General features: G+C 59.3%; 107 protein-coding genes, 4 tRNA genes and 1 pseudogene (1 of these 112 running past the window's edge). 76 read left to right on the top strand and 36 right to left on the bottom strand.

Going from position 1 to position 103483, the window contains the following annotated elements; translation table 11 throughout:
* Nucleotides 1-216 precede the first annotated feature (216 nt).
* From birA to bfr, 49 genes are all read left to right on the top strand, one after another.
* Nucleotides 217-1176: a bifunctional biotin--[acetyl-CoA-carboxylase] ligase/biotin operon repressor BirA gene (gene birA / locus M2400_RS12510; RefSeq protein ID WP_259196599.1), complete on the top strand. Its 960-nt coding sequence runs from the start codon at nt 217-219 to the stop codon at nt 1174-1176.
* Entirely contained in the window at nt 1166-1915 is a 750-nt protein-coding gene (locus M2400_RS12505) for a pantothenate kinase (RefSeq protein WP_177046159.1), read from the top strand. The genes birA and M2400_RS12505 overlap by 11 nt, the downstream gene beginning before the upstream one ends.
* A 7-nt stretch (nt 1916-1922) precedes the next feature.
* Nucleotides 1923-2369, top strand: coding sequence for a hypothetical protein (locus M2400_RS12500; RefSeq protein WP_177046157.1), 447 nt, complete (start codon nt 1923-1925; stop codon nt 2367-2369).
* 143 nt (nt 2370-2512) lie between these two features.
* A tRNA-Tyr gene (locus tag M2400_RS12495) sits at nt 2513-2597 on the top strand.
* Between the two features lie 23 nt (nt 2598-2620).
* Nucleotides 2621-2694, top strand: a tRNA-Gly gene (locus M2400_RS12490).
* 26 nt (nt 2695-2720) lie between these two features.
* Nucleotides 2721-2796 (top strand) — tRNA-Thr (locus M2400_RS12485).
* Nucleotides 2797-2959: 163 nt separating this feature from the next.
* Nucleotides 2960-3035: transfer RNA gene (locus M2400_RS12480), tRNA-Trp, on the top strand.
* A 45-nt stretch (nt 3036-3080) separates the two neighbouring features.
* Entirely contained in the window at nt 3081-3449 is a 369-nt protein-coding gene (secE, locus tag M2400_RS12475) for a preprotein translocase subunit SecE (RefSeq protein WP_010174463.1), read from the top strand.
* Between the two features lie 9 nt (nt 3450-3458).
* Nucleotides 3459-3992 (top strand): transcription termination/antitermination protein NusG, encoded by a 534-nt coding sequence (gene nusG, locus M2400_RS12470; protein WP_003176436.1) that lies wholly within the window; start codon nt 3459-3461, stop codon nt 3990-3992.
* A gap of 117 nt (nt 3993-4109) precedes the next feature.
* Complete coding sequence (gene rplK, locus M2400_RS12465) at nt 4110-4541, top strand: 50S ribosomal protein L11 (protein WP_003210097.1); 432 nt, start codon at nt 4110-4112, stop codon at nt 4539-4541.
* Nucleotides 4541-5236 (top strand): 50S ribosomal protein L1, encoded by a 696-nt coding sequence (gene rplA, locus M2400_RS12460; protein ID WP_003176434.1) that lies wholly within the window; start codon nt 4541-4543, stop codon nt 5234-5236. The genes rplK and rplA overlap by 1 nt, the downstream gene beginning before the upstream one ends.
* Nucleotides 5237-5434: 198 nt before the next feature.
* Entirely contained in the window at nt 5435-5935 is a 501-nt protein-coding gene (rplJ, locus tag M2400_RS12455) for a 50S ribosomal protein L10 (protein WP_015886139.1), read from the top strand.
* A 78-nt stretch (nt 5936-6013) separates the two neighbouring features.
* On the top strand, nt 6014-6379 hold the full coding sequence (gene rplL, locus M2400_RS12450) for a 50S ribosomal protein L7/L12 (RefSeq protein ID WP_177046155.1): 366 nt from the start codon (nt 6014-6016) through the stop codon (nt 6377-6379).
* A 220-nt stretch (nt 6380-6599) separates the two neighbouring features.
* Nucleotides 6600-10673, top strand: coding sequence for a DNA-directed RNA polymerase subunit beta (rpoB, locus tag M2400_RS12445; protein ID WP_017476319.1), 4074 nt, complete (start codon nt 6600-6602; stop codon nt 10671-10673).
* Nucleotides 10674-10737: 64 nt separating this feature from the next.
* A complete protein-coding gene (gene rpoC / locus M2400_RS12440; protein ID WP_076016467.1) occupies nt 10738-14937 on the top strand; it encodes a DNA-directed RNA polymerase subunit beta' in 4200 nt (1399 codons plus the stop codon).
* Nucleotides 14938-15153: 216 nt separating this feature from the next.
* The gene (gene rpsL, locus M2400_RS12435; RefSeq protein WP_002555494.1) at nt 15154-15525 is read left to right on the top strand and encodes a 30S ribosomal protein S12; all 372 of its coding nucleotides are present in this window, start codon (nt 15154-15156) and stop codon (nt 15523-15525) included.
* Between the two features lie 118 nt (nt 15526-15643).
* On the top strand, nt 15644-16114 hold the full coding sequence (gene rpsG / locus M2400_RS12430; RefSeq protein ID WP_002555493.1) for a 30S ribosomal protein S7: 471 nt from the start codon (nt 15644-15646) through the stop codon (nt 16112-16114).
* Between the two features lie 30 nt (nt 16115-16144).
* Complete coding sequence (fusA, locus tag M2400_RS12425; RefSeq protein ID WP_057724826.1) at nt 16145-18250, top strand: elongation factor G; 2106 nt, start codon at nt 16145-16147, stop codon at nt 18248-18250.
* A 30-nt stretch (nt 18251-18280) separates the two neighbouring features.
* Nucleotides 18281-19474: an elongation factor Tu gene (gene tuf, locus M2400_RS12420; RefSeq protein ID WP_048724879.1), complete on the top strand. Its 1194-nt coding sequence runs from the start codon at nt 18281-18283 to the stop codon at nt 19472-19474.
* Nucleotides 19475-19615: 141 nt separating this feature from the next.
* Complete coding sequence (rpsJ, locus tag M2400_RS12415; protein ID WP_003210084.1) at nt 19616-19927, top strand: 30S ribosomal protein S10; 312 nt, start codon at nt 19616-19618, stop codon at nt 19925-19927.
* A gap of 81 nt (nt 19928-20008) precedes the next feature.
* The gene (rplC, locus tag M2400_RS12410) at nt 20009-20644 is read left to right on the top strand and encodes a 50S ribosomal protein L3 (protein WP_003194649.1); all 636 of its coding nucleotides are present in this window, start codon (nt 20009-20011) and stop codon (nt 20642-20644) included.
* A 12-nt stretch (nt 20645-20656) separates the two neighbouring features.
* Nucleotides 20657-21259: a 50S ribosomal protein L4 gene (rplD, locus tag M2400_RS12405; protein WP_017135963.1), complete on the top strand. Its 603-nt coding sequence runs from the start codon at nt 20657-20659 to the stop codon at nt 21257-21259.
* Nucleotides 21256-21555: a 50S ribosomal protein L23 gene (rplW, locus tag M2400_RS12400; RefSeq protein WP_002555488.1), complete on the top strand. Its 300-nt coding sequence runs from the start codon at nt 21256-21258 to the stop codon at nt 21553-21555. Before rplD ends, rplW begins: the two co-directional genes overlap by 4 nt.
* Nucleotides 21556-21569: 14 nt before the next feature.
* Nucleotides 21570-22394 (top strand): 50S ribosomal protein L2, encoded by an 825-nt coding sequence (rplB, locus tag M2400_RS12395; RefSeq protein ID WP_032884535.1) that lies wholly within the window; start codon nt 21570-21572, stop codon nt 22392-22394.
* 16 nt (nt 22395-22410) lie between these two features.
* Nucleotides 22411-22686, top strand: coding sequence for a 30S ribosomal protein S19 (rpsS, locus tag M2400_RS12390; protein ID WP_003232420.1), 276 nt, complete (start codon nt 22411-22413; stop codon nt 22684-22686).
* 13 nt (nt 22687-22699) lie between these two features.
* Complete coding sequence (gene rplV, locus M2400_RS12385) at nt 22700-23032, top strand: 50S ribosomal protein L22 (RefSeq protein WP_003210077.1); 333 nt, start codon at nt 22700-22702, stop codon at nt 23030-23032.
* A gap of 13 nt (nt 23033-23045) precedes the next feature.
* Nucleotides 23046-23732 (top strand): 30S ribosomal protein S3, encoded by a 687-nt coding sequence (gene rpsC / locus M2400_RS12380; RefSeq protein ID WP_003176422.1) that lies wholly within the window; start codon nt 23046-23048, stop codon nt 23730-23732.
* A gap of 12 nt (nt 23733-23744) precedes the next feature.
* A complete protein-coding gene (gene rplP, locus M2400_RS12375; RefSeq protein ID WP_045057467.1) occupies nt 23745-24158 on the top strand; it encodes a 50S ribosomal protein L16 in 414 nt (137 codons plus the stop codon).
* Nucleotides 24158-24349 carry a 50S ribosomal protein L29 gene (gene rpmC, locus M2400_RS12370; protein ID WP_008030901.1) on the top strand — a complete coding sequence of 64 codons (192 nt, stop codon included), beginning with the start codon at nt 24158-24160 and terminating at the stop codon, nt 24347-24349. Before rplP ends, rpmC begins: the two co-directional genes overlap by 1 nt.
* Before the next feature lie 2 nt (nt 24350-24351).
* Entirely contained in the window at nt 24352-24618 is a 267-nt protein-coding gene (gene rpsQ, locus M2400_RS12365) for a 30S ribosomal protein S17 (RefSeq protein ID WP_003176419.1), read from the top strand.
* 23 nt (nt 24619-24641) lie between these two features.
* Nucleotides 24642-25010, top strand: coding sequence for a 50S ribosomal protein L14 (gene rplN, locus M2400_RS12360; RefSeq protein WP_002555479.1), 369 nt, complete (start codon nt 24642-24644; stop codon nt 25008-25010).
* 11 nt (nt 25011-25021) lie between these two features.
* Nucleotides 25022-25336, top strand: a complete 315-nt coding sequence (rplX, locus tag M2400_RS12355; RefSeq protein WP_003176416.1) for a 50S ribosomal protein L24 — start codon at nt 25022-25024, stop codon at nt 25334-25336.
* 20 nt (nt 25337-25356) lie between these two features.
* Nucleotides 25357-25896: a 50S ribosomal protein L5 gene (gene rplE, locus M2400_RS12350; RefSeq protein WP_003176415.1), complete on the top strand. Its 540-nt coding sequence runs from the start codon at nt 25357-25359 to the stop codon at nt 25894-25896.
* Nucleotides 25897-25909: 13 nt separating this feature from the next.
* Nucleotides 25910-26215 (top strand): 30S ribosomal protein S14, encoded by a 306-nt coding sequence (rpsN, locus tag M2400_RS12345; protein WP_003176414.1) that lies wholly within the window; start codon nt 25910-25912, stop codon nt 26213-26215.
* A gap of 208 nt (nt 26216-26423) precedes the next feature.
* A complete protein-coding gene (rpsH, locus tag M2400_RS12340) occupies nt 26424-26816 on the top strand; it encodes a 30S ribosomal protein S8 (RefSeq protein WP_003186040.1) in 393 nt (130 codons plus the stop codon).
* A gap of 12 nt (nt 26817-26828) precedes the next feature.
* A complete protein-coding gene (gene rplF / locus M2400_RS12335; RefSeq protein ID WP_003176412.1) occupies nt 26829-27362 on the top strand; it encodes a 50S ribosomal protein L6 in 534 nt (177 codons plus the stop codon).
* A 10-nt stretch (nt 27363-27372) separates the two neighbouring features.
* Nucleotides 27373-27723 carry a 50S ribosomal protein L18 gene (rplR, locus tag M2400_RS12330; protein ID WP_003186037.1) on the top strand — a complete coding sequence of 117 codons (351 nt, stop codon included), beginning with the start codon at nt 27373-27375 and terminating at the stop codon, nt 27721-27723.
* Nucleotides 27724-27726: 3 nt separating this feature from the next.
* Nucleotides 27727-28227 carry a 30S ribosomal protein S5 gene (gene rpsE / locus M2400_RS12325; protein ID WP_003186035.1) on the top strand — a complete coding sequence of 167 codons (501 nt, stop codon included), beginning with the start codon at nt 27727-27729 and terminating at the stop codon, nt 28225-28227.
* Between the two features lie 2 nt (nt 28228-28229).
* Nucleotides 28230-28406 (top strand): 50S ribosomal protein L30, encoded by a 177-nt coding sequence (gene rpmD, locus M2400_RS12320; RefSeq protein WP_003186033.1) that lies wholly within the window; start codon nt 28230-28232, stop codon nt 28404-28406.
* Nucleotides 28407-28409: 3 nt separating this feature from the next.
* Complete coding sequence (rplO, locus tag M2400_RS12315) at nt 28410-28847, top strand: 50S ribosomal protein L15 (RefSeq protein ID WP_003210066.1); 438 nt, start codon at nt 28410-28412, stop codon at nt 28845-28847.
* Nucleotides 28848-30176 (top strand): preprotein translocase subunit SecY, encoded by a 1329-nt coding sequence (gene secY, locus M2400_RS12310; RefSeq protein ID WP_003210064.1) that lies wholly within the window; start codon nt 28848-28850, stop codon nt 30174-30176. It abuts the gene before it with no gap.
* Between the two features lie 28 nt (nt 30177-30204).
* Nucleotides 30205-30321: a 50S ribosomal protein L36 gene (gene rpmJ / locus M2400_RS12305; RefSeq protein ID WP_002555468.1), complete on the top strand. Its 117-nt coding sequence runs from the start codon at nt 30205-30207 to the stop codon at nt 30319-30321.
* Nucleotides 30322-30450: 129 nt separating this feature from the next.
* Nucleotides 30451-30807 carry a 30S ribosomal protein S13 gene (gene rpsM / locus M2400_RS12300; RefSeq protein WP_003210063.1) on the top strand — a complete coding sequence of 119 codons (357 nt, stop codon included), beginning with the start codon at nt 30451-30453 and terminating at the stop codon, nt 30805-30807.
* 30 nt (nt 30808-30837) lie between these two features.
* Nucleotides 30838-31227, top strand: coding sequence for a 30S ribosomal protein S11 (gene rpsK / locus M2400_RS12295; RefSeq protein ID WP_002555466.1), 390 nt, complete (start codon nt 30838-30840; stop codon nt 31225-31227).
* 18 nt (nt 31228-31245) lie between these two features.
* Nucleotides 31246-31866, top strand: a complete 621-nt coding sequence (gene rpsD / locus M2400_RS12290; protein ID WP_003210056.1) for a 30S ribosomal protein S4 — start codon at nt 31246-31248, stop codon at nt 31864-31866.
* Between the two features lie 22 nt (nt 31867-31888).
* A complete protein-coding gene (locus tag M2400_RS12285) occupies nt 31889-32890 on the top strand; it encodes a DNA-directed RNA polymerase subunit alpha (protein WP_003176403.1) in 1002 nt (333 codons plus the stop codon).
* A 41-nt stretch (nt 32891-32931) separates the two neighbouring features.
* Nucleotides 32932-33318: a 50S ribosomal protein L17 gene (rplQ, locus tag M2400_RS12280; RefSeq protein WP_003210053.1), complete on the top strand. Its 387-nt coding sequence runs from the start codon at nt 32932-32934 to the stop codon at nt 33316-33318.
* Nucleotides 33319-33563: 245 nt separating this feature from the next.
* A complete protein-coding gene (locus tag M2400_RS12275; RefSeq protein ID WP_259196616.1) occupies nt 33564-35012 on the top strand; it encodes a catalase in 1449 nt (482 codons plus the stop codon).
* A 155-nt stretch (nt 35013-35167) separates the two neighbouring features.
* Complete coding sequence (bfr, locus tag M2400_RS12270) at nt 35168-35632, top strand: bacterioferritin (protein ID WP_003210048.1); 465 nt, start codon at nt 35168-35170, stop codon at nt 35630-35632.
* Between the two features lie 67 nt (nt 35633-35699).
* Here bfr and uvrA read toward each other — a convergent pair whose 3' ends face one another.
* Complete coding sequence (gene uvrA, locus M2400_RS12265) at nt 35700-38534, bottom strand: excinuclease ABC subunit UvrA (RefSeq protein WP_010174605.1); 2835 nt, start codon at nt 38532-38534, stop codon at nt 35700-35702.
* 178 nt (nt 38535-38712) lie between these two features.
* Here uvrA and M2400_RS12260 point away from each other — a divergent pair, with 178 nt between their 5' ends.
* A complete protein-coding gene (locus M2400_RS12260) occupies nt 38713-40107 on the top strand; it encodes an MFS transporter (protein ID WP_177046152.1) in 1395 nt (464 codons plus the stop codon).
* A gap of 9 nt (nt 40108-40116) precedes the next feature.
* Entirely contained in the window at nt 40117-40632 is a 516-nt protein-coding gene (locus M2400_RS12255; RefSeq protein WP_177046150.1) for a single-stranded DNA-binding protein, read from the top strand.
* A gap of 83 nt (nt 40633-40715) precedes the next feature.
* Here M2400_RS12255 and M2400_RS12250 read toward each other — a convergent pair whose 3' ends face one another.
* Both M2400_RS12250 and M2400_RS12245 read right to left on the bottom strand, forming a co-directional pair.
* The gene (locus M2400_RS12250; RefSeq protein ID WP_177046148.1) at nt 40716-41540 is read right to left on the bottom strand and encodes an alpha/beta fold hydrolase; all 825 of its coding nucleotides are present in this window, start codon (nt 41538-41540) and stop codon (nt 40716-40718) included.
* Nucleotides 41541-41661: 121 nt separating this feature from the next.
* The gene (locus tag M2400_RS12245) at nt 41662-42603 is read right to left on the bottom strand and encodes a LysR family transcriptional regulator (RefSeq protein WP_177078094.1); all 942 of its coding nucleotides are present in this window, start codon (nt 42601-42603) and stop codon (nt 41662-41664) included.
* 103 nt (nt 42604-42706) lie between these two features.
* Here M2400_RS12245 and tam point away from each other — a divergent pair, with 103 nt between their 5' ends.
* Complete coding sequence (gene tam / locus M2400_RS12240; RefSeq protein WP_177078092.1) at nt 42707-43468, top strand: trans-aconitate 2-methyltransferase; 762 nt, start codon at nt 42707-42709, stop codon at nt 43466-43468.
* Here the strand turns inward: tam and M2400_RS12235 are convergent.
* Complete coding sequence (locus M2400_RS12235) at nt 43452-44393, bottom strand: LysR family transcriptional regulator (protein WP_259196632.1); 942 nt, start codon at nt 44391-44393, stop codon at nt 43452-43454. The genes tam and M2400_RS12235 overlap by 17 nt on opposite strands.
* A gap of 176 nt (nt 44394-44569) precedes the next feature.
* Here M2400_RS12235 and M2400_RS12230 point away from each other — a divergent pair, with 176 nt between their 5' ends.
* The 7 genes from M2400_RS12230 to M2400_RS12200 are packed head-to-tail and all read left to right on the top strand — an operon-like array spanning nt 44570 to nt 54142.
* On the top strand, nt 44570-46243 hold the full coding sequence (locus M2400_RS12230) for a DUF1302 domain-containing protein (RefSeq protein ID WP_259196633.1): 1674 nt from the start codon (nt 44570-44572) through the stop codon (nt 46241-46243).
* 38 nt (nt 46244-46281) lie between these two features.
* Nucleotides 46282-47631: a DUF1329 domain-containing protein gene (locus M2400_RS12225; protein ID WP_259196634.1), complete on the top strand. Its 1350-nt coding sequence runs from the start codon at nt 46282-46284 to the stop codon at nt 47629-47631.
* Nucleotides 47631-48686 (top strand): YCF48-related protein, encoded by a 1056-nt coding sequence (locus tag M2400_RS12220; protein WP_259196635.1) that lies wholly within the window; start codon nt 47631-47633, stop codon nt 48684-48686. The genes M2400_RS12225 and M2400_RS12220 overlap by 1 nt, the downstream gene beginning before the upstream one ends.
* Nucleotides 48683-51103 (top strand): RND family transporter, encoded by a 2421-nt coding sequence (locus tag M2400_RS12215; protein ID WP_259196636.1) that lies wholly within the window; start codon nt 48683-48685, stop codon nt 51101-51103. Before M2400_RS12220 ends, M2400_RS12215 begins: the two co-directional genes overlap by 4 nt.
* Nucleotides 51100-52329: an MFS transporter gene (locus M2400_RS12210; RefSeq protein ID WP_259196637.1), complete on the top strand. Its 1230-nt coding sequence runs from the start codon at nt 51100-51102 to the stop codon at nt 52327-52329. Before M2400_RS12215 ends, M2400_RS12210 begins: the two co-directional genes overlap by 4 nt.
* Nucleotides 52330-52355: 26 nt before the next feature.
* Nucleotides 52356-53354: a fumarylacetoacetate hydrolase family protein gene (locus M2400_RS12205; RefSeq protein WP_259196638.1), complete on the top strand. Its 999-nt coding sequence runs from the start codon at nt 52356-52358 to the stop codon at nt 53352-53354.
* Nucleotides 53351-54142 (top strand): cyclase family protein, encoded by a 792-nt coding sequence (locus tag M2400_RS12200; RefSeq protein ID WP_259196640.1) that lies wholly within the window; start codon nt 53351-53353, stop codon nt 54140-54142. The genes M2400_RS12205 and M2400_RS12200 overlap by 4 nt, the downstream gene beginning before the upstream one ends.
* Before the next feature lie 36 nt (nt 54143-54178).
* Here M2400_RS12200 and M2400_RS12195 read toward each other — a convergent pair whose 3' ends face one another.
* Nucleotides 54179-54733 carry a cysteine hydrolase family protein gene (locus M2400_RS12195; protein ID WP_259196642.1) on the bottom strand — a complete coding sequence of 185 codons (555 nt, stop codon included), beginning with the start codon at nt 54731-54733 and terminating at the stop codon, nt 54179-54181.
* Nucleotides 54734-54829: 96 nt separating this feature from the next.
* Between M2400_RS12195 and M2400_RS12190 the strand changes: the two genes are divergently transcribed.
* From M2400_RS12190 to M2400_RS12180, 3 genes are all read left to right on the top strand, one after another.
* Nucleotides 54830-55810, top strand: coding sequence for a GlxA family transcriptional regulator (locus tag M2400_RS12190; protein ID WP_259196644.1), 981 nt, complete (start codon nt 54830-54832; stop codon nt 55808-55810).
* Nucleotides 55811-55981: 171 nt separating this feature from the next.
* Complete coding sequence (locus tag M2400_RS12185) at nt 55982-57091, top strand: DUF3182 family protein (protein ID WP_259196645.1); 1110 nt, start codon at nt 55982-55984, stop codon at nt 57089-57091.
* The gene (locus M2400_RS12180; protein ID WP_177078085.1) at nt 57081-57833 is read left to right on the top strand and encodes a S9 family peptidase; all 753 of its coding nucleotides are present in this window, start codon (nt 57081-57083) and stop codon (nt 57831-57833) included. Before M2400_RS12185 ends, M2400_RS12180 begins: the two co-directional genes overlap by 11 nt.
* Here the strand turns inward: M2400_RS12180 and M2400_RS12175 are convergent.
* The 4 genes from M2400_RS12175 to M2400_RS12160 all read right to left on the bottom strand — a co-directional run bounded on the left by M2400_RS12175 (nt 57820) and on the right by M2400_RS12160 (nt 62267).
* Complete coding sequence (locus M2400_RS12175; protein ID WP_177078083.1) at nt 57820-58800, bottom strand: lysylphosphatidylglycerol synthase domain-containing protein; 981 nt, start codon at nt 58798-58800, stop codon at nt 57820-57822. The two genes, M2400_RS12180 and M2400_RS12175, sit on opposite strands and share 14 nt — an antisense overlap.
* Nucleotides 58778-60076, bottom strand: a complete 1299-nt coding sequence (gene clsB, locus M2400_RS12170) for a cardiolipin synthase ClsB (RefSeq protein ID WP_177046133.1) — start codon at nt 60074-60076, stop codon at nt 58778-58780. Before clsB ends, M2400_RS12175 begins: the two co-directional genes overlap by 23 nt.
* On the bottom strand, nt 60073-60849 hold the full coding sequence (locus M2400_RS12165; protein ID WP_177046132.1) for an endonuclease/exonuclease/phosphatase family protein: 777 nt from the start codon (nt 60847-60849) through the stop codon (nt 60073-60075). The genes clsB and M2400_RS12165 overlap by 4 nt, the downstream gene beginning before the upstream one ends.
* Nucleotides 60850-61064: 215 nt before the next feature.
* Complete coding sequence (locus M2400_RS12160) at nt 61065-62267, bottom strand: MFS transporter (protein WP_259196655.1); 1203 nt, start codon at nt 62265-62267, stop codon at nt 61065-61067.
* A 177-nt stretch (nt 62268-62444) separates the two neighbouring features.
* Here M2400_RS12160 and M2400_RS12155 point away from each other — a divergent pair, with 177 nt between their 5' ends.
* On the top strand, nt 62445-64559 hold the full coding sequence (locus M2400_RS12155) for a mechanosensitive ion channel family protein (protein ID WP_259196656.1): 2115 nt from the start codon (nt 62445-62447) through the stop codon (nt 64557-64559).
* A gap of 122 nt (nt 64560-64681) precedes the next feature.
* Here M2400_RS12155 and M2400_RS12150 read toward each other — a convergent pair whose 3' ends face one another.
* A complete protein-coding gene (locus M2400_RS12150; RefSeq protein ID WP_259196658.1) occupies nt 64682-68950 on the bottom strand; it encodes a DEAD/DEAH box helicase in 4269 nt (1422 codons plus the stop codon).
* 166 nt (nt 68951-69116) lie between these two features.
* Here M2400_RS12150 and M2400_RS12145 point away from each other — a divergent pair, with 166 nt between their 5' ends.
* Nucleotides 69117-70001, top strand: coding sequence for a sugar nucleotide-binding protein (locus tag M2400_RS12145; RefSeq protein WP_177046124.1), 885 nt, complete (start codon nt 69117-69119; stop codon nt 69999-70001).
* Nucleotides 70002-70170: 169 nt separating this feature from the next.
* Here the strand turns inward: M2400_RS12145 and M2400_RS12140 are convergent, their stop codons facing one another.
* From M2400_RS12140 to M2400_RS12120, 5 genes are all read right to left on the bottom strand, one after another.
* Complete coding sequence (locus M2400_RS12140) at nt 70171-70869, bottom strand: OmpW family protein (protein ID WP_259196660.1); 699 nt, start codon at nt 70867-70869, stop codon at nt 70171-70173.
* 96 nt (nt 70870-70965) lie between these two features.
* Nucleotides 70966-71487, bottom strand: coding sequence for a DUF3299 domain-containing protein (locus tag M2400_RS12135; RefSeq protein ID WP_177046122.1), 522 nt, complete (start codon nt 71485-71487; stop codon nt 70966-70968).
* Nucleotides 71488-71498: 11 nt separating this feature from the next.
* Nucleotides 71499-72764 (bottom strand): ABC transporter permease, encoded by a 1266-nt coding sequence (locus M2400_RS12130; RefSeq protein WP_003210004.1) that lies wholly within the window; start codon nt 72762-72764, stop codon nt 71499-71501.
* A gap of 1 nt (nt 72765) precedes the next feature.
* Complete coding sequence (locus tag M2400_RS12125) at nt 72766-73476, bottom strand: ABC transporter ATP-binding protein (RefSeq protein WP_177078073.1); 711 nt, start codon at nt 73474-73476, stop codon at nt 72766-72768.
* Between the two features lie 147 nt (nt 73477-73623).
* A complete protein-coding gene (locus M2400_RS12120) occupies nt 73624-74232 on the bottom strand; it encodes a DUF2796 domain-containing protein (protein WP_177078071.1) in 609 nt (202 codons plus the stop codon).
* A gap of 135 nt (nt 74233-74367) precedes the next feature.
* On the opposite strand from M2400_RS12120, the gene M2400_RS12115 reads away from it, so the two are divergent.
* Nucleotides 74368-74715, top strand: a complete 348-nt coding sequence (locus tag M2400_RS12115) for a hypothetical protein (protein ID WP_259196664.1) — start codon at nt 74368-74370, stop codon at nt 74713-74715.
* A 3-nt stretch (nt 74716-74718) separates the two neighbouring features.
* Here the strand turns inward: M2400_RS12115 and trxA are convergent, their stop codons facing one another.
* The 3 genes from trxA to M2400_RS12100 all read right to left on the bottom strand — a co-directional run bounded on the left by trxA (nt 74719) and on the right by M2400_RS12100 (nt 76870).
* Entirely contained in the window at nt 74719-75591 is an 873-nt protein-coding gene (gene trxA, locus M2400_RS12110; RefSeq protein ID WP_259196666.1) for a thioredoxin, read from the bottom strand.
* A 167-nt stretch (nt 75592-75758) separates the two neighbouring features.
* Entirely contained in the window at nt 75759-76415 is a 657-nt protein-coding gene (locus M2400_RS12105; RefSeq protein WP_177078067.1) for a methyltransferase, read from the bottom strand.
* The gene (locus M2400_RS12100) at nt 76412-76870 is read right to left on the bottom strand and encodes a YbaY family lipoprotein (RefSeq protein WP_177046108.1); all 459 of its coding nucleotides are present in this window, start codon (nt 76868-76870) and stop codon (nt 76412-76414) included. Before M2400_RS12100 ends, M2400_RS12105 begins: the two co-directional genes overlap by 4 nt.
* A 139-nt stretch (nt 76871-77009) precedes the next feature.
* Here M2400_RS12100 and nrdR point away from each other — a divergent pair, with 139 nt between their 5' ends.
* The 10 genes from nrdR to M2400_RS12050 all read left to right on the top strand — a co-directional run bounded on the left by nrdR (nt 77010) and on the right by M2400_RS12050 (nt 84413).
* Nucleotides 77010-77480 (top strand): transcriptional regulator NrdR, encoded by a 471-nt coding sequence (nrdR, locus tag M2400_RS12095; protein WP_010174661.1) that lies wholly within the window; start codon nt 77010-77012, stop codon nt 77478-77480.
* Nucleotides 77477-78613 (top strand): bifunctional diaminohydroxyphosphoribosylaminopyrimidine deaminase/5-amino-6-(5-phosphoribosylamino)uracil reductase RibD, encoded by a 1137-nt coding sequence (ribD, locus tag M2400_RS12090; RefSeq protein ID WP_259196670.1) that lies wholly within the window; start codon nt 77477-77479, stop codon nt 78611-78613. The genes nrdR and ribD overlap by 4 nt, the downstream gene beginning before the upstream one ends.
* Before the next feature lie 34 nt (nt 78614-78647).
* Nucleotides 78648-79310 (top strand): riboflavin synthase, encoded by a 663-nt coding sequence (locus M2400_RS12085; protein WP_177046104.1) that lies wholly within the window; start codon nt 78648-78650, stop codon nt 79308-79310.
* Nucleotides 79311-79326: 16 nt separating this feature from the next.
* Nucleotides 79327-80418 (top strand): bifunctional 3,4-dihydroxy-2-butanone-4-phosphate synthase/GTP cyclohydrolase II, encoded by a 1092-nt coding sequence (gene ribBA, locus M2400_RS12080; protein ID WP_003209987.1) that lies wholly within the window; start codon nt 79327-79329, stop codon nt 80416-80418.
* A gap of 90 nt (nt 80419-80508) precedes the next feature.
* Entirely contained in the window at nt 80509-80985 is a 477-nt protein-coding gene (gene ribE / locus M2400_RS12075; RefSeq protein ID WP_003209986.1) for a 6,7-dimethyl-8-ribityllumazine synthase, read from the top strand.
* The gene (gene nusB, locus M2400_RS12070; protein WP_177132438.1) at nt 80982-81482 is read left to right on the top strand and encodes a transcription antitermination factor NusB; all 501 of its coding nucleotides are present in this window, start codon (nt 80982-80984) and stop codon (nt 81480-81482) included. Before ribE ends, nusB begins: the two co-directional genes overlap by 4 nt.
* A gap of 18 nt (nt 81483-81500) precedes the next feature.
* A complete protein-coding gene (gene thiL / locus M2400_RS12065) occupies nt 81501-82454 on the top strand; it encodes a thiamine-phosphate kinase (protein WP_259196671.1) in 954 nt (317 codons plus the stop codon).
* A 128-nt stretch (nt 82455-82582) separates the two neighbouring features.
* A complete protein-coding gene (ribA, locus tag M2400_RS12060; protein ID WP_177046098.1) occupies nt 82583-83200 on the top strand; it encodes a GTP cyclohydrolase II in 618 nt (205 codons plus the stop codon).
* Complete coding sequence (locus M2400_RS12055; protein ID WP_008436498.1) at nt 83197-83616, top strand: nuclear FMR1 interacting 1 family protein; 420 nt, start codon at nt 83197-83199, stop codon at nt 83614-83616. Before ribA ends, M2400_RS12055 begins: the two co-directional genes overlap by 4 nt.
* Nucleotides 83616-84413: a cobalamin-binding protein gene (locus M2400_RS12050; protein ID WP_177078063.1), complete on the top strand. Its 798-nt coding sequence runs from the start codon at nt 83616-83618 to the stop codon at nt 84411-84413. The genes M2400_RS12055 and M2400_RS12050 overlap by 1 nt, the downstream gene beginning before the upstream one ends.
* Nucleotides 84414-84526: 113 nt before the next feature.
* Here the strand turns inward: M2400_RS12050 and M2400_RS12045 are convergent, their stop codons facing one another.
* From M2400_RS12045 to M2400_RS11985, 13 genes are all read right to left on the bottom strand, one after another.
* Complete coding sequence (locus tag M2400_RS12045; protein WP_259196674.1) at nt 84527-86386, bottom strand: TonB-dependent receptor domain-containing protein; 1860 nt, start codon at nt 86384-86386, stop codon at nt 84527-84529.
* A 171-nt stretch (nt 86387-86557) separates the two neighbouring features.
* Nucleotides 86558-88456 (bottom strand): 1-deoxy-D-xylulose-5-phosphate synthase, encoded by a 1899-nt coding sequence (dxs, locus tag M2400_RS12040; RefSeq protein ID WP_259196675.1) that lies wholly within the window; start codon nt 88454-88456, stop codon nt 86558-86560.
* 110 nt (nt 88457-88566) lie between these two features.
* A complete protein-coding gene (gene ispA, locus M2400_RS12035) occupies nt 88567-89454 on the bottom strand; it encodes a (2E,6E)-farnesyl diphosphate synthase (protein WP_177046090.1) in 888 nt (295 codons plus the stop codon).
* Nucleotides 89451-89693: an exodeoxyribonuclease VII small subunit gene (locus tag M2400_RS12030; protein WP_010174693.1), complete on the bottom strand. Its 243-nt coding sequence runs from the start codon at nt 89691-89693 to the stop codon at nt 89451-89453. Before M2400_RS12030 ends, ispA begins: the two co-directional genes overlap by 4 nt.
* Before the next feature lie 88 nt (nt 89694-89781).
* Nucleotides 89782-90921 carry a Fic family protein gene (locus M2400_RS12025; protein WP_259196810.1) on the bottom strand — a complete coding sequence of 380 codons (1140 nt, stop codon included), beginning with the start codon at nt 90919-90921 and terminating at the stop codon, nt 89782-89784.
* Nucleotides 90922-90976: 55 nt separating this feature from the next.
* Nucleotides 90977-91909, bottom strand: coding sequence for a FecR domain-containing protein (locus tag M2400_RS12020; RefSeq protein ID WP_177115694.1), 933 nt, complete (start codon nt 91907-91909; stop codon nt 90977-90979).
* Nucleotides 91906-92415, bottom strand: a complete 510-nt coding sequence (locus tag M2400_RS12015; protein ID WP_259196676.1) for an RNA polymerase sigma factor — start codon at nt 92413-92415, stop codon at nt 91906-91908. Before M2400_RS12015 ends, M2400_RS12020 begins: the two co-directional genes overlap by 4 nt.
* Nucleotides 92416-92540: 125 nt before the next feature.
* Entirely contained in the window at nt 92541-92873 is a 333-nt protein-coding gene (locus M2400_RS12010) for a hypothetical protein (RefSeq protein ID WP_177132450.1), read from the bottom strand.
* A 177-nt stretch (nt 92874-93050) separates the two neighbouring features.
* On the bottom strand, nt 93051-93431 hold the full coding sequence (locus tag M2400_RS12005) for a hypothetical protein (protein ID WP_259196678.1): 381 nt from the start codon (nt 93429-93431) through the stop codon (nt 93051-93053).
* A gap of 82 nt (nt 93432-93513) precedes the next feature.
* On the bottom strand, nt 93514-93825 hold the full coding sequence (locus tag M2400_RS12000; RefSeq protein ID WP_177132454.1) for a hypothetical protein: 312 nt from the start codon (nt 93823-93825) through the stop codon (nt 93514-93516).
* A 1-nt stretch (nt 93826) separates the two neighbouring features.
* Nucleotides 93827-98440 carry an RHS repeat-associated core domain-containing protein gene (locus M2400_RS11995; RefSeq protein WP_259196680.1) on the bottom strand — a complete coding sequence of 1538 codons (4614 nt, stop codon included), beginning with the start codon at nt 98438-98440 and terminating at the stop codon, nt 93827-93829.
* Nucleotides 98441-98587: 147 nt separating this feature from the next.
* Nucleotides 98588-98980: a MerR family transcriptional regulator gene (locus M2400_RS11990; RefSeq protein ID WP_259196682.1), complete on the bottom strand. Its 393-nt coding sequence runs from the start codon at nt 98978-98980 to the stop codon at nt 98588-98590.
* The gene (locus tag M2400_RS11985; protein WP_259196683.1) at nt 98919-99563 is read right to left on the bottom strand and encodes an NAD(P)H-dependent oxidoreductase; all 645 of its coding nucleotides are present in this window, start codon (nt 99561-99563) and stop codon (nt 98919-98921) included. The genes M2400_RS11990 and M2400_RS11985 overlap by 62 nt, the downstream gene beginning before the upstream one ends.
* A 402-nt stretch (nt 99564-99965) precedes the next feature.
* On the opposite strand from M2400_RS11985, the gene M2400_RS11980 reads away from it, so the two are divergent.
* Nucleotides 99966-100277, top strand: coding sequence for a DUF6124 family protein (locus tag M2400_RS11980; protein WP_010174728.1), 312 nt, complete (start codon nt 99966-99968; stop codon nt 100275-100277).
* Nucleotides 100278-100400: 123 nt separating this feature from the next.
* Here the strand turns inward: M2400_RS11980 and M2400_RS33545 are convergent.
* From M2400_RS33545 to M2400_RS11955, 5 genes and pseudogenes are all read right to left on the bottom strand, one after another.
* Nucleotides 100401-100520 (bottom strand): annotated as a pseudogene (locus M2400_RS33545) (Fic family protein); the annotation flags it as partial.
* Nucleotides 100521-100963: 443 nt separating this feature from the next.
* Nucleotides 100964-101740: an XRE family transcriptional regulator gene (locus M2400_RS11970; RefSeq protein ID WP_177043283.1), complete on the bottom strand. Its 777-nt coding sequence runs from the start codon at nt 101738-101740 to the stop codon at nt 100964-100966.
* Between the two features lie 214 nt (nt 101741-101954).
* Nucleotides 101955-102482, bottom strand: coding sequence for an inorganic diphosphatase (gene ppa / locus M2400_RS11965; RefSeq protein WP_003219382.1), 528 nt, complete (start codon nt 102480-102482; stop codon nt 101955-101957).
* Between the two features lie 93 nt (nt 102483-102575).
* Nucleotides 102576-103406 carry a zinc-dependent peptidase gene (locus tag M2400_RS11960; protein WP_259196687.1) on the bottom strand — a complete coding sequence of 277 codons (831 nt, stop codon included), beginning with the start codon at nt 103404-103406 and terminating at the stop codon, nt 102576-102578.
* 6 nt (nt 103407-103412) lie between these two features.
* Nucleotides 103413-103483 carry the final stretch of a DedA family protein gene (locus M2400_RS11955; RefSeq protein ID WP_177043285.1) on the bottom strand. It continues 586 nt past the right edge of the window, so only the last 71 of its 657 coding nucleotides appear in the window; the start codon falls outside the window, past its right edge; its stop codon occupies nt 103413-103415.

The raw sequence follows: 103483 nt of genomic DNA, 5'->3' as shown, positions 1-103483 counted from the left end.
CGATGGTAGTGTGGGGTTTCCCCATGTGAGAGTAGGTCATCGTCAAGATTAAATTCCAGAACCCCTGATTGCTAACGCAATCAGGGGTTTTGTTTTTGGGCGGTCGAAAAGTATGGCGACCTCCTTCAGGCATCTTCAACGCTAAAGTCCTGCCATTTCTATGCAATGGCCTTATGCATGGCTATCATGCCTGCCTCATTGTGAGGCGAGACTTGCATGCTGACGTTGTTGAAACTTCTAAAAGATGGTCGATTCCACTCCGGGGAAGCGCTTGGTGCTGCCCTGGGTGTCAGTCGCAGTGCTGTATGGAAGCAGCTTCAGCATCTCGAGGCGGAATTGAATCTACCTATTCATAAGGTCCGCGGCAGGGGGTATCAGTTGGCTTCGCCTCTGGTGTTGTTAAGCGCCGATGAAATTGCTCGGCATGTGCCGGTTCCTGCATGGCCTGTTCGTATCTTTGACTCCATTGACTCTACCAATGCCGAAGCATTGCGCCTAATCGAGGCGGGTCGCGCCGCGCCGTTTCTCGTGCTTTCAGAGCAGCAAACTGCCGGCCGGGGAAGGCGAGGGCGAAAGTGGGTCAGTCCTTTCGCTCAAAACGTCTACTACAGTCTCGTGCTGCGGATCGATGGCGGTATGCGCCAGTTGGAGGGCTTAAGCCTGATAGTCGGATTGGCGGTTCTGCAGGCCCTGAGGGATGCGGGTGTTCGTAATGCCGGGTTGAAGTGGCCAAATGATGTATTGGTAGGGCAGAAAAAGATCGCCGGGATTCTCCTGGAGCTGGTTGGGGATCCTGCCGATGTGTGCCATGTCGTCCTTGGTATCGGCATTAACGTGAATATGCAGAAGGCGGATGAGGTTGATCAGCAATGGACTTCTCTCCAGTTGGAGGGTGGCAGTGCTGTTGATCGTAACTACCTGGTAGCGCGCCTGAGCGCACAATTGCAGGCTTATCTTGAGCGTCACCAGGCATCTGGCTTTTCCGCTATCCAGGGTGAATGGGAGCAGAACCATTTATGGCAGGGACGGCCTGTATCTCTCATTGCCGGCGTGAATCAGGTTGACGGAGTGGTAGTGGGGATCGACGGGCATGGTGCGCTACGGTTAAGCGTGGATGGTGTTGAAAAAGTATATAGCGGTGGTGAGTTAAGCCTGAGGCTGCGTGATGATTCTTGAGCTCGACTGTGGGAATAGCTTTATAAAATGGCGAGTGCTTGAGTCGGATAGGGCGCGCATCTTTGCAGAGGGTGTCGTTGGGTCGGATGCCTCTCTGATCGATAGCCTGTTCGCGCTCACGGGGCTTGCGTTAAAGGATTGTCGTTTGGTGAGTGTTCGTGCCTCGGATGAGACGAATCAACTGGTCGCTACCCTGGTAGAAGCGTTTGGCGTCAAAGTTTTCTGTGCTGCCTCAGCAAGGCAGATGGGCGGGGTGCGGAACGGGTATGAAGACTTTGAGCGCCTGGGCCTGGATCGTTGGCTCGCTATGTTGGGTGGTTTTCAGTTGGCGTCGGGCGCGTGCCTGGTGCTCGATTTTGGCACCGCAGCGACCGCGGACTTTATTTCCGCGGACGGCGAGCATCTCGGAGGCTTTATTTGTCCCGGTATGCCGCTTATGCGTAACCAGTTACGAACGCATACCCGCAAAATACGCTATGACGATATTGCTGCTGAGCGTGCCCTTGAGGCCCTGTCTCCGGGCCGTACAACTGTAGAGGCGGTAGAGCGCGGCTGTACGCTTATGCTGAGAGGGTTTGTGCTCACTCAGTTGGAGTTGGCTCGTAGCTATTGGGGCGCCGACTTCACCGTCTTCCTTACCGGTGGAGATGCCGAGCTGGTGGCGGATGCGGTGCCTCACGGAAGGCTCGTCCCTGATCTGGTTTTTGTTGGCCTGGCGATGGCTTGCCCTTTGTCCTGAGGTTTTTATGCGTTGGCTGTTTCTGCTTTTGCTGGTCCTCAATGTCTTCTATTACATCTGGCATCAGCAGGAAGCCCCGTTGAGGGCTAAAGATGTCACGCCTTTGGCGCTCTACCGTGGTTCTCAGCAAGATATTCGGCTGTTAAGCGAGTCGGCTGATGCCATGGTGCGGCGAGACAGGGCAAAAGCTCCCGAGGCGCAGGCTGCGTGCCTGTACATCGGCGGCCTGACTGATCAAAAAGAGGTTCAGTCCGTTGAGCAGCGCCTCACAAGCCTGGATATCAAGGTCAAGCTGCAATCTCTGAACCTGCCGGACGCTTCGGGATACTGGCTGCGAGTAGCCCCAGAAAGCCGGCGTCTGGCCGATGATCTGCCCTTCGAAAACCTTGCTAATGAATTCAATGAGTTAAAACATAAAATAATGCCGTGCGAAGGCATTGCAACCTTCGAATAGTTTGCATAGAATGGCGCCCGCTTCGCAGTGAAGACCTCTTGGGTCGACAGGGTGAAGCGAAGGTCAACGCAGCTAACCTCATATTTTTTAATGAGAAAATGCTTGACAGAAGGCTGGCATGATGTAGAATGCCGGCTCGCTTAGGAGGGGTTCCCGAGCGGCCAAAGGGATCAGACTGTAAATCTGACGTCTACGACTTCGAAGGTTCGAATCCTTCCCCCTCCACCATTTTAGCGTGAGCTGCAAGCTCCGCGGGTATAGTTTAGTGGTAGAACCTCAGCCTTCCAAGCTGATGATGCGGGTTCGATTCCCGCTACCCGCTCCAAGTTTGCAGGTTGTGCAAGTTGTTTCGCTCTTGTAGCTCAGTTGGTAGAGCACACCCTTGGTAAGGGTGAGGTCAGCGGTTCAAATCCGCTCAAGAGCTCCATATAACAAGGCAGATATGAAAATATCTGCCTTTGTTTTAACAGCTTCCTCTGGTTGATTCTGCTCTCTTTCGTTGTCTTGTCTGGGTTCGTTTCAGGTCTGCAGGGGTTTGTTGTTGTAAAGTCTTTTTCAGATCGGCATAATTGTCGGCCTGATTTTGTTTTAGGTCAGTAGCTCAATTGGCAGAGCGACGGTCTCCAAAACCGTAGGTTGGGGGTTCGATTCCCTCCTGACCTGCCAGATTCACTTGGTGTATCTGGCTTTCTTTTCACAGGATCTTCATAGATGACTCCTAAGGCTGAAGCTCAAGGCTCTCGCTTCGATCTGCTCAAGTGGCTGGTAGTAGTCGCTATTGTGGTCGTAGGCGTTGTTGGCAACCAGTACTACTCTGCGTCGCCGATCCTGTACCGCGTTCTCGCATTGCTCGCCCTTGCTGCTGTCGCTGCCTTTGTTGGCCTGCAGACTGCAAAAGGCAAGTCGTTTGCGGTACTGGTAAAGGAAGCTCGTACCGAGATCCGTAAAGTCGTTTGGCCGACTCGCCAAGAAACCACGCAGACCACGTTGATCGTGGTAGCTGTTGTTCTGGTTATGGCGTTGCTGTTGTGGGGGCTTGATTCCCTGCTCGGCTGGCTTGTTTCCTTGATTGTTGGCTAAGGGTGTCCCGTGGCTAAGCGTTGGTACGTTGTGCATGCTTACTCGGGTTACGAGAAGCATGTCATGCGCTCTTTGCTAGAGCGCGTAAAGCTGGCAGGCATGGAAGATGGCTTCGGCGAAATTCTGGTTCCCACTGAAGAAGTGGTTGAAATGCGTAATGGCCAGAAACGCAAAAGCGAGCGCAAGTTCTTCCCTGGCTACGTGCTGGTTCAAATGGACATGAATGAGGGTACTTGGCACTTGGTCAAGGACACTCCTCGCGTCATGGGTTTCATCGGCGGTACTGCTGATAAGCCTGCTCCGATCACCGACAAGGAAGCAGAAGCGATTCTGCGTCGTGTTGCTGACGGTAGCGACAAGCCTAAGCCGAAGACGTTGTTCGAGCCGGGCGAGGTTGTTCGTGTCACAGATGGTCCGTTTGCAGATTTTAACGGCACTGTCGAAGAAGTTAACTACGAAAAGAGCCGGATCCAAGTGGCGGTGCTCATTTTCGGTCGCTCTACTCCGGTAGAGCTAGAGTTCAGCCAGGTCGAAAAAGTCTAGCTGAGCAAGCATCCCAACCCCGCAGCCTTAGGCTGTGGGGTTTTGTCGTCACTGGGATAAACGCGCAAGTAACCGGGGAGCCTTTCGAGGCGTTCGAACCCGTAATTGGAGTGCCTCATGGCCAAGAAGATTACCGCTTACATCAAGCTGCAAGTGAAGGCCGCTCAGGCCAACCCAAGCCCACCTGTTGGTCCAGCTCTGGGTCAGCACGGCGTGAACATCATGGAATTCTGCAAGGCCTTCAACGCCCGTACTCAGGGTATTGAGCCAGGTCTGCCGACTCCAGTGATCATCACTGTATACAGCGACCGTAGCTTCACCTTCGAAACCAAGTCGACCCCGGCTTCGGTTCTGTTGAAGAAAGCTGCTGGTCTGACTAGCGGTTCCGCTCGTCCTAACACCGTTAAGGTTGGCACCGTGACCCGTGCTCAGCTGGAAGAAATCGCGAAAACCAAAAACGCGGATCTGACTGCAGCTGATATGGATGCAGCCGTGCGTACCATCGCCGGTTCTGCTCGTAGCATGGGCCTTAACGTGGAGGGTGTGTAATGGCTAAGCTGACCAAGCGCCAAAAGGCTATCGCCGGCAAAATCGAAGCGGGCAAGTCCTACAACTTTGTAGACGCTGCTGCTCTGCTGACCGAGCTGTCGACTGTCAAGTTCAGCGAGTCTGTTGACGTTGCTGTAAACCTGGGCGTTGACCCACGTAAATCCGACCAGGTCGTTCGTAGCGCTACTGTGCTGCCACACGGTACTGGCAAGACTGTACGTGTTGCTGTCTTCACCCAAGGCCCAGCAGCTGAAGCTGCTCTGGCCGCCGGCGCTGATCGCGTTGGCATGGACGACCTGGCTGCCGAAATGAAAGGCGGCGACCTGAACTATGACGTCGTAATTGCTTCCCCGGATGCAATGCGCGTTGTAGGTCAGTTGGGTCAGATCCTCGGTCCACGTGGTCTGATGCCTAACCCTAAAGTCGGCACCGTAACTCCAGACGTAGCTACCGCGGTTAAAAACGCCAAGGCTGGTCAGGTTCGTTATCGCACCGACAAAAACGGCATCATTCACACCTCCGTTGGCAAAGTCGGCTTTGATGCCGTCAAGCTGAAGGAAAACGTTGAAGCCCTGATCGCTGATCTGAAGCGTATCAAGCCAGCTTCCTCGAAAGGTATCTACGTCAAGCGCGTTACCCTGAGCACCACTATGGGCCCAGGTCTGGTCATCGACCAAGGCTCGCTGGACGTATAAGACACAAACTGGCGCAAGTAATTGCGTGAGTTGAAAGATTGGGGTCCCTGCCTGGCGGGGGCTATCCAAGACCGTAGGCGGCGAAAGTCTTAAACCACAAGCCTACGCAGATGGTGCTCCCGGTTCCTTACCGAATCAGACACCAAAACGACATCCGGCCCAGGCCAGATGAAACGGTAACAAGCAGGAGTTAAACCCGTGGCAATTAATCTCGAAGACAAGAAGGCCATCGTCGCTGAAGTCAACGAGGCTGCCAAAGCTGCTCTGTCCGCTGTCGTGGCTGATGCCCGTGGTGTGACAGTAAGCGCTATGACCGGACTCCGTAAAGAGGCTCGTGAAGCTGGCGTATACGTACGTGTTGTACGTAACACCCTGCTCAAGCGCGCTGTTGCTGACACTGAATACAGTGTCCTCAACGACGTGTTCACCGGCCCGACCCTGATTGCGTTCTCCACTGATCATCCAGGCGCTGCTGCCCGTTTGTTCAAGGAATTCGCCAAGGGTCAGGACAAGTTCGAGATCAAGGCAGCTGCGTTCGAGGGCAAGTTCCTCGCAGCTAACCAAATCGACGTACTGGCAACACTGCCGACCCGTAACGAAGCTATTTCTCAGCTGATGAGCGTGATTCAAGGCGCTACCAGCAAGTTGGCTCGTACTCTGGCCGCAGTTCGCGAGCAAAAAGAAGCTGCCGCAGCCTAAGGCTGAGCAACTCCTCTCGCGTATTTTTGTTTATTTCGATGGCCGCGTAGGCCGTCCCCCAATTCAGGAATTACAGCAATGTCTATCTCCCAAGACGATATCCTCAACGCCGTAGCTGAAATGTCGGTTCTGCAGGTTGTTGAGCTGATCAAAGCTTTCGAAGAAAAATTCGGCGTTTCCGCTGCCGCTGCTTCCGCCGGTCCAGCTGCTGCTGCTGCCGTTGTTGAAGAGCAAACCGAATTCAACGTCATGCTGCTGGAAGCTGGCGAGAAGAAAGTAAACGTGATCAAGGCAGTACGTGAACTGACCGGTCTGGGCCTGAAAGAAGCCAAGGCAGTAGTTGACGGCGCCCCTGCCCAGGTTCTGGAAGCAGTGTCGAAAGACGCAGCTGACAAAGCTAAAGCAGTGCTGGAAGAAGCAGGCGCTAAAGTCGAGCTGAAGTAAGCATCGACCTTGCGTCTCCAGCCCAAGCGTTAAGCTGAAGGCTGATGGCTGGTGGCTCTTGCCACCGGCCTTTTTCCGTTATTGGCAATCGACTCGGTCGTCGCCTCTAACGCGCTGTAACCACCCGATGCGGTGGCGCAAACCATGGGGTTTGCAAGATTTTCTGGCTGCTCCCGTCGGGAGGGGCCAAACAAGCAGGTGACCAAGCTGGGGAACGCTGATGGCTTACTCATATACTGAGAAAAAACGTATCCGCAAGGACTTTAGCAAGTTGCCGGACGTCATGGATGTCCCGTACCTTCTGGCTATCCAGCTGGATTCGTATCGTGAATTCTTGCAGGCGGGAGCGACCAAAGATCAGTTCCGCGACGTGGGCCTGCATGCGGCCTTCAAATCCGTTTTCCCGATCATCAGCTACTCCGGCAATGCTGCGCTGGAGTACGTCGGTTATCGCCTGGGCGAACCGGCATTTGATGTCAAAGAATGCGTGTTGCGCGGTGTTACGTACGCCGTACCTTTGCGGGTAAAAGTCCGCCTGATCATTTTCGACAAAGAGTCGTCGAACAAAGCGATCAAGGACATCAAAGAGCAAGAAGTCTACATGGGTGAAATCCCCCTGATGACTGAGAACGGTACCTTCGTTATCAACGGTACCGAGCGCGTTATCGTTTCCCAGCTGCACCGTTCCCCGGGCGTGTTCTTCGACCACGACCGCGGCAAGACGCACAGCTCCGGCAAGCTCCTGTACTCCGCGCGGATCATTCCGTACCGTGGTTCGTGGTTGGACTTCGAGTTCGACCCGAAAGACTGCGTGTTCGTGCGTATCGACCGTCGTCGCAAGCTGCCGGCCTCGGTACTGCTGCGCGCGCTCGGCTATACCACTGAGCAAGTGCTGGATGCCTTCTACACCACTAACGTATTCCACCTGAGCGGCGAAACCCTCAGCCTGGAACTGGTGCCTCAGCGCCTGCGTGGTGAGATTGCGGTCCTGGACATCCAGGACGAAAAAGGCAAGGTCATCGTTGAAGCCGGCCGCCGTATTACCGCGCGCCACATCAACCAGATCGAAAAAGCCGGTATCAAGACGCTGGAAGTGCCTCTGGACTACGTCCTGGGTCGCACCACCGCCAAGGTCATCGTGCACCCGGCCACTGGCGAAATCCTGGCTGAATGCAACACCGAGCTGAACACCGAGATCCTGGCAAAAATCGCCAAGTCCCAGGTCGTTCGCATCGAGACCCTGTACACCAACGACATCGACTGCGGTCCGTTCGTCTCCGACACCCTGAAGATCGACTCCACCAGCAACCAATTGGAAGCGCTGGTCGAGATCTATCGCATGATGCGTCCTGGCGAGCCACCAACCAAAGACGCTGCCGAGACCCTGTTCAACAACCTGTTCTTCAGCCCTGAGCGCTATGACCTGTCTGCGGTCGGCCGGATGAAATTCAACCGTCGTATCGGTCGTACCGAGATCGAAGGTTCGGGCGTGTTGTGCAAGGAAGATATCGTCGCGGTACTGAAGACCCTGGTCGACATCCGTAACGGTAAAGGCATCGTCGATGACATCGACCACCTGGGTAACCGTCGTGTTCGCTGTGTAGGCGAAATGGCCGAGAACCAGTTCCGTGTTGGCCTGGTACGTGTTGAGCGTGCGGTCAAAGAGCGTCTGTCGATGGCCGAAAGCGAAGGCCTGATGCCGCAAGACCTGATCAACGCCAAGCCAGTGGCTGCGGCGGTGAAAGAGTTCTTCGGTTCCAGCCAGCTCTCGCAGTTCATGGACCAGAACAACCCGCTCTCCGAGATCACCCACAAGCGCCGTGTTTCCGCACTGGGCCCGGGCGGTCTGACTCGTGAGCGTGCAGGCTTTGAAGTTCGTGACGTACACCCGACTCACTACGGTCGTGTATGCCCGATTGAAACGCCGGAAGGTCCGAACATCGGCCTGATCAACTCCCTGGCCGCCTATGCGCGCACCAACCAGTACGGCTTCCTCGAGAGCCCGTACCGTGTGGTGAAAGACGCACTGGTCACCGACGAGATCGTGTTCCTGTCCGCCATCGAAGAAGCCGATCACGTGATCGCTCAGGCCTCGGCCACGATGAACGACAAGAAAATGCTGATCGACGAGCTGGTAGCTGTTCGTCACTTGAACGAGTTCACCGTCAAGGCGCCGGAAGACGTCACCTTGATGGACGTATCGCCGAAGCAGGTAGTTTCGGTTGCAGCGTCGCTGATCCCGTTCCTGGAACACGATGACGCCAACCGTGCGTTGATGGGTTCCAACATGCAGCGTCAAGCTGTACCGACCCTGCGTGCTGACAAGCCGCTGGTAGGTACCGGCATGGAGCGTAACGTAGCTCGTGACTCCGGCGTTTGCGTCGTGGCTCGTCGTGGCGGCGTAATCGACTCCGTTGATGCCAGCCGTATCGTGGTTCGTGTTGCCGATGACGAAGTTGAAACTGGCGAAGCCGGTGTCGACATCTACAACCTGACCAAATACACCCGCTCCAACCAGAACACCTGCATCAACCAGCGTCCGCTGGTGAGCAAGGGTGATCGGGTTCAGCGCAGCGACATCATGGCAGACGGTCCGTCCACCGATATGGGTGAGCTGGCACTGGGCCAGAACATGCGCATCGCGTTCATGGCCTGGAACGGTTACAACTTCGAAGACTCCATCTGCCTGTCCGAGCGTGTGGTTCAGGAAGATCGCTTCACCACGATCCACATTCAGGAACTGACCTGTGTGGCGCGTGACACCAAGCTTGGGCCAGAGGAAATCACTGCAGACATCCCGAACGTGGGTGAAGCTGCACTGAACAAGCTGGACGAAGCCGGTATCGTTTACGTAGGTGCTGAAGTTGGCGCAGGCGACATTCTGGTGGGTAAGGTCACTCCGAAAGGCGAGACCCAACTGACTCCGGAAGAGAAGCTGTTGCGTGCCATCTTCGGTGAAAAAGCCAGCGACGTTAAAGACACCTCCCTGCGCGTACCTACCGGTACCAAGGGCACTGTCATCGACGTACAGGTCTTCACCCGTGACGGCGTTGAGCGTGATGCTCGTGCACTGTCCATCGAGAAGACTCAACTCGACGAGATCCGCAAGGACCTGAACGAAGAGTTCCGTATCGTTGAGGGCGCGACCTTCGAACGTCTGCGTTCCGCCCTGGTAGGTCACAAGGCTGAAGGCGGCGCAGGTCTGAAGAAAGGTCAGGACATCACCGACGAAGTACTCGACGGTCTTGAGCACGGCCAGTGGTTCAAACTGCGCATGGCTGAAGACGCTCTGAACGAGCAGCTCGAGAAGGCCCAGGCCTACATCGTTGATCGTCGCCGTCTGCTGGACGACAAGTTCGAAGACAAGAAGCGCAAACTGCAGCAGGGCGATGACCTGGCTCCAGGCGTGCTGAAAATCGTCAAGGTTTACCTGGCAATCCGTCGCCGCATCCAGCCGGGCGACAAGATGGCCGGTCGTCACGGTAACAAAGGTGTGGTCTCTGTGATCATGCCGGTTGAAGACATGCCGCACGATGCCAATGGCACCCCGGTCGACGTCGTCCTCAACCCGCTGGGCGTACCTTCGCGTATGAACGTTGGTCAGATCCTTGAAACCCACCTGGGCCTCGCGGCCAAAGGTCTGGGCGAGAAGATCAACCGTATGATCGAAGAGCAGCGCAAGGTTGCTGACCTGCGCAAGTTCCTGCACGAGATCTACAACGAGATCGGCGGTCGCAACGAAGAGCTGGACACCTTCTCCGACCAGGAAATCCTGGATCTGGCGAAGAACCTGCGCGGCGGCGTTCCAATGGCTACCCCGGTGTTCGACGGTGCCAAGGAAAGCGAAATCAAGGCCATGCTGAAACTGGCAGACCTGCCAGAAAGCGGCCAGATGCAGCTGTTCGACGGCCGTACCGGCAACAAGTTTGAGCGCCCGGTTACTGTTGGCTACATGTACATGCTGAAGCTGAACCACTTGGTAGACGACAAGATGCACGCTCGTTCTACCGGTTCGTACAGCCTGGTTACCCAGCAGCCGCTGGGTGGTAAGGCTCAGTTCGGTGGTCAGCGTTTCGGGGAGATGGAGGTCTGGGCACTGGAAGCATACGGTGCTGCTTACACTCTGCAAGAAATGCTCACAGTGAAGTCGGACGATGTGAACGGTCGGACCAAGATGTACAAAAACATCGTGGACGGCGATCACCGTATGGAGCCGGGCATGCCCGAGTCCTTCAACGTGTTGATCAAAGAAATTCGTTCCCTCGGCATCGATATCGATCTGGAAACCGAATAACACGTGACGCGAATCGAGAGCGGGGCTGTTTAGCCCGCTCTCTGCTCCGCCAGGAGGAAAGGCCTTGAAAGACCTACTGAATTTGCTGAAAAACCAGGGTCAAGTCGAAGAGTTCGACGCCATCCGTATTGGATTGGCATCGCCTGAGATGATCCGTTCGTGGTCGTTCGGTGAAGTTAAAAAGCCGGAAACCATCAACTACCGTACGTTCAAACCAGAACGTGACGGCCTGTTCTGCGCCAAGATCTTTGGCCCGGTAAAGGATTACGAGTGCCTGTGCGGTAAGTACAAGCGCTTGAAGCACCGTGGTGTGATCTGCGAGAAGTGCGGCGTTGAAGTTGCACTGGCCAAGGTTCGTCGTGAGCGCATGGCGCACATCGAACTGGCTTCGCCGGTTGCCCACATCTGGTTCCTGAAATCGCTGCCGTCCCGTATCGGCTTGCTGATGGACATGACCCTGCGTGATATCGAACGCGTTCTCTACTTCGAGAGCTATGTCGTTATCGATCCAGGCATGACCACCCTTGAAAAAGGTCAGCTGCTCAACGACGAGCAGTACTTCGAAGCGCTGGAAGAGTTCGGCGACGATTTCGATGCCCGCATGGGTGCCGAAGCTGTCCGTGAACTGCTGCACGCTATCGACCTGGAACACGAGATTGGCCGTCTGCGTGAAGAAATTCCGCAAACTAACTCCGAAACCAAGATCAAGAAGCTGTCCAAGCGTCTGAAGTTGATGGAAGCCTTCCAGGGTTCCGGCAACCTGCCAGAGTGGATGGTGCTGACCGTTCTGCCGGTTCTGCCGCCAGACCTGCGTCCGCTGGTACCGTTGGATGGTGGTCGCTTCGCGACTTCCGACCTCAACGACCTGTACCGTCGCGTGATCAACCGTAACAACCGCTTGAAGCGCCTGCTTGATCTGTCCGCTCCGGACATCATCGTGCGCAACGAAAAGCGTATGTTGCAAGAAGCTGTCGATGCCTTGCTCGACAACGGTCGTCGTGGCCGCGCTATCACCGGTTCGAACAAGCGTCCTCTGAAATCCCTGGCTGACATGATCAAGGGTAAGCAAGGCCGTTTCCGTCAGAACTTGCTCGGTAAGCGTGTTGACTACTCCGGTCGTTCGGTAATTACCGTAGGCCCGACCCTGCGTCTGCACCAGTGCGGTCTGCCTAAGAAGATGGCTCTGGAGCTGTTCAAGCCGTTCATTTTCGGCAAGCTGGAAATGCGTGGTCTCGCGACTACCATCAAAGCCGCCAAGAAAATGGTCGAGCGCGAACTGCCAGAGGTTTGGGACGTTCTCGCTGAAGTGATCCGTGAACACCCGGTTCTCCTCAACCGTGCACCGACCCTTCACCGTCTGGGTATCCAGGCGTTTGAACCGGTACTGATCGAAGGTAAGGCTATCCAGCTGCACCCTCTGGTCTGTGCTGCGTACAACGCCGACTTCGACGGCGACCAAATGGCCGTGCACGTACCGCTGACACTGGAAGCCCAGTTGGAAGCGCGTGCGTTGATGATGTCGACCAACAACATTCTGTCGCCAGCCAACGGTGAGCCAATCATCGTTCCGTCGCAGGACGTTGTATTGGGTCTGTACTACATGACTCGTGAAGCGATCAACGCCAAGGGCGAAGGTCGTGTGTTCGCGGATCTGCAGGAAGTTGACCGTGTGTTCCGTGCCGGCGAAGCCGCACTGCACGCCAAGGTTAAAGTCCGCATCCACGAAACCATCAACGATCGTGACGGTGGCAGCGTCAAGAACACCCGTATCGTCGACACCACTGTCGGCCGTGCGCTGTTGTTCCAGGTTGTTCCACCTGGCCTGTCGTACGACGTGGTCAACCAGCCAATGAAGAAAAAGGCGATCTCCAAGCTGATCAACCAGTGCTACCGCGTGGTTGGTTTGAAAGAGACCGTTATCTTCGCTGACCAGTTGATGTACACCGGTTTTGCTTATTCGACCATTTCCGGCGTTTCCATCGGTGTTAACGACTTCGTTATCCCGGACGAGAAAGCCGCCATCATCGGTGCTGCTACCGATGAAGTGAAAGAGATCGAAAGCCAGTACGCCTCCGGCCTGGTAACCCAGGGCGAGAAGTACAACAAAGTGATCGACCTTTGGTCCAAGGCCAACGACGAAGTGTCGAAGGCAATGATGTCGAACCTCTCGAAAGAGCGCGTTATCGACCGTCATGGCGTGGAAGTCGATCAAGAGTCGTTCAACTCGATGTACATGATGGCCGACTCGGGCGCACGGGGTTCTGCTGCGCAGATCCGTCAGCTCGCCGGTATGCGTGGCCTGATGGCCAAGCCGGACGGTTCCATCATCGAAACGCCGATTACTGCGAACTTCCGTGAAGGCTTGAGCGTACTTCAGTACTTCATCTCGACTCACGGTGCTCGTAAAGGTCTGGCGGATACCGCGTTGAAAACCGCTAACTCCGGTTACCTGACTCGTCGTCTGGTAGACGTTGCGCAAGACTTGGTTGTGACTGAAGTCGACTGCGGCACCGAGCACGGTCTGCTGATGACTCCGCACATCGAAGGCGGCGACGTTGTAGAGCCGTTGGGTGAGCGCGTACTGGGTCGAGTAATCGCCCGTGACGTATTCAAGCCAGGTACCGAGGAAATCATCGTTCCTGCCGGCACACTGGTAGACGAGAAGTGGGTAGAGTTCATCGAACTCAACAGCATCGACGAAGTGATTGTTCGCTCGCCGATCAGCTGCGAAACCCGCTACGGCATTTGCGCCAAGTGCTACGGCCGTGACTTGGCTCGTGGTCACCAGGTGAACATCGGTGAAGCGGTCGGCGTTATCGCTGCCCAGTCCATCGGTGAGCCGGGTACCCAGCTGACCATGCGTACGTTCCACATTGGTGGTGCGGCAAGCCGGACCTCCGCAGCCGACAGCGTTCAGGTGAAGAATGGCGGTACCGTCCGTCTGCACAACCTGAAGCACGTTGAGCGAGTGGATGGCCACCTGGTTGCTGTGTCCCGTTCCGGTGAGCTGGCAATCGCTGATGACTACGGTCGTGAGCGTGAGCGTTACAAGCTGCCGTACGGTGCTGTGATTTCGGTTAAAGAAGGTGACAAGGTCGACGCTGGCGCAATCGTGGCCAAGTGGGATCCGCACACTCACCCAATCGTTACCGAAATGAAAGGTACCGTGACCTACGTGGGCATGGAAGAAGGCATCACGATCAAGCGTCAGACTGACGAATTGACCGGTATGACCAACATTGAAGTACTCGACGCCAAAGACCGTCCAGCTGCAGGCAAAGATATCCGTCCTGCTGTGAAGATGGTTGATGACAACGGCAAGGATCTGTTGCTGCCAGGCACTGACGTTATCGCTCAGTACTTCCTGCCAGCCAACGCCCTGGTCGGTGTTGCGGATGGTGCGAAGATCGCGATCGGTGATGTTATCGCTCGTATCCCGCAAGAAACTTCGAAGACCCGTGACATCACCGGTGGTCTGCCGCGTGTTGCCGACTTGTTCGAAGCTCGTCGTCCGAAGGAAGCGTCGATTCTGGCTGAAGTCAGCGGCACCATCGCGTTCGGTAAAGAGACCAAAGGCAAGCGCCGTCTGGTTATCACCCCGAACGACGGTAGCGATCCGTATGAAGAGCTGATTCCGAAGTGGCGTCACCTGAACGTCTTCGAAGGCGAACAGGTAAACCGCGGCGAAGTTATCTCCGACGGCCCGAGCGATCCACACGACATCCTGCGTCTGCTGGGTGTGAGTGCGCTGGCCAAGTACATCGTTAACGAGATCCAGGACGTTTACCGTCTGCAAGGCGTGAAGATCAACGATAAGCACATCGAGACCATCCTGCGTCAGATGCTGCGTAAAGTTGAAATCGCTGAATCCGGCGATTCGAGTTTCATCAAGGGCGACCAGATGGAACTGACTCACGTACTGGTAGAGAACGAGCGTCTGGCTGGCGACGAGAAATTCGTTTCCAAATTCACTCGTGTGTTGCTGGGTATCACCAAGGCGTCGTTGTCCACTGAGTCGTTCATCTCGGCGGCCTCCTTCCAGGAGACTACCCGCGTACTGACCGAAGCAGCGGTAACCGGCAAGCGCGATTACCTGCGCGGCCTGAAAGAAAACGTGGTTGTGGGTCGTCTGATCCCGGCCGGTACCGGTTTGGCCTACCACAGCGAGCGTAAGCGTCGCCGTGAACTCGACAAGCCGTTGCGCGTAAGCGCCAGTGAAGTGGAAGCTGCACTGACCGAAGCACTGAACTCAAGCGGTAACTGAGTTCTGCAGTAAATAAGACCGGGCCCTGGCAGCCCCGTTCGTCGGACCGAGACAGATTTGTCCCGGTTCGATGGAGGGGGAGGTCGGGGCCTTGCCTTGACTGGGGACAAGATCCTCTTTAGACTCTTGTACCCCTAAATTTGGCGGGAATTCGTTCCTGCCATTTTGCTTTTCTTGCAAGACAATAGCGTCGCAAGACAACAGTGGAGCTAGTAGATGGCAACTATCAACCAGCTGGTACGTCAGCCGCGTAAGCGTATCGTCGAGAAATCCGACGTGCCTGCGCTGCAGAACTGCCCGCAACGTCGTGGCGTATGCACTCGCGTGTATACCACTACGCCGAAAAAACCTAACTCGGCACTGCGTAAAGTATGCCGTGTGCGCCTGACCAACGGTTTCGAGGTTTCCTCGTACATCGGTGGTGAAGGTCACAACCTGCAAGAGCACAGCGTGGTACTGATCCGCGGCGGTCGTGTAAAAGACTTGCCAGGTGTTCGTTACCACACCGTACGCGGCTCCTTGGATACTTCCGGCGTTAAAGGTCGTAACCAGGGTCGTTCGAAGTACGGTACCAAGAAGCCTAAGTAGTAGCGGCTTTTTGTAAAACTGAATCATCTTATTTTCTGAGTCGATAAGAGTAAGGTCGGAGGCGTCCCGAAAGGGCACTAATTCCGAGCGAACCTGAAGACCGTTTGAGGGCTTATCCATGCCAAGAAGACGCGTAGCAGCCAAGCGCGAAGTGCTTGACGATCCAAAATACGGAAGCCAAATTCTGGCCAAGTTCATGAACCACGTGATGGAAAGCGGCAAGAAAGCCGTTGCCGAGCGTATCGTTTATGGCGCGCTGGAAAAGGTTAAAGAACGCAAGAACAGCGACCCCCTGGAAATCTTCGAGAAAGCTCTCGACGCCATCGCTCCGCTGGTCGAAGTGAAGTCGCGCCGTGTAGGCGGTGCTACTTACCAGGTTCCGGTTGAAGTTCGCCCGTCCCGTCGTAACGCTTTGGCAATGCGCTGGTTGGTAGACTTCGCCCGTAAGCGCGGCGAGAAGTCTATGGCCCTGCGTTTGGCTGGCGAACTGTTGGACGCTGCTGAAGGTAAAGGTGCTGCTGTTAAGAAGCGTGAAGACGTGCACCGTATGGCTGAAGCTAACAAAGCTTTCTCGCACTACCGCTTCTAATTCTAGCTTCACTAATTTTGCGAGGGCTTTATGGCTCGTACTACTCCGATTAGTCGCTACCGTAACATCGGTATCGTCGCTCACGTGGATGCTGGTAAAACCACCACCACCGAGCGCGTCCTTTTTTACACCGGCAAAAGTCACAAGATGGGCGAGGTGCATGACGGCGCCGCGACCACAGACTGGATGGTTCAGGAGCAGGAGCGTGGTATTACCATTACTTCTGCTGCTATTACCGCCTTCTGGAAAGGTTCTGAGAAGCAGTACAAGGATGAGCACCGCTTCAACGTAATCGATACCCCGGGCCACGTAGACTTCACCATTGAAGTTGAACGTTCCCTGCGCGTACTCGACGGCGCTGTCGTTGTGTTCTGCGGCACCTCGGGTGTTGAGCCTCAGTCGGAAACCGTATGGCGTCAAGCCAACAAATACGGCGTTCCACGTCTTGTTTACGTAAACAAGATGGACCGTGCTGGTGCGAACTTCCTGCGCGTGATCGGTCAGATCAAGCAGCGCCTGGGTCACACTCCAGTGCCAATCCAGTTGGCTATCGGTTCCGAAGACAACTTCCAGGGGCAGATCGATCTGCTGACCATGGAAGCTGTTTACTGGAACGATGCTGACAAAGGTATGGTTCCTGTTCGCAAGCCTATCCCTGCTGAACTGCAGGAATTGGCTGACGAGTGGCGCAACAACATGGTTGAAGCTGCGGCCGAAGCCAACGAAGAGCTGATGAACAAGTACCTCGAAGGTGAAGAGCTCACCAACGCGGAAATCAAGGCCGCTCTGCGTCAGCGTACTATCGCTGGTGAGATCGTCTTGGCTGTTTGCGGTTCCTCGTTCAAGAACAAGGGTGTTCCCCTGGTTCTCGATGCTGTGATCGACTACCTGCCGGCACCAGTGGATATTCCTGCCATCAAGGGTACTGACCCGGATGACGAGACTATCGAGCTGGAGCGTCATGCAGACGACGCAGAACCGTTCTCCGCTCTGGCATTTAAAATTGCCACTGACCCATTCGTGGGTACCTTGACCTTCGTCCGCGTTTACTCGGGCGTGTTGAACTCCGGTGACGGCGTGATCAACTCGGTTAAAGGCAAGAAAGAGCGCGTGGGTCGTATGGTGCAAATGCACGCAAACGCCCGCGAAGAGATCAAGGAAGTGCGCGCTGGTGACATCGCGGCCTTGATCGGCATGAAGGACGTCACCACTGGTGAAACTTTGTGCAACGCTGACAAGCCAATCATCCTGGTTCGCATGGACTTCCCGGAGCCGGTTATTTCGGTTGCCGTTGAGCCTAAGACCAAGGATGACCAGGAAAAAATGGGTATCGCTCTGGGCAAGCTTGCTCAGGAAGATCCATCTTTCCGCGTCAAGACTGATGAAGAGACTGGTCAAACGATCATCTCCGGCATGGGCGAGCTGCACCTGGACATCCTGGTTGACCGGATGCGCCGTGAGTTCAACGTCGAAGCCAACATCGGTAAGCCTCAGGTTTCCTATCGTGAGCGCATCACGAAGAACTGTGAAATCGAAGGCAAATTCGTTCGTCAATCCGGCGGTCGTGGCCAGTTCGGCCATTGCTGGATCCGTTTTGCTCCTGCTGATGAAGGTCAGGAAGGTCTGCAATTCGTGAACGAAGTAGTGGGCGGTGTTGTTCCTAAGGAATACATCCCGGCTATCCAGAAGGGTATCGAAGAGCAGATGAAGAACGGTGTTGTTGCCGGCTATCCGCTCATCGGCCTGAAGGCGACCGTTTTTGACGGTTCTTACCACGACGTCGACTCCAACGAGATGGCGTTTAAGGTGGCTGCTTCCATGGCTACCAAGCAACTGGCCCAGAAGGGCGGTGGTGAGTTGCTTGAGCCAATCATGGCAGTAGAAGTCGTTACGCCTGAAGACTACATGGGTGACGTGATGGGCGACCTTAACCGTCGTCGCGGCATGATCTTGGGTATGGAAGATACGGTTTCCGGCAAAGTGATTCGTGCCGAGGTTCCGTTGGGCGAGATGTTCGGTTATGCGACCGACGTTCGTTCCATGTCTCAGGGTCGCGCAAGCTACTCTATGGAATTCAAAAAATACAACACAGCTCCGGCGCACATCGCTGAAACTGTATCCAAAAAACAAGGCTGATTCAGTCCTTTAGGCAAGGAGTTAATTGTCGTGGCTAAAGAAAAATTTGATCGTTCCCTACCGCACGTCAACGTTGGCACCATTGGTCACGTTGACCACGGTAAAACTACGCTGACTGCTGCTCTGACTCGTGTTTGCTCCGAAATTTTCGGTTCGGCTATCGTTGACTTCGACAAGATCGACAGCGCGCCAGAAGAAAAAGCTCGTGGTATCACCATCAACACCGCTCACGTTGAATACAACTCGCTGATCCGTCACTACGCTCACGTTGACTGCCCAGGTCACGCTGACTATGTGAAGAACATGATCACCGGTGCTGCCCAGATGGACGGCGCGATCCTGGTTTGTTCGGCCGCTGATGGTCCGATGCCGCAAACCCGTGAGCACATCCTGCTGTCCCGTCAGGTTGGCGTTCCGTACATCGTGGTTTACCTGAACAAGGCTGACCTGGTAGACGACGCTGAGCTGCTGGAACTGGTTGAGATGGAAGTGCGCGATCTGCTGAGCACTTACGACTTCCCAGGCGACGACACTCCGATCATCATCGGTTCTGCTCGTATGGCTCTGGAAGGCAAAGACGACAACGAAATGGGCACCACTTCCGTACGGAAACTGGTTGAGACTCTGGATAGCTACATTCCAGACCCGGTTCGTGTTATCGACAAGCCGTTCCTGATGCCAATCGAAGACGTATTCTCGATCTCCGGTCGCGGTACTGTTGTGACTGGTCGTATCGAGCGCGGTATCGTTAAGGTTCAAGATCCACTGGAAATCGTTGGTCTGCGTGACACTACCGTCACCACCTGCACCGGTGTTGAAATGTTCCGTAAACTGCTCGACGAAGGTCGTGCAGGCGAGAACTGCGGCGTTCTGCTGCGTGGTACCAAGCGTGACGACGTTGAGCGTGGCCAGGTTCTGGTCAAGCCAGGTTCGGTTAAGCCGCACACTACCTTTGAAGCTGAAGTGTACGTGTTGAGCAAAGAAGAAGGCGGTCGTCACACTCCGTTCTTCAAAGGCTACCGTCCACAGTTCTACTTCCGGACCACTGACGTGACCGGTAACTGCGAACTGCCGGAAGGCGTTGAAATGGTAATGCCAGGCGACAACATCAAAATGGTTGTCACCCTGATCAAAACCATCGCAATGGAAGATGGTCTGCGTTTCGCTATCCGTGAAGGCGGTCGTACCGTCGGCGCTGGCGTCGTAGCCAAAATCATCGCTTAATAAGTGATGACTTGAAAAAGCCCCCGCTTAGCGGGGGCTTTTTTATTGAGTTGACACCCATATGGGGCGTCTATAGAATTGCGCCTCCTTTTAACGGGCGTGTTGCGCTCGCTGGGAATAGCAGCCGGAGTCTGAAATCCAATGGCAAATCAGCAAATTCGTATCAGGTTGAAGGCTTTTGACCACAAACTGATCGACCAATCCACCCAGGAAATCGTGGAAACCGCGAAACGTACTGGTGCTCAAGTGCGTGGTCCAATTCCACTGCCTACCCGTAAAGAACGGTTCACCGTTCTGGTCTCCCCGCACGTCAACAAAGACGCGCGTGACCAGTACGAGATCCGTACTCATAAGCGCGTGCTGGACATCGTCCTGCCAACGGATAAAACCGTTGATGCACTTATGAAGCTTGATCTGGCGGCCGGTGTGGAAGTACAGATCAGCCTCGGCTAAGACTTGGGTCTTAGTCGTGTAACGCTCTGAAATGGGCGGCCATAGCGGGTGAAAGCCCCGTACACTCATGAGGTTTACAACATGACTATTGGTGTAGTCGGTCGTAAATGCGGTATGACCCGTATTTTCACCGAAGAAGGTGTCTCCATTCCGGTCACGGTCATTGAGATCGAACCGAATCGCGTCACCCAGTTTAAAACTGAAGAAACCGATGGCTATCGTGCAGTGCAAGTCACTGTCGGCGAGCGTCGTGCTTCGCGTGTGACTGCTGCTCAAGCAGGTCACTTCGCTAAAGCAAACGTTGCAGCTGGTCGTACTGTCATGGAGTTCCGTCTTGAAGACGGCGACTACCAGGCTGGCGATCTGATCAACGCTGAAATCTTCGCCGCTGGTCAACTGGTTGATGTAACCGGTCAGTCCAAGGGTAAAGGCTTCCAGGGTACGATCAAGCGTTGGAATTTCCGTGGCCAAGACAACACTCACGGTAACTCCGTTTCCCACCGCGTCCCGGGCTCTATTGGCCAGTGCCAGACTCCTGGTCGTGTATTCAAGGGCAAAAAAATGTCCGGTCATATGGGCGCTGAGCGCGTGACCGTGCAGTCCCTCGAAGTAGTGCGCGTCGACGCTGAACGCAATCTGTTGTTGGTCAAGGGTGCTGTTCCTGGCGCTACTGGCGGCAACCTGGTTGTACGTCCAGCGGCCAAGGCTCGCGGTTAAGGGGAAGCTGACATGCAATTAAATGTAAATGACGCTCAAGCGATCGAAGTTTCCGAACTGACATTTGGCGGCGAATTCAACGAGACGCTGGTTCACCAAGCAGTCGTGGCCTACATGGCCGGCGGCCGTCAAGGTAGCAAGCAGCAAAAGACCCGTTCCGACGTACGTGGTGGCGGTAAGCGCCCTTGGCGTCAGAAAGGCACTGGCCGTGCTCGTGCCGGTACTATCCGTAGCCCAATCTGGCGTGGCGGCGGTACCACTTTCGCAGCTCGTCCACAGGATCACACTCAGAAGCTCAACAAGAAGATGTACCGCGCAGCACTGCGCTCCATCCTTGCTGAACTCGTGCGTACTGATCGTCTGGTCGTGGTTCAGGACTTCGCTGTTGAAAGTCCAAAAACCAAAGATCTGCTGGGCAAACTGAACAACATGAGCCTGACCGATGTTTTGATCGTGTCTGAAGCTGTTGATCAGAACCTGTACCTGGCTGCTCGCAACCTGCCACACGTTGATGTACGTGACGTGCAAGGTTCCGATCCAGTTAGTCTGATCGCATACGACAAGGTGTTGATCACCGTGTCGGCCGTGAAGAAATTCGAGGAGCTGCTGGGATGAACCAGGAACGCGTATTTAAAGTTCTGCTTGGCCCGCACGTTTCCGAAAAGGCTACGGTTCTGGCTGACAAGAAAGGCCAGTTCGTTTTCAAGGTTGCAACTGACGCAACCAAGCTGGAAATCAAGAAGGCCGTCGAAAGCCTGTTCAGCGTGAAAGTAGAGCGTGTTACTACCCTGAATGTTCTGGGTAAGAGCAAGCGCACTGCTCGCGGTCTGGGCAAGCGTAATGACTGGAAGAAGGCAGTTATCTCCCTTCAGCCAGGCCAAGATCTCGATTTCAGCAGCAGTGCTGAGTAAGGAAGGGGTGCATCATGGCAATCGTTAAATGCAAACCGACTTCCCCTGGCCGCCGTTTTGTGGTCAAGGTGGTCAACCAGGAGCTGCATAAAGGCGCTCCTCACGCACCGCTGCTCGAGAAGAAATCGAAGACTGGTGGTCGTAACAACAATGGTCGCATTACCACTCGTCACATCGGTGGTGGCCATAAGCAGCATTATCGTCTGGTCGATTTCCGTCGCAACGACAAAGATGGCATCACTGCCACTGTCGAGCGTATCGAATACGATCCAAACCGTACTGCTCACATCGCTCTGCTGCTGTACGCAGATGGCGAGCGTCGCTACATCATCGCCCCTAAAGGCGTGAGTGCTGGTGACCAGCTGATCGCAGGTGCCTTGGCGCCGATCAAGCCGGGCAACGCTCTGCAACTGCGCAACATTCCAGTTGGTAGCACCGTACACGGCATCGAATTGAAGCCGGGTAAAGGCGCGCAAATCGCTCGTTCCGCTGGTGCTTCGGCTCAGCTGATCGCTCGTGAAGGTGTCTACGTGACCCTGCGTCTGCGCTCTGGTGAAATGCGTAAAGTACTGGCTGAGTGCCGTGCGACCCTGGGCGAAGTCTCGAACTCCGAGCACAGCCTGCGTTCGCTGGGTAAAGCTGGTGCCAAACGCTGGCGTGGCGTTCGCCCAACCGTTCGTGGTGTTGCCATGAACCCGGTTGACCACCCACACGGTGGTGGTGAAGGTCGTACCTCTGGTGGTCGTCATCCGGTATCGCCATGGGGCTTCCCGACTAAGGGCGCGAAGACTCGTGGTAATAAGCGTACCGACAAAATGATCGTCCGTCGTCGCAAGTAAATAGAGGGATACGACAGTGCCACGTTCTCTGAAAAAAGGTCCTTTTATTGATCTTCACCTACTGAAGAAGATCGAAGTGGCGGCGGAAAAGAACGATCGCAAGCCGGTGAAAACCTGGTCGCGTCGTTCGATGATCCTGCCACAAATGGTCGGTTTGACCATTGCAGTGCATAACGGTCGCCTACATGTTCCAGTTCTTGTGAACGAAGACATGGTCGGCCACAAACTAGGCGAGTTTGCCGGTACCCGCACATATCGTGGGCACGTGGCAGACAAGAAAGCCAAGCGTTAAGGGGTAAGGAACGATGGAAGTAGCCGCTAAGTTGTCGGGCGCTCGAATCTCCGCCCAGAAAGCCCGCTTGGTCGCCGACCAGATCCGCGGGAAGAAGGTGGGCGAAGCGCTCAACCTGTTGGCTTTCAGCAGTAAGAAAGCCGCCGAGATCATCAAGAAAGTGCTGGAGTCGGCCGTAGCCAACGCCGAGCACAACGAAGGCGCAGACGTTGATGACCTTAAAGTCAGCACCGTTTTCGTCAACGAAGGGCGTTCGCTGAAGCGCATCATGCCTCGTGCCAAAGGCCGAGCTGATCGCATCGTCAAGCGGTCTTGCCATATCACTGTCAAGGTTGCTGACAAGTAACGGAGTCGAAGAGATGGGTCAGAAAGTACATCCCATTGGCATTCGCCTGGGAATCGTCAAGGAGCACACCTCCGTCTGGTACGCAGACGGTCGGACTTATGCGGACTACTTGTTCGCTGATCTGAAGGTGCGTGAGTATCTCCAAGACAAACTAAAAAGCGCGTCCGTGAGCCGTATCGATATCCATCGTCCTGCTCAAACTGCACGTATCACCATCCACACCGCTCGTCCAGGTATCGTTATCGGGAAGAAAGGTGAAGATGTTGAGAAACTGCGTCAGGACCTGACCAAGCAAATGGGTGTGCCTGTGCACATCAATATCGAAGAGATCCGTAAGCCGGAGCTCGACGGTATGCTGGTTGCGCAGAGCGTAGCTCAGCAGCTGGAGCGTCGCGTAATGTTCCGTCGCGCTATGAAGCGCGCAGTACAGAACGCCATGCGCATTGGTGCCAAAGGCATCAAAATCCAAGTGAGCGGTCGTCTCGGCGGTGCTGAAATCGCACGTACTGAATGGTATCGCGAAGGTCGTGTGCCGTTGCACACCCTGCGTGCCGACATCGACTATGCCAACTACGAAGCTCACACCACTTACGGTGTGATCGGTGTAAAGGTTTGGATCTTCAAAGGCGAAGTAATTGGTGGTCGCCAAGAAGAACTGAAACCACAAGCACCAGCGCCTCGTAAAAAAGCTGCTAAGTAAGGGGTACGCCAAATGTTGCAACCAAAGCGTACGAAGTTCCGCAAGCAGATGACAGGCCACAACCGTGGTCTGGCTCAGCGCGGTAGCAAAGTCAGCTTCGGCGAATATGCGCTGAAGTCTGTAGCTCGTGGTCGTCTCACCGCTCGTCAGATCGAGTCAGCGCGTCGTGCTCTGACCCGTCACGTTAAACGTGGCGGCAAGATCTGGATCCGTGTATTCCCGGACAAGCCTATTTCCAAAAAGCCCCTCGAAGTTCGTATGGGTAAAGGTAAGGGTAGTGTGGAGTACTGGGTTGCCCAGATTCAGCCAGGTAAAGTCCTGTATGAAATCGAGGGTGTAACTGAAGAGCTGGCGCGTGAGGCTTTTGCCCTGGCTGCTGCAAAGCTGCCGCTCGCCACCGCCTTTGTTAAACGGACGGTGATGTGATGAAAGCGAATGAACTTCGTGAAAAAGACGCGCCGCAGCTTAACGAGCAACTGCTCGGCCTGCTGCGCGACCAGTTCAATCTGCGCATGCAGAAAGCAACTGGCCAGTTGGGGCAGTCTCACCTGCTCCGGCAAGTTAAGCGTGACATCGCTCGCGTGAAGACTGTGCTCAAACAGCAGGCAGGTAAGTAATCATGGCTGAAGCCGAAAAAACCGTCCGTACGCTGACTGGCCGTGTTGTCAGCGACAAAATGGACAAGACCATCACCGTTCTGATCGAGCGTCGCGTAAAGCACCCGATCTACGGTAAATACGTTAAGCGTTCGACTAAGCTGCACGCGCACGACGAAACCAATCAGTGCCACATCGGCGACAAGGTCACTATTCGTGAAACTCGTCCGCTGGCCAAGACCAAGTCTTGGGCGCTGGTTGATGTTCTCGAACGCGCTGTGGAAGTCTAAGGACTAGGGGTCGGAGAAATTATATGATTCAGACTCAATCCATGCTCGATGTGGCCGATAACAGCGGCGCACGCCGCGTTATGTGCATCAAGGTGCTGGGTGGCTCCCATCGTCGTTACGCTGGTATCGGTGACATCATCAAAGTTACCGTGAAGGAAGCAATTCCTCGCGGTAAAGTGAAAAAAGGCCAAGTGATGACTGCTGTTGTAGTCCGCACTCGTCACGGCGTACGTCGTGCTGATGGCTCCATTATCCGCTTTGATGGCAACGCTGCTGTTCTTCTGAACAACAAGCAAGAGCCGATCGGCACCCGTATCTTTGGGCCAGTGACCCGTGAACTTCGTACTGAGAAGTTCATGAAGATCGTCTCGCTCGCCCCAGAAGTGCTGTAAGGAGATCCGACATGCAAAAGATTCGTCGTGACGACGAGATCATCGTGATCGCCGGCAAAGACAAAGGTAAGCGCGGTAAGGTGCTTAAGGTTCTCGCTAATAACCGTCTGGTTATCGGTGGTTTGAACCTGGTTAAGCGTCATACCAAGCCTAACCCGATGTCGGGCGTGCAAGGCGGTATCGTCGAAAAAGAAGCTCCACTGGACGCTTCTAACGTCGCCATTTTCAACGGCGAAACCAACAAGGCTGATCGCGTTGGTTTCAAAGTAGAAGACGGCAAGAAAATTCGTGTCTTCAAGTCGACCCAAAAAGCGGTTGATGCTTGAACACTGCTAGGTAGAAGACCATGGCACGACTAAAAGAGATTTACTGGAAGGAAATCGCACCGAAGCTTAAGGAAGAACTTAAGCTTTCGAACGTGATGGAAGTTCCACGCGTTACAAAAATCACCCTGAACATGGGTCTGGGCGAAGCGGTCGGTGACAAAAAAGTCATCGAGCACGCTGTTGCCGACCTGGAAAAGATCACCGGTCAGAAAGTCGTTGTGACTTACGCTCGGAAATCCATCGCTGGCTTTAAAGTCCGTGAAGGTTGGCCGATCGGCGTCAAAGTGACTCTGCGCCGTGAGCGTATGTACGAATTCCTGGATCGTCTGCTGTCGATCTCCCTGCCTCGGGTCCGCGACTTCCGCGGCCTGAATGCCAAGTCCTTCGATGGTCGTGGTAACTACAGCATGGGCGTTAAAGAGCAGATCATCTTCCCGGAAATCGACTACGACAAGATCGATGCTCTCCGCGGTCTGGACATCACCCTGACCACCACTGCCAAGAACGATGATGAAGGCCGCGCTCTGCTGCGTGCGTTCAAATTCCCGTTCCGCAACTGATTGGAGTAGGACCATGGCCAAGATGAGCATGAAAAACCGCGAGCTGAAGCGTCAGCTCACGGTTGCCAAGTACGCCAAGAAGCGTGCAGCACTGAAAGCAATCATCGTTGATCTGAACGCAAGTCCAGAAGCGCGTTGGGAAGCTACAGTTGCTCTGCAGAAGCAGCCACGTGACGCAAGCGCTTCGCGCATGCGTAACCGCTGCCGCCTGACCGGTCGTCCACACGGCGTTTACCGCAAGTTCGGCCTCGGCCGTAACAAACTGCGTGAAGCGGCAATGCGTGGTGACGTACCAGGTCTGGTTAAAGCCAGCTGGTAAGTACTTTCGAAGTCTCGGTGGCCAGGATCGCAAGATACTGACCACCGGTGGCCTTGAATCTGGAACAAGCCCCTTTTGGGGCTTGTTTCATTTCCGGAGTGTGTCTAAAATACGCGGCTCGCCTGAGCCCGTGTGTTTTGTGCTCGGAGATTCTCGGCGACACGTAATGGCCGCAAGGCTAATTTTTTTGTATTAGGAGCGTCTAGCCATGAGTATGCAGGACCCGTTAGCGGACATGCTAACTCGTATCCGTAATGCCCAGATGGCTGAAAAGTCCGTCGTAAGCATGCCATCTTCCACGTTGAAGGTAGCTGTTGCCAAAGTCCTGAAAGACGAAGGCTACATTGCGGGTTATCAGATCAGCAGCGAAATCAAACCACTGCTGTCCATCGAGCTGAAGTACTTCGAAGGCCGTCCGGTCATCGAGGAAGTGAAGCGCGTTAGCCGTCCAGGCCTGCGTCAGTACAAGTCCGTCGACGATCTGCCAAAAGTTCGTGGCGGTCTCGGTGTGTCTATCGTCTCCACCAACAAAGGTGTGATGACGGATCGTGCTGCGCGCGCTGCCGGTGTCGGCGGCGAAGTTCTTTGCACTGTGTTCTAAGGGGGGATAAGCATGTCACGCGTCGCTAAGAACCCCGTTAAGCTGCCAGCCGGTGTCGAAGTAAAATTCGCAGGCCAACAGCTTTCGGTGAAGGGTGCCAAGGGCACTCTGGAACTGAACATCCATTCGTCCGTTGAGATCGTTGAAGAAGCTGGTGAGCTGCGTTTCGCTGCTCGCAATGGCGATCAACAAACTCGCGCAATGGCCGGTACCACTCGTGCGTTGGTAAACAACATGGTCCAAGGCGTAAGCCAAGGCTTCGAGCGTAAGCTCCAGCTGGTCGGTGTTGGTTACAAAGCGCAAGCAAAAGGCACGGTTTTGAACCTGGCCCTTGGCTTCTCGCACCCAGTGGATTACGAACTGCCGGAAGGCATCACCGCTGAGACCCCTAGCCAAACCGACATCCTGATCAAGGGTATCGATAAGCAGCTGGTAGGTCAGGTGGCCGCTGAGATCCGCGACTTCCGTCCACCAGAGCCGTACAAAGGCAAAGGTGTGCGCTACGCGGACGAAGTCGTCCGTCGTAAAGAAGCCAAGAAGAAGTAGGGCATAGCAAATGACCGACAAAAAAGTTACTCGACTGCGTCGCGCTCGCAAAGCACGCCTGAAAATGCACGAACTCGAAGTCGTGCGTCTCTGCGTGTTCCGCTCGTCGCAGCACATCTACGCCCAGGTCATCTCGGCCGACGGCAACAAAGTCCTGGCAAGCGCCTCGACTTTGGATAAAGAACTGCGTGATGGTGCCACTGGCAACATCGACGCGGCCACTAAGGTTGGCCAGCTGGTCGCTACGCGTGCTAAGGCCGCTGGCGTCTCGCAAGTGGCTTTCGACCGCTCTGGCTTCAAGTACCACGGTCGCGTGAAAGCGCTGGCTGATGCTGCTCGTGAAGCTGGGCTGGAGTTCTAAGTTATGTCAAATAACGACCAAAAGCGCGACGAAGGCTACATTGAGAAGCTGGTTCAAGTTAACCGCGTAGCCAAAACCGTTAAAGGCGGCCGTATCTTCACTTTCACCGCGTTGACCGTGGTGGGTGATGGTAAAGGGCGCGTTGGCTTCGGCCGTGGCAAGTCACGTGAAGTGCCTGCCGCGATCCAGAAGGCAATGGAAGCTGCTCGTCGCAACATGATCCAAGTTGATCTGAACGGCACCACTCTGCAGTACGCAATGAAGTCCGCTCACGGCGCTTCGAAGGTGTACATGCAGCCTGCCTCTGAAGGTACCGGTATCATCGCTGGCGGCGCTATGCGTGCTGTCCTCGAAGTTGCTGGCGTTCAGAACGTTCTGGCCAAGTGCTACGGCTCGACTAACCCGGTAAACGTGGTTCACGCCACTTTCAAGGGTTTGAAAGCTATGCAGTCTCCTGAATCCATTGCCGCCAAGCGTGGCAAAAGCGTCAAGGAGATCTTCTGATCATGGCTACCGTTAAAGTAACGCTGATCAAAAGCATGACCGGCCGCATCCCTAACCACAAATTGTGCGTTAAGGGTTTGGGTCTGCGTCGCATCGGTCACACTGTAGAAGTACTTGATACTCCCGAGAATCGCGGGATGATCAACAAGGCTTACTACATGCTGCGTGTCGAGGGTTAATCGATGAAACTCAATGATCTGAGTCCAGCGCCGGGTTCCCGTCGCGAAAAGCATCGTCCGGGCCGTGGTATCGGTAGTGGTTTGGGCAAGACCGGTGGCCGTGGCCACAAAGGTCAGTCTTCCCGCTCCGGTGGCACCATCGCTCCAGGCTTTGAAGGCGGTCAACAGCCGCTGCATCGTCGCCTGCCGAAGTTCGGTTTCGTTTCCCTGAAAGCCATGGACCGCGCAGAAGTGCGTTTGTCCGAGCTGGCCAAAGTGGAAGGCGACATCGTTACCGTGCAGACCCTGAAAGATGCCAACGTGATCAACGTCAACGTACAGCGTGTGAAAATCATGCTGTCCGGTGAAGTGACTCGCGCTGTCACTATCGGCAAGGGAATCGGCGCCACCAAAGGTGCGCGTTCGGCTATCGAAGCAGCTGGCGGCAAGTTCGAGGAATAAATGGCTAAGCAAGGTGCTCTCTCAGCGCTCGGCAAAGGCGGTATGTCTGAACTTTGGGCTCGTCTGCGTTTTCTGTTCCTGGCGATTATCGTCTACCGAATAGGCGCACACATCCCGGTTCCAGGTATCAACCCGGACCGACTCGCAGACCTGTTTCGACAGAATGAGGGGACCATTCTTAGCTTGTTCAACATGTTTTCCGGCGGCGCGCTGGAACGGATGAGCATCTTTGCACTGGGGATCATGCCGTACATCTCGGCATCGATCATCATGCAACTGATGACCGCCGTCAGCCCGCAGCTGGAGCAGTTGAAGAAGGAAGGTGAAGCTGGCCGTCGCAAGATAAGCCAGTACACCCGCTACGGCACTGTCATCCTTGCCCTGGTCCAAGCTATCGGCATGTCCGTTGGCCTGGCTGGGCAGGGTGTTGCGTTCACTGGTGACTTTGGCTTCCATTTCGTCGCGGTATCCACTTTTGTGGCTGGTGCGATGTTCATGATGTGGCTGGGTGAGCAGATTACTGAGCGTGGTGTTGGTAACGGTATCTCGATGTTGATTTTCGCAGGTATCGTTGCCGGTCTTCCGAGAGCGATTGGGCAGTCTTTCGAGTCTGCACGTCAGGGTGATATCAATATCTTCGCCCTGGTTGCCATCGGTTTGTTGGCAGTAGCGATTATCGGTTTTGTGGTGTTCATTGAGCGTGGCCAGCGTCGTATTGCTGTTCACTACGCCAAGCGTCAGCAGGGCCGTAAGGTCTTTGCCGCGCAGACCAGCCACTTGCCGCTGAAAGTGAACATGGCCGGGGTTATTCCTGCCATTTTCGCGAGCAGCATTTTGCTGTTTCCGGCTTCGTTGGGTGCCTGGTTCGGTCAGTCTGAAGGTATGGGCTGGTTGCAGGACATCTCGCAGTCGATCGCTCCTGGTCAGCCGTTGAATATTCTGCTGTTTAGTGCAGGGATTATTTTCTTCTGCTTCTTCTATACGGCGTTGATGTTCAATCCGAAAGACGTAGCGGAAAACCTGAAGAAGTCCGGTGCCTTTATTCCGGGCATTCGTCCAGGTGAGCAGTCTGCGCGCTACATTGATGGCGTTCTGACTCGCTTGACCATGTTCGGTGCTCTATATATGACGGCCGTGTGCTTGTTGCCCCAGTTCCTGGTGGTTGCAGCAAACGTTCCGTTCTACCTTGGCGGGACCTCGTTGCTGATCGTCGTCGTGGTTGTGATGGACTTCATGTCCCAAGTACAATCGCACCTCGTTTCGCACCAGTACGAATCCCTGATGAAGAAAGCCAACCTGAAGGGCTACGGCAGCGGCATGTTGCGCTGAGTACCCCATAAGGTTCGAGGAGTTGGTGATGAAAGTTCGTGCATCGGTGAAAAAGCTGTGCCGTAACTGCAAGATTATTCGCCGCGAAGGTGTTGTTCGAGTAATTTGCAGCGCGGAACCGCGTCACAAACAGCGCCAAGGCTGAGTGTGATCCGCTTGAAGCCCGGCAGCTAGTGCGCTGCCGGGTTGATTATTTGTTATTACAGCGATATTATCTCGCGCCCTATTTCTTGGCTTCCGGGGCGTAGGTAGCTGTCAATTGGAGTCCCACTGAATGGCCCGTATTGCAGGCGTTAACATTCCAGATAACAAGCACACTGTTATCTCGCTGACCTACATCTATGGTGTTGGTCGCACTACTGCGCAGAAAATTTGCGCAGATACTGGGGTAAACCCAGCCGCAAAGATCAAAGATCTGAGCGACGAGCAGATTGAGCTGTTGCGTGGCGAAGTGGCGAAGTTCACCACTGAAGGTGACCTGCGTCGCGAAATCAACATGAAAATCAAGCGTTTGATGGACCTCGGTTGCTACCGTGGTCTGCGTCATCGTCGTGGTCTTCCAGTACGCGGTCAGCGTACCAAGACTAACGCGCGTACCCGTAAAGGTCCGCGTAAGCCGATCCGCAAGTAATCGCCCACGCGAATCGACAGGAAATTAATCATGGCAAAACCTGCTGCTCGTCCTCGTAAAAAAGTTAAAAAGACAGTGGTTGATGGCATCGCCCACATCCATGCATCTTTTAACAACACAATCGTGACCATCACCGACCGTCAAGGTAACGCGCTTTCTTGGGCTACCTCCGGTGGTTCGGGTTTCCGCGGTTCCCGCAAGTCCACCCCGTTTGCTGCTCAAGTAGCTGCTGAACGTGCTGGTCAAGCTGCGCTGGAATATGGCCTGAAAAACCTCGACGTTAACGTCAAAGGTCCAGGTCCAGGTCGTGAGTCTGCTGTCCGTGCATTGAACGGCTGTGGCTATAAGATCGCCAGCATCACCGACGTGACGCCAATCCCGCACAACGGGTGCCGTCCGCCGAAGAAGCGCCGCGTGTAATCCAGGAGATTGTAAAGAATGGCTCGTTACATTGGTCCAAAATGCAAACTCGCTCGTCGTGAAGGCACCGATCTCTTTCTGAAGAGCGGCGTGCGCGCGATCGAATCGAAGTGCAACATTGAAGCAGCACCTGGTATCCACGGCCAACGCCGCGGTCGCCAGTCCGATTACGGCACCCAACTGCGTGAAAAGCAGAAGGTCCGTCGTATCTACGGCGTTCTCGAGCGTCAGTTCAGCGGCTACTACAAAGAAGCTGCTGGCAAGAAAGGTGCAACCGGTGAAAACCTGCTGCAACTGCTCGAATGCCGTCTGGACAACGTTGTATACCGTATGGGCTTTGGTTCGACTCGTGCCGAATCCCGTCAGCTGGTATCGCACAAATCCGTCAGCGTAAACGGCCAAACCGTTAACGTGCCGTCTTACCAGGTTCGTGCTGGTGACGTGGTCGCGATTCGCGAGAAAGCAAAAAATCAACTTCGCATTGTCCAAGCTCTCGATCTGTGTGCCCAACGTGGCCGCGTAGAATGGGTAGAAGTAGACACTGAGAAGAAGTCGGGCGTTTTCAAGAACGTTCCTGCTCGCAGTGATCTGTCCGCCGACATCAACGAAAGCCTGATTGTCGAGCTCTACTCCAAGTAAGGGCTAGAAAATAGGTGCATCCATGCAGATTTCGGTAAATGAGTTCCTGACACCCCGTCACATTGATGTGCAGGTTGTCAGTCCAACCCGCGCCAAGATCACTCTCGAGCCTCTCGAGCGTGGTTTTGGCCACACCCTGGGCAACGCGCTGCGCCGCATCCTGTTGTCCTCAATGCCCGGCTGTGCAGTAGTCGAGGCCGAGATTGACGGTGTGCTCCACGAGTACAGCGCCATCGAAGGTGTACAGGAAGACGTAATTGAAATCCTGTTGAACCTTAAAGGTCTGGCTATCAAGCTGCACGGCCGTGACGAAGTTACGCTGACCTTGTCGAAGAAGGGTTCGGGGGTGGTTACCGCTGCCGATATTCAGCTGGATCATGATGTCGAGATCGTTAATCCCGATCACGTAATCGCTAACCTGGCGTCTAACGGCGCCCTGAACATGAAGCTCACCGTAGCTCGTGGTCGTGGTTATGAACCGGCCGACTCGCGTCAGAGCGATGAAGACGAAAGCCGCAGCATTGGTCGCTTGCAGCTTGACTCTTCGTTCAGCCCGGTTCGCCGTATCGCATACGTGGTGGAAAACGCCCGTGTCGAACAGCGTACTAACCTGGACAAGCTGGTTATTGATCTGGAAACCAACGGTACTCTGGATCCTGAAGAGGCTATCCGCCGCGCTGCAACCATTCTGCAACAGCAGTTGGCTGCGTTCGTCGACCTCAAGGGTGACAGCGAACCAGTGGTAATCGAGCAGGAAGACGAGATCGATCCGATCCTGCTTCGCCCGGTTGACGATCTGGAACTGACTGTACGTTCGGCTAACTGCCTTAAGGCGGAAAACATTTACTACATCGGCGATCTGATTCAGCGCACCGAAGTAGAACTGTTGAAGACTCCGAACCTGGGCAAGAAATCCTTGACCGAAATCAAGGACGTTCTGGCCTCCCGCGGTCTGTCCCTCGGCATGCGCCTCGACAACTGGCCGCCTGCAAGTCTTAAGAAGGACGACAAGGCGACTGCCTGATCGTCGTAATCACCGAACGTGAGTTTGGTAAGGAATGAACCATGCGTCATCGTAAAAGTGGTCGTCACCTGAGCCGTACCAGCTCGCACCGTAAGGCTATGTTCCAGAACATGGCGGTGTCGCTGTTCGAGCACGAGCTGATCAAAACTACACTGCCGAAAGCTAAAGAACTGCGTCGCGTTGCTGAGCCGCTGATCACTTTGGCCAAGACAGACAGCCTGGCTAACCGCCGTCTGGCTTTCGACCGTACTCGTTCGAAAGCTATCGTTGGTAAGCTCTTCAACGACCTGGGCAAGCGTTACGCTACCCGTGAGGGTGGCTACCTGCGCATCCTCAAGTGCGGTTTCCGCGCTGGTGACAACGCGCCTATGGCGTACGTTGAGCTGATCGATCGTCCAGTTGGCGGTGAAGCTGTATCCGCTGAGTAAGACGTCAGTCTGTAACGAAGAACCGGGCCTAGTGCCCGGTTTTTTGTGCGCGCTGGAAAATTGGAAGTACCTCAAGCAACCGCGCGTTCGGTTCATTAAGGCGACTTTATCTATCGGCTTGGTTAGTTAGTTAAATTCTATCGAAGCTCATGATTTAATGAATTTGAAGGTGTCACCTTCCTGGTTAATACTCCCTTCAAGCCGATTAGCCGGCAGTTTCGAGTCTGACCTGAGGAAGATTGAGCATGAGTCAAAATAAAACCCTTACTACCGCCAGCGGTGCCCCCGTTGCCGATAACCAGAACTCCCGCTCCGCCGGCCCGCGCGGCCCATTGCTGCTCGACGATTTTCACCTGATCGAGAAGCTTGCCCATTTCAACCGTGAGAACATTCCTGAGCGTCGTGTACACGCGAAGGGCTCGGGCGCTTACGGTACGTTCACCGTCACCCAAGACATTACTCAGTACACCAGTGCCAAGCTGTTCGAGTCCGTAGGCAAGCAAACCCCAACCTTCCTGCGCTTCTCTACAGTAGGCGGTGAGCGCGGCTCGGCTGATACCGAGCGTGACCCACGTGGTTTCGCCTTGAAGTTCTATACCGAAGAAGGCAACTGGGACATCGTTGGCAACAACACCCCTGTGTTTTTCATCCGAGATCCGCTGAAATTCCCGGACTTCATCCACACCCAAAAACGCTTGCCACAAAGCAACCTGAAAAGTGCGCAAATGATGTGGGACTTCTGGTCGCACTCACCCGAGGCGCTGCACCAGGTCACCATCCTGTTTTCGGACCGTGGCATCCCGGACGGCTACCGTCACATGCACGGCTTTGGCAGCCACACCTACAGCCTGATCAGCGCCAAAGGCGAGCGGCACTGGGTGAAGTGGCACTACAAGACCCAGCAAGGTATCAAGAACCTGGCGCCGGCTGACGCTGCGCGCCTGGCGGGTACCGATCCTGACTATGCCCAGCGCGACCTGTTCGGCGCTATCGAGCGCGGTGACTTCCCGAAATGGCGCGTGTGCATCCAGATCATGACGCAAGCGCAGGCCAATGCTCACTACGAGAACCCCTTCGACGTGACCAAGACCTGGTCGCAGAAAGAATTCCCGCTGATCGAAGTCGGCGAGCTTGAGCTGAACCGTAACCCGCTGAACTACTTTGCCGAAGTCGAGCAAGCCGCTTTCGGTCCAAGCAACATGGTCCCAGGTGTTGGCTTGTCGCCAGACCGTATGCTGCAAGGTCGCGTGTTCGCTTACGCAGATGCCCATCGCTACCGTGTCGGCACCAACCACCAGCAGCTGCCGGTGAACGCGCCACGCAGCCCGGTCAACAGCTACCAGCGTGACGGTTCGATGGCATTCGGTGCAAATGGTGGTGCGGCTCCAAACTACGAGCCAAACAGCTACGCCGATGCTCCGAAGCAGGCTCCGCAATACGCTGAACCAGCCTTGGCCCTGAGCGGCGCGGCAGATCGTTACGATCACCGTGAAGACACCGACTACTTCAGCCACGCGGGCGCTTTGTTCCGCCTGATGAATGATGAGCAGAAGACCCTGCTGATCAACAACATCGCCGGCGCGATGGCGGGTGTTTCCAGCGACGTGGTCCAGCGCCAGTTGCAGTACTTCTTCCAGGCAGATCCTGCTTATGGAGAAGGGATCGCATCTGCACTGGGTGTATCGCTTAACTAACTCTAAACGATAAGCAGAACCGCCCTCATTTGGGCGGTTTTTGCGTTATTTCAGCTACTTTTCACCGGAAATCTTCACTTTTCTGCCGTTGGTCCCGTGACCTCCGGGTCATCATGGTTCAAACTACAGACTTTCAAGCAGGGAGATGTAGGGCGATGCAAGGTCACCCCGACGTAATCGATTACCTCAACACGTTGCTGACGGGCGAACTGGCTGCTCGTGACCAATATTTCATTCACTCGCGGATGTACGAAGACTGGGGCTTTACCGAGCTCTACGAGCGCATCAACCACGAAATGGAAGAAGAGGCACAGCACGCCGACGCACTGATGCGCCGAATCCTGATGCTCGAAGGCACGCCACGTATGCGTCCCGACGACCTGGACACCGGCACCACGGTCCCTGAGATGCTCGCCAGCGACTTGCGCCTGGAATACAAGGTCCGTGCCGCGCTCTGCAAGGGCATCGAGCTCTGCGAGCAGCACAACGACTACGTCACGCGGGAAATCCTGCGGGTGCAGTTGAATGACACCGAAGAAGATCACACCTACTGGCTGGAGAAGCAGCTGGGTCTGATCAAGTTGATTGGCCTGGAGAATTACCTGCAATCGCAGTTCTGATTCTTCTGGCTACAAAAAGCCCCTGTCACTTACACGGTGACAGGGGCTTTTTCGTGGGCCTGAACAATCAGTCCTTGTCGCGGGCCAGCAGAGGCTTGAGGTAGAAGCCGGTGTGAGACTGCTTCATCTCAGACACTTGCTCCGGTGTGCCGACCGCAATGATCTGCCCACCTTTTGAGCCGCCTTCCGGCCCCAGGTCCACCAGCCAGTCGGCGGTCTTGATCACGTCCAGGTTGTGCTCGATCACCACCACCGTGTTGCCGTGGTCACGCAGGCGATGCAGTACGTCCAGCAGTTGCTGAATATCCGCAAAGTGCAGGCCCGTGGTCGGCTCATCGAGGATATACAGGGTCTTGCCGGTATCGCGCTTGGACAGCTCGCGAGACAGCTTGACCCGCTGCGCCTCACCACCCGATAACGTGGTCGCCGACTGGCCCAGCTTGATGTACGACAGGCCAACATCCATCAGCGTCTGCAGCTTGCGCGCCAGCGCCGGGACCGCATCAAAGAACACCCGCGCTTCCTCGATCGTCATCTCGAGGGTTTCGTGGATGCTTTTGCCCTTGTACTTGATCTCCAGGGTTTCGCGGTTGTAGCGCTTGCTCTTGCACACGTCGCACGGCACGTAGATGTCCGGCAGGAAGTGCATCTCCACCTTGATCAAGCCATCGCCCTGGCACGCCTCGCAGCGCCCGCCCTTGACGTTGAACGAGAACCGGCCCGGCCCGTAGCCACGAGAGCGCGACTCCGGCACGCCGGCAAACAGCTCGCGAATTGGTGTGAACAGCCCGGTGTAGGTCGCCGGGTTGGAACGTGGCGTGCGACCAATCGGGCTCTGGTCGATATCAACGACCTTGTCCAGATGCTCAAGGCCTTTGATGCTGTCGTGAGCGGCGGCTTCCAGGGTGGTCGCACCGTTCAGCGCGGTGGCGCTCAATGGAAACAGCGTGTTGTTGATCAGCGTCGATTTGCCCGAACCGGATACACCGGTCACACAGGTCAGCAGACCCAACGGGATCTCCAGGTCGACGTTGCGCAGGTTGTTGCCACGCGCGCCCTTGAGGTGCAGCGCCATCTTCTTGTTGCGCGGCGTACGCTTGGCTGGCACAGCAATCTTCACACGGCCCGACAGGTATTTGCCGGTCAGCGAGTCAGGATGCGCCATCACTTCGGCAGGCGTGCCCTCGGCGACAATATGCCCACCGTGCACACCGGCACCCGGGCCGATATCTACCACGTAGTCCGCAAGACGAATGGCATCTTCATCGTGCTCGACCACGATCACCGTGTTGCCGATGTCCCGCAGGTGTTTCAGCGTACCCAGCAGGCGATCGTTGTCCCGTTGATGCAAGCCAATCGACGGCTCATCGAGGATGTACAGCACGCCCACCAGGCCGGCGCCAATCTGGCTGGCCAGGCGAATCCGCTGGGCCTCGCCACCGGAAAGTGTGTCGGCACTGCGGTCCAGCGACAGATAGTCCAGTCCCACGTTAACCAGGAACTGCAGCCGCTCACGAATTTCCTTGAGGATCTTGTCGGCAATTTCCCCACGGCGACCGGTCAGCTTCAGTGTGCCGAAGTATTCACAGGCATCGCCAATCGGCAGGTTGGTCACCGCCGGCAGTGTCTTCTCGCCAACCCACACGTGCCGCGCTTCACGGCGCAGGCGGGTGCCACGGCAATCCGGGCATGGCTGTGTGCTGAGGAACTTGGCCAGTTCCTCGCGCACGCTGGCCGACTCGGTCTCGCGGTAGCGACGCTCAAGGTTCGGCACGATGCCTTCGAACGGGTGCGAGCGTTTGACGATGTCGCCACGGTCGTTCAAATACTTGAAGTCGACGTTTTGCGAACCGCTGCCGTGCAGGATGAATTTCTGATGTTCGGCGGTCAGCTCGTTGAAGGGCACTTCGAGGCTGAACTTGTAGTGAGACGCCAGCGAGCCCAGCATCTGGAAGTAATAGACGTTACGCCGGTCCCAGCCGCGTATCGCGCCTTCCGCCAGCGTGAGGTCGCCATTGACCAGTCGTTTGATATCAAAGAATTGCTTAACCCCCAAACCATCACAGGTCGGGCAGGCGCCAGCCGGGTTGTTGAAGGAAAACAGCTTTGGTTCCAGCTCGCTGATGGCATGGCCGCAGATCGGGCAGGCGAAGCGCGCGGAGAAGATGATTTCTTCTCCGGGCTCGTCGTCCATGGGCGCCACCAGGGCGATACCGTCTGCGAGCTTCAGTGCGGTCTCGAAAGACTCCGCCAGCCGCTGCTGCAAGTCGGCACGCACCTTGAAGCGGTCGACCACCACATCAATCGAGTGCTTCTTCTGTTTATCCAGCTTCGGCGCTTCGTCCAGTTCATAGAGCTTGCCGTTGATCCGGGCCCGCACGAAACCTTGTGCTCGCAGCTCTTCGAAGACGGAAAGGTGCTCGCCTTTACGCTCGCGAATCACCGGCGCCAGCAGCATCAGCTTGGCGCCTTCCGGCTGGGCCAGCACCAGGTCGACCATCTGGCTGACGGTCTGTGCTTCCAGGGGAATATCGTGGTCCGGGCAGCGGGGAATACCTACGCGGGCATACAGCAGGCGCAGGTAATCATAGATCTCGGTGATGGTACCCACGGTGGAGCGTGGGTTATGGGACGTCGATTTCTGTTCGATGGAAATCGCTGGCGACAGGCCTTCAATGGTGTCGACGTCGGGTTTTTCCATCATCGACAGGAACTGCCGGGCATAGGCCGACAGGGATTCCACATAGCGGCGCTGGCCTTCGGCGTACAGCGTGTCAAACGCCAGGGACGACTTGCCGGACCCGGACAAGCCGGTGATGACGATCAGTTTGTCCCGTGGCAGGGTCAGGTCGATGTTCTTCAGGTTGTGGGTTCGAGCCCCACGAATCAGGATCTTGTCCAAGATGGCCTCGCACGGCGGGCGTAAATAATGCAGGAGTATACGGCTAAAGACTGGATGAATATACACTGTCAAAGTGCCGGGTGCAGCCTTACATGAAAGCTGCGCGGCAAAGCGCCGCATATACCCTCTCAATCGATGGGACTGGTAGAATCGCCGCCGGTTCACACGAGGTTTTTCCATGCACGATCCCCACAGCGAACGCATGAGTGGCAGCGAGACCCGCGCAGCAAGCGGTCTGGCCCTGGTGTTCGCATTCCGTATGCTTGGCATGTTTATGGTGTTGCCGGTGCTGGCGACCTATGGAATGGATCTCGCAGGAGCGACCCCGGCCCTGATCGGCCTGGCGATTGGTGCCTATGGCCTGACCCAGGCGCTGTTTCAGATTCCGTTCGGGATCATTTCCGACCGCATTGGCCGCCGGCCGGTGATCTACCTGGGGCTGATCGTGTTCGCCCTGGGCAGTGTGCTGGCCGCCAATGCCGACTCGATCTGGGGCGTGATCGCCGGCCGGGTCCTGCAAGGCGCGGGGGCGATTTCCGCCGCCGTCATGGCGCTGCTTTCCGACCTGACCCGCGAACAGCACCGTACCAAGGCCATGGCCATGATCGGCATGACCATCGGGCTTTCGTTCGCCGTGGCGATGGTGGTCGGTCCGCTGCTGACTCGCGCGTTCGGCTTGCACGGCCTGTTCCTGGCCACCGGTGGCATGGCGTTGTTCGGCATCGTGATCGTCGCTTTCATGGTGCCGCATTCCACCGGGCCATTGCAGCACCGTGAGTCGGGGGTGGCGAAACAAGCGCTATTGCCCACGCTCAAGCACCCGGACCTGTTGCGCCTGGATTTGGGTATCTTCGTATTACACGCGATGCTGATGTGCAGCTTCGTCGCCTTGCCCCTGGCCCTGGTGCAAAAAGCCGGGCTGCCCAAGGAGCAGCACTGGTGGGTGTACCTCACTGCGCTGCTGATTTCGTTCTTCGCCATGATCCCGTTCATCATCTACGGCGAGAAGAAACGCAAAATGAAACGAGTTCTGCTGGGCGCCGTCGCGACATTGATGCTCACTGAGCTATTCTTCTGGCAGTTCGGCGACAGCCTGCGGGCGCTGGTGATCGGCACGGTGGTGTTCTTCACCGCGTTCAACCTGCTGGAGGCTTCATTGCCGTCGCTGATCAGCAAGGTTTCACCGGCCGGCGGCAAAGGCACGGCGATGGGCGTTTATTCCACCAGCCAGTTCCTCGGTTCTGCACTGGGCGGGATCATGGGTGGCTGGATGTTCCAGCATGGCGGTTTGTCGGTTGTGTTCCTTGGATGCGCCGGGCTGGCTGCACTTTGGCTGGCCTTTGCTGTTACCATGCGCGAACCCCCGTACGTCACAAGCCTGCGTCTGCCGTTATCGCCCGAAGCGATTCGTGAAGCTGGTCTGGTAGAGCGCCTGAAGGCCGTCGTTGGGGTAACAGATGCAGTCGTGGTTGCTGAAGAGGCGGCCATTTACATCAAATTGGACACCGAATTATTGGATCGCGCGACGCTCGAGCAACTGGTCAACCCAGTGCCGACAGCGCGCCCAGCCTAGGAGAACGTTATGGCCCGTGGGGTTAACAAAGTCATATTGGTCGGTACATGCGGCCAGGATCCCGAAGTTCGCTACTTGCCGAACGGTAACGCCGTGACCAACCTGAGTCTGGCGACCAGCGAACAGTGGACCGACAAGCAAACCGGCCAGAAGGTCGAAAAAACCGAATGGCACCGTGTGTCGATGTTCGGCAAGGTTGCAGAGATCGCCGGTGAATACCTGCGCAAAGGTTCGCAGGTCTACATCGAAGGCAAACTGCAAACCCGCGAGTGGGAAAAAGACGGCATCAAGCGTTACACCACCGAAATCGTGGTCGACATGCAAGGCACCATGCAACTGCTGGGCGGCCGTCCACAGGGCGACCAACAGGGCCAGGGCGGCATGTCCAACTCGGCACCGCGTCCACAGCAGTCGCGTCCGCAGCCAACCCAGCAGCCACAGCGTGAGTCGCGTCCAGCGCCACAGCAGGCGGCTCCTCAGCCGGCAGCCGACTTCGACAGCTTTGATGACGATATCCCCTTCTAGGGCATACCGAAGCTAAATGTTGCACACTGAAAAACCGCGCCGCCAACAAGGCCGCGCGGTTTTTTTGTGGGCCACACCCAGCTCTAGGCTTGTGCGAAGCGCAACATATCCTCGTTGGCCTGCTGCTTGTGTGTGTCGGTCAACCCGTGGGGGGCTCCCGGATACACCAGCAACTGGGCGTGGGGGATCAAGCGCTTGCTCTCCAGAGCAGATGCCTGGATGGGTACGATTTGATCATCATCGCCATGGATGATGAGCGTGGGCATAGTGAAGTGGGTCAAATCCTCTCGAAAGTCGGTCTCCGAAAATGCCTTGATGCTGTCAAAGGTGTTTTTGTGCCCGCCCATAACCCCCTGCATCCAGAATGAATTGATCAAGCCTTGCGAGGTTTCGACGCCCGGACGGTTGAAACCGAAGAACGGGCCAGCTGCCACGTCCAGGTAGAGCTGTGAACGGTTGGCGATGGAGTCAGCCCGCATACCGTCAAAGACTTCAATCGGTGTTCCATCGGGATTGCTGGGGGTTTTCAGCATCAGTGGCGTTACGGCGCAGATCAGGCCCGCCTTGGCCACGCGCGCGGTGCCATGGCGGGTGATATAGCGTGCGACTTCGCCGCCTCCTGTGGAAAAACCGAAGAGGATCATGTTCTCCAGATCCAAGTGTTCGATCAGTTCCGCGAGGTCATCTGCATAATGGTCCATGTCATTGCCATCCCACGGCTGACTTGACCGACCATGCCCTCGGCGGTCATGCGCAATTGCGCGAAAACCGTTGTTGGCGAAATGCAGCATCTGCGATTCCCAACTGTCGCTGTTCAGCGGCCATCCGTGGCAAAACACAACGGGCTGCCCGCTGCCCCAGTCCTTGTAGTAGAGATCATTACCTTCACGAGTTTTTAGATAAGCCATGGCGTAGCTCCATTGGATGGATTTGGCTGGGGTTGGCCAGAAAAATCGTCCGTGGACACTGCGCTGGCATTTGTTTTAACGACCATCACAAGGCTAAAGCCTTTACGGGTCGACGATGAGTTTAGTCGGGTTTGTCGAGCGGTGTGCCGTCAGGGCGCGTGTCTTGCGATGCGGCGCTGATGACCAGCGCTCGAAACCTTTCGAGCACCGGCGACGTATCGCCCGTGCGCGTGGCCAGATGCAAAGGCGCCACCAGGCTTTGGCAGTCCGTCAGTTCCCGATACACGATGCCATCTCCGCGCAACCGTCGCATCGACGCTGGCACTATGGATACCCCAAGGCCTGCAGCCACCAGGCTCAGGGTCGCGGTCATGCGCGGCGCCTCCTGTACCACCTGTGGGCTGAATCCGGCTTCACTGCAGGCCACCAGAATGGCGTCATACAAGCCCAACCCCACGCGACGGCGATAAAGCACGAAAGACTCCATCGCCAACGCTGCCAATGGCAGGGGAGATCCGGCATCAAGTGCCAGCGGATGATCCGTGGGCAGCGCCAGCAACATCGGCTCCACCAGAATCGGCTCATCCTGCAACGCCTGCGTTCCACTCAGGGGCGAACGAATAAACGCCGCGTCGAGTTTTTCATGGAGCAACGCGTCCAGCAGTTCGCCGGTGCCGGCTTCTTCCAGCACTACGGAAACACCCACAAAGGTTTCCCGAAACAGGCGCAACACGCTGGGCACAAATGGATGCAAGGCGGCAGAACTGGTAAAGCCAATGGCCAGCCGCCCGCGTTCACCACGGGCGGCGCGGCGCACGATGTCGGCCACACCGTCGACACTGGCCAGAATATGTCGAGCTTCCTCCAGCAAGGCCAAACCCGCCGTGGTCGGGCGCACGCCCCGTGGCAGGCGCTCCATCAGGACCACGCCTAACTCTGCTTCCAGACTTTGCAGCAGGCGCGTCAGGGGCGGCTGCTGCATGCCCAGTCGTTCTGCCGCGCGTGTGATATAGCCTTCTTCGGCAATCGCGACGAAGGCCTTGAGCTGCCTGAGCTCCAGCATAGGAATACTTTTAAGGTATGGGAGATGGTCAATCCTGGCATTTGTTCTCATGGATCACAAGATTTAGGCTGTCGTCACTCCTCACAGAAGAAGGAATGCCGCAATGACCTGGTCAGCCAAGCAATACTCGATGTTCGAACAACAGCGTACCCGTCCCGTCCGGGATCTGGTGGCGGCCATCCCTGATGGCGATGTACGCAGCGCCGTCGACCTGGGATGTGGCCCGGGCAATTCCACCGAGGTGCTGGCCGAGCGTTTTCCGAAGGCATTGGTCACCGGCATGGACAGCTCCGATGACATGCTGGTCGATGCCCGCAAGCGCCTGCCCACCCTGAACTTTGAATTAGCTGACATCGGCGCCTGGAACCCTGCGCAACAATTCGACGTCATCCTCGCCAATGCATCCCTGCAATGGCTGCCTGACCACGCCACGTTGTATCCGCACTTGGTCAATCAACTGACCGAAGGCGGCACCCTGGCAGTGCAGACGCCCGACAATTTGGATGAACCCGCCCACAAGCTGGCGCGGGAAATCGCGGCCGACGGCCCATGGGCTGCCAAGATCGGAGCGGTGAAACACAACGAACGCCATACCGCGAGCTACTACTTTGAGCTGCTGAGCAAGCACTGCTCCACCGTGGACGTTTGGCGCACCACTTACCACCATCCGCTGGCAGGCTCTGCTGCGGTGGTGGAGTGGTTCAAGGGGTCGGCATTGCGCCCGTTCCTGGCGCCCCTGACTGACTCAGAAAAGAGCGCCTTCCTCGATGAGTACCTGGCGCGGATCACCCAGGCCTACCCAGCGCTGGCCGATGGCACCGTGCTGCTGCCATTCCCTCGGCTGTTTATCATCGCGACCCGTTGAACAACCCGGCCACCCGCTCGCTGTATTCCGCCGCCACTTCCTGAAGCAAGTGGCGCATCCAGCGGTGCGCCGGGTCGCTGTCGAGCACTTTGTTCCATAAGGTGAATTCGCGCAGCAGCGGCAGTTCAAAGGGTGGCGCCAATGCGCGCAATGACAGGAAATCGCCATACAGGGTCGCCAGGCTTCGCGGGATCACCGCGACCCGTTGGGTGCCCACCAGCAGATGCGGCACCGTGTTGAAGCTGCTGGTGGTCAACTCGACCCGGCGCGCCTGGCCATAACCCTGAAGGATTTTTTCACTGAAGCTGGGTTCGCGGGCACTGCCGAAGTTGACCGCAATGTGCCCCAGGCCCAGGTATTCCTCCAGGCTGAGCTGATCGCCTACCAGGCTGTTCTGCGACCAGACCACACACTGGTAGTCATCCTCGAATAGCAGCTCTTTGGCATGCAGGTCCGACAGGTACTGATCGGGCATGATCACAAAGTCCACTTCGCCCTGGGTCAGCATCTGGTTGTAGTGATCGGAGGCGTGCTGGATGTCGAGGGTGATGTGCGGCGCCCGTTGCTGCAGGCGCTGGGTCAGCGGGCCGAGAATGACCGTGGTCACAAAGTCGGTGGCGATCAGTTTGAAGTGGCGCTTGCAGGTCAGCGGGTCAAACTCGGGTTTGTTGACGATCGTCGATTGAATATCCAGCAGCACCCGACGCACCGGCTCGGCCAGGCCTTGGGCGAGTGGCGTCGGCAACATCTTGCGCCCCACCTGCACCAGCAACTCATCATCAAAGTAATCGCGCAACCGCGCCAGCAAGCCGCTGGCCGCTGACTGGCTGACGTTCAGGCGCTGCGCTGCGCGCGTGATGTTCTGTTCGGTGAGCAGGGTGTCGAGGACCACCAGCAAATTCAAATCCAGGTGATGAAAACGCATGGCCTTGCCTCCAGATGAGCATGGCGCGTTGTATCACTTTTTTTGGATGGATGGCATCCCGATAATCGATTGTTCGGATTGTTTGGCCCTCCCTATTATCGATTCCAGAAGCGGCAGGAGCGCCGGTTCTCAAAAGACCTTTCAAGACAAAAATAACAAGTCAGAGGTTGGTATTGATGAAACGGGAACGTATGAGCAGCGTCCGGCCGCCTTGCCATTGGGCCACTCTCGCGGCGGCGCTTGCCGCAGTGGGCTGGGTTCATCACGCGGGTGCATTTGAAATCGACACCGGCGATTCAGACTTGCGTCTGCGTTGGGACAACACCCTCAAGTACAACGCTGCCTGGCGCGTCAAAGACCGGGACAGCAAGCTCGTGAGTACGGTCAACCAGGACGACAGCGACCGTAACTTCAACAAAGGCCTGATCTCCAACCGGCTGAATATCCTGTCCGAATTTGATGCGCGCTATAACAACTTCGGCGCCCGCGTCAGTGCGGCCGGCTGGTATGACAGCGTGTATGAAGGCAGCAACGACAACGATTCCCCGGCCACCGCCAATCAGCGGTCAGTCAGCTATGACCACTTCACGGACGACACCCGCAAGCTGCACGGCAGCGACGCCGAGATCCTCGATGCGTTTGTCTTCGGCAAGGGCAACCTGGGCGACCTGCCCACCAGCTTCCGCCTGGGCCGGCACACCGTGCTGTGGGGCGAAAGCCTGTTCTTCGGGGCCAACGGCATTGCGGGCGGGCAAGCACCGGTGGACATCATCAAGGCCACCTCGGTACCCAATACGCCGTTCAAGGAATTGATTCGCCCGGTCAATCAATTCTCCGGGCAGGTCCAGTTGCGGCCGAATGTCTCGGTGGCGGCGTACTACCAGTTTGCGTGGGAAGAGAACCGCATCCCCGCCGTAGGCAGTTATTTTTCCACCTCGGATGTGGTGGGCGAGGGGGGTGAGCGCTTGATTGTGGGTGGCCCGATCGGCCCCAACCAACAACCGCTGGCGTTCTTCCACGGCAAGGACATCAAGGCAGACGACAAGGGCCAGTACGGTCTGTCGCTGCGGTTTTCGCCTGAAGACTGGAACACCGATTTTGGTCTCTATGCGATCCGCTACCACGCCAAGGACCCGATGATTTACACCCGCGCCAATCCCGGCGGGCCCAATCCGTTGACCGGTCAACTGGGCGAATACCAACTGGTGTACGCCGAAGGGATTCGCGCATTTGGCGCCAGCTTCAGCACCTCGGTGGGCGATGCCAACGTTGCCGGTGAAGTCTCGGTACGGCGCAATACGCCGCTGGTGAGCGTGTCCCAGGCCAACCCGACAGGCCTGGGAGACAACGACAGCCATGCCCTGTATGCCGTGGGCAACTCGCTGCACGCCCAGCTCTCCAGCCTCTACTCGTTCAACAGCAATGGCATTTGGGATTCCGCCAGCCTGGCGGGTGAAGTGGCCTGGCACCGGCGCACCAGCATCACCAAAAACGCTGCCGCGCTCGACCCCAACAGCGAACGCGATGCCTGGGGCCTGCGCATGAGTTTCACCCCCAACTTCTTCCAGGTGTACCCCGGCGTCGACCTCAGTGTGCCGCTGGGCCTGGGCTACAACCCGAAAGGGCGCTCGTCGGTGATCAGCAAATTCAACAACGGCGTGGGCGACAAAGGCGGCGATGTGAGCATCGGCCTGCAGCTTGAGTACCTGCAAACCTGGAAGGCCGGCCTCAACTACACGCACTACATCGGCGGCAGCGACAACTTCCTCGATAGCCGTAACGCCAACACCTATGGGCAACCGCTCAAGGACCGCGACTTTATCGCCTTTACCGTCCAGCGATCATTTTGACCGTGGCTGCATAACAACAATAAACAGAGGTGCGTTTCATGAAACTCCAACCGTTGATGCTCGCGGGTCTGTTGGTGGCCGTCGCGCCCGCAGGCTGGGCTGCAACCGACGCCCAGGCCCAGCAACTCAAGGCCACGCTCACCCCCTTGGGCGCCGAGCGCGCCGGCAACGCCGATGGCAGTATTCCCGCGTGGGACAAGGGTTTTACCCAGGTGCCGGCTGGCGTCAACCCGGGCCCGCGCCTGCCGGACTACTTTGCCAGCGACAAACCGCTGTACTCGGTCACCCCGCAAAACGTCGCGCAGTACGCCGACAAGCTCAGCGACGGGCAAAAAGCGCTGTTCGCCAAATACCCGACCTACCGCATCGACGTGTACCCGAGCCGGCGCACCGCCGCCGCGCCCCAATGGGTCTACGACAACACCCTGAAAAACGCCACGGCCGCGCACCTCACCCATGAGGGCAACACCCTGGAAGGCGCCAGTGGCGGCATTCCGTTCCCGATCCCGACCACCGGCGCCGAAGTGATCTGGAACCATCACCTGAGCTGGCGCGGTGTGGCCTGGAAGAACGACTACAACGTGTACGTGATCACCGCCAGCGGCCAGCGCATTCTGTCGGCCACCGTACAGGCGCAGCGCGAGATGCCGTATTACTTCCAGGACGGTAAACCCGAATACAAAGGGGTGTACTGGATGACCCGCCTGGTCAACCTCGGCCCGCCGCAACGTGCCGGTGAAGCCTTGCTGGGCCGTGAGCCGCTGGATTATGCCAACGGCGGCCCGCAATCCTGGGTCTACCTGGCCGGCCAGCGCCGTGTGCGCAAACTGCCGGTGTCGTCTTACGACACGCCCACGCCCACCAGTTCCGGTGTGGCCAACTTCGACGAGGTCTCGGTATTCACCGGCCCGCTCGACCGCTATGACTGGAAGATCGTCGGCAAGCAAGAAATGTTGATTCCCTACAACAGCAACAAGATCCTGCAACCGGCCAAGGACGACGCGATCCTCGGCGAACGTTTCCTCAACCCCGATCACATGCGCTGGGAACTGCATCGCGTGTGGGTGATTGAAGGCAACCTGGTCGCCGGCAAACGCCACAGCATGCCCAAGCGCCGCTTCTACGTAGACGAAGACACCTGGATGGCCGTACTCGGCGACAGCTGGGACGCCAACCACCAATTGTGGCGCACCTACTTTCAACTGCCGTACCTGATGCCGCAATTGCCCGGGCTGGTGCGTGGTTTATACGGCCAATACGACCTGCAGACCGGTGCCTGGATGGCCCACAACGTGGTCACCGAAAAACGCGTGCACAACGATGTGGTTGCACCGTTCCCCGACAGTGACTTCAGCCCGGACGGCCTGGCGGCCGATGGTGTGCGTTGATGCGTGGGCAACCCGTATGGCTGGCGCTGGGCGTGCTGGGCATTTGCCTGGCAGCCCATGCTGCCGAGGCGCCCGTCAGTGATGTACTGCAGCGCCCGGCGTTGCAGGTGGCGGCGCCCACCCAGGCAGTGCTCATCGATATCACCCAGGCTGGAAAACGCCTGGTGGCCGTCGGTGAGCAGGGCTTGATCGTGCTTTCGGACGACGGCGGCCAACACTGGCGTCAGGCCCCGGTGCCCACCAGCGCAAGCCTGACCTCGGTCAGCTTTGCCACCGCCTCGCAAGGCTGGGCAGTGGGGCATGCCGGCGTGGTCCTGCACACCGTGGACGGTGGTGAAAGCTGGCAGCTCCAACTGGACGGCAACGCCGCCGCCCAACGCGTACTCGATGCCGTGCGTGCGGCGCCGGAGGCCTCCGCGCGGCAACTCAAGGTGGCCCAGGGGTTTGTTGCAGACGGTGCCGACAAACCCTGGCTGGCCGTGCATTTCAGCAACGAACGGCAAGGCACTGTGGTGGGGGCTTTCGGCCTGATCCTGCATACCGAAGACGGTGGCGTGAGCTGGCAGTCCTGGGTCGACCGCCTGGACAACCCGGCGGGCAATCACCTGTACGCGATCGCTGTTCAAGGCCCACGGATTTTCGTCGCGGGAGAACAGGGCACGTTGTGGACATCCGCAGACGGCGGCGCGCATTTCTCGCGGTTGCCGAGCCCGTACGACGGCAGTTTTTTTACCCTGAACCTGGCAGCCGATGGTTCGGTTCTGGTGGCGGGATTGCGCGGGAATGTCTGGCGCAGTAGCGATCAGGGCCGGCAATGGCAGGCGGTGAATAACCCGTTCAACAGCAGCGTGGTCGCAGCGCGTTCAACCCGCGCCGGTGTGATGCTCGCTGACCAGAGTGGCCACCTTTTACTCAGCGCCGAGGGCGATGCTTTACGCGAGCAAGGGCTGCCGGCCGTTGGCGCGGTGGCGGCCCTCAGTCAGGCGGGCGACGGCCAGTGGGTCGTGGTGGGCGCGCGCGGCATCAAACGATTGGAACAGGTGAACGGGCAATGACGCATCTTCGTAATCCGCTCGACCTGCGGCGTGGCCCCGAGCACAGTCTTCAGGACTTCGACCGCCATTCCGGCTCGCTGATTGAGCGGGCACTGTTCAACCATCGCAGCCTGGTGCTGTGGCTGTGCCTGCTGTTGACCCTGGGCCTCGGCGCCGCCAGCACCCGCCTTGGGCTCAACGCCAGCTTTGAAAAAATGATCCCCACGGGGCATCCCTACATCGCCAATTACCTGGCCAACCAAAAGGAACTCACCGGGTTGGGCAACGCGGTCCGCATCGCCGTCGAGGCGCCCGGCACCACGATTTACGACGCGCATTACCTGGAGTTGCTGGCCCGTCTTAACGACAAAGTATTTTTGCTGCCGGGTGTCGACCGGCCCTTCATGAAGTCCCTGTGGACCCCCAACATGCGCTGGATGGCGGTGACCGAGGAGGGCGTGGAAGGCGGCCGGGTGATCCCTGATGACTACGACGGTTCGGCCAGCAGCCTGGAAACGGTGCGCCGCAATGCCACGCGCTCCGGTGAGATCGGCCAGACCATCGCCCTGGACGGCCGCTCCAGCCTGATCTTCGTGCCCTTGATGGACATCGATGCGCAAACCGGCAAAGCCCTCGACTACAGCGCGTTGTCCCAACAGCTGGAGCAACTGCGCAGCGAGTTCCAGGCTCAGGGCCTGACGATTCACATCACCGGTTTCATCAAAGTGGTAGGCGACCTGATCGACGGGTTGCGCCAGGTGCTGCTGTTTTTCGCGGCGGCGATTCTGATCGCCACCCTGATGCTCTACGCATTCACCCGCTGCCTGCGCAGCACCTTGCTGGTGATGGCCTGCTCGTTGATTGCGGTGGTCTGGCAACTGGGCCTGGTGGCATTGCTGGGGTTCGAGCTCGACCCCTATTCGGTGCTTGTCCCGTTTCTGGTGTTGGCCATCGGCATGAGCCATGGCGCACAGAAAATGAACGGCATCATGCAAGACATCGGGCGCGGCATGCACCGGCAAGTGGCGGCGCGCTTCACCTTCCGGCGGTTGTTTCTCGCCGGCCTTACCGCCTTGCTGTGTGACGCGGTGGGGTTTGGCGTGTTGATGCTGATCGACATCAGGGTCATCCAGGACCTGGCATTGATCGCCAGCATTGGGGTCGCGGTGCTGGTGTTCACCAACCTGATCCTGCTACCGATTCTCCTCAGCTATTGCGGCGTCAGTGCCCGGGCCGCCGCGCGCAGCCTGCGCAGTGAAGAGGCTGACCGGCACGGGCGCAAGCATCCGTTGTGGGCGTTCCTCGACCGGTTCACCCAGCGCCGTTGGGCCACCGGCACGTTGATGGTCAGTGCATTGCTGGCCGGCGGCGGCTGGTGGGTCAGCCAGCAGTTGCAAGTCGGCGATCTCGACGCCGGCGCCCCGGAGCTGCGGGCCGACTCGCGCTACAACCGCGACAACGGGTTTATGGTCACTCACTACGGCGCCAGCAGCGATGTGTTCGCGGTGATCGTGCGCACACCTGACGGCGCCTGTTCCGACTACACCACCTTGATGCGCGTGGATGCGTTGGAGTGGCGCTTGCGCCAACTGCCGGGCGTGGAGTCCACGGCGTCGCTGGCCAGCCTCAACCGCAGCCTGTTGGTGGGCATGAGCGAAGGCAACCCGAAGTGGTATGACCTGACCCGGAACCAGGCGTTGCTCAACTCCATCACCGGGCGGGCACCGCGTGAGTTGTTCAACCAGAGTTGCAACACCCTCACGCTCTACGCCTACTTGCGTGACCACAAAGCCGTGACGTTGACGCGGCTGGTGAACGAAGTCGAGGCCTTCGCCCAGGCCAATGACACCGCCGACGTGAAGTTCCTGCTGGCGGCCGGTAATGCGGGCATCGAAGCCGCGACCAATATCGTGGTCAAGCAGGCCAATCACGACATGTTGTACTGGGTCTACGGCGCGGTGATCGTGCTGTGCCTGCTGACCTTCCGCTCCCTCGCGGCGGTGGTCTGCGTGATCCTGCCGCTGATGCTCACTTCGATCCTGTGCGAGGTGCTGATGGTGTGGCTGGGCATCGGCGTCAAGGTGGCGACCTTGCCGGTGATCGCCTTGGGCGTCGGCATCGGCGTGGACTACGCGCTGTACGTCATGAGCATTTTGCTGGCGCGGCGCAAGGCGGGTGACAGCCTGTCCCAAGCCTATTACCAGGCGCTGCTGTTCACTGGCAAAGTGGTGATGCTGACGGGTGTAACCCTGGCAGTCGGTGTTGCCACCTGGGCGTTTTCACCGATCAAGTTCCAGGCAGACATGGGCATTTTGCTGGCCTTCATGTTCCTGTTGAACATGCTCGGTGCACTGGTTTTGCTGCCGGCCCTGGCGCATTTCCTGCTGCCTGATGCACCTTCCGAACACCCCATAACAACAATAGGAAACCCCGCATGAACCCGTCCTCGCAAGCTGCCCCCGCGCCTCGCCCGCGCGGATCAGGCCCGTTGTTGTTGCTCGGCAGTTGCCTGCCGATTCTCGGTGGAGTGTTGATTGCCCCGGTGTTGCCACGCATCGCCGAACACTTTTCCGGTACCGCCAATGTGGGGCTGATGGTGCCCATCGTGCTGACGTTGCCGGCGCTGATGATCGCGTTGTTTTCGCCGTTCGCCGGCTGGCTCTCCGACCGCATCGGGCGCAAGCGTCTGCTGGTGCTGGCGATGCTGCTGTATGGCATCTGCGGGCCGCTGCCGCTGGTGCTGGATAACCTCGACGCGATCCTGCTCAGCCGCGCCGGCCTGGGCCTGGGGGAGGCGGCGATCATGACCTGTTGCACCGCGCTGATCGGCGACTACTTCGACGGCCGCGACCGGGTGCAATTACTCTCGTGGCAAACCATTGTCACGTCACTGTCGGCCACCGCGTTTTTCATGCTGGGCGGAATCATCGGCGAGCACGGTTGGCGCCTGCCGTTTGCGGTGTACATCGTGGGCCTGCTGCTTGCTCCGTTGATGCACCTGGCGTTGCGCGAATCGTTGCGGGGCGCCAGCGCGGCGGTCGAGGTAGCGCGCAGCACAGGTTTTCCCTGGCGCTCGCTGTCGGTGATTTGCGGCATGACCGTGCTGGCGTCCCTGGGCTTCTTCATTGTTCCGGTACAAACCGGTTTCCTGCTGGAACACATCGGCATTGATTCGCCGCAGCGCATTGGCATGGCCATCGGCCTGGGCCATTCGGCGGTGTTTGTCGGTGCCCTGTGCTTCCGGCGCCTGAGCCGGTTCGGCCCGGGCTTGCTGCTGGCGCTGGCGTTTGTGGTCTCCGGGATCGGCATTTTGCTGCTGGCCAACGCGGTCGACTACCGCACGGCGGTCATCGCCGTGATGGTCAACGGCCTGGGCGGTGGGCTGGCGTTGCCCACGGTCCTCAGTTGGGCACTCTCCACCCTGAGCTTCGAACACCGCGGCAAAGGCACCGGCCTGTTCAACGCGGGCTTTTTCGGCGGCCAGTTTGCCAGCCCGTTATTGGTCATGGCGTTGTCCGGTGTGTCCGATGGGCGTGTAGGCGCGGTGGCCATGGTCGGCTGGGGATTGCTGCTGGCGGCCCTGGTTTCGCTGATCGCACCGAGGCTGGCCGGCGTGCGGCTGCTTGATCCGATTCAAGTGTCGGACGACATGGTCCTGCATTAACCGTTTTACTCCCTGAGGAATGCTCGATGAAACTCGCTACGTTGAAAAACGGCCATCGCGACGGCCAACTGGTGGTGGTCTCCCGAGACCTGCGCCGCGCGGTCATCGCTGCGTCTTTTGCGACCTTGCAACAGGCGCTGGAGAATTGGGCCGAGGCCGAACCGGTGCTGAGCCGGCACTACCAGTTGCTTAATCTGGGGCAAGCGCCCGAATCATTTGCGTTTGACCCCACACACGCCGCAGCGCCATTGCCCCGGGCTTATCAGTGGTGCGACGGTTCGGCGTTTCTCAACCACGCGCACCTGCTGCAAAAAGCCTTCAGCCTGCCGCCCATGGCCGACGAGCGCATTCCGTTGATGTACCAGGGCGCCAGCGACGACTTCCTCGGGCCTTGCGACGATGTGCCCTTGCCGGATGTGAATCACGGAATCGATTTCGAGGGCGAATTCGCCGTGATCGTCGATGAGGTGCCGATGGGCTGCCCCGCTGACCAGGCGTTGCAATACGTGCGGCTGGTGCTGTTGGTCAACGACGTCAGCCTGCGGGGCTTCCTGCTGCATGAAGTCAGCACCGGCTTCGGGTTTTTCCAGGCCAAGCCCTCGTCGAGTTTTTCGCCGGTGGCCGTCACCCCGCACGCGCTTGGCGCTGCCTGGAACAACGGGCGGGTGTGCCTGCCCCTGAGCGTCACCTGGAACCAGAGCTGGTTTGGCGCGCCCCATGGCGCCGAGATGAGCTTCAGCTTCGCTGACCTGATCGCCCACGCCGCGCGCACCCGGCGCTTGCGTGCGGGCACCATCATCGGCTCCGGCACCGTGTCCAACGTCGACCGCGCGGTGGGTTCGGCGTGTATATCGGAGCGCCGGGCCATCGAGATGATTGACCATGGGCAGCCGCTGACCGGGTTCATGAAATTCGGCGACCGCATTCGCATCGAGGCACTGGACAGCGAGGGCGAGTCGGTATTCGGCGCCATCGACCAGCGCCTGGTGGATTCCACCTTGCTGACTCAAGAGGCGCTTTCATGACTGAACGCAAACGTCGTCTGGTGGACCTGTCGGTCACCCTTGAAAACAACCCCTACACCGACCCGCCACCGCTGCTGCCGAAGATCGAGTACGTCGACCACCAGGGCGGCATCCAGGAGCTCCTCGCGATGTTTCCGGGCCTGTGTATCGACGACATGCCCGGCCAGGAAGCCTGGGCGGCCGAGCGCCTGAACATCACCACCCACAGCGGCACGCACATGGATGCGCCGTGGCATTACGCCTCGACCACCGATTGCGGCAAGCCGGCGTACGGCATTGATGAAATCCCGCTGGACTGGTGCCTGCGCCCTGGTGTGAAGCTCGATTTTCGCCACCTGCCGGACGGCCATGTGGTCAGCGCTGCACAAATCGAGGCGGAGCTGCAGCGTATCGGCCATGTGTTGCAGCCGCTGGACATCGTGCTGGTGAATACCCGGGCCGGTGCCTTGTTCGGCCAGCCGGGCTACCTGGACGCAGGCGTGGGGATAGGGCGCGAAGGCACCTTGTATTTGCTGGAGCGCGGGGTGCGCGTGGTGGGCACCGATGCCTGGAGTTGGGACGCACCGTTCAGCCATACCCGGGCGCGGTTTGCGGCCAGCGGTGACAGCTCGATCATCTGGGAAGGGCACAAGGCGGGACGGGATATCGGCTATGGGCAGATGGAAAAGCTGGCCAACCTGGACGCGCTGCCGGCTCACGGTTTTGAAGTGTCGTGTTTCCCCTACAAGATCAAACACGCCTCTGCCGGTTTTGTGCGGGCGGTAGCGATTTTCGAGGAAACCCTTTGATCGGCGGCCTCCTTGTGAGGCCGCACGGTTTCAGGTTTAGCCCTGTGCGCTCAAATACGCTTCAGCCGCCACCACGCTCGCATAAGCAAACCCCAGCGACGACATAAACGCCGCATGCACCTGGGCCGCCGGCACGGTGGTGCCATTGAATTCCAGGTCCCGAGTGGCGCAGGCATCGTGGATCACGGTCACTGTGTAGCCCAGGTCCGCCGCTGCACGCACCACGCCGTCGATGCACATGTGGCTCATGCTGCCCACCACCACCAACTCGGTGATGCTGCGTTGTTCCAGCAGCGCTCGCAGGTTGGTTTCGCGGAACGCATTGACGAAATGCTTGAGCACCACCGGCTCGTCCGCCTGGTTCAGGACCTTGGGGTGCAAATGCGCACCTTCCGAGCCGGGGGTGAAGAAGGGCGCGTCGTCGGAGGTGAATTCGTGCCGCACGTGAATCACCGCATCGCCCGCCTGGCGGAACGCCTGGAGCACTTGCTGCGCCTTGTCTGCTGCTGCGTCCACACCGTCAAGCGGCCACTTGCCCTCGGGGAAGTAGTCGTTCTGGATATCGATTAGGATGAGCGCTTGCTTGGCCATGTTGGTTTTCCTTGTGATGGTTGATGCGTCCAGTATCTTGGCTGGCGTGGCGCCTGGGGATTGGCCGCACCGACAATAACAGAGGGAAAACTGACAATGGCAATCGTCGAACTGGGCGTGCTGATCTACAGCGGTGCGCAAATGGCCGCCGTGCATGGCTTGACCGACCTGTTCGCGGTGGCCAACCGGATTGCGGCCGAGCATCAGTCCGCGCAATTGCCGTCGCTGCGCATCAGCCATTGGCAGGCTGAAACCGGCCAGGCGCCGACCCGTGTGTTCGACACTCAGCCCGGTACCGTGCAAGCGCTTACGGCCTTGCTGATTCCACCTTCCATCGCCGGCTTTTCCGAGGGCCAGGCCTCCTCCGAATTGCTGGATTGGCTACGCCAGCAACACCGCACCGGGACCATTCTGGGCGGGGTGTGCGTGGGCTCGATCCTGCTGGCGGAAAGTGGCCTGCTGGACGGGCGCAGTGCCACCACTCACTGGACCTCGGCCAAGTCTTTCGCTGAGCGCTATCCGGCGATTCGCCTGGAAGCTGACAAGCCTATCGTCGACGACGGCGACCTGATCACCACCGCCGGGCTGATGGCCTGGTCCGAACTGGGCCTGCGCCTGGTAGACCGCCTTCTCGGCCCGAGCATCGCCGCGAGCACCGCGCGGTTCCTGGTGATCGAACACAGCGACAGCGCCAGTGAGTGCGGCAGCAACTTTGCGCCGATCCTCGCCCATGGCGACGCGGCGATTCTCAAGGTGCAGCATTGGCTGCAGGCCAGTGGTGCGGTGGATGTTTCATTGGCTGCGATGGCTCAGGAGGCGGGGCTTGAAGAGCGCACGTTCCTGCGGCGGTTCCGCGCTGCCACGGGGTTGAAACCCACCGAGTACTGCCAGCACCTGCGGGTCGGCAAGGCGCGGCAGATGCTCGAGTTCACCAACGGCACCATTGACCACATAGCCTGGACTGTCGGCTACCAGGATCCGGGCGCCTTTCGCGCCACCTTCAAGAAAATCACCGGGCTGGCGCCAAGCGATTACCGCAGCCGTTTTGGGGTGACACCGACCAAGACCCAGGGCTGAATCGTGCAGAACGCCGCGACACCGGATGCCCTTCGTGCAGAATAAAACAGGCCAAGTGCCATCGTTTTTTCCGCAACTGTTTGATTCCCGGCGGGTTTAACTAAACCCCGCCTTGGCTTGATCCCTGCAACCGTCTCCCTACACACATGGCAGGACAGCCAAGGGGGACGCATGACCCCGACAAATCGCAAGAAAATCGTGGTGGCGCATTCAATCCGACCGCAAGCGCCGTTGCACGAAGTCGAAACCAACCGCGCCCTGGCCCGCTGGCTGGCGCATATCCTTGGGTTCAAATATGGCGGCAGCTATAACCCCGAGCTGCACAGTGGGCGCGATCTCTACCTGTTACCCACCCAGACCCTGGTCGGCGTGGCCCAGGCCCGGCAGTTGGGCGTCAAAGGCCCCGAAGACTTATGGGGCGGTTATGTCGACCACGACTTCATCTGCACCAAGGCCATCAGCCACGGCTTGCTGAATAAAAATGCGGTGGCGCCGCAAGGCTGGTCGCCGTTGTTTTCCGAGCGCATCCGCAATGTGGTGCTGGATGGCTTGAGCGTGTTCGCCCTCGAAGACGCTCGGCCGGCGGCCACCCACTTGCTGTACACCGGCCCGATCCGCCTCAAGCCCGTGCATGCCTGTGCCGGTCGCGGCCAGGAAGTGATCCGCAGCCTCGATGAATTCGACGCCATCCTCGCGCGCCCTGATGCAGCGCAATTGTTCACCGACGGTGTGGTGCTGGAGCAAGACCTGCATGAGGTGGTCACCCACAGCGTCGGCCAGAGTTTTATCGGCGAGCACGTCATCAGCTACTGCGGTGATCAATACCTGACCCGGGACGGGCAGGGCGAAGAGGTCTATGGTGGTTCCAACCTGTTGGTGGTCCAGGGTTACTACGAAGACCTGCTCAAGCTCGACCTGCCCGATGACGTGCGCCTGGCCATCGAACAGGCGCAAACCTTCGACAACGCGGCGGACGAGGCCTATCCCGGGTTCTACGCCTCGCGGCGCAATTACGACATCGCCCAAGGCCTGGACAGCGACGGCCAGCGCCGCAGCGGCGTGCTGGAGCAATCCTGGCGCATGGGCGGGGCCAGCAGCGCGGAAGTCGCGGCGCTGCAAAGCTTCGTCAACAACGCCGGGCTGCGGGCGATCTATGTGTCTTCGGTAGAAACCTACGTCGACCAGCCGCTGCCGGCGGACGCGATCGAGGTGTACCGGGGGCCGGCGGAAAACAGCGACTTTCTTCTCAAGTACGTGACGGTTAAATCTTATGACGGCTAGAAGCGAAACCATCGCCATTGATATCGACGACGAACAGATGAGCGGGACCTTCCTCAGTCCCAAATCGAAAGTGCCGGGGGTGTTGTTTGTGCACGGCTGGGGCGGTAGCCAGGAGCGCGACCTGGAACGCGCCAAGGGCATCGCCGGGCTTGGTTGTGTGTGCCTGACCTTCGACTTGCGCGGCCACGCCGGCACCGGCATTCCGCTGTCCCGCGTCACCCGCGAAGACAACCTGCGCGACCTGCTGGCCGCCTACGACCGCCTGCTGTCACACCCGGCCATCGACACCTCGGCGGTGGCGGTGGTGGGCACCAGCTACGGCGGTTACCTGGCCGCCATCCTCACCTCGCTGCGGCCCGTGCGCTGGCTGGCGCTGCGGGTGCCGGCGCTGTACCGCGACCAAGAATGGCTCAAGCCCAAGCGTGATCTCGACAAGGCCGACTTGATGGATTATCGCGGGACCTTTGTGCACGCCGAAACCAATCGTGCGTTGCATGCCTGCGCGGCGTTTACCGGCGATGTGCTGATCGTCGAGTCGGAAACCGACGACCACGTGCCCCACGCCACCATCATGAGCTACCGCGCCGCCTGCCAGCACACGCACTCGCTGACCCACCGGATTATCGACGGTGCGGATCACTCCCTGAGTGACCCGGTTTCCCAGCAAGCCTACACCTCGATCCTGGTGGACTGGATCACCGAGATGGTGGTGGGCGAGCGCTTGAGCATCATCCAGTCGTAGGCGTCTTCTTCACCCGTAGCGCCTTGGCCTTGGCTTCCACCGCGAGGTACATCACCAGGGCCACCAGCAGCGGCAGGATGAAGTAGATCGCGCGATAGGCGATCAATCCCGCGAGCAGGCTGCCGCGGGAGGCTTCGTGCTGCAGCAGGGCGATAAATACCGCCTCCAGCACCCCAAGCCCCGCAGGGATATGCGTGACCACCCCGGCGATGCTGCTGATCAACAACACCCCGAGCACCACCGGGTAATCCAGTTGCTTGGGCAGCAGGGTGAAAATCACCGCCGCCATCAGCGACCAGTTCAGCGCGCCGAGTGCCAATTGCAACACGGCCATACGCAACGACGGCAGGCTGATTTCAATCCCGCGTACCGACCACGCGCGCTTTTTCGACAAGCGACAGGCCAGCAGATAACCCAGGCTCGCCAGTACCAACAGCACGCCAACGCCTTGCAGCGCGCCACTGCTGAGCTTCCACCCTGGCGGCAAGGTCACCAGCCCGCTGCTGAACACCGCGCCGGCAATCGCCATGTAGCCGAACCAATTGGTGGCCAGGCTCAGCCCGAGAATCTTCGCGATGTTCCCGCTGCTCACCCCCAACCGTGAATACAGCCGGTAGCGCATGGCGATGCCGCCGACCCAGGCGCTCAGGTTGAGGTTGAAGGCATAGCTGATGATGCCCACCGGCAGGATCTGCTTCCAGCGCAACGGCTGGCGGATGTAGGTGCGGCCGATCAGGTCGAAGCATGAATACACCAGGAAACTGCACAGGGTCAGCGCACCCGCGATGAGCAGGGTGCGAAGCTTGAAATTCCCGAGGGTGTCGAACACTTCGCTCCAGTCGATACGCCGGGCGAGCAGGGTGAACAACACGATCAGCACCAGGAAAAACACCACCGTCAGCGGTTTTTTCCAGCGCTTCAAAAAGCCGGGTTGGGCGCTTTCTTCAGCGGTGCGAGCTTGGGTCATGGTCCGGGCGCTCCTCATGGACGAAGGGTTTCAACCTCGGCTTGTGGGCCGGCAACCAGCCGGTCCACGAGGGAAAATGCCGCAGCACATGGAACACCACAAACCCCACCGTCACCCGCCAGAACCAGCCGCGAGGCGTGCGGTTTTCCGGCATGGTCTTGCAGTGGTTCCGGCTCAGGTATTCCAGGCGTTCGAACAACTGTTGATTGAAGCCGCGATCCCGAATCAGCACATTGGCCTCAAGGTTCAGCGACAGGCTCAGCGGGTCGAGGTTGCTCGAACCCACGGTGCTCCATTGCTCGTCCACCAAAGCCACCTTGCCGTGCAACGGGCGTTGGCAGTACTCGTGGATCACCACGCCTTCCTTGAGCAAATAGTCATACAACATGCGTGCCGCCAGCTTCGCCAGCAGCACATCCGGCTGGCCCTGCATGATCAATTGCACCTGTACGCCACGGCGCGCGGCATTGCGGATTTCCCGCAGCAGGCGGTAGCCGGGGAAGAAGTACGCGTTGGCGATGACTACCCGCCGCTGAGCCTTGCGCAGGGCGTGCAGGTAGGCTTCTTCGATGTCGGTACGGTGTTGCAGATTGTCCCGGTAAATCAGCCGCACCAGGCCATCGCCTTCGCCTGCCGCCCATGGCGACGGCCGTTGCTCGCGCCGCCAGCCACGGCGCTTGCGCACGCGCCGGCCACTTTGTGCGAGGGCGAAATGATGCAGGTCGGCCACGGCCGGGCCTTGTACCTGCACGGCATAATCCTGCTTGGCCTCGGGGCCGAAATCCCCCAGGTGATCGGCCGAAAAATTGATCCCGCCGATAAACGCCACGCTGGCATCCACCACCACAATCTTGCGGTGCAGGCGGCGAAACCAGTTGGTGCGAAAGCCCAAAGTCTTGCTCGCCGGGTCGAACATCTGCACGGTCACGCCGGCCTGGCTCAGCTCGCCGAGAAACCCCGGGCTCAGCTCGCCGCAACCAAAGCCATCGAGGCTCGCGACCACCTTCACGCCACGCTGCGCCGCCTCGATCAAAATGCCTTTTAGTTCGTGGCCGACCTTGTCTTCGAACAGGATAAAGGTCTCCAGCAAGATCTCCCGCTGGGCCTGGCGCATCGCCTCGAACACCTTGGGGAAGTAGGCCTCGCCGTTCTCCAGCAACTCAATCTGGTTGTCACTCTGCCAGCCGTAATCCAGGTCCTTGGCCACTGCGTCGTCCGGCGGCTGATCGGTGGCGATGTGTTCCACCGCGACCTTTTCCAGTGGTGCGCTGTTCATAGCTCGATCTCCACCGACAGCGGCGCGTGATCCGACAAATGCGACCACGGACGGCTGGTCAGCACCTGCGGCTGATGCACCTTGAGGTTGCGCACATAGATGCGGTCCAGGGGCAGCAACGGCAAGCGTGCCGGGAAGGTGCGGGCCGGCTTGCCCTGGGTTTCGATAAACACTTCCCGCAGGCCGCAGTGGGCAAGATCCGCGCGCTGGCGCCAGTCATTGAAGTCACCGGCGACAATCACCGGCGCGTCGGCTGGAATCTCGGCGATCCGCTGCGCGATCAGGCGCAGTTGCTGCTGGCGATGTACTTCCCGCAGCCCCAGGTGCACGCAGATAGCATGCACCTCCTGCACGTTGCCCGGCAGGCGCAGCACACAATGCAGCAGCCCGCGGCTTTCGTGACCGCTCTGGGAAATGTCGAGGTTGTCATAGCGGATGATCTGGAATTTCGACAGCAATGCATTGCCGTGGTCGCCATGGGGATACACCGCGTTGCGGCCGTAGGCGAACTGCGGCCAGATGCTGTCGGCGAGGAACTCGTACTGCGGCATGCTCGGCCAGTTGCTGTAGCGCTTGGGATGGCGCTCGTGGGTGCCGTGGATTTCCTGGAGGAACACCACGTCGGCGGCCACGCTGCGAATCGCCTCCCGCAGCTCGGGCAGGATGAAACGCCGGTTGAGCGCGGTGAAGCCCTTGTGGGTGTTGACCGTCAGCACCCTGAAGCGGGTGATGGTTTCGGTGGGCGTGATGGGCATCAGCTCCGGGTGGGTCATGGTTGCTCCCGTGGGTTGGGTGTCGAGTGACCTCCGTTTTTGGATGACTGTGGAATTTGGCAGAAAGTTTCGATGGTCCTACAGACGGCACCTACCCACTGTGGGAGCCGGGCTTGCCCGCGATTGCGGAGTGTCAGCAGACATTGATGCCACTGATCCACCGCCATCGCGGGCAAGCCCGGCTCCCACAGGTGTTTTGTGTTTGTCCTGCTGGATCAGTGCCCGCCAACCACCCGGGTCGAGCTCTCGGCATACACCGGGCCCAAGCGGTCAAGTCGACCGCTCCAGGCCGTCAGCGCCAATGCCACCAACACTACCGAGCCACCAATCCACGCGGTGTGGATCAAGCCCATGTGAGCGACGATCAAGCCGCCGGCCCACGCGCCACCGGCGATCCCCAAATTGAACGCTGCGATGTTCAAGCCCGAGGCCACGTCCACCGCGTTCGGTGTGTGATGTTCCGCCTGGCGCACCACATACACCTGCAAGCCGGGCACGTTGCCGAAAGCGACCGCGCCCCACACCAGCACCGTGGCCAGGGCCAGCCATGGGTTGCCGGCGGTCAGGGTCAGTAGGAACAGCACGGCAGCGAGCAGGGCGAAGATGATTTTCAGGGCGCTGATCGGGCCGCGTTTGTCGGCCAGTTTGCCGCCCCAGATATTACCCACGGCCACCGAGATGCCGTACACCAGCAACACCAGGCTGACGGTGCCGGCGCTGAACCCGGAGATGTCCTGGAGGATCGGCGCCAGGTAAGTGAACGCGATGAACGAGCCGCCGTAACCAACTGCTGTCATGGCGTACACCAACAGCAACCTTGGTTGTTTCAGTACTTGCAGTTGCTGCAACAGCGACGCCGGTTTGCTGTGGGCGATGGTGTTCGGCACATAGAGCAGGCTGCCGATAAACGCGATCAAGCCCAGGGCCGAGACGGCGAGGAAGGTTTCGCGCCAGCCGAAATGCTGGCCGATAAACGTCCCCAGCGGCACACCGGTCACCAGCGCCACGGTGAGGCCGGTAAACATGATGGCAATCGCGCTGGCGGCTTTTTCCTTGGGCACCAGGCTGGTGGCGATGGTGGAACCAATCGAGAAAAACACCCCGTGGGCCAGGCCGGTGACGATCCGTGCCAGCACCAGGGATTCATAACTCGGCGCCTGCCAGGCCAGCAGGTTGCCGAGGGTGAACAGCACCATCAGCGACAACAGCAGCAATTTGCGCGGCACTTTGCCGGTGAGGGCGGTGAGCACCGGCGCGCCGATGGCCACGCCCAGGGCGTAGAGGCTGACCAGCAGGCCGGCAGACGGCAGGTCTACGCCAAGGTCGGCGCCGATGGTAGGTAACAGGCCAACGATGACGAACTCGGTCGTCCCGATGGCAAAAGCGCTGAGGGTCAGCGCGAGCAAGGCAATGGGCATGGCTGCAACTCCGGTGGGTTTCAATCAGGAGCGCAGTCTCGGCGGTTGGCTTGTGCGGAAAAAGACAGGTATTGGCATTTGATATTTGCCTGTAGCGCACGGATCCACGTGCTGGGGGAACGATCGCGCCTCAAACCCGTCAGTTCCTTACAGACCCTTCTGAAGGAGCCCGGTGTTTTGTTGAATTTAAAGACTGTGCTACTGCTTGGTACGCTGCTGTTTTGCAGCAGTGGCGCGCTGCAAGCGGCCACCGCTCCCGCGGCTCCAGAGCCTGCCACCCCGGCCAAGCCGGAACTGCTGGTGGAAGGCGGCCTGCTCGGCGCCATCAGTTCCAGCATCGATGGTGTGCAGGACAAACTTGACCTCAACCAGAACCTGATCGATGCCTGGCGCCTGCGGGCCGATCGGGCGGCAGACGAGGTAGACAAGCTGGTCAACCAGCCGTCCGAGCGTTCCTCATGGAGTGTGGCCGGGGATTTCCTGTTGTTGTCCGGTGTGTGGATCGGCGCGTTTGCGATGTTGACCCTGTTGGGGCGGTTTCTCGTCAAGCGTCTGAACCAGCAACGGCATGTCGCACCACGCCAGCGTCTTCAGGCGTTGCTGGGTTACCTGATTCCCTACACGATTCCGGCCGTAATCTGCCTGCCATTGACGCTCTACGTCAGTCACTTCCTGCCCACGTCCGTGGGCCGCGCGCTGGCGCTGTGTTTTGCCTACGCCACCAGCAGCGGTATTTTTTCCACCTCGATGCTGCTGTGCGTCATCGTCATGTTCAACGTCGGCCACAAGCGCCCGGCCGTGCGGATTATTCGTGACTACTGCCCCAAGCCCCTGTTCCTGATCGGCTTCCTCGCCGCCCTCAGCGATGCGCTGACCAGCCCGCAGATCGCCCGCCAGCTGGGGGGCAATATCACCGCCAGCGTCGCGATCTTCACCGGGCTGTTTGCTTCGGTGATCTTCGGCATGCTGGTGATTCGCCTGCGTCGGCCGGTGGCGCATTTGATCCGTAACCGGCCTTTGGCCCAACGCTTGAAACACCCGGCGGTGCAGCAATCCCTGCGGGTGTTCTCCGGGCTGTGGTATTGGCCGATTCTGTTGATGGTGCTGGTGTCGGCCATCAACCTGATCGGCGCTGGTGACGACAGCCAGAAAGCCCTGCGTTGCGCGCTGTTCACCACGATTTTGCTGATCGGCACGGTGTTTCTCAGCACGGTGTTGCAGCACCTGTTCCAGTCCCGCAGCACGGTGGCGGTGCAGCGCAGCAGCGCCTACAAGGAGCGGTTCCTCAGCCTGCTGCATGCGCTGTTGCGCATCGTGATGGCCATCGCCTTTATCGAAATCCTCGGGCGTATCTGGGGTGTTTCGTTGTTTGAGTTTGCCCAGCGCAACTCCGTGGGCCGGGCCATCAGTGATTCCCTGAGCAGCATCGGTTTGATCCTGCTGGTGACATGGCTGTTCTGGGTGGTGCTCGACACGGCGATCCAGGAAGCGTTGAAACCGCCGGTCAACAAACGCTCCAGCCGCCAGCCCAGCACGCGGGTGAAAACCATCCTGCCGCTGTTGCGCAACGCGGTGAAAATCATCCTGGTGGTGATCTGCGCGATCACCACCATGGCCAACCTGGGGATCAACGTCGCACCGCTGCTGGCGGGTGCCGGGGTGGTGGGGCTGGCCATTGGTTTTGGCTCCCAGCAACTGGTGCAGGACGTGATCACCGGCCTGTTCATCATCATCGAGGACACCCTGTCGATTGGCGATTGGGTGGTGCTCGACTCCGGCCACGCCGGCACGGTCGAGGGCCTGACCATCCGCACCCTGCGCCTGCGGGACGGCAAGGGGTTTGTGCACTCGGTGCCGTTCGGGCAGATCAAGGCCGTCACCAACCAGTCGCGGCAGTTCGCCTATGCATTCTTCTCGGTGCAGTTCACCTATGACACCGATGTCGACAAGGCCGTGGAATTGATCCGCGAGGCGGGGCAGTCGATCCGCGATGACGTGTTCCTCAAGTACAACCTGCAAGGGCCGCTGGAGGTGTTTGGCGTCGACAAGATGGACCTCAACGGCGTGGTGCTGACGGCGCAGTTCCGGACGGTGTCGGGCGGGCAATATGCGGTGAGCCGTGCGTTTAACCAGCGCTTGAAAAAGCTTGTGGATAACTGTGCCTTTGTTCACTTTGCGCAAACTTATCCACAGCAGGTGATGCTGCCGCAGCGGGTGGGGCAGCAGGTGGATGAGCCGGAAGAGGAGGCGCCTTCGTCGGTGGTGCTGACGGAGCAGCCGCGCACCCAATAGTTTCGGGGTGGCAGGGCCGGCCTCATCGCAGGCAAGCCAGCTCCCACATTTGAAGATGTTCACAAATCAAAATGTGGGAGCCGGGCTTGCCCGCGATGAGGCCAGTACATGCACTAAACAAGTCAGTGCCTGACCAACTTCTCCCGCACCAACCCCGCCACCTGCTGATCCAGCTCCAACAACACCTGCTGCTTCCCGGCAATCTCCACCGCCGCCGGCACGCCATCCCGGTACACCAGCCGGTTGCCGCTCAACGCCGGCACCTTGCTACCCGGCAGCAGCGTGCCCACCAGGTTCAGCGGGTCGGCGCCGCACACGGCAATCAAGCTGCCGTCATGAGGCCGCCGGCGAACTTCCCGCAGCAGCGGGATCGCTTCCGGCAACGCAAACTGTTCCCCCGCCAAACCACTCACAAACCGCCCGCCGCGAATCTCGCCCCGGGCCTCCAGCCGATGAAAGGTGCGCAGCAGTTCCCGCCAACTGGGCAGCCAATCCGCCTCACGCTCCAGCAGGCGCCAGAACACCACGCCGTAGCGGCGCAGCAAGGTCATCGCCACATGCTCCAGGGTTTCTGCCGAATGCGGCCCGACAGTTCCCGGCGCGCGCCGTACCAGGGCCCAACGCCCTGCGTCGTCCATCCCGCCCACAAATGCCCCGCGTCCACGCCGACTGCTACGAGCCTGGCGCTTGCTCGCGGGCGTGGTCAGGGCGCGCAGGCCGGCGAAGCTGTCGGCGTTCGCAAGCCCGGCGCCCACCAGTTCCTGCAAGGCGGATTCCAGTTCGCTGCGCAGCAGGTGGGCTTCGTGGACCAATTCATCGAAAAACAGCGCGCCGTTTTCCCGCAGCGCCTGATGGACTTTCTGCGCCTTGGGCGACAGCTCGGTGCTGTCCGGTGCTTCGGTCAACCCACTCCACAACGGCACCTGGCTGCGAGGCAGCAACACCACCGGCGTGCTGCGCAGGGCGGTCGCGCCGGCCTTGTTGCTCAGGCGCGTCCACACCACCTTGCCACTGCGGCACAAATCGTCCAGCCAACTCGGCGAGTAATCCTTGATCCGTGCGCTGAGCAAGTCGCTGTCCCAGGCCGACGTGGCGGCGGCGTAGCCTTCGAACTGCGCGACGATCTGCGGCAACACCGCGCTGCCCTGGCCGCGAGTGCCGTCTGACAGGTGCTGCCAGTCGAACAGGAACCGCATGAAATCCTGCAACGCCACCGGTTCGATTTCCCGGCGCAGGCGCTTGACCGTGTAGCGGTGAATGCGCGCCAGCAGGTGGCGCTCGCACCATTGTTCGTCGCTGGCGCCCGGGCTGAAGCGGCCGCGCAGCACGTAGCCCTCGCTTTCCAGCCGTGCGAGTGCCTGGGACACGTCGGCCACCGGCAAGGCCAGGGGCGCGGCGATCTGGATCAAGGTCAACGGGCCGAAGCCGCTCAGGCGCGCCCGCAGCACTTCCACCAGGGCTTCCTCGAAGGTCCATGGTTCATCAAAGCCGGGCAGCAGCGGCAGGTCATTCGGATAGATCGCGGTCAAGCAACTCAAGCGTTCCACGGCCACCCAAACCGCCTGGTCGGTGCCAATCTGCAAACGGCTGGCGCGTCCACCGTCGGCCAGGGCTTGCAGCCATTCGGCCCACTGCGGCGTGACTTCCGATTCAGCGATGCACGCGAGGCTCATCAACGCCTCATGCATCTCGTCCAGGCCATTGGGCGCCGGCCAGGCTTCCTCGCGCACACCGGCAATCGCCTCGGCATCCAGGGCGCCGAGGTCGTCGGTGCTTTGCGGGTCGCTCCAGCGCCGGTTGAGCACGGCCTGGGTGCGGCGCTCTTCCAGTGGAGCGTCATCGAGAAAGGTGTAGGGGCGGGCGCTGAGAATCTCTGCCGCCAGCGGCGACGGCGCCGGCAGGTCGCGGCTGATCAGGCGGATTTCACCGCGCTCCATGCGCCGCAGCAGGGCCAGCCAGCCTTCGCTGTCCATGGCCTCGTGCAGGCAGTCGTCGAGGGTTTGTTCCACCAGCGGATGCTCCGGCACTTCGCGCTCGCCGGCGAGGTTTTCCAGGCAGGCGATCTGGTCGGGGAACACACTGGCGATCAGGTCTTCACTCTTCATGCGCTGGATCTGCGGCGCCACCTTGCGCCCGCCGGTATAACGCGGCAGCGCCAGAGCGACGCCCGCATTCCAGCGCCAGCGCACGCCGAACAGCGGTGCATCCAGCACCGCCTGGATCAGGATGTGTTCGGCCGTGTTGCTGTTCAGGTAACGCCACACCTCGTCGAGCTCGAAGCTGTGGCTGGTGGACAGCGACAACACGATCGCATCCTCGCTGGCAGCGGCTTGCAGTTCGAAGTTGAAGGTGCGGCAAAAACGCTTGCGCAACGCCAGGCCCCAGGCGCGGTTGATACGACTGCCGAACGGCGTGTGGATGATCAGTTGGGTGCCGCCGGACTCGTCGAAAAACCGCTCCATGATCAACGTGTCCTGGGACGGCAGCGCGCTCAATGCCAGCCTTGCCCGTGCCAGGTAATCCACCAGTTGCTCGGCGCTGGCCAGGTTCAATCCGAGGGTGCCGGTGAGCCAGTCGAGTGCCGGTTGCAGGTTGCTCGGCATGGCGGCCAGCAACTCGTCCAGTTGCCCATGCAAACGTGCCACGGCAAACGATAACTCCGCACTGCGCCCCGGTGCTTCACCGAGCCAGAACGGAATGGTCGGCGGCTGGCCGTGTGCGTCTTCGACCCGCACCTTGCCGGCTTCCACCCGCAGGATGCGGTAGGAGGTATTGCCCAACTGGAAGATATCCCCGGCGATGCTTTCCACCGCGAAGTCTTCGTTGACGCTGCCGATGTTCAGGCTTTGCGGCTCCAGCAGCACGCTGTAGTCGGCGTTGTCGGGGATGGTGCCGCCGCTGGTCACCGCAGTGAGCTTGGCGCCACGCCGGCCGCGCAGGGTGCGGGTGATGGCGTCGCGGTGCAGGTAGGCACTGCGGATGCCCTGGCGGCCGTTGTAGCCTTCGGCGAGCATTTGCAGCAGCGCCTGGTAGTGGCGCTCGTCCAGTTCGGCGTAGGGCGCGGCACGGCGAATCAGAGTGAGCAGGGCCTGTTCCTGCCATTCCTGGCAGCTGACTTCGGCGATGATCTGCTGGGCCAGTACATCCAGCGGCGCGACCGGGATCAGCAAGGTATCCAGCTCGCCCCGGCGCACGCAGTCGAGCAGGGCGGCGCATTCGATCAGATCGTCGCGGGTGGTGGCGAACAACCGGCCCTTGGGCGTGCCGCCGACCTGGTGCCCGGAGCGTCCGACTCTCTGCAGAAAACCATTGATCGAGCCCGGCGAGGCGATCTGGCACACCAGGTCGACATCACCGATATCAATCCCCAGTTCCAGGGATGCGGTGGCGATCAGCACTTGCAGTTCGCCGGCCTTGAGCCGTTGTTCGGCGTCCAGGCGCAGTTCCTTGGCGAGGCTGCCGTGGTGGGCGGCGACGGCAGTTTTGCCCAGGCGCTCGCTCAAGTGCCGGGCCAGGCGTTCGGCCAGGCGCCGGGTGTTGACGAAAATCAGCGTGGTGCGGTGTTGCCTGGCCAGTTCGGCGAGGCGGTCGTAGACCAGGTCCCACACGTCGTTGGCCATGACGGCCGACAGCGGCACCGGTGGTACTTCGATATCCAGGTCCCGAGGGCGTGCGTGGCCGATATCGACGATTTCACAGGAGCGGTCGGTGCCCACCAGGAAGCGCGATACCGCTTCGATCGGCTTTTGCGTGGCCGACAGGCCGATGCGGGTCAGCGGTTCGCGGCACAAGCCCTGCAGCCGCTCCAGCGTCAGGGCCAGGTGGCTGCCGCGTTTGCTGGCGGCGATGGCGTGGATTTCGTCGACGATCACCGTGCGGATGCTGGCGAGCATCTGTCGGCCGGAGTCCGAGCCCAGCAGCACATAGAGCGATTCCGGGGTGGTGACCAGAATGTGCGGCGGGTGCTTGCGCATCAGGGCGCGGTCTTTCTGCGGGGTGTCACCGGTACGCACGGCGGTGCGGATCGCCAGCGGCGGCAGGCCCAGCCGTTGCAGGTGCTCGGTGATGCCGGCCAGCGGGGTTTGCAGGTTGATCTGGATGTCGTTGGACAAGGCCTTCAGCGGCGAGACGTACACCACCAGCGTCTGGTCCGGCAGTTGGCCGCCATTGGCCAGGCCTTGGTGGACCAGGTCGTCCAGCACCGCGAGAAAGGCCGTCAGGGTCTTGCCGGAGCCGGTGGGCGCGGCGATCAGCGTGGAGCGGCGCTGGCGAATCAGCGGCCACGCCTGGGCCTGGGCGGCGGTCACCGACGGGAACGTGCTGCGGAACCAGGCGCTGACGGCGGGGTGGAAACCGTGCAGGACCGTGTCCGTTGATTCAGGAAGGTTCATACCCAATTTATGCGGCCAGCCCCGGCAACTTGCAACCCCGCACTTTATAAGTGACGGTTGCGCTACAAACCCGCAAAATGCAACGATTCTGGCAAATGCCAACGGCATGGCTCACAAGCCTGTCGATAATAACCATCGTTCCAAACAGACCGGGCCTGCTCAATCTATGCGAATGCGCCTTATGTTACTGGGCGGCGGGAATGCCCTCGGGCAGGCGCTGATTCGCCTCGGTGCGGAGGAAGACATCGGTTTCCTCGCCCCGCGTCCGCCCCAAGACGGCTGGGATGCCGCGAGTCTCACGCAACTGCTCGACGACACCCGTCCCGATGCCTTGATCAATCTCGCCTATTACTTCGACTGGTTTCAGGCGGAGACGGTCAGCGAGACACGCCTGGCCGCACAGGAATATGCGATCGAGCGCCTGGCCGAACTGTGCCAGCACCACAGCATTACCTTGCTGCAACCGTCCAGCTACCGGGTGTTCGATGGCTCCCGCGCCACCGCCTACAGCGAAAAAGACGAACCCGTACCGTTAGGCCTGCGTGGCCAGGCCTTGTGGCGCATCGAGCAGAGCGTACGCGCCACCTGCCCGCAGCACGTGCTGTTGCGCTTTGGCTGGTTGCTGGATGACAGCGTCGACGGCACCCTCGGGCGCTTCCTGGCCCGCGCCGAAAAGCCTGATGAACTGTTGATGGCCGATGACCGCCGGGGCAACCCGACGCCGGTGGATGACGCCGCGCGGGTGATCATTTCGGTGCTCAAGCAACTCGATTGCGCCGCGCCGTTGTGGGGCACCTACCACTACGCCGGCCAAGAGGCGACCACTGCGCTGGCGCTGGGTCAGGCGATCCTCACCGAAGCGCGCAACTTCCACCCGCTGGCGGTGGAAGCCCCGACCGCCCAGGCCCACGCCGCCCGCCCGGATGCCGCCGACGAGCCGCAACACGCGGTGCTGGCGTGCAAGAAAATCCTCCACACCTTCGGTATCAAGCCGAGGGCCTGGCGGGCCGGGTTACCGGCGTTGCTCGACCGGTTTTACCGGCATAGCTGAAAACAACACAAAGCAAAATGTGGAAGCGGGGCTTATGTGGGAGCCGGGCTTGCCCGCGATGCAGGCAACTCGGTTTTTCAGTCTCACCGAGGTGATGCTATCGCAGGCAAGCCAGCTCCCACACAAGCCAGCTCCCACATTTGGATAGGCTGCGTTGCTTAGCGCCTGTTTAGAACTTGTAGCCAATCCCCACCATGTAAACCATCGGGTCCACATCCACGTTGACCTTGGCCCGAGTGCCCTGGCCCAGCGCGTTATTGTCCACAGTGGCCTTGGTGCTGATGTCGATGTAGCGCGCCTGGGCGTTGATCATCCACTTGTCGTTGATCATGTAGTCCGCACCGATCTGCGCGGCCCAGCCCCAGGAGTTTTCAGCCTTGAAGTTACTGAAGCCGGCCTCTTGGGCGCGACCGCCGACGTGTTCGTCGTAGATCCAGGTGTAGTTGATACCGGCGCCCACATACGGCTGGAACGCCGACTTGCTGTCCAGCGGGTAGTACACGACGCTCAGGGTCGGCGGCAGGTGTTTGAGCGAGCCGAGCTTGCCGTTGGCGGCGCCCAGGGCGGTGTTCTTGATCTTCACGTCGTGTTCGAACGGGGTGGCCGCCAGCAGTTCGATACCCCAGTGGCTGGTGAACATGTAGGCGAAGTTCAAGCCCAATTGAGTATCACTGCTCATGGTCGCCTTGCCGCCCAGGTTGGTCCCGGCCAGCGGGCCCTGGTCAACCTTGACGCTGCTGCTGTCGGCTTTCGGGTTGACGGTGATGGCACCGGCGCGAATCAGGATATCGCCCGCTTCGTGAGCGTGGGCAACGGGGACGACGAGGGCGAGCGCGACAAGCGACGCGCCGAGCAGGGACTTGTTCATGGGAGCTCCAAAGGACGTTATTAATTGCTTGTGTCCAATGGTAAAGATCGTAACGTTCGAGCTTTTGACTCAGCTCAATGAAAGCGCAATCACGGCTTATTCCTGCAACTCGTACACGTAGATCTTGTCGGCATCCATCTGGTAACCGGCATCGGCCAGTTCGCTGCTTGACGGTTTGACCTGCATCTGGCCTTCGATCCAGTACGGCTGGTACAGCTCGTCGAGCTTCACGCCAATCTCGCTTTTGACATGCACGATCTGGTTCGACGGCGGTGGCGGCACGTGGATGCACGCGCCGAAATACGGCACCAGCAGAAACTCCGTGGTGCGGCCTTCTTCGCTGACTTCCAGCGGCACGATATAGCCCGGCAGGCGAATGTGCTTACCGTCCAGGCTTTGCACGACTGGCGCGTTGGGCAGGTCTTGCTTGGCGGCCGGCGCAGACTCCACCGACAGCGCATCCGCCATGCCCGACAAGTCGTGCAACGGTTTCATGTTGGGAATTTCCGGTGGCGCGTCGGGCGGAATCATCTCCTGCCACGACAGGTCCTTGGGCTGCTCTTCAGCCCAGGCGGGCAGGGCCACCAGCAGTAACAGTGCAAGCACGACGCGACGCATCAACAGCTTCCTCATAAACGTATCGACAGGCCGTCGGCCAACGATTGCCGGTAGGCGCGCCAGGCCGGCACGCTGCCCATCAGCAGGGCTGCGACGAGAATACCGCCGAGCAGGGTCCATTCATATTCGCTCGGCAACGACAGCGGCAGGTCCAGGCCGTAGTTGGCCTGCAAATACCCGCGAGACGCGGCGATGCACACATACAACAGCCCGACGCCGGCGATCACGCCCGACAATGCCAGGGCGAACGCCTCGAAGATCAGCAAGGTCGCGATGTGCCAGGGCCGCGCGCCCACCGACCGCAGGATCGCCATTTCCCGGCGCCGCTCGTTGAGGCTGGTGAGGATCGCGGTGAGCATGCCGATCAAGCCGGTCAGCACCACGAACAGCGAGATCACGAACAGCGCCTTTTCGGCGGTGCCCATCATGCTCCACAGCTCTTGCAGCGCCACGCCCGGCAGGATCGCCAGCATCGGCTCGCCACGGAATTCGTTGATCTCCCGTTGCAGGGCGAAGGTGGAAATCTTGTTGTTCAGGCCGAGCATGAACGCGGTGATGGCTTGCGGCGTCAGGTCCATGTTGCGGGCCTGATCGGCGCTGATCCGGCCTTTGCCCTGGGCCGGTACGCCGTTGTGCCAGTCGATATGGATCGCTTCCATGCCGCCGAGGCTTATATGCAGCGTGCGGTCCACCGGGGTGCCGGTGCGCTTGAGAATGCCGACCACGGTGAACGGCTTGTCATCGTGCTTGACCAGGCTGACCACCGCCACGCCATGGGCCAATACCAGCTTGTCGCCGAGTTTGTAATGCAGGGCGTCGGCCACTTCTGCGCCGAGTACCACTTCGAACGGGTCGGTGGCGAAGGCGCGACCGCTGGCCAGTTCGAGGTTTTGCCGGCGGCCATATTGGTAGTGTTCGAAATAGGATTCGTTGGTGCCCATCACGCGGTAGCCGCGGTGGGAGTCGCCGAGGGAAATCGGGATCGCCCATTTCACCTGGGGGTTGGCGGCGAAGTGTTCGTAGCTGTCCCAGCGAATGTTGTTGGTGGCGTTGCCGATGCGGAACACCGAATACAGCAGCAAATTCACCGAGCCGGAGCGCGCGCCGACGATCAGGTCGGTGCCGCTGATGGTGCTGGCGAAGCTGGCGCGGGCTTCGGTGCGTACCCGTTCCACCGCCAGCAACAAGCACACCGACAGGGCGATGGCGAAGGCGGTGAGGATCGCGGTAAAGCGGCGGTTAGCCAGGCTGGCCATGGCTAGACGAAACAAATACATCTCAAACCTCTACGGGCGTGGCGGCGCGATTGAGTTCGGCCAGCGACAGGTTGCGGTCGAACAGCGGCGCCAGGCTCTGGTCATGGCTGACGAACAACAGGCTGGCGCCTGCTTCGCGGCATTCGGCGAACAGCAACTGAATGAAGGCTTCCCGGGCGTCGTAGTCCAGGGCTGAAGTCGGCTCGTCGGCGATCACCAGTTCCGGTTGGCCGATCAGCGCGCGGGCGGCGGCCACCCGTTGTTGCTGGCCGATGGACAGGGAATCGGCGCGGCGTTCCAGCAGGCTTTTGTCCTTGAGGCCCAGGTGGGCGAGCAAGGTCGCGGCGGCCTGGTCGACGCTGCCGTGGCGCTGGATCGCCCGTTGCGCCCGCAGCTTGGAGAAGTGACAGGGCAACTCGACGTTCTCGCGCACCGAAAGAAACGGCAGCAGGTTGAACTGCTGGAAGATGTAGCCGGTGTGGTCGACGCGAAAGCGGTCGCGGGCGCCGGCCGAGAGTTCGGTCAGCTCCTGGCCCAGCAGGCGAATGCTGCCGCGACTGGGCTTTTGCACACCGCCCAACAGGCCCAGCAAGGTGGTCTTGCCGCTGCCGCTGGGGCCTTTGAGGAACAGGGTTTCGCCCGGCTCCAGGCGAAACGTCGGGATGTCCAGCAACTGTGGGTGACCTGGCCAGTTGAAGCCCAGGTCAGACAGTTCGATAAGTGCTTGGGTCATAGGAAATCAGTGGTCTGGCTCGATTTGAATGATGACACCGATCAACTGTAGGAGCTGGCTTGCCTGCGATGGCATCACCGCGGTGTTTCTGGAGCACCGCGGTGTCTGCATCGCTGGCAAGCCAGCTCCTACAGAAGGGGGGTTACATCAGAATTTCAGCGTAGCTGCCTGCGCCGTCGCTTCTACACCCTGCTGGCCGCTCGGGCCAATGAGTTGTACCTGAATTTTCTGGGTGGCGGGGAAGGTCTTGAACACCTGGGTCAGGTCGAGGTTGCTCAACGCAGTCGGGGTGGCGCAGTTGAACTGGTAGTGGGCGTGGATTTCGCTGTGGTCGTGATGATGCTCGTGGGCGGCGGCACCTTTGCCATCGGTGGCGTGGTCGTCATCGTCGTCATGGTCGGCTTCAGGCTTGTCGCCGAACAGCGGGCTGTTCAGTTCCTGGGTGCTGATCACGCAACCGGCGGCCTTGGGCAGGCTGAACAGCACCAGCGGTTGCTCAAGTTGCTTGCGCGCAGCAGCGACCTTGGCCTTGTCGCCAGGCGTGGTGGCCAGATGTTCGAAGCCCACCAGGTTCATCGCCGGGCTGTCCAGCTCCAGCTCCAGGGCCTGGCCGTCGAGCACCGCATTGAGGCGGCCGACACCATGTTCGTGAGCACCCAGGCTGCCGTGCTCGTGATCATGATCGTGCTCGTCGGCAGCCTGGGCGATGGCCAGTGGCAACAGGGCAAAGGGCAAAGCGAGCAGCAAACGGCGCATGGTGGAGCTCCCGGATAAAGATGAAAGTTTTGTTATGTGATCTTATAACAATTTTGCGACGAGTTTGACCGCCTGCTTGGCGTAGCGCAAGACGCGTGGGAGCATGCTCGTCAGAAAAGTGCGGGAGTGAGTGCGATGTTGAGAATTCGTGGAACCGTCGGCGACCTGCCGGTGGACTTGACCCTGGAGCTGGATGACGGCGACTGGGCCCGGCTGGGCGCGCAGTTGCAGGCCAGCAAAACCCCGAGTGTCGAGCCTGTGGTGGCGCCGGCGGCGGGGAACCTGGACGAAAGCCTGTGGCAAGCCGCGCAGGACTTGCTGCGCAAGGCCGGCCAACTCAACGGGCTGGAACTGCTTGATCAACTGGAAGGATTGGCCGGCAGCGCCTCGGCGGGCAAGCGCCTGCTGGTGCGCCTGCGCCATAGCGCCAAGGTCAAGGTGGCCAGCGGCGGGGATACGCCGCTGTACAGCTGGATCGAGTAAGGGTCAGTACAACGCGGCGAACAGCTTGCGGCGGTAAACCGTGACAAGCGGGTGCTCGTTGCCGAGCAATTCGAACACCTGCAGCAGTGTTTTGTGGGGCAGGCCTTCGCTGTAGCTGCGGTTGCGGATGAACAGCTTGAGCAAGCCATCCAACGCGGCGTCGTATTGCTGGCGCGCCAGTTGCTGCACGGCCAGTTGATACGCCGCCTCGTCATCCTGCGGGTTTTGTGCGAGACGGGCTTTCAAGTCGGCAGCATCCGGCAGGTCGGCGGCCTGGCGCAGGAAGGTGATCTGCGCCTTGGCGCCGGCCAGTGCGGCCTTGTGATCATCGCTCTTGACCGCATCGAGCACGGTTTGCGCTTCGCCCAGCTCACCGCGTTCGGCCAGGCAGCGTGCGTACAGGATCAGCGCGGCGGCGTTGGTGTTGTCTTCGCCCAGCAAGGTCACCAGCACGGCTTCGGCGTCGGTGATACGGCCGTCGGCAAACAACGCCTGGGCCTGCTCCAGCGGATCAGCCGCAGCGGGTGGCGGCATCTGCACATGGGGCTCCAGCATCGCGCGCACGGCGGATTCGGGCTGCGCACCGGCAAACCCGTCCACTGGCTGGCCGTCCTTGAACAGCACCACCGTCGGCAGGCTACGAATGCCAAAGCGCGAGACCACGTCTGGCTCGGCGTCGCAATCGACCTTGGCCAGCAGCAACTCACCCTGATAACTCTCGGCAATCTTCGCGAGCATCGGCATCAACGCCTTGCACGGCGCGCACCACTCGGCCCAGAAATCCACCAGCACAGGTTTTTCGAAGGAATTCTGGATCACCGCCTGGTCGAACGTGGCGGTGGTGGCGTCGAAGATGTACGGCGTGGGCTCACTCATGGGGTATCTCGAAGAAAGCGGGGAATGGGGCAACTATAAGGGTTGGTGGGGTTGGCTGAAAGCGGGGCGGTCTCAGGATCGCTATCGCAGCCAAGCCAGCTCCCACATTGACTGCATTCCAAAGGTGGAACTCGGTCAATGTGGGAGCTGGCTTGCCTGCGATGGTCTCAACGGCGCCGCGAATGGTACAGGCTCACCTTGCGAAACTCCCAGGGCTCGGCCAGGTCGGGCAGTGTGAGGGCGTCGAGGATTTCCAGGCGCTGGTAGTCCGGGTGCTGGAAGTCCCGAACCCGGGAATCGGCGACCAGCGCTTCGCGGCCCCGGGTGAGGAACTGGTCCAGCAGCGGCAGGTTCGCCCGGTCGTACAGCACATCGGCGACCAGGATCAGGTCAAACCGGTCGGCTTCGGCGAAGAAGTCTTCTGAATAATCCAGTGTTACGCCGTTGAGTTCGGCATTCGCCCGGCAGGCGGCCAGGGCCAGCGGATCAAGGTCGCAAGCCACCACTTCCAGCGCGCCGGCTTTTACCGCGGCTATCCCGGCAACACCCGAGCCCGCGCCGAAATCCAGCACCCGCTTGCCCGCAACCCACTCGGGATTGGCCGCCAGGTATCGCGCCAGCGCCAAACCGCTGGCCCAGCAAAAGCTCCAGTACGGTGGCTCATGCAGGATGCGCCGGGTTTCTTCGGGGCTGAAGGCGCGGTCCATGTTGTCGGCGTCCAGCAGCCACAGCGACAACGCCGTGCCCGGCAGCGGGCAGGGCACCAGTTGGGCGTCGCCGATCAGTTCGCTGAGGGCGCGTTGCAGGTCCAGCGGTGGCGTCATGGTGCGGGAACGAGTTGCAGCGGGCCGGTGGTCTGGGTGATCGCTTGGGTGATGCGCACGGGCGGCAGGTGCAGGATCAACTGGCCGGACTGGCTGGCGCGGCCACGCAGTTCAACGCGTCCGCCTGCGGGGAAGGCTTCGGGGTTGAAGCGCAGGCGGAAGGCCAACGGCTTGTTGTTGCCGATCAGCACGCTGCTGGCGAGCAGTTGTTGCGGGCGCGAACGGTCGTCGATCACCAGCAGTGCCAGTTCAACTTCCGCACCGGCAGGTACGCCGTTCAATTGGCCGCTGACTTCACGCTGGAAGGCGGGCAACGGGCCCAGGTCTTCTTCCACGCCAGGGATTTTTTTCTCTTGCTGAGGGGCAGCAACGGGCGCGGCAGGTTTTGGGGTATGGCTGCTGCAGGCGACCAGGAAACCAAGCAACGTGAGCAAAACAAGTGGTCGTAACTGCATGTACGGCTCCAGAAAGGACAAAATCCGTGGCTTAAAAAATATGAAACATAATAGTCAGCCTATATACCGTAAAGGCTATGGCTTGTCTTGCCACGGGGATGCGCTACCATGGCCCTCCCATTTTTTGTTGCCTGCCACCATGCACTGTCCCTTCTGCGGTGCCAACGACACCAAGGTCATTGACTCGCGTCTGGTCGCCGAGGGCGAACAGGTGCGTCGCCGGCGTGAATGCCTGGCCTCTGGCTGCGGTGAACGTTTCACCACCTTCGAAACCGCCGAACTGGTATTGCCACGTCTGATCAAGACCGACGGCAGTCGCCAGCCTTTCGACGAAGAAAAACTGCGCGCCGGAATGCAGCGCGCCCTGGAAAAACGCCCGGTGAGTGTCGAGCGGCTGGAAGCGGCGCTGGTGCACATCAAGCACAAGCTGCGGGCTACCGGCGAGCGCGAAGTCAAATCCCTGGTCGTTGGAGAACTGGTGATGGCCGAGCTGCAAAAGCTCGACGAAGTCGCCTATATCCGTTTCGCCTCGGTGTATCGACGCTTCCAGGACCTCAACGAGTTCCGCGAAGAGATCGACCGCCTGGCCCGTGAGCCGGTAAAAGAATGAACCCACCTTCGGCAGAACAAGCGGTGCTCGACGCCCATTACATGGCCCGTGCCCTGGAATTGGCGCGCAAGGGCCTGTACACCACGCACCCCAACCCACGGGTTGGCTGCGTGATCGTGCGTGACGGGCAGGTTGTCGGCGAAGGCTGGCACGTGCGCACCGGCGAGCCCCATGCGGAAGTCCACGCCCTGCGGGCAGCGGGCGACAGGGCCCGGGGCGCCACCGCCTACGTGACCCTTGAACCGTGCAGCCACCACGGGCACACGCCACCATGCGCCGATGCACTGGTGAATGCCGGCTTGGCCCGTGTGGTCGCGGCGATGCAGGACCCGAACCCGGAAGTCGCCGGGCGTGGCATGCGCCGCCTGGCCCAGGCCGGGATCGAGACTTACAGCGGCTTGCTGGAGAATGAGGCGCGGGCGCTGAACCCGGGCTTCCTCAAGCGCATGGAACATGGCCTGCCGTTTGTGCGGGTCAAGTTGGCTATGAGCCTGGACGGTCGCACCGCGATGGCCAACGGCGAAAGCCAATGGATCACCGGCCCGGCCGCTCGTGCCGCTGTGCAGCGTTTGCGGGCCCAGGCCAGTGTGGTGCTGACCGGTGCCGACACGGTGCTGGCCGATGGCGCTCGCCTGACGGTGCGCGCCGCCGAACTGGGCCTGGACGAAGAGACCACCGCCCTGGCGATGTCCCGCCCGCCGTTGCGTGTATTGATCGACGGCCGCCTGCGGGTGCCGCTGAATGCGCCATTCTTCAAGGCCGGCCCTGCGCTGGTCATCACCTGCGTGACCCCGGACAACCAGTACCCCACCGGCCCCGAGTGCCTGGTGGTGCCGGGTGTCGACGGCCAGGTCGACCTGCGTTCCGCACTGGTGGCGCTGGCGGCCCGTGGCGTCAACGAAGTGTTGGTGGAAGCCGGCCCAAGCCTGGCCGGGGCCTTCGCCCAGCAAGGCCTGGTGGACGAGTACGTGATATTCGTCGCCGGCAAGTTCCTCGGCTCCGCTGCCCGGCCTTTGTTGGACTGGCCGCTTGAGAAACTGGCCGACGCCCCCCAACTCAAGATCACTGAAATGCGCGCTGTGGGCGACGACTGGCGAGTCACTGCCATTCCTGTGCCATCAGCGAGCGTATAATTCCCGGCCTGCGCCACGTCTTCAGGAGAACGGCATGTTCACCGGCATCATCGAATCCATCGGCAGCATCCGTGCAATGACCGCAAAAGGCGGCGACGTACGCCTGCTGGTTGAAACCGGCAAGCTCGACCTGAGCGACGTCAAACTGGGCGACAGCATCGCCGTCAGCGGTGTGTGCCTGACCGTCATCGAGTTGCCTGGCAACGGCTTTGCCGCCGATGTCAGCCGGGAAACCCTGGACTGCACCGCGATGAACGACCTCAAGAGCGGCAGCCCGGTGAACCTGGAAAAAGCCCTGACCCCGACCACCCGTCTCGGCGGGCACCTGGTCAGCGGCCACGTCGACGGTGTGGGCGAAGTCGTCGCCCGCAGCGAAAACGCGCGTGCCGTGGAATTCCGTATCCGCGCGCCCAAAGAGCTGGCCAAGTACATCGCCCACAAAGGCTCGATCACCGTCGACGGCACCAGCCTGACCGTGAACGCCGTGAATGGCGCCGAATTTGAACTGACCATCATTCCCCACACCCTGAGCGAAACCATCATGGCGTCGTACCAGCCAGGTCGCCGGGTGAACCTGGAAGTCGACTTGCTTGCCCGTTACCTGGAGCGCCTGTTGTTGGGCGATAAGGCCGCAGAGCCGACCGGGAGTAACATCACTGAAAGTTTTTTAGCCGCTAACGGCTACCTTAAATCCTGACCCAAGGGGGTGCCGCGTGGCGCTCAACAGCATCGAAGAACTGGTTGAAGACATCCGCCAAGGCAAGATGGTCATCCTCATGGATGACGAAGACCGCGAGAACGAAGGCGACCTGATCATGGCCGCCGAGTGCTGCCAGCCGGAACACATCAACTTCATGGCCAAGCACGCCCGTGGCCTGATCTGCATGCCGATGAGCCGCGAACGTTGCGAGCTGCTCAAGCTGCCGCTGATGGCACCGCGCAATGGTTCGGGGTTTGGCACCAAGTTCACCGTGTCCATCGAAGCCACTACCGGTGTGACCACCGGCATCTCCGCTGCTGACCGCGCCCGCACCGTACAAGCCGCCGCCGCGAAAGACGCCAAGGCTGAAGACATCGTCAGCCCGGGCCATATCTTCCCGCTGATGGCCCAGCCGGGTGGCACCCTGGCTCGCGCCGGCCACACCGAAGCTGCCTGCGACCTGGCGCGCATGGCCGGTTTCGAGCCGAGCGGGGTGATCTGCGAAGTGATGAACGACGACGGCACCATGTCCCGTCGCGCCGAACTGGAAGAATTTGCCGCGCTGCACAACATCAAGATCGGCACCATTGCCGACCTGATTCACTACCGGATGATCCACGAACGTACCGTTCAGCGGATTGCCGAGCAGCCCCTGGACAGCGAACTGGGCCAGTTCAACCTGGTGACCTATCGTGATTCCGTGGAAGGCGACGTGCACATGGCCCTGACCCTGGGCACCATCTGCGCTGAAGAGCCGACCCTGGTGCGAGTGCACAACATGGACCCGCTGCGCGACCTGCTGATGGTCAAGCAGCCGGGGCGCTGGAGCCTGCGGGCCGCTATGTCCGCGGTGTCCGAGGCTGGCAGCGGTGTTGTATTGCTGCTGGGGCATCCGCTGGATGGCGACGTGTTGCTGGCGCATATCCGCGAAACTGCCGACCATGCGCCGGTGAAAAAACCGACCACCTACAGCATCGTCGGTGCCGGTTCGCAGATCCTGCGGGACCTGGGCGTGCGCAAAATGCGCCTGATGAGTGCGCCAATGAAATTTAATGCCATATCCGGTTTCGACCTGGAAGTAGTAGAATACGTGCCCTCCGAATAAAGGCCGGCGTTGTTTACCCCTTGTTCGCGGTTCAAATATCACTGAGGGGCGCGCACCAAGCGCGTCCCGGCTCTTTAAGAGATTTGTCGAATGACCCTGAAGACCATCGAAGGTACCTTCATCGCCCCCAAAGGCCGCTATGCCCTGGTGGTTGGCCGCTTCAACAGCTTCGTGGTTGAAAGCCTGGTAAGCGGTGCCGTGGATGCCCTGGTTCGCCACGGTGTGAGCGAAAGCGACATCACTATCATCCGCGCTCCTGGCGCCTTCGAAATTCCACTGGTTGCGCAGAAAGTTGCACAGCAGGGTGAATACGCGGCGATCATCGCCCTGGGCGCGGTCATTCGTGGCGGTACTCCGCACTTCGAATACGTGGCTGGCGAATGCACCAAGGGCCTGGCCCAGGTGTCCATGGAGTTCGGCGTGCCGGTTGCCTTTGGCGTGCTGACCGTTGATTCCATCGAGCAAGCCATCGAACGTTCCGGCACCAAGGCCGGTAACAAAGGTGCTGAAGCTGCCCTGTCCGCCCTGGAAATGGTCAGCCTGCTGGCACAGTTGGAGGCCAAGTGATTAGCGACGACAGCGATCAGTTCAACCCCCAGGACCCGCGCCCGGCAGACGCCGGCAAGCCCTCGAAAAGCGAAAAGCGTCGTGCGGCCCGCCAGCTGGCGACCCAGGCCCTGTACCAGCGCCACATGGCTAAAACCTCGCTGAACGAAATCGAGGCGCAGTTTCGCGTCGACAACGATTTCAGCGCGGCCGATGCCAGCTACTTCCACGACATCCTTCACGGCGTTCCGGCCAACCTGGCGGAGATCGACGCTGCACTGACGCCGTGCCTGGACCTGGCGATCGAAGAGCTGGACCCGGTGGAACTGGCCGTATTGCGCCTGTCCACCTGGGAACTGCTCAAGCGCGTCGACGTGCCGTACCGCGTGGTGATCAACGAAGGGATCGAACTGGCGAAAGTCTACGGTTCCACCGACGGTCACAAGTTCGTCAATGGCGTGCTCGACAAGCTGGCCCCGCGCCTGCGTGAAGCCGAAGTGAAGGCGTACAAGCGCTAACTGGCGCTTGCTGACGCAATGGGCGAGTTTGAGCTGATCCGCAACTACTTCGCCGCCGCGCCTTGTGCGCAGGGCGGTGCAGGCATTGCACTGGGGATTGGCGACGACTGCGCCTTGCTGGCGGTTCCCCCCGGGGAACAGCTGGCGATTTCTACCGATACCCTGGTGGCCGGCGTGCATTTTGCCGACCCCTGCGACCCGTTCCTGCTCGGCCAGCGCTCGCTGGCGGTGGCAGTCAGCGACCTGGCGGCCATGGGCGCCAACCCCCTCGCGTTTACCCTTGCCCTTACCACCCCGACGGTTGATGCCGATTGGCTGCAACGCTATGCCCAGGGTTTGAACGCCATGGCCCAGGGTTGTGGCGTGGTGTTGGTGGGCGGCGACACCACCCGTGGGCCGCTGAGCCTGACCATGACCGTGTTTGGCCGGGTGCCGGCGGGCCAGGCCTTGACCCGTAGCGGTGCGCGGCCTGGCGATTTGCTGTGTGTGGGCGGAGAGTTGGGCAACGCCGCCGGTGCATTGCCGCTGGTGCTGGGGCAGCGCACGGCAGAGGCGGCGATCGCCGAGCCGCTGCTGGCCCATTACTGGTCGCCGCAACCGCAGTTGGCGCTGGGCTTGGCGCTGCGAGGCAAGGCCACGTCTGCCATGGATATTTCCGACGGCCTTCTGGCTGATTGCGGGCATATCGCCAAGGCGTCGGCTGTCAGCTTGTTGATCGAGCAGCAAAAGCTGCCGTTGTCGGCGGCCTTGCTGGCGTTCGTCGGTGAGGCGGATGCCCGTGTGGCCGCGGTGAGCGGTGGTGATGACTACGTATTGGCGTTCACGTTGCCGCCCGCCGAACTGGCGCCGCTGTTGGCTGCCGGTGTGCCAGTGCATGTGATCGGCCGGGTCAAGGCGGGGCAGGGCGTTACCCTGCTGGATGCGTCTGGGCAGGACATCACGCCGGTCATTCGTGGCTATCAACATTTCTGAAAGGCATAGAACCAAGCTGAAGGCCAATCGAACCTATTGATCTTTATCAGCGATAATTCAGCTTAAGCGTCTGTAGGAACCTACTGTTACAATCCCACCCCTGTGAAATCTGAAATCAGGAGCACAAGGTGCCCGTCGTTTTCGTCGCTGCTTCCAAGCTGCCAACCCCTTTTGCCACGTTCACCATGAATGGCTTTCTTGAAGAAGCCACCGGGCGCGAACACGTTGTTCTCAGCCTCGGTGACGTGGCGGACGGCGCCCCGGTGCTCGGCCGTGTGCACTCCGAATGCCTGACCGGCGACGCCCTGTTCAGCCAGCGCTGTGACTGTGGCTCGCAACTGGAAGCTGCCATGCAAGCCATCGCCCGCGAAGGCCGTGGCGTGTTGCTGTACCTGCGTCAGGAAGGCCGTGGCATTGGCCTGCTGAACAAGATCCGCGCCTACGAGCTGCAAGATGGCGGCGCCGACACTGTAGAAGCCAACGAGCGCCTGGGTTTTGCTGCTGACCAGCGCGACTACGCCATCTGCCTGCCGATGCTCCAGCACCTGGGCGTCAAATCCCTGCGCCTGATGACCAACAACCCGCGCAAGGTCAAAGCCTTGACCGACATGGGCATCACCGTCGCCGAGCGCGTGCCGCTGCACACCGGCCACAATCCGCACAACAAACTGTATCTCGCCACCAAGGCCAGCAAGCTCGACCACATGATGGGCAACGAGCACCAGGGCGAGGTCGACCGGGCGTGACGCGCGGCCAGGTCAAGCGGCGACTGTCATTTAACTGGTGGCAATACCTGGCGTTGGCGCTGGCCCCGTTGTTTGTGATCAACCTGGTGTTTGGCAAGGCCGAGCCCTTGCTGCCGGTGCTGGCGATGCCGTTTTTTATCGCAGGCGTAGCCTCGATGTTTGTCAGCCTGCGGTACTTCCATGGCTATAAACACGCGCTGATCGCCACCGGCAAAGCCCTCGATACCCCCGAAGAACCGGCTGCCTGGATCACCCTCGCGGCCCGTCGGCGCGTGGCGTTGCTGGTGGCCGCGCTGCCGGCCTGGGTCGGCGCGCTGGCGGTGTTTGTCGGGCTGGAAGCGGTGCCGCTGTTTCTGCTGGCGCTGTCGACCCTGGTGCTGTTCTACCTCTACCGCATCCCGCGTCAGTTGGGTTGATGCGCGCCTGGCTGGCGGTGTGGCTGCTGGTCGTCGCGGCCCAGGCAGCGGCGGTCGAGCGGGTTGTGAGCCTTGCACCGTCCTTGTCTGAAATCGTCGTTGAACTGGGCGCCGCCGATTTGCTGGTGGGCGTGCTGGATGGCGGCGAGCGGCCACCGGCGTTGGCTAAGGTGCCGTCGGTAGGCAATTACGGGCAGTTGGACATGGAACGGCTGCTCAGCCTCAAGCCGGATTTGATCCTGCTGTGGCCCGGCAGCGTCGGCCCGGCCCAGCGTGAACAGCTTCAACGCCTGAACATCCCGGTGTTTGTCGCCGAACCCCACAGCCTCGAACAACTCACCTCACAGGTCGAAACCATTGCCCGGCAACTCGGGCGGGCGGAGGCTGGCCGGCAATTGGCCGCGCAGCTGCGTCAGCGCTTGGCCGAGTTGCGCTTGCGCTATCACCGGGCCGAGCCGTTGCGCGTGTTTTATCAGGTGTGGAACCAGCCGCTGTACACCGTGGGCGGCGGGCAGATCATCAGCGATGCGCTGGATGTGTGCGGCGCGCGCAATGTGTTCGACGACCTCAAGTTGCCCGCGCCGCAGGTCAGCATCGAGTCGGTGCTGCAGCGCAATCCCGAGGTGATTCTGGCGGGCGATCAAGCGCAGCTGGATGCCTGGAAGGCCTGGCCCCAGGTGGCGGCGGTGGCTGGCGGGCGTTTGCTGCTGGTGCCTGACAAGGGCCTGGAACGGCCCAGCGGGCAGATGCTGGAGGCGGTGGCGCGGTTGTGTCAGGTGATTGCACCGGGGCTGTGAGACCGCTATCGCAGGCAAGCCAGCTCCCACATTTGACCGAGTCGTCTGGATAAACACGGTCCCCTGTGGGAGCCGGGCTTGCCCGCGATGAGGCCGGTGTAGACGACTTGGATTTACGGCGTCCAGGTCACCCCGAACATCAACGCCCGGCCTTCTTCCCGATAGCCATATTGCTGGCCTTGGTACTGATACAGCGCCCGGCTGTAGTCTTTGTTCAGCAGGTTATCGAGCTTCATTTCCAGGGTGATCTCGTGATTCACCGCCCAACTGCCCCGTAGACCGAGCAACCCATACCCGCCCAGGCGTTGCTGGTTCGCCGGATCGTCATAGCTGCTGCTCACCGCCTGCCAACTGGCGCCGACGCCGAACTGGTCGAATTGGCGGTCCAGGTCCAGGCTCACGGTGCGCCGGGCCCGACGCGCCAGTGTGCGCCCAGTGTCGCGGTCCCGTGGATCGATCAGTGCGATGCCCAGGCTGCTTTGCCAACCGAACAGTTCTTGCTTGAGCGCCGCTTCGAAGCCGTTGATACGTGCTGAACTGACGTTTTGCGGGCCGCCACTGGCGAACACGATCGCGTCCTGAATGTCGGTGCGGTACAGCGAGGCTTCGAGCCGGCTGGCGTCGCTGAGTTGGCTGCGCCACTGTACTTCGTAGCTTTTCGAGGTTTCGGGTTTCAGGTTCGGGTTACTGTTTTTGAAGCCGAATTCGTCCGGGTAGTAAAGGTCGTTGAACGTCGGTGCCCGGAAGCCTTCGCTGTAGCTCAGTAGCAAATCATTATCCGGGTTCAACGGCAGAGTGAATGTGCCGCTCCAGCTATTGTGGCCGCCGAATTGCTGGTTCTCGTCGCGGCGCAGTCCCAGTTCCGTGGAGAAGGATTGCGCCTGGAAACGGTGCTGGATAAACGCCGCGCGGTTCCAGCGACTGTCTTCGGCGAACGCTGTGCTGCTGTTGACCTGGTCCTGGTACCAGTCGCCGCCCAGGATCAGGCTGTTCTGGTCGTTCAGCGTCAGGTCGTTCTGCCAGTTCAGCGAGTTGCGGTAGGTGTTGAACACGCTGCGTTCGATGCTGAGCTTGTCCAGGGTCTGTTCGCGGTTTTCGCTGTGGCCCGCTTCCAGCCGCGATTTCCACACGTCATTGATGCGGGCGTCGACGTAGGTGCTGACGCTGCTCACGGTGAAGTCGGTGTAGGGCTTTTGCGGGGAGAACGAGTTGTCGAATTCACTTTTGCCGCGGTTATCCAGCACGTTCACGCCTGCTTCGATGTCATCGTTGAAGGCATGGCTCAGGCTGAAACTGATGGCCTGGTTGCGATAGGCATCATGGTCGCGGTCGCTGGGGTACGAGGTGCGCGTACGATTGATCCCGGCCGTGTCATCCAGGCTGGCGCCCAGGTTGAAGCGGGTTTGCTCGTCGCCGCCGGACAGGCCCAGGCTGCGTTCCCACGTCTGGTTGCTGCCGAATCCCACATGCAGCCGGGGTTGCACGCCGGACTCGGTATTGCGCCGGGTGAAGATCTGGATCACCCCGCCAATCGCATCGCTGCCGTAGATCACCGAGCGCGAACCGCGCAGCACTTCCACGCGCTCAACCTGCTGGATATTCAGGTATTGCAGGTTGCTGGTGCCGCTGGTGGAACTGCTGATGCGCTGGCCGTCCACCAGCACCAGACTCTGGGCGGTCGAAGTGCCGCGAATATAGACGTTCGTCTGGCTGCCGCGCCCTCCGCTTTGCGCCACCTGCACACCGGGCACGCGGCTGAGCAGGTCGCTCACGCTGGTGGGTTGCAGGCGGTCGATGTCATCGCGGGTGAAGACGGTGTTGGCGGCGCTGCTGTCGTTGCGCGCCTGGACCTGGCGGTTGGCGCTGATCACCACGTCGGGCAGCTTCAGGGCGTCGTCGCGTTCGAAGCTGTCGGCGAGCAGGTCGGTGGCGGGCAGTAACAGAAGGGGCAGGGCAAGGCGAAGGCGGATCATGGGCTGTCCGTAGCTTTTGAAGTTGGCATAGAACAAATGTGGGAGGGGCTTGTGTGGGAGCCGGGCTTGCCCGCGATGCAGGCACCTCGGTGTGTCAGTTACACCGAGGTGGGGCTATCGCAGGCAAGCCAGCTCCCACAGAAGCCAGCTCCCACATTTTTAATCGCGTTCCTACAGGCCCAGCAGGGTCATGCGCTGACGAACCGAAGCTTCAATCCCCGCTTCATCCAGCCCGCACTCAGCCAGCATCTGCGCCGGCTTGGCATGCTCGACATACACGTCCGGCAAGCCCAGGTGCAGCACCGACTTGAGGATGTTCTCCCGCGCCAGGAACTCACTGACTGCCGCACCGGCACCGCCCATGATGGCGTTTTCTTCGATGGTTACCAGCAGCTCATGGCTACCGGCGATCTCGCGCACCAACGCTTCGTCCAGCGGTTTGACGAAACGCATGTCCACCACGGTGGCGTCGAGCTTCTCGGCCACTTTCAAAGCTTCGGCCAGTTGTACGCCGAACACCAGCAAGGCAACGCCACTGCCCTGGCGACGAACGATGCCCTTGCCGATCTCGATAGGCTCAAGGTCCTTTTCGATCACCGCATTCGGGCCATTGCCGCGCGGATAACGCACGGCCGCCGGGCCGTTGTACAGGTGGCCGGTGCTGAGCATCTTGCGCAGTTCGTTCTCATCGCTCGGGGTCATCACCAGCATGCCGGGGATGCAACGCAGGTACGACAAATCGAAGCTGCCGGCGTGGGTCGGGCCGTCTTCGCCCACCAGGCCGGCACGGTCAATGGCGAACAACACGTCGAGGTTCTGCACCGCCACGTCATGAATCAGTTGGTCATAACCGCGCTGCAGGAAGGTGGAATAGATCGCTACCACCGGCTTGGCGCCTTCACAGGCCATGCCGGCAGCGAAGGTCACTGCGTGTTGTTCGGCGATGGCGACGTCGAAATAGCGCAGCGGGAAACGCTCGCTGAACGCCACCAGGTCGGAACCTTCCTTCATCGCCGGAGTGATGCCCACCAGGCGCGGGTCGACGGCGGCCATGTCGCACAGCCATTCGCCGAACACACCGGAATACTTCGGCCCGCTGGGCTTCTTCGGCGCGGCGGCCGGGGCGTCCAGGGCTTCAAGCTTGGTGATCGCGTGGTAACCAATCGGGTCGACTTCCGCCGGGGCGAAGCCTTTGCCTTTCTTGGTGACGATATGCAGGAACTGCGGGCCCTTGAGATCGCGCATGTTGCGCAGGGTGGCGATCAGGGTTGGCAGGTCGTGGCCATCGATAGGGCCGATGTAGTTCCAGCCCAGCTCTTCGAACAGGGTGCCGGGAACCAGCATGCCCTTGGCATATTCTTCGGTACGACGGGCAATTTCCCACGCGCCGGGCAGACGCGAGAGCACCTTCTTGCTGCCTTCACGCATGCTGGCGTAAGTACGGCTGGAGAGGATCTTTGCCAGGTAATTCGACAGGCCGCCGACATTGCGCGAGATCGACATGTCGTTGTCGTTGAGGATCACCAGCATGTTGGCGTCCACTTCCGGCGCATGGTTCAGCGCCTCGAAGGCCATGCCGGCGGTCAACGCGCCATCACCGATCACCGCAATCGCCTTGCGATCACTGTTCTGCAGGCGGGCGGCAATGGCCATGCCCAGCGCTGCACTGATGGAGGTGCTGGAGTGGCCGACGCCAAAGGTGTCGTACTCGCTCTCGGAGCGGCGCGGGAAGGCGGCGATGCCGTCCTTCTGGCGCAGGCTGGCCATGCGCTCGCGGCGTCCGGTGAGGATCTTGTGCGGATAGGCCTGATGACCCACGTCCCACACCAGCCGGTCGTCCGGGGTGTCGAACACGTAATGCAGCGCAATGGTCAGCTCGATGACGCCCAGGCCGGCACCGAAATGCCCACCGGTCTGGCCGACCGTGTAGAGCAATTCCAGGCGCAACTCATCGGCCAGGGTTTCCAGCTCGGCTTCACCCAGGCGGCGCAGGCCGGCCGGCGTGTTGGCGCGGTCCAGCAGGGGCGTGGCCGGGCGCTTGCGGGGAATCTCTTGGAACGTCGTGGGCATCAGGCGAATCGTTATAGGTATAGAAGAGGCGGCAGTTTACCTCAAGCATCGCAAACTGCCCACGCAGAGCGCCGAACTTGGCTGATATGCGGTGGAAAAGGCCAGTGCTGTCAGTGGCGGCGTTCGACGATATACCGCGCCAGATCACGCAGTGGCTCGGCAGCCGCGTCGAAAGGTCGCAGGGCATCGAGTGCCTGGTCCCGCAGTTCCAGGGCGTAGGCCTTGGCGGCTTCCAGGCCGAGCAGCGAAGGATAGGTCGGCTTGTCCCGTGCGATATCGGCACCCTGGCGCTTGCCGAGGGTCGCGGTATCACTTTCAACGTCGAGAATATCGTCCTGCACCTGGAACGCCAGGCCGATGGCCCGCGCGTAGGTCTGCAAGGCTGCCAGTTGTGCGGCGTCGGCACGGCCACTGGCCAGGGCGCCGAGGTGCACGGCGGCCTCGATCAGCGCACCGGTCTTGTGGCGGTGCATGTATTCCAGGGCTTGTTGATCGAGCTTGAGGCCGACCGAGCCCAGGTCAATCGCCTGGCCGCCTACCATCCCGGCCGGGCCTGCCGCTAATGCCAGCGCGGTGACCATACGCAAGCGGATCTCGGCGTTGACGCGGCTCAAGCGCGGGTCCAGCAGGGCGCTGAACGCCAGGCTTTGCAGGCCGTCACCGGCGAGAATCGCACAGGCTTCATCGAAGGCTTTATGGGTGGTGGGCTGTCCGCGACGCAGATCGTCGTCGTCCATCGCCGGCAAATCGTCGTGTACCAGGGAATAAGCGTGAATCAACTCCACCGCACAGGCGGCGCCGTTGGCTTCCTCCGCCTGGGCGCCGAGTGCTTCGCAGGCCGCGTAGGCGAGCAACGGGCGCACGCGCTTGCCGCCATTCATCACGCTGTAGCGCATGGCCTCATACAGGCGGGCCAATTCAGGAGTAGGCGCAACAAACAGCGGCTCCAGCGCAGCATTGACCCGGGCCTGGCTGCCGGCCTGATAAGCGTCGATCATTCAGGCTGTTCCGCATCGAAAGGTTCTTCGGCCAACTCCCCGTCGCGTTCCAGCAACACCTGGACCTTCTGCTCCGCCTGCGCCAGGGCGCTCTGGCAGTCACGGGTCAGGCCGATGCCTTGCTCGAATGCGGTCAACGAGTCTTCCAGCGACAACTCGCCGTTCTCCATACGCTCGACCAGCGCTTGCAGGTCGGCGAGGGATTGTTCGAAATCGAGTGCAACTTTTTTGCGGGCCATGGCGGCTATTCCGGTAGACGGTAAACCGGCGCGACACTAGCAGACATGGGGGATTGGGGCAAATGAGTGGGGGGAATTGCCTTGTAAATCAGTCACCTTGGGTGTTGATTTGGTAACGGGTGCTGCGCCCGCCGCCGGGTAACCGAACCAGGCAGTTTTTTTCCAGAAGATCGGCCAGGTGTCGAGTCGCCGTGGCCTTGGACACTTCGGCCACGGCCTGATACTGGGCGGCGCTGATCCCGTGCTCAAAGCTCTTGTCGCCGCCGTCGAGCAAGCGATTCAAGACTTTGGTCTGTTCAGCGCTGAGTGCGTGGTCCCGATGCCGTTGCCAGAAGCGACTTTTGCCCAGCACCCGGTCAATCCGCGCCATGGCCTGCTGCAGGCTACGAAGCAGGGTTTGCAGGAACCACTCAAACCAATCGGTCACATCCAGCGTGGCTTTTTGACCGGTTTCCAGTGCGCCGTAATAGCCCGCCCGGTCTTCAAGGATGCTCGCCGACATCGCGTAGAAGCGGATGGCCTGGTTCTCTGCCTGGGCGAGCGCGAGGTCAGTAATCGCCCGCGTCAGACGACCGTTGCCATCATCGAAGGGGTGCAGTGTGACGAACCAGAAATGCGCCATGCCTGCGCGCAGCAATGGGTCGAGGGCCGCATGATTCCGGCTGGCTTCAAACCATTCGATGAAATCGCCCAGAGACTGCTCCAGCCCTTGGCGAAGTGGCGCCTCGAAATGCACAGTGGGCCGGTCCAGTCGTCCCGACACAACCTGCATCGGCTCATCGCCCCTTAGCGCGCCTACGTTCAAGGCGTGCGTGGAAAAGCGGGCTTCCTCGGCGGGAAACAACCATCGATGCCAGTTAAATAGACGGGTTAGGGTAAACGGCTGAGCAAACTGTTGTGTGGCGTCCACCATCAAGTCCGCCAGGCCCTCGCTGCGCCGGCTCACGGAGCCATCCTGCAATTGCTCAAGGCCCAGGCGGCGGGCCAGGGAAGATCGTACCGAGCCGACGTTGAGTTGCTCACCCTCGATTGCCGAGGACGTCAGGATATTTTGCAGCAAGGCATCCAGTTCATTCTCCGAACTCTGCGCCTGGCTGACCGAACCGAGCATGCCCAGCAACTTTCCCTGCGCCTGTGTGCACTCACGCAACAAGGCTGCAAGGCGCTCTGGTTGCCAGTGAAAGTGCGGCCAGTCAGGTTGCTGCCAGATCCAGTTCGGGTGATCCATGGCGGTGTGCTCGGTGGGTGAGCCGAATAGAAGGCTTATTCGGCTCATCGTCCAGTCAGCCGCGCACGATCAAGATGCGACGGGTGAGGGCTGTGGTGCGCAGTTTTTGGGTGCTGATCAGCGCGTCCAGGGCACTGTCGACCTGATTCAGATTGAAGCTGGCGTTGATGGTGCGTTGTCCGACTTTATCGTCGAGCCAGATCACGTGGCCACCTTGATAGCGCACCAACTCCTCAAGCACCTCGCGCAAGGGTGCGTCTCGCACGCTCAGCAGCCCTTTGCGCCAGGCCAGCAGGCGTTCGGCGTCGACGGCTTGGGGGGCTTGCACATATCCGCTCACCACGCGCAACTGTTCGCCCGGCTGCAGCGTTTGGTGTTGCCCGGAGGCGGCTACTTCAACACTGCCGCGCAACAGAATGACCTCGTCGGATTTGTCGTTATGTGCGATGGAAAACTCGGTGCCCAGCGCCCGAACCCGAGTGCCGCCGGCTTGCACAATAAATGGTCGGTCGTCGTGGCTGACTTGCAGGTACACACGGCCTCTTCGCAGATTTACCCGGCGCTCATCTGAGGTGAGGTCGATATCGAGCGCGCTGTCGCTGTCCAGATGCAGGTGTGAACCGTCGGCCAGGGTGATGTCCTGTTGTTGCCCGATGCGGGTGGTGTAGTCACTGCCCCAACTGCTGATCGGCGGGGTGCCCAGCCATATCGCGCCGGCGGCGAGTATCAGGCAGGCAGCGGTGGCGTAGGTCTGGCGTCGGGAAATCGGCTGACGGCGATCTGGTTTGTGTGCTGCTCGGGAGGGGCGATCCAGCAACTGCCAAAGCGTCTCGGCGTTTTGGTAGGCGTGGGCATTCAGCGGGTCTTCGCGCCACAGGGCAAACGTATTCAGCTCCTGAAACGTCAGGTTTTCCCCGCGCAGACGGGTAAACCAGTCCAGGGCTTGCTGGTCACGTTCGGACGGCGAAGGGGTGGGTTGATCGTTCATCGGGACTCGGTTGCTTGCAGGGCTGCGGTGCAATGGGCCATGGCCTTGTTCAAATGTCGCTCCACCGCCCGGGCATCAATATTCAGACGGACGGCAATCTCCTTGTAGCTTAATTGCTCAACCCGGGCCAGCAGAAACACTTCGCGAGTCGGCGAGGGCCGCCCGTCGATCAGGCGTTGCAGGTGTTCCAGAGTATTGCCGGCGATTGCACTGTTCTGCGGGTCAGCGTCGCCGGTCAGGGTTTGCAATTCATGGTCATCGTTGATGCCACGCACGCGATTGCGCCGGGCGTGGTCGATGCTCAGGTTATTGGCGATGCGGTAGAGAAAAGCGCGTACGTTGCCCATCTTGGCGACTTCGCTGTTCATCAGCCGGATGAAAGCGTCTTGCAACAGGTCGTTGGCGGTTTCACGGCAGTTTACCCGGCGGGTCAGGTAGGCCAGGAGTTCGCCGCGGTGCTGGCGGTAGAGCGAGCCGAGGTTGCGGTTGCCAGGGGAATCGGGCATGGCGGCGCTTTTGGGGGAGTGGTTGAGGTGGGGATGGTATAGGGGATGAGAATTTGTCGTAAGAATGAGGAGTTGTCTGAGCGGCTGTTTGTTCTGCAGATCTTTAATGTTTGGATGTTGGTGTTTCAGAAAAAGAAGAATATACCTGTGTTGTTTTTCAACGCGGTATTAGTGAGTTTTATAAGCTTTTTTAATAGCTCGGGATTCTCAGGGATTGCAGCGCTCATTAGGATGGCGAGCGTATTCGTCAGATCGTTTGCACCCTGAATGCTTTCATCTTCATAATCGTCAATTATTTTTCCAAGCTTTGAGTTTATATCCACAATTATTCCTGATTTTGTTAGTTGTTGGTGTTCTGCTTCGCTCAGGTGCAGTTGTTCTAGTTTGCTCTCAGGGCATACGTCTAAGTCGAGAAGTTTTAAGGCTTCTTGGGTCAGGGGGACGGTTATCAGCTTCATTCAAAAGATTTCATTTGGAAGTGAGTGACTTGTAGTGTTAACTGTTTGCTGTGTATCTAGTTGCTTGATCGCAGTTTTTGGTGTTCCAGTATAGGGCTGATTGAACTTAAATGTACCCTTGGGGTGGAGTTGGATGAGAATCTAGTGGTTCTGCGTTGATCGGCAGTGGGTTTTAGCTTACAGATTTGTTGGGTAGAAGTAGATGGCGGCTGTTGTCAAATGCACATGGGCTGGTTTTTGTTTGGGAGCCTTGTTTAGCTCAATAAGGGCGATGGAGCCATTAATACGTATAGCTGCGTGTTCGTCATCCATTGATATCAGTTCGGCTGTTACGTATGTTCTACCCGCTGCTGAGTAAATCTGATCAACGTTTTTGGACGATGGTTTGATATTTTTGCCCCAGCAAAAAATATCATCCAGACTAACCTCAACCTCGCATTCCTTTCCGATTTCTGGACACGTTCCCACCCATAAGGCTACTCCGTTGCCGACAAGTGAGTGAAAACTAACCTCTAAAACGTCGCCTTTCGAAACTACATTAGTTATTTTTACTAGCATATTTTTCCTTCAGTGAGTATGTTTATTTGATCGTGCTTTATACGTATTAAGCGTCAGCTATACTAGGCTATAAGTAAAGCTGTCACTTATTCAGGGTTTCATCGGTCGGCTTCCAGAACTCAAGGTCTTGCATATGACGTTCCAAGTCATCCATGTCGTCTTCCCCCAAGGTAGTATCAAAGCCTTCGCATATTAACCTTCGGACCTTTGCCAGGCGGCCAGTGATGCCGAAGTTGTCTATGAATTTAGTGGTGGCATCTTGGTATTCATTTTGCGGTTTTCCGATATAGTATGTTCCCATTTTTCGCAATGAAACTAGCATGAATTCGATTTCTTTTAATGCTTCTAAAGCGTTTTTTCCGGATATGGTTATTTCTTTGTTTTGTTTTAACATATTATTTTCTCTTTACAAATTTAGGGTTAATTAGTTTTAGGTTTCCTTCGACGGTTAGCTCCAAGTAACCATAGCGCGGATTTTTCAGCCATTCCAGCATGTGTTTCGGAGCATCTGTCTCTACATAGTCTCGTCCTCGACTCAAGTCAACCTGATAGCGGTCTTGGACGTCGGCAGCACTTAGAACCTTATTTTTTGCTGGTTCCATGTAAACACGATTGTTGTCATGCGCGAAAATCTCTCCTGCTTGTTCTATTCCGGTTAATCCTTTTCTGTTGGTGTAGTGCCTAACCCTGACAGTTTGTTCTTTTTTTACGGCTGCGCTTGGCGAGCGTGGGGAGTTGTGATTGACGCTTGCACTGCTTGCTGGATTTCCGACCTTGACGTCCGGTTTACAACCATCCGCAGCCGGACAGGTATTCAACCCCAACGGATCCACCCACCCCGTCGGGTTGGGCACGTACTGGTATCCGTTCAGCCCACCCGCCAGTTTCACGGGATCAGGCGTCAGATAGCGACCAACGTCCGGATTGTAGTAGCGATGGCGGTTGTAGTGCAGGCCGCTTTCGGGGTCGAAGTATTGGCCCTGGAAGCGCAACGGGTTGGTGACGGTGTTGACGTCCAGCTTCGCGAGTTGGCCGTAGGCGCGGTAGTGGGCGGACCAAACGATTTCGCCGTCTGGCGCGGTGAGTTCTTGTGGGGTGCCAAGGTGGTCGAGTTGGTAGTGGAAGGGTTTTGCGTCTTCCGGGCCGTAGCCTTTCAGCAGCGCTAGCGGGCGGAAGCTGTTGGGTTCGTAGAGATAGCTCTGGTGATGATCGGCGCTGTGTTCGGCGATCAGCGTGTCGCCTTGCCAAAAAAACTCGGTGGTTTGGCCTTTTATCGTTTTGGTGATGCGCCGACCGAACGGGTCGTAGCGGTAGCTGGCCTGTGTGCCGTCCGGTTGGATGACACTGATCAGTCGATGCTGGCAGTCGTAGCGGTACTCGGTGACCAGTTGCTGGGCTCGGCCCCGACGTTCGCGCAGGAGGTTGCCGAAGGCGTCGTAGTCGTAATGACGGTCGCCTTGCATCAGCAGGCGGTTGCCTTTGATCACACTCGGGCCTACGCGGTCCTGCATTAGCAGGTTGCCCGCTGGGTCGTGGACGAAACGCTCTTGCAGGTCGTGCGAGTGGTCGGCGCGGGTCAGGCGGTCGAGCGGGTCGTAGTGGTAATCGTGCTGGCCTTTGCGGGTGTCGAGGATGCGGGTCAGGTTGCCGCGTTTGTCGTAGTCGTATTGGCGGCGTTGGTGGCGTTGTTCCTGTTGGGTGATGGCGTGGGCGTGCAGCCGGCCCTGGTCGTCGTAGTGGTAGTGACTTAGGAGCTGGCCTTGCTGGCGCTGGTGTTCGCGGCCGGACTTGAACAGGTGCGAGGTGAGCGGGTTGCCATTCAGCGCGATGGTGGCAAGGTCGCCGCCTTTGTCGTGGTGGAAGGCCACGCGGTTGTTATCGGGCAGGCGCAGATAGTTGAGCTGACCGCATTCGTCATAGCCATAGCGCAAGGTGCCCCAGCCCTGATGTTCGGCGGTGAGGCGGTTTTGCAGGTCGTATTCGTAGTGGAGCGGCCAGTGGCCGTCGTCGACACTGAGGAGATTGCCGAGGCGATCGTAGGTGTAATCGACAATGCTGCGGTCGGGCAGGGTTTTTCGTACAAGGCGACCGGCGCTGTCTCGCTGATAGCCAGTAACCAGCTGACTACCATCGTCGCCATATTCGGTCTTTTCCAGCAGATGCCCGGCGAGGTCATAAACGTAGGCGGTACGTCGGCCATCAAAGCCGGTTTCCTGCTGGATCAGGCCGTTGGCGTGATAGTCGAGCCGATAGGTTTCGCCAACCTCGTTTTCAATCTCGGTCAGTAACAACCGGACATTGTCGTAACGGTATTTGAGCTGCGTACCGTCGGGGTTGATCCGACGGCTGATCAGGTGCAGGCCGTCGGCATATTCGTAGCGGGTAACCCGACCCAGTTCATCGCGCTCGGCAGTGATTTTTCCGTACGGGTTGTAGCTGAATTCGCGAGTGGCGCCGCCCGGCTGAATCACCTTCAGCAAACGACCTACGGCGTCCCACTGATACTGGGTCAGCGCACCGTGCTCATCCACACAGGCCACCTGCCGGCCCAGGTCGTTATAGCGATAACGCCGTACACCGCCATTCGCCAGCTTCTCCTCGATAAGCTGGCCACGTTCGTTCCAGATAAAGCGCTGACTGCTGTTGTCCGGGTGCCAGACGCCGCTGAGCTTGCCGTGTTTGGTGTAGGTGTATTCGGTGTAGTTACCGCCCGGATCGGTCTTGCGGGTGATATCGCCCTGGTCATTACGCTGGTATTTCCAGACCGCGTCGCCGCGACGTACTACGCGAACGAACCCGTTGTCATGCTCGTAGGACGTGGGCGCATCGTCCCCGGGAAACAGCGCAATCAACCGACCGGCGTCGTCGTACTGATACGCCGTCACCGACCCCAGCGGATCCTGCTCGACCGTCAGCCGGCCTTTTTCATCGTAGGATTTGAAGTGCTCGGCGCCGTCTGGATCAATCCGCTGCACCAGCCGTGCGCGCTGGTCGTGGACGTAGACTTCCTGGCTGCCATCGGCGTTGTGCACGGTGACGCTGCCGTTGTCATCCCACACATACCGCGTGTCCATTTGGGAAAAACTGGCCCAGTGCCGGACGCAGCGTGCAGCCTTGCCAGACCGTTCCCACTCCCAGAAGAAACTCGCCCCACCGGCCAGTTGCCGCTCCAGAATCACCTGCTGATCGTCGTACCGATAACGTTCGCTTTCGCCTACAGCGTTGGTCGCCTCAATCAACCGCCAGGCGTCGTCGTACGTGTAGGAAACAACGTTCTGCTCGGTAACCCAGTCCAGTTCCCGCTGCACCTGATAGTCGACGGCGACGATGTGTCCGCGGTCATACCGCAGCAATAACCCTTGACCGACGTGGTTATCAATCCGCTGAATCCGCCCGGAGTAGTCGCGGGAAATTCGCAGCCGGTTGTCATACGCGTCGCTGATCGACGTCAGTACACCGTCACGGAAGTGGTAGAAAAGGGACGCCTGAGCCAGCACCAACTCATCAGGCAAAGCGCCCAGATAAATCGCTGCTTCCGCCAGGCTATTGGTGATGGCCGGTCGCGCAGAAGAGGGCAGGGGAAACGTCGTGCTGCGGTTTTCGTGATCGGTCCAGATCACCGACTCGCCGCTAACCACCAACCGCTGAGCCAGCGAATGGCTCCAGCCAAACCCCAACCCGCAATCCACTTCCACCGCACTGCTGCGGTACAACCGCGTCCAGGCAAACGGCAACACACCATCCAACGAGCCGTCGGTGAGGGTCAGCAGTTCCTCACCGGTAACCATCGACACCGGGCAGCCATTGGTTGCGGTCTTGTCTGCCGGAGCGGCCGCATCACCGCCAGGGTTCTTCGCAGAGGAAGGCACATCATCAACATGCGCTTTCTCCCGAACCACGGTGTTCTGACGCGGCCCCCAGCGCATCTGCACACCACCCTTTTTCAACCCCTCAACGGCGCCCCGAACCGCTACTGTCTTGTACCGTCCCACTGTCCCCATAAAGCTCTGAAGAACACTGAATATGCCCTTCACAAACCGAATGGCCGCCTCAACAATCCGAGCGCCATACCTGAGCGCACGCGAGCTCAAATAAGCGATGCCCGCCGCCGGCAGAACAACCGTCAGCAAAGCCGCCACCAACAAATCGATCAGCAACGACACCACAAACCCGGCCACCGCCTCGGCCGTACTCCCTGCAACCTCACTTGGTGGTAACGCCGACAGCCAAATCATCGCCGTGCGCAACATCAGGTACAGCGCCGCCTCATCACTGGCCAGCAACATCGCCTGTTCCATGAGCTTTGGCGCAGTTTGGGCCAGCTCAATCAACTCGTTGGCTTTCGCCCCCAGGCTTTCAAACAACTGGCCCGGATCCTTGAAGATCTCCTGCACCTGCTTGATGGCGTCCCATACACCAGTAATCGCCGCCCAACTTCCCGCCAGCACGCCAGTGCCAATCGCGCTCGAAGTGGACCGTTCCCAATGCGGCTTGAAACCGTTCCATTGCTTGCGAAGCCAGCTTTCCAGGTCAGCGGTCAAACCGTCGTAAGACGAAAACAGCGCCTCGACCTGCTCGTCCGAAACACCGCCTTGCACCCGTATCCGGTAGCGCTTGCCGGCCACGCAGGGGTGAGAGCCTTTCCCCTGTTCATCGAGCATGACCACGGTAGCGCTGCCGTCATCCAGCCCAATCACCTCAATCGGGATACCTCCCAGCGGTACGTCATACACCGACTCAAACTTGCTCTCGATCTCCAGTAAGCCGCCCACCTCACAACGCACCACCGTCGAGAAATTGTCATCGGCCATGCTCACCGACTTGCTCGAGTCCCCCACCCGAATGACCCGATCCATCCCCAGCAATGACGGAAAATCTGCTGCATGACTGACCTTGTCCAACGCCTGCGAATACCAGGCGCCCACCTGCTGGCGATACACCGCCAGGCTCTGATGAAAGCCATCCAGTTCATGTTCGATATGGGCAATGTGGGACGAAGAAGCAGTCATCCGTGACGTCTCTGCAAAGGGGAGGCGTCGGAGTCTGCAACAGCAAAATGAGGGCTGGACGAGTGGTCCGGAAAATCAGATTGGGCTTACGAGGAGGGAGGTTTTTTCCGTGCCGAGCGGCTGCCCGGCACTACGTAAAACAGCGATTCAGCTCATTGACGGCAGTGGCGTTTTCAGTGGTGCGGTGCATTGGCCCTGAGCATCCTTGAGACTGGCCTCAAACTCGACCAACCCCCCGTGCATCTTCTGCAACGCCTCAATCTGCCGCACCAGCTCCTGCTTCTTGCTGGCGATCGCTTTGTCCGCAAGCTCCCAGGGCAATCCATCACCGTGATGTCCGCCCAGAATCGCCTGCAACTCCTTGAGCTTGAAACCCAACTGTTGAGCGCACTTGATGAACGTCAGCAGTTCGACGCTCTCTGCGGAGTAAATCCGATAACGCCCCTCCCGTTGCGGCGGCGGCAACAGGCCGATCGCCTCATAGTGACGAATCGCCTTGATCGTGGTGCCCGACAACTGCGCGGCTTTGCCGATGTACATGAAAAGTCCTTTTCCCAAAAAGTGCGCCGGCCTGTTTCAGCCACTGTTCCCGCTGCGCTGATGTGGAGCCCAGCACCGGCCCGAACTGCAATGTCTTGATCGGCTGGATGCCACAAAACGCCAGCGTCGTCTTGCGCATCTGATGCAGCGCGGGCATGCGGTAGAACCACCTGTAATACCATGGCGGCGTGTCGAGGGTCACCAGCAAATGCGCGGTTCTACCCTTCAGGAGTTTGTCGGGGAAGGCCTTGCCCTTGCGGTATTTGAAGGCGAAACCGGACAGGAAAATCCGGTCGATAAAACCCTTCATCAACCCCGGAATGCCGCCCCACCAGATGGGGAAAACAAACGTCAGATGATTGGCCCACAGGATGTCGGACTGGGCGCTGAGCAGGTCGGGTTCCAGAGTTTGGACCTGGCTGTAGCCGTTGTGCAGGATGGGGTCGAACGTCAGGTCGCCCAGGCGCAGGACGCGTACTTCGTGGCCGGCAGTTTTGGCCCGGGTGATGTAGGTGTCGGTAAGGGCAGAGCAGAAGCTGGTGCTCGAAGGATGGCCGAGGATGACCAGGATGCGTTGGCTCATGGTGGTGGAGTCCTGAAAGATAGGATTTCAGGGTGAGGTGTGACCTTAGGGGGAGAGTCAAGAAGTGGCAGTGATTGGGAATGGCCAGGAAGACTCATCCCTTTCATTTGCAGGACGTTTCCTAGAGAATTCCAAGCGCTTGCGCCAGCAAAATCCCGCGACTAGTCTGCGTTCCGTCACTGCATATTCAGTGGCCGGGTTTAGTCGCCCGGATAACGCTAGGCGCACAGCGCCATCTCAAAGCCAGGTATTTATTGCCTGCACTTTATGGTGGCTGTGCGCAGGGCACCTTCGGGTGCGCCGGTGCCTAGCGGCCGGTCGACTAACCTGCGTACAGCTGCCACCTTCTGATCGTTTAGTCGCGAGAAGTTAGTGGTTCAACTCACTGCTAGGAGTTCTACCATGGTCAAAGTTACCCCCGATCCACCCGCATTCCACAAAGCCTTACTCCGCGACACTGATGCCTCGCGCCGAGTGATTGATCGCTACCTCAAAGCGCCGGATGCGCAGCCTTCACCCAACCCGTTTACCGTTGATGACGAACTGAGTTTCGAAGATGCTTTGGCTCATGCTGCCGAGCTGTTGCATTGCGCCGTGGCGACCGCCCAGGCGTCGACCGAACCGCTGAATGGTTCGCAGCGCGCGGTGATGCATTTGGTGGAGATGTCGAAGGTGGTGGTGGATCGGGCGTTGGATTGTTTGCAGCCGAGGTGAGGATCCTAAGCCCACGCTGAGGTTACGATGCATTTGGTCAGCGATCTACTGACCAAATGCTCATCATCATGGCTCAGGGGCGGAAATCCCGGCAGACGATCGCCATGGATTAAAGCGGTCCCCTCAGGCGTATGGCTTGAAGTCATTGCTGTCGCGAGTGAGTAGCTGCATCAGTTTGGGATGAATGAAGAGCTTTTCCTTTCCAACCTGCACCTCTTGCAGAACGTCAATGGCGACTAGCTGCGAGACGCTTTGTAAACACGCGCGCATTACGTGTCGCTATATTTTGATTTCTGCGACACGACATGTTTTTGTGTCGTTGGTGGCGACACGTTCATCCAGCGTGTTCCTGAAAAGAGGTTTTAGCGACGTATAGGGCGGAGGTTCTGCGGATGGAAAAGCGTGCTTGAGTACTCTTTGGCGCGGTAGGTAAGTTCCCCAAATAGCCCGATGCTTGAAGTGCATTGCTTTTTTCCAGGCATTAAAAAGCCGGCTTGTGGCCGGCTTCTCGGGGACTGGTTCAGCTTATTTTTGGTAAACCTCACCAGCCTTCAAATCGTTCACCCAAACTCGCGCCCGGGTGATTAAGGGGCATCAGCGGGAACTCCTCCGCATCGCCAGGCAGGGCGGACTGGCTTCACACCAACCCCCTACCAAATGTGCGGCGCATGATACCCACATTCGCCTCAATTTCCCAGCTTCGGATCCGATTTAGAGCCTTCGTAGCCCAATAAATGCTCATCCAGCGGCACCGGCGGGCGACGGTTATTCAGTGTCGCCCACCAGAACACCCAACCCAGAATTTCAAAGTTCTGCTCGTGCCGCTGTTCGTAGGTCAAAAACTCGTCCGGATGTTCGGCGCTGTTGTGGCTTCGCATCCGCAGTCCGCCTCCAGGCCGGTTGTAGAGGTATTTGATGCGCAGCATTCCGTCGTGTTCTACCGCATAAATCTCGCCATCGATAATCTGTTTGCGGCCGCAGTCGATGGCAAGGGTGCTGCCGTCCTGGATGATGTCGATCATGCTGTTGCCGACCATGTAGGCGCCGAGGGCGCGCTCGGGGTTTACGCCGATGGTTTCAAGGGTGTGCAGGGAGAGGCGGATGCTTTCGGTTGAGGTGAAGGTGGGGTGGAGGGGTATCTCCACGTCGATTTTTACCGGGGTTGAGACCGGGTGGGCGATGTAGTTGCCGGTCTGCTCACGGGCGATACGGTGTGTGTGGTCTGCATCGGATCCTTCCAGCAGGAAGTTGGCGGGTGGATGTTTGGGGCCTTCGCCTGTGCGCAGCCAACGGCTGGTGACGCACAGCAGTTCTGCGAACTCGTTGAGACGGCCCATGGGGACGCCGCGTTTGAACCAGTTGTTTACGTGCTGAGGCGTAACATCGCGGTTCTTGGCGAAGTCGGAAGCGGAAAGATGAACTTCCCTTAATAGCGCTCTTAAGCGATCACCTGATGTATTCATAAACGCAGAGTTTACTGGCCGTAAAATCAGATCAAATAAACCATGCGTTGAGTTGCCGTATGTAGGTGTTTCCTTATTGAAGGCTTATTCTGTTAGTTAACTAAACTAGTTAAACACGCTCTGCAAAAGTGTTTATTAGTGTTGTCGTATGTTTATATTTTTCCCACAAAAAAAGCCCCGAATAATCGGGGCTTTTTTAGAGCGAGTAGCGGTTTCAGCCTTTGTAGGCAGCGACCGACTTCAGGATCTCGGCACGGGCGGCGTCTGCGTTGCCCCAACCGTCGATCTTCACCCATTTGCCTTTTTCGAGGTCTTTGTAGTTCTCGAAGAAGTGTTTGATCTGTTCCAGCAGCAGTGGCGGCAGGTCGGTGTATTCCTTCACGTCGACGTACAGCTGGGACAGCTTGTCGTGGGGTACTGCGATAACTTTGGCATCGCCGCCGCCATCGTCAGTCATGTTCAGGATGCCGACCGGGCGTGCGCGGATAACCGAACCTGGGGTAACCGGGTAAGGGGTCACGACCAGCACGTCGAGGGGGTCACCGTCGTCAGCCAGGGTGTTTGGGATGAAACCGTAGTTGGCCGGGTAGAACATCGGGGTGGCCATGAAACGGTCAACGAACAGGCAGTCGCTGTCTTTGTCGATTTCGTATTTGATCGGCGCGTGGTTGGCCGGAATCTCGATGGCGACGTAGATGTCGTTCGGCAGGTCTTTGCCAGCCGGAATCTTGCTGTAGCTCATTGGGCGTTGCCCCCGTAGTTGGCCATGAAACATGGCCGGATTGGCCTAAAAGTGGCGGCGATTATAGGCATATTCTGACGCCGATGCCATGCGTCAGACGTCGTAGGGCGCCTGGCGTTCAGTCTGATACCGCACGTCGCCGGCCTGCAGTCGGTGCAGGCGCGCCAACGGGTCCTGGCGGTAGAAGTGGCTCAGTTGTTCGTATACCTGTGGATAAGTGTTGGCCAGTAAATCCGGGGCACTGAAGAAATATTCGCTGGTGACGGCAAAGAACTCCGCGGGGTTTTCCGCGGCGTAGGGGTCGATGGCGGTTTCAGCGTTCGGGTTGCGGTCGAGCTGGCGGTTGAGGTCGTCGAAGGCGCTCTGCATGACGCTGGCCCATTCCTGCACGCGCATGTCGTGGTGCAGCGGCGGCAGGCCGTTGGCGTCGCCGTTGAGCATGTCCAGCTTGTGGGCCAGCTCGTGGATCACCAGGTTGTAGCCTTCCCAGTTGCCGCTGGCCAGTACGCCGGGCCATGCGAGGATCACGGGGCCTTGTTGCCAGGCTTCGCCGCTGTGTTCGCCGTCCCACTCATGTTCCACGCCGCTGGCGTCGCGATGGCGCTGGGGGCTGAGGAAGTCATCGGGGTACAGCACGATCTCGTGGAAGCCCTGGTACCAGTCAAGGTCGCCAAGGTTCATCAGCGGCAATTGCGCCTGGGCGGCGAGCAGCAGGCGTTGTTCCTGGTGCAGGTCGACGCCGGGCAGGGCGGTGAGGTGTTTTTCAGCCAGGAACACCACACAGGCTTCCCGCAGCCACTGGTCTTCTTCTGCGGTGATGCCGTCGAGGAAGGTCAGGTGGTGGCGCACCCGCTGCCACATTTCATCGGCAATCGGGTGCTTGGCCAGCAGGCGCCGGCGACGCCAGGCGCTGAGGGACCACATCGCCGGTTACTGCGGCTTGGCTTCGGTGGAGCTGCGGCCGAAGCGGCTGCGGAACACGCCGATGATCATCGGTACCA

It is taken from the genome of Pseudomonas sp. BIGb0558 (assembly GCF_024807515.1).
Lineage (GTDB): Bacteria > Pseudomonadota > Gammaproteobacteria > Pseudomonadales > Pseudomonadaceae > Aquipseudomonas > Aquipseudomonas yamanorum_A.
This window is presented reverse-complemented; position numbering and strand designations above follow the sequence as displayed.

Bases quoted from the DNA above. Each gene is read 5' to 3' on its own strand.
- birA (WP_259196599.1), top strand. From the start codon at position 217: ATGCTGACGTTGTTGAAACTTCTAAAAGATGGTCGATTCCACTCCGGG.
- M2400_RS12505 (WP_177046159.1), top strand. From the start codon at position 1,166: ATGATTCTTGAGCTCGACTGTGGGAATAGCTTTATAAAATGGCGAGTG.
- M2400_RS12500 (WP_177046157.1), top strand. From the start codon at position 1,923: ATGCGTTGGCTGTTTCTGCTTTTGCTGGTCCTCAATGTCTTCTATTAC.
- secE (WP_010174463.1), top strand. From the start codon at position 3,081: ATGACTCCTAAGGCTGAAGCTCAAGGCTCTCGCTTCGATCTGCTCAAG.
- rplK (WP_003210097.1), top strand. From the start codon at position 4,110: ATGGCCAAGAAGATTACCGCTTACATCAAGCTGCAAGTGAAGGCCGCT.
- rplA (WP_003176434.1), top strand. From the start codon at position 4,541: ATGGCTAAGCTGACCAAGCGCCAAAAGGCTATCGCCGGCAAAATCGAA.
- rplL (WP_177046155.1), top strand. From the start codon at position 6,014: ATGTCTATCTCCCAAGACGATATCCTCAACGCCGTAGCTGAAATGTCG.
- rpoB (WP_017476319.1), top strand. From the start codon at position 6,600: ATGGCTTACTCATATACTGAGAAAAAACGTATCCGCAAGGACTTTAGC.
- rpsL (WP_002555494.1), top strand. From the start codon at position 15,154: ATGGCAACTATCAACCAGCTGGTACGTCAGCCGCGTAAGCGTATCGTC.
- rpsG (WP_002555493.1), top strand. From the start codon at position 15,644: ATGCCAAGAAGACGCGTAGCAGCCAAGCGCGAAGTGCTTGACGATCCA.
- fusA (WP_057724826.1), top strand. From the start codon at position 16,145: ATGGCTCGTACTACTCCGATTAGTCGCTACCGTAACATCGGTATCGTC.
- rpsJ (WP_003210084.1), top strand. From the start codon at position 19,616: ATGGCAAATCAGCAAATTCGTATCAGGTTGAAGGCTTTTGACCACAAA.
- rplC (WP_003194649.1), top strand. From the start codon at position 20,009: ATGACTATTGGTGTAGTCGGTCGTAAATGCGGTATGACCCGTATTTTC.
- rplD (WP_017135963.1), top strand. From the start codon at position 20,657: ATGCAATTAAATGTAAATGACGCTCAAGCGATCGAAGTTTCCGAACTG.
- rplW (WP_002555488.1), top strand. From the start codon at position 21,256: ATGAACCAGGAACGCGTATTTAAAGTTCTGCTTGGCCCGCACGTTTCC.
- rplB (WP_032884535.1), top strand. From the start codon at position 21,570: ATGGCAATCGTTAAATGCAAACCGACTTCCCCTGGCCGCCGTTTTGTG.
- rplV (WP_003210077.1), top strand. From the start codon at position 22,700: ATGGAAGTAGCCGCTAAGTTGTCGGGCGCTCGAATCTCCGCCCAGAAA.
- rpsC (WP_003176422.1), top strand. From the start codon at position 23,046: ATGGGTCAGAAAGTACATCCCATTGGCATTCGCCTGGGAATCGTCAAG.
- rplP (WP_045057467.1), top strand. From the start codon at position 23,745: ATGTTGCAACCAAAGCGTACGAAGTTCCGCAAGCAGATGACAGGCCAC.
- rpmC (WP_008030901.1), top strand. From the start codon at position 24,158: ATGAAAGCGAATGAACTTCGTGAAAAAGACGCGCCGCAGCTTAACGAG.
- rpsQ (WP_003176419.1), top strand. From the start codon at position 24,352: ATGGCTGAAGCCGAAAAAACCGTCCGTACGCTGACTGGCCGTGTTGTC.
- rplN (WP_002555479.1), top strand. From the start codon at position 24,642: ATGATTCAGACTCAATCCATGCTCGATGTGGCCGATAACAGCGGCGCA.
- rplX (WP_003176416.1), top strand. From the start codon at position 25,022: ATGCAAAAGATTCGTCGTGACGACGAGATCATCGTGATCGCCGGCAAA.
- rplE (WP_003176415.1), top strand. From the start codon at position 25,357: ATGGCACGACTAAAAGAGATTTACTGGAAGGAAATCGCACCGAAGCTT.
- rpsN (WP_003176414.1), top strand. From the start codon at position 25,910: ATGGCCAAGATGAGCATGAAAAACCGCGAGCTGAAGCGTCAGCTCACG.
- rpsH (WP_003186040.1), top strand. From the start codon at position 26,424: ATGAGTATGCAGGACCCGTTAGCGGACATGCTAACTCGTATCCGTAAT.
- rplF (WP_003176412.1), top strand. From the start codon at position 26,829: ATGTCACGCGTCGCTAAGAACCCCGTTAAGCTGCCAGCCGGTGTCGAA.
- rplR (WP_003186037.1), top strand. From the start codon at position 27,373: ATGACCGACAAAAAAGTTACTCGACTGCGTCGCGCTCGCAAAGCACGC.
- rpsE (WP_003186035.1), top strand. From the start codon at position 27,727: ATGTCAAATAACGACCAAAAGCGCGACGAAGGCTACATTGAGAAGCTG.
- rpmD (WP_003186033.1), top strand. From the start codon at position 28,230: ATGGCTACCGTTAAAGTAACGCTGATCAAAAGCATGACCGGCCGCATC.
- rplO (WP_003210066.1), top strand. From the start codon at position 28,410: ATGAAACTCAATGATCTGAGTCCAGCGCCGGGTTCCCGTCGCGAAAAG.
- secY (WP_003210064.1), top strand. From the start codon at position 28,848: ATGGCTAAGCAAGGTGCTCTCTCAGCGCTCGGCAAAGGCGGTATGTCT.
- rpmJ (WP_002555468.1), top strand. From the start codon at position 30,205: ATGAAAGTTCGTGCATCGGTGAAAAAGCTGTGCCGTAACTGCAAGATT.
- rpsM (WP_003210063.1), top strand. From the start codon at position 30,451: ATGGCCCGTATTGCAGGCGTTAACATTCCAGATAACAAGCACACTGTT.
- rpsK (WP_002555466.1), top strand. From the start codon at position 30,838: ATGGCAAAACCTGCTGCTCGTCCTCGTAAAAAAGTTAAAAAGACAGTG.
- rpsD (WP_003210056.1), top strand. From the start codon at position 31,246: ATGGCTCGTTACATTGGTCCAAAATGCAAACTCGCTCGTCGTGAAGGC.
- M2400_RS12285 (WP_003176403.1), top strand. From the start codon at position 31,889: ATGCAGATTTCGGTAAATGAGTTCCTGACACCCCGTCACATTGATGTG.
- rplQ (WP_003210053.1), top strand. From the start codon at position 32,932: ATGCGTCATCGTAAAAGTGGTCGTCACCTGAGCCGTACCAGCTCGCAC.
- M2400_RS12275 (WP_259196616.1), top strand. From the start codon at position 33,564: ATGAGTCAAAATAAAACCCTTACTACCGCCAGCGGTGCCCCCGTTGCC.
- bfr (WP_003210048.1), top strand. From the start codon at position 35,168: ATGCAAGGTCACCCCGACGTAATCGATTACCTCAACACGTTGCTGACG.
- M2400_RS12260 (WP_177046152.1), top strand. From the start codon at position 38,713: ATGCACGATCCCCACAGCGAACGCATGAGTGGCAGCGAGACCCGCGCA.
- M2400_RS12255 (WP_177046150.1), top strand. From the start codon at position 40,117: ATGGCCCGTGGGGTTAACAAAGTCATATTGGTCGGTACATGCGGCCAG.
- M2400_RS12250 (WP_177046148.1), bottom strand. From the start codon at position 41,540: ATGGCTTATCTAAAAACTCGTGAAGGTAATGATCTCTACTACAAGGAC.
- M2400_RS12245 (WP_177078094.1), bottom strand. From the start codon at position 42,603: ATGCTGGAGCTCAGGCAGCTCAAGGCCTTCGTCGCGATTGCCGAAGAA.
- tam (WP_177078092.1), top strand. From the start codon at position 42,707: ATGACCTGGTCAGCCAAGCAATACTCGATGTTCGAACAACAGCGTACC.
- M2400_RS12235 (WP_259196632.1), bottom strand. From the start codon at position 44,393: ATGCGTTTTCATCACCTGGATTTGAATTTGCTGGTGGTCCTCGACACC.
- M2400_RS12230 (WP_259196633.1), top strand. From the start codon at position 44,570: ATGAAACGGGAACGTATGAGCAGCGTCCGGCCGCCTTGCCATTGGGCC.
- M2400_RS12225 (WP_259196634.1), top strand. From the start codon at position 46,282: ATGAAACTCCAACCGTTGATGCTCGCGGGTCTGTTGGTGGCCGTCGCG.
- M2400_RS12220 (WP_259196635.1), top strand. From the start codon at position 47,631: ATGCGTGGGCAACCCGTATGGCTGGCGCTGGGCGTGCTGGGCATTTGC.
- M2400_RS12215 (WP_259196636.1), top strand. From the start codon at position 48,683: ATGACGCATCTTCGTAATCCGCTCGACCTGCGGCGTGGCCCCGAGCAC.
- M2400_RS12210 (WP_259196637.1), top strand. From the start codon at position 51,100: ATGAACCCGTCCTCGCAAGCTGCCCCCGCGCCTCGCCCGCGCGGATCA.
- M2400_RS12205 (WP_259196638.1), top strand. From the start codon at position 52,356: ATGAAACTCGCTACGTTGAAAAACGGCCATCGCGACGGCCAACTGGTG.
- M2400_RS12200 (WP_259196640.1), top strand. From the start codon at position 53,351: ATGACTGAACGCAAACGTCGTCTGGTGGACCTGTCGGTCACCCTTGAA.
- M2400_RS12195 (WP_259196642.1), bottom strand. From the start codon at position 54,733: ATGGCCAAGCAAGCGCTCATCCTAATCGATATCCAGAACGACTACTTC.
- M2400_RS12190 (WP_259196644.1), top strand. From the start codon at position 54,830: ATGGCAATCGTCGAACTGGGCGTGCTGATCTACAGCGGTGCGCAAATG.
- M2400_RS12185 (WP_259196645.1), top strand. From the start codon at position 55,982: ATGACCCCGACAAATCGCAAGAAAATCGTGGTGGCGCATTCAATCCGA.
- M2400_RS12180 (WP_177078085.1), top strand. From the start codon at position 57,081: ATGACGGCTAGAAGCGAAACCATCGCCATTGATATCGACGACGAACAG.
- M2400_RS12175 (WP_177078083.1), bottom strand. From the start codon at position 58,800: ATGACCCAAGCTCGCACCGCTGAAGAAAGCGCCCAACCCGGCTTTTTG.
- clsB (WP_177046133.1), bottom strand. From the start codon at position 60,076: ATGAACAGCGCACCACTGGAAAAGGTCGCGGTGGAACACATCGCCACC.
- M2400_RS12165 (WP_177046132.1), bottom strand. From the start codon at position 60,849: ATGACCCACCCGGAGCTGATGCCCATCACGCCCACCGAAACCATCACC.
- M2400_RS12160 (WP_259196655.1), bottom strand. From the start codon at position 62,267: ATGCCCATTGCCTTGCTCGCGCTGACCCTCAGCGCTTTTGCCATCGGG.
- M2400_RS12150 (WP_259196658.1), bottom strand. From the start codon at position 68,950: ATGAACCTTCCTGAATCAACGGACACGGTCCTGCACGGTTTCCACCCC.
- M2400_RS12145 (WP_177046124.1), top strand. From the start codon at position 69,117: ATGCGAATGCGCCTTATGTTACTGGGCGGCGGGAATGCCCTCGGGCAG.
- M2400_RS12140 (WP_259196660.1), bottom strand. From the start codon at position 70,869: ATGAACAAGTCCCTGCTCGGCGCGTCGCTTGTCGCGCTCGCCCTCGTC.
- M2400_RS12135 (WP_177046122.1), bottom strand. From the start codon at position 71,487: ATGCGTCGCGTCGTGCTTGCACTGTTACTGCTGGTGGCCCTGCCCGCC.
- M2400_RS12130 (WP_003210004.1), bottom strand. From the start codon at position 72,764: ATGTATTTGTTTCGTCTAGCCATGGCCAGCCTGGCTAACCGCCGCTTT.
- M2400_RS12125 (WP_177078073.1), bottom strand. From the start codon at position 73,476: ATGACCCAAGCACTTATCGAACTGTCTGACCTGGGCTTCAACTGGCCA.
- M2400_RS12120 (WP_177078071.1), bottom strand. From the start codon at position 74,232: ATGCGCCGTTTGCTGCTCGCTTTGCCCTTTGCCCTGTTGCCACTGGCC.
- M2400_RS12115 (WP_259196664.1), top strand. From the start codon at position 74,368: ATGTTGAGAATTCGTGGAACCGTCGGCGACCTGCCGGTGGACTTGACC.
- trxA (WP_259196666.1), bottom strand. From the start codon at position 75,591: ATGAGTGAGCCCACGCCGTACATCTTCGACGCCACCACCGCCACGTTC.
- M2400_RS12105 (WP_177078067.1), bottom strand. From the start codon at position 76,415: ATGACGCCACCGCTGGACCTGCAACGCGCCCTCAGCGAACTGATCGGC.
- M2400_RS12100 (WP_177046108.1), bottom strand. From the start codon at position 76,870: ATGCAGTTACGACCACTTGTTTTGCTCACGTTGCTTGGTTTCCTGGTC.
- nrdR (WP_010174661.1), top strand. From the start codon at position 77,010: ATGCACTGTCCCTTCTGCGGTGCCAACGACACCAAGGTCATTGACTCG.
- ribD (WP_259196670.1), top strand. From the start codon at position 77,477: ATGAACCCACCTTCGGCAGAACAAGCGGTGCTCGACGCCCATTACATG.
- M2400_RS12085 (WP_177046104.1), top strand. From the start codon at position 78,648: ATGTTCACCGGCATCATCGAATCCATCGGCAGCATCCGTGCAATGACC.
- ribE (WP_003209986.1), top strand. From the start codon at position 80,509: ATGACCCTGAAGACCATCGAAGGTACCTTCATCGCCCCCAAAGGCCGC.
- thiL (WP_259196671.1), top strand. From the start codon at position 81,501: ATGGGCGAGTTTGAGCTGATCCGCAACTACTTCGCCGCCGCGCCTTGT.
- M2400_RS12050 (WP_177078063.1), top strand. From the start codon at position 83,616: ATGCGCGCCTGGCTGGCGGTGTGGCTGCTGGTCGTCGCGGCCCAGGCA.
- M2400_RS12045 (WP_259196674.1), bottom strand. From the start codon at position 86,386: ATGATCCGCCTTCGCCTTGCCCTGCCCCTTCTGTTACTGCCCGCCACC.
- dxs (WP_259196675.1), bottom strand. From the start codon at position 88,456: ATGCCCACGACGTTCCAAGAGATTCCCCGCAAGCGCCCGGCCACGCCC.
- ispA (WP_177046090.1), bottom strand. From the start codon at position 89,454: ATGATCGACGCTTATCAGGCCGGCAGCCAGGCCCGGGTCAATGCTGCG.
- M2400_RS12030 (WP_010174693.1), bottom strand. From the start codon at position 89,693: ATGGCCCGCAAAAAAGTTGCACTCGATTTCGAACAATCCCTCGCCGAC.
- M2400_RS12025 (WP_259196810.1), bottom strand. From the start codon at position 90,921: ATGGATCACCCGAACTGGATCTGGCAGCAACCTGACTGGCCGCACTTT.
- M2400_RS12020 (WP_177115694.1), bottom strand. From the start codon at position 91,909: ATGAACGATCAACCCACCCCTTCGCCGTCCGAACGTGACCAGCAAGCC.
- M2400_RS12015 (WP_259196676.1), bottom strand. From the start codon at position 92,415: ATGCCCGATTCCCCTGGCAACCGCAACCTCGGCTCGCTCTACCGCCAG.
- M2400_RS12010 (WP_177132450.1), bottom strand. From the start codon at position 92,873: ATGAAGCTGATAACCGTCCCCCTGACCCAAGAAGCCTTAAAACTTCTC.
- M2400_RS12005 (WP_259196678.1), bottom strand. From the start codon at position 93,431: ATGCTAGTAAAAATAACTAATGTAGTTTCGAAAGGCGACGTTTTAGAG.
- M2400_RS12000 (WP_177132454.1), bottom strand. From the start codon at position 93,825: ATGTTAAAACAAAACAAAGAAATAACCATATCCGGAAAAAACGCTTTA.
- M2400_RS11995 (WP_259196680.1), bottom strand. From the start codon at position 98,440: ATGACTGCTTCTTCGTCCCACATTGCCCATATCGAACATGAACTGGAT.
- M2400_RS11990 (WP_259196682.1), bottom strand. From the start codon at position 98,980: ATGTACATCGGCAAAGCCGCGCAGTTGTCGGGCACCACGATCAAGGCG.
- M2400_RS11985 (WP_259196683.1), bottom strand. From the start codon at position 99,563: ATGAGCCAACGCATCCTGGTCATCCTCGGCCATCCTTCGAGCACCAGC.
- M2400_RS11980 (WP_010174728.1), top strand. From the start codon at position 99,966: ATGGTCAAAGTTACCCCCGATCCACCCGCATTCCACAAAGCCTTACTC.
- M2400_RS11970 (WP_177043283.1), bottom strand. From the start codon at position 101,740: ATGAATACATCAGGTGATCGCTTAAGAGCGCTATTAAGGGAAGTTCAT.
- ppa (WP_003219382.1), bottom strand. From the start codon at position 102,482: ATGAGCTACAGCAAGATTCCGGCTGGCAAAGACCTGCCGAACGACATC.
- M2400_RS11960 (WP_259196687.1), bottom strand. From the start codon at position 103,406: ATGTGGTCCCTCAGCGCCTGGCGTCGCCGGCGCCTGCTGGCCAAGCAC.